Here is a 111,240-nt window from a genome sequence, read left to right on the forward strand (position 1 = left end):
GCGCTGGTCGCGTTTCCTCGCACCTGTTTCCCCCCCCCCGGCCCGGCCCCCCCCCCCCCCTGGCCCCCCATCGACGGACGCCCCCCACCCAGTACGGGTGGCCGGCTCCGGTGCCGGGCGCCACCTGTTTCCGGGCGCCCGTCCTTCCGGGCGCCTGCTTCCTCCGGCGCCTGTTCGTCCGGGCACGTGTCCGTCCGGGCGCCTGCTTCCTCCGGGGGCCTGGGCGACCCGGCGGCGTCACGCATCCCTTCGACATCCGTACGGCCCTTCGGAAGAAGCTTCCGCCCTGTGCGGCGGGGCCCGGTAAGGTCTGAGGTCGACCGTAGACGCGGGGTGCCGACGGCCCCCTCCGCGCGAGGAGCCCCCACGTGCTGATCACCCACGACACCGAGTGCGCGCTGAGCATCCTCGTCGAGCTGCTCAACACCGCGCCCGAGGTGTGCGGCACCGAGCTGCTGCCCGACGTGGCCGCGCTGGACGCCTTCGTGATCCGGCAGGAGATCAGCGAGATCGACTCGCTGACCGAGAACGACCTGCGCAGCGTGCACGAGCTGCGCACCCGGCTGCGGGAGGTGTTCGGCACCGAGGGCACCGAGGAGGCCGCCGAGCTGGTCAACGCCCTGGTCGCGGACGCCGGCACCACGCCGCGGCTGACCAACCACGACCACCACGGGTGGCACATCCACTACTTCGCGCCGCATGCCGCCCTGCACGACCACCTGGCGGCCGAGCTGGGCATGGCGCTGGCGTTCATTCTCACCGCGGGTGAGCGCGAGCGGCTGCGCCGGTGCGAGGCGCCGGACTGCGCGCGCGTCTTCGTCGACCTCTCGCGCAACCGCTCCCGGCGCTACTGCGACAGCCGGACCTGCGGCAACCGGCTGCACGTCGCCGCCTACCGGGCGCGGCAGCGCTCGGCGGAGGCCGTGCCTGCGGCGGAGACCGTGCCTGCGGCGGAGGCCGTGCCCTCGGCCTGAGGGCCGTCGGCCGCCCGCCGTCTTCAGATGCCGCGGCGGCGGAGGATCTCCTCGATGTCGGCGAAGTCGTCGCCGGGGCCCTCGTCCCGCTTGCCGGCCTTCGGAGGCTTCGTGGCGCCGCCCCTCGGGGCGCCCGCCGGTGGGTGTGCGGGCGCCCCGGTGACGGCAGGCCGCGCCGGAGCCGGTCCGGTCGCCTCCGGGCGGGCCCCGGCGGCATCCACGCCGCGGCGGCCGACCCAGCGGGTGGTGACCAGCAGACCCGCCGACACCGCGAGCAACACGATGCCCGTCCAGACCCGCGGGTCGAAGACCAGCTTGGTCGCCCAGTCGGCCAGCTCGCTGCCGATCGTCCGCGCCACCGGGAAGAGCCCGGTCAGGTAGAGCCCGGCCGGCAGCAGCGCCACGGCGAACCAGCGGGTCGCGGAGAGGAAGCGCCGGCGGTACACGCGCAGGCCGGCCACTGCCACCCCGCCCGCGGTGAGCGCGAAACTCACCGCCGCCGTCAGCACGGCCTCACCCCGCTCGCGCCGGTGACTCTGCTCACCCTGGTCGTTCCGGTCATCGGACCTCCCCGGTACTCGGGCCGGCATCCGGGCACACCGCCGGGACGGGGGCGGGGCCCACTAGTGGAACACTGGGGACATGATCGAAGGTTCCCTCCCCCGCCTCGAGTTCTGGTGCGAGCTCCAGTGCCCGGACTGCCGCACCGCCCTGGACGACGTACGGGCGCTGCGTGCCACGTACGGCGACGCGCTCGCGATCGAGCTGCGGCACTTCCCGTTGGAGAAGCACAAGTACGCGTACGCCGCGGCGCAGGCCGCCGAGGAGGCGTTCGCGCAGGGGCTGGGGTGGCCCTACGTCGAGGCGCTGCTGGCCCGGGTCGAGGAGCTGGACGCGCGCGGCGAGGAGGTGCTGCTGGAGGTGGCCCGCGAGGTGGGGGTGGACGCCGAGGAGGTCGACACCGCACTGGTCGACGGCCGGCACACGCTGATCGTGGACGCCGACCAGGCGGAGGGCAAGGCGATCGGGGTCAGCGGCACCCCGACGTACGTGATCGCCGGCCGGCGGCTGGACGGCGGGCAGAGCCAGGACGGCCTGCGGGACCGGATCACGGCCGCCATCGAGGCAGCCAAGGCCTCCTGACCCTCCGTCAACCAGCCCGTCAGATCAGCGGCTTGCCGTAGATCCGGTTGGTGACCCGGTAGCCGAGCGACTCGTACAAACGGATCGCGACCCGGTTGCTGCTGAAGACGTTCAGCCCGAGGTCGCGAACGCCTGCGGCCAGGCACTCGCGCTCGGCGAGCAGCATCAGTGAACGGCCGTGTCCGTGCCCCCGGTGCGCCTCGGCCACCTCAACCACCATCACCCAGGCCAACGGACCGCCGTCGGGCAGGTCGCGGACCCGCAGGGCCAGCCAGAGGGCGCCCAGCGGGTCCGCCCCGTCCCCGTAGAGGCGGCGCAGTGCCACGCCGGGGGTGTCGGCGCCCTGCGGGAGCAGGTGCACGTGGTCGGCGTCCGACTTGGCGCGCGCCTGCTCCTCGCTGAGGCCGGAGGAGAGCAGGTCGCCGATGTAGCCCTCCTTGGCCTCGGCGAGCCAGCCGGGGAACTCCGCGGGGCCGATCCGGCGCGCCTCGACGCCCGCCGGCAGGACGGGCGGGGCGGCCAGCCGCTTGGCCATGTTCCGCATCCGCTCGCTGTAGCCGAGGGCCGCGGCGAGGCCGCGCGCAGGCTGCGCCGACTCCGGGACGTCGGCGTCCACCCGGGAGCAGCCCCAGCCGCGCAGCACCTCCTCGGCGGCCAGCGCGCCGAACGTCCCGCGGCCCCGGCCGCGGCCCTCATTCACCTCCAACTCGGATATCTCACCCCAGAGTTGCGGGCCACGCGGGACCGTGGTGGTGCGCAGTGCGCCGACCGGGCGGCCGTTGGCGCAGATCTGCCAGCGTCTGGTGCGGCCGCCCGCGGCGGTGGGTGACTCCGGCCCTTCGGGGCGCAGCGTGGTGGTCATGTCGGGGTCCCTTCCCCTCCGCGCGGGTGTTCTATCCGCCGGCGACGCCCCGGGGATTCGACCGGCTCGCCGGGGTCGGACCCGGCCGGGGCGTCACAGGCGCGGCCGGGGTTACGGGCCCGGCCGGGGTGGCGGGCCGGGCTGTGGCACCGGGCCTCGCCCGGTCACGGGTCGAGGTCGTCGCCGCTGCGCTCGGTGAAGACCGCCATGGCCTTGGCGGTGACCGGTCCGGGGCCGGGGAGTTCGCGGTCGTCGACGCGGGTGACGGCCTGGACGTCGCGCAGGGTGGAGGTCAGGAAGATCTCCTCGGCCTCCTGGAGCGCGTCGAACGGCAGGTCGGTCTCTTCCGCGCCGCACCACTCGATGACGAGCCGGCGGGTGATGCCGGCCAGGCAGCCCGACGCGAGGGTGGGCGTGAGCAGCCGGCCGCCGAGGACGACGAAGACGTTGGAGCCGGTGCCCTCGCAGAGCCGTCCGGCCGTGTTGGCGAACAGGGCCTCGGAGGCGCGGGCACGGTGGGCGGCGGCGAGGGCGACCACGTTCTCGGCGTACGAGGTGGTCTTGAGGCCGGCGACGGCGCTGTGCTCGTTGCGGCGCCACGGGACGGTCGCGACGGCGGTGGTGTCGGAGCGGTGGGTGGCGGCGCCGAGGGAGACGACCAGGGTGGGGGTGTCGTTGCCGCGTTCCGAGCCGAGCGGGGAGGCGCCGCCGGTGTAGGTGAGGCGCAGGCGGCCGAGCGGCATCGGGTTGGCGGCGAGGACCTGGGCGCAGGCCTCGCGGACCACGTCGTGGTCGGGGTCGGGCAGGCCGAGACCGCGGGCGGAGCGGGTGAGCCGGTCGAGGTGGCGGGTGACGGCGAAGGCCCGGCCGTCCACGGCCTTCATGGTCTCGAAGACCCCGTCACCGGTGGTGAGCCCGTGGTCGAGGACGGAGACGGCGGCATCGGCGGAGTCGACAAGTGAGCCGTTGACCCAGCTCTTGGTCGGGTGCTGCATCGAGGGCTGCTCCTCAAGGCGGTGGTGCGGTGGGGGGTGTGCCCGGGCCGATGGCCGGCCCGGCGGTGTTCGTCCCGGTTCAGGCGGCTTGTCGCCGTCAGTCGGTCTCGGTGCCCGACGCTATCGCGACCAGGCGGGCGGCCTTCAGTTCGGTTTCCGCCCACTCACGCTCGGGGTCGGAGCCCCAGGTGATGCCGGCGCCCGTGCCGAAGCGCAGGAGAGGTGCGCCGGGGTCGGCACGGTCGATCCAGAACGTGCGGATCCCGACGGCGAGTTCACCCTCGCCGCGGTCGGCGTCCACCCAGCCGACGGCGCCGCAGTACGGGCCGCGGGGGGCGGTCTCCAGGGCGTCGATGATCCGCAGTGCGCTGGACTTGGGGGCGCCGGTGACGGAGCCGGGCGGGAAGGTCGCGCCCAGCAGTTCGGGCCAGCCGGCGTCCGCGCGCAGGGTGCCCTGGACGGTGGAGACCAGGTGGACCAGGCCCGGGTGCTTCTCGACGGCGCAGAGGTCGGGGACGGTGACCGTGCCGGTCCCGCAGACCCGGCCGAGGTCGTTGCGGACGAGGTCCACGATCATCACGTTCTCGGCGTGGTCCTTCTCCAGGAGGTCCGCCTCGGTGCGGCCGGTGCCCTTGATCGGGCCGGAGGAGACGGTGCGGCCGTCACGGCGCAGGTAGAGCTCGGGCGAGGCGGTGGCGATCTCGACGCCGTGGCGCGGCAGGCGGATCGTTCCGGCATAGGGAGCCGGGTTGCCGTGGGCGAGCAGGCCGGTGAGGGCGTCGACGTCCGTCCGGGACGGGTCGGGCAGCGGCGCGGTGAGCACGCGGCAGAGGTTGGCCTGGTAGACCTCGCCGGCCGCGATGTGCTCGCGGATGCGGCGCACGCCCGCGGTGTAGGCGGCGCGGTCGAGGGAGCTGTGCCAGCCGTCGGCGGCCGGTCCGAGCCAGCCCGCGCCGGACGGGGGCGCGGGGGCGGGGCGGAGGTCGTCGAAGCGGGCGCAGGTGAGCCGGCCCTCGAAGTCGTAGGCGACGGCCCAGAAGCCGGAGGAGTCGAGCGCGGCCGGGTCCGAGGTGACGTCGCGCAGCCCGGTGGCGAGGCGGCCGCCGAAGCGGGCGAGCGGGCTGTGGGGGTCGGGGTGGCCGGACACGGTTCTCCTGCACGGGGTGGCTGGGCTGCGGTGCCTGAAGTGTAGGTCGGGGGTCCCTGCTGTGGCCTGGGGTGTTTCGGCGACCCGGCTGCGCCCGGCGTGGTGGGCCGCCCGCGCCCAGAGGCGCGGAGGGGCGCGAGCAGGTGGTGGGTGCACCTCCCAGCCGCCAGGCTGGGGAGCGTCGTGCGCGTATGCGCCCGGTGGCCTGCGGATGATCGTCCGGGAGCGCCGCTGGTGGGGGCCGGTGACCCGGCGGAACGGCCGACGGGACGGCTCCCCGCGGGCATCCCCTCGGCACGCTGCGGGAACGGATTTTTAGCTGGCCCAGGAATCCGCTAGAGTTCAACACGTCGCCAGGGAGCGCAGCCGAAGAAAAGCGGTGAAGATCCCCGGGAGACAGGCGGACGTGGCTCAGTTGGTAGAGCATCACCTTGCCAAGGTGAGGGTCGCGAGTTCGAATCTCGTCGTCCGCTCGATGGAGAACAGTGTAAGATCGTTCTTCGTGTGTTGCCTGGTGGAGTGGCCGAGAGGCGAGGCAACGGCCTGCAAAGCCGTCTACACGGGTTCAAATCCCGTCTCCACCTCCGAGAGGGCTCCCGGTTCTGCCGGGTGACCTCCCCGCGCGATTAGCTCAGCGGGAGAGCACTACCTTGACACGGTAGGGGTCACTGGTTCAATCCCAGTATCGCGCACGTCGGGCCCTTCGGGGTCTGCTGCAGGACCGCCTCACCAGGCGCGATTAGCTCAGCGGGAGAGCACTACCTTGACACGGTAGGGGTCACTGGTTCAATCCCAGTATCGCGCACGTCGGGCCCTTCGGGGTCTGCTGCAGGACCGCCTCACCAGGCGCGATTAGCTCAGCGGGAGAGCACTACCTTGACACGGTAGGGGTCACTGGTTCAATCCCAGTATCGCGCACAGTAAGGGCCGGGGCCGTGATCCGTGAGGGTCACGGCCCCGGCCCTTTTGCATGCCCTGACTGTCCCCGGTCCGCCCGGTTCCCCGGCGGCGGCAGGCTCACCGGGCTCCCCGAACTGCTGGGCCCCGCTTGATGCGGGATGTGGATGCGGAAGAAGAAGAGCCGCGTACGGTCGCCCTCACCGACGTCCGTACGCGGCATCTTCGCCTGCCGGGGTGCTCCAGCGCACCGCTCTCGCCCGTCCGCGAGTCGTCGCGGGCGCGGGCCTTCCCCGGCGGCACTGGCTCCCCGTCCCCAGGGGATTCAGTGCCCGTTCAGTGGCCGGCTGTTATCAGCCGGACGGTCCTCGTTGGTCTGCGCTCGGTCCGTGCGCCGCCCCGGCGGCCCGAGTGGGCTCCGCCGCCTCGGCGGTCGGGCGTCAGCGGATGATCAGGTCGGCGACGGCCTGGGCCTGGCTCGCCATCTGCTCCCAGCCGCCGAAGAGCATGACCAGCAGCACGGCGCAGGGCAGCGCCATGGCGAGCGCCACCGCCGGGTGCCTGGTCGGCTCCGCGGACCGGCGCTGAGTGAAGGCCGGCCGACGGCGGCGGGGGGATCCCGTGAGCTGCTGTGCCATGCCCCTACTCCTGATTCGTGTGCTGCCCGTACCCGTCGATCCGGTCGTACGGCCGGTCGAGGTGGACGCGGTGGACGGCTTACCTCGGGGGACGAGCTCCCCGTCCACCGCTGAGGACAACGCTATGGCGCGAGGGGGCAGTCGGACGTCATGCCGTCGTACTGTTCTGCGGGCATCCCGGAGGATGACGCTCCGACTTGGGGACTACTACCGCAGGGGGAGACGGTCTCGACCGCGCCCCCGGGGGAACCCTGAGAGACGACCCCGAGAAACGTTTCGGCACCCCCCTGACCTGCCAGGCAGTGCAAGATCGGACAATCGCACGGAGGGTTGAGGTGTTGCGTATCAGCACACCGCAGCGGGCAGTCCGTAAGCTGTGCCAGACAGGAACTGACGATGCCCCAACCGACGGGGCCTCACCCACAGGCTGACGGGGAACGAAGATGGCGATGATGCGGCTGAGGCGTGAGGACCCCCGCATCGTCGGGCCGTACCGCCTGCACCGGCGGCTGGGGGCCGGCGGCATGGGCGTCGTCTACCTCGGCTCCGACCGCCGCGGACAGCGGGTCGCACTCAAGCTGATCCGCGCCGAACTCGCCGAGGACATGGAGTTCCGCACCCGCTTCGCCCGGGAGATCGCCGCCGCCTCCCGGATCCGCGGCGGCTGCACGGCGCGCGTGGTGGGCTCCGACATCGAGGCCGACCGCCCGTGGCTGGCCACCGCGTACGTCCCCGGCCCGTCGCTGTACAAGCGGGTCGGCGACGAGGGCCCGCTGAGCTGGCCGGAGGCGGCCCGGATCGGCGCCGCGCTGGCCGACGGGCTGGTCAAGGTGCACGAGGCCGGCGTCGTCCACCGGGACCTCAAGCCGTCCAACATCCTGCTCTCGCCGCGCGGGCCGCGGATCATCGACTTCGGCATCGCCTGGTCGCGCGGCGCCAGCACGCTCACCCACGTCGGCACGGCGGTCGGCTCCCCCGGCTTCCTTGCGCCCGAGCAGGTCCGCGGCGCCGCGGTGAACCCCGCGACGGACGTCTTCGCGTTCGGCGCCACGCTCGCGTACGCGCTCACCGGCGACACCCCGTTCGGCTCGGGGGCCTCGTCCGAAGTGATGCTGTACCGGGTCGTGCACGAGGAGCCCGACCTGTCGGCCGTACCCCCGCAGCTGGCGCCGCTGATCGGGGCCTGCCTGGCGAAGGAGCCCGCGGAGCGGCCCGGCGCGGCCGCCCTCCACGAGCGGCTCAGCGAACTGGCCGCCCGTGGCACGGCCGCGCCCGACGTCACGGGCCCGGACCGGCCGGAGCGTGCGGCGGGCGGGCGGCCGCCCGGTGCGGCGCCCGGCCGCCCCGGCGTGCCGGGACGCGGCGCGGCAGCCCCGATGCCACCGGTCGGCGGCGGGCGAGGAGTGCCCGCGCCCGGGCGGGCCTCCGACCCGGCGGGCGCCGCGCGCGCCCGAGCGGCGGCGGGCAGCCGGCCGGGCGGGCCGCACGGCGGCGGGCAGGGCGTCCAGGCCGGTGGAGCCGGTGGGCACGCGGGCGGGCCGCAGGGCGGGTACCCGGGCGTTCGCCCCGGTGCTCGGGCCGGCGTCCACCCGGGCTCGCGGCCCGGTGTCGCGCAGCGGCGGCCGCAGGGCCAGCCGGCCACCACGCCGATGCCGCGGCCCGAGTCCGTCCAGACCACCCGGCCGATGCGCGAGCGCCAGCAGACCCCGCCGCCCGGGCGGACCGGCGGTCCCAGCGGGCCGGCGGGAGCGCGCGAGCGGGAACAGCAGCGGGCGGACCGGCCGCGCCCGCGGGCCCGGGACCGGCAGCACACGCCCGCCCCCGGCGGACGTCCCGGCGGCTCGCGCCGGCGGCTGATGCGGCAGCGACTGATCGTCTTCGTCACCGTCACGCTCGGCGTGGCCCTGGCGATCGCGGCGGCACAGGGCTGCGAGAACCGCAGCAACCAGGGTCGCGGCCCGCTCGGCGCCGGCGGGACGACCATGAGCGCCGCCCCCGTGCCGGCCGGCCAGGCGGGCACCGCCGCGCCCGCCGCTCAGCCGGCCGGGGCCGGGCAGTCGGTGGACGGCGTGGCGCCGTCGGCCGCGCCCACCCCGCTGGCGGCGGCCCACGGCGGTGCCGCGGGCGGCGACGGGGGGCTGGCGCCCGCGCAGGGCGCGGGGCCAACGGTCGACTGGCCGAACCGCAGCTACCCCGACCCGGCGGGCGGCCCGGCCGTCGCGCTGCGGGACGGACGTTCGGCGGGGGCCGGGCCTCAGGTCGCGCTGAGCGCGGTCCTCCCGGCCCGCTACAAGGGCGCGCCGGCCACCCTGGTGGTGCTGCGGCGGGCGGAGGGCTCGGTGCCGGTCGACCTGGTCCAGCTCTTCTCGTTCAACGGGGACACGCCCGTGCCGCTCACGTCCCGTTCCTCGGCCGCCGACCCGCAGGCGACGGCCAGCTGGCGGCTCGACAACGGCGCGCTGGTCCGCGAGGAACGCAACGGCCAGACCGGCGCGACCGCCTCCACCCGTTACTCGGTGCGGACCGACGGGACCCTTGAGGAGTCCTGGCCCGGCGCCCCCACCCTCACCGCCACCCCGCCTCCCGCCGCAGCGCCTGCGCCGCCCACCTCCCCCACCGGCTGAAGCGCTCACGCAGCGGGGGTGGTCGGCCGGCGCCGGCATCGTCTCGGCCGCCGCCTTCATGGCACGGGAGGTCGGACCGGACTTCACACTCTGCGAGCATCGCCACGAGGCCGGGAGGCCTGGGACGCCGGTGGGGGCCGGATGCCGGTGGGCCTGGGACGACGGTGCGGCCTGGGACGACGGTGGGGTCTGGGGCGACGGTGGGTCCTGGGCTGGCGCGAGGCCGCAGGGCGGGCTCGGAGAGCAGCCCCGCGCACAGGAAGTCGGCCCGGCCGACTTCCTGTGTCAGGCGGTGACGGTGACGGCGTAGAAGGCCACCGCTGCGGCGGCGCCGACGTTGAGGGAGTCGATGCCGTGGGCCATGGGGATCCGGACGGGGTGGTCGGCCGCGGCGATGGCCCGGCGGGTGAGGCCGTCGCCTTCGGCGCCGAGCATGAGGGCGGCCTTGGGGAGGCTGTGCGGGGCCAGGGCGGCGAGGTCGACGGCGCCGTCGGCGGGGGTGAGGGCGAGCAGGCTGAAGCCGGCGGCGCGGACCGTGCCCAGGGCGTCCGGCCAGGGGTCGAGCCGGGCGTAGGGAACGGCGAAGACCGCGCCCATGGAGACCTTCACGGCGCGCCGGTACAGCGGGTCCGCGCAGTCGGGCGAGAGCAGGACGGCGTCCATGCCGAGCGCGGCGGCGCTGCGGAAGATCGCGCCCAGGTTGGTGTGGTCGACCAGCCCCTCCAGCACCGCCACCCGGCGGGCGCCGGCCAGCACCGCGGCGGCGTCCGGCAGCGGCTTGCGCTCCATCGAGGCGAGTGCGCCGCGGTGGACGTGGTAGCCGGTGACGGCCTCGGCGAGGGCGGGCTCGACGACGTGGACGGGGGCGTCGACGTCGGCGATCACGTCGGCCATCACGTCCAGCCACTTGGCCGTGAGCAGCATCGACCGCATCCGGTAGCCGGCGGCGAGGGCGCGGCGGATGACCTTCTCGCCCTCGGCGATGAACAGGCCCTCGGCGGGCTCGCGCCGACGGCGAAGTTCGACGTCGGTCAGGCCGGTGTAGTCGGCGAGTCGCGGGTCGGCGGGATCGGTGATGGTGCTGGGTTCGGACACCCTGCGATCTTGCCAAGTCGGGGTGGAGAAGGCCAAACGGCCCAAGGGTCGGAGATGGCTGCCCTTGGCCCGTTGGCACGCAGAGTGCAAATATGACGTATGGCCCGTTTTCCGGGCCGATCCTGGGCTCCGTCGGCCTCTGGTGCTTCTGGCTCCTCCGTCGCCTCCCGTGCCACTGGTACCGCCGGCTCTTCCGGTGGGCGCCCACACGGTCGGCATCAGCAGCCACGAGCGGCGCGGCCGAAGCCGGTGAAGCGCCGGTCGGTGGCTGGGCAGGTGTTCGCGCTGCAGGTGGTGGTGGTGCTGCTGCTGGTGGCGTCCGCCGTGGTGGCGCTGGTGGTGCAGTCCCGCAACGACGCCCGGGAGGAGGCGCGCAGCCGGTCGGTGGCGGTCGCCCAGACCTTCGCCAACTCGCCCGGCATCGTCGAGGCGCTGCGCTCCCCCGATCCGACCGCGATCCTCCAGCCGAAGGCACAGGCCGCCGCAGTCAACGCCGGCGTGGACTTCATCGTCGTGCTCGACACCAACGGCATCCGCTACACCCACCCCAACCCGGCCCGGATCGGCCAGAAGTTCGTCGGGAACTACCAGCCCGCCCTGCAGGGCGAGGTGGTGATCGAGGAGGTCAACGGCACGATCGGACCGCTGGTCCAGGCGATCGTTCCGGTGCACGCGCCGGACAGCCAGGTGGTCGGTTTGGTGTCGGCGGGCATCACGATCGCCAACGTGAGCAGTGCGAGCGAGCGGCAGCTGCCCGTCGTGCTGGGCGCCGCGGCGATCGCACTGGGGCTGGCGACCTGCGGCACGGCGCTGATCAGCCGGCGGCTGCGGCGGCAGACGCACGGGCTCGGCCCGGCCGAGATGACGCGGATGTACGAGCACCATGCGGCGGTGCTGCACGCGGTGCGCGAGGGGGTGCTGATCGTCGCGGGCGACGGCCAGCTGCTGCTCTGCAACGACGAGGCGCGCCGGCTGCTGGACCTGCCCGCCGACGCCGAGGGGCGGATGGTGCCGGAGCTGGGTCTGGACCCGGCACCCGAGGAGCTGCTGACCGCCAACCGGGCGGTCACCGACGAGGTGGTGCTGGCCGGCGAGCGGCTGCTGGCGGTGAACGTCCGGCTGACCGACCGGGACGGCGGCCCGCCCGGCTGTGTCGCCACGCTGCGTGACTCCACCGAGCTGCTGGCGCTGTCCGGACGGGCCGACGTGGCGCAGCGGCGGCTGCGGCTGCTGTACGACGCGGGTGTCACCGTGGGCAGTTCGCTGGATGTGACGCGGACGGCCGAGGAGCTGGTGCAGGTGACGGTGCCGCGGTTCGCGGACTTCGCCAGCGTCGACCTGGCCGAGCCGGTGCTGGAGGGTGAGGAGCCGCCGCAGGGCCTCGCACTGGGGCGGATGCGCAGGGCGGCGTTCCGCGGGGTCCGGGCGGACTCGCCGTTCTACCCCGTCGGCACCGTGGTGGAGGTGGTGCCGGAGACGCCGCTGGCAGGGTCGCTGGACAGCGGGCTGCCGGGGGTGGAGCCGAGGCTGGCGGAGACATTGGCCTGGCGGGAGCAGGATCCGGAGCGGTCGGCGCAGGTGCTGGCCTACGGGGTGCACTCGCTGGTGCGGGTGCCGCTGCGGGCGCGCGGGGTACTGCTGGGGGTGGCGCGGTTCTGGCGGGCGGACCGGGAGGAGCCGTTCGAAGAGGAGGACCTGGCGCTCGCCGAGGAGCTGGTCGCGCATGCCGCGGTCTGCATCGACAACGCGCGCCGGTACACCCGGGAACACACGATGGCGGTGACCCTGCAGCACAGTCTGCTGCCGCGCACCCTGCCGGAGCAGAACGCGCTGGAAGTGGCGCACCGGTACCTGCCGGCGCAGGCGGGCGTCGGCGGCGACTGGTTCGACGTGATCCCGCTGCCGGGCGCGCGGGTGGCGCTGGTGGTCGGGGACGTGGTGGGGCACGGACTGCACGCGGCGGCCACGATGGGGCGGCTGCGGACGGCGATCCACAACTTCTCGACGCTGGACCTGCCGCCGGACGAGCTGCTGGGGCACCTGGACGACCTGGTGAACCGGATAGACCAGGAGGAGTCGGCGACCGGCGGTGCGGCGGCGGTGACCGGTGCGACCTGCCTGTACGCGATATACGACCCGGTGTCGCGGCGTTGCACGCTGGCCAGTGCGGGGCATCCGCCGCCGGCGCTGGTCGATCCGGAGGGTCGGGTGGTGTTCCCCGAGCTGCCGACCGGGCCGCCGCTGGGGCTGGCGGTGCTGCCGTTCGAGACGGTGGAGCTGGAGGTGGCCGAGGACAGCCGGCTGGTGCTCTACACGGACGGCTTGGTGGAGGACCGCGAGCGGGACATCGACGAGGGGCTGGAGCTGCTGCGGACGGCGCTGTCCGGGCCGTCGCGGACGCCGGAGCAGACGTGTGCGGACGTCCTGGGAGCGATGCTGCCGGCGCATCCGCAGGACGACATCGCGCTCCTGGTGGCGCGGACGCGGATGCTGGCGCCGGAGCAGGTGGCGGAGTGGGAGGTGCCGTCCGACCCGGCCGCCGTGGGCGAGGTGCGGGCGGCGGTGTCGGAGAAGCTGGCGCTGTGGGGGCTGGACGAGGCGGCGTTCGTCACCGAGCTGATCCTCAGCGAGCTGGTGACAAATGCGATCCGGTACGGGTCGGGGCCGATCCGGGTGCGGCTGCTCCGCGACCGGACATTGATCTGCGAGGTGTCGGACGGCAGCAGTACGTCGCCGCATCTGAGGTACGCGGCCACCACGGACGAGGGCGGACGCGGGCTCTTCCTGGTCGCCCAGTTCGCGGACCGGTGGGGCACGCGGTACACGGCCACCGGGAAGGTCATCTGGACGGAGCAGCCGTTGGAGTGAATGTGGCTGTGGTTTGGAGTGGGAAGTCGGCGGGGCCGACTTCCCACTCCCGCGCTGTTTGCAAAGGCCACGCTTTGCAAACAGCACGGGCGAGCCCGAGGGCCGGCCGCGGAGGTGTCCGGTGCGGGGGCCCGGGGTCATCCCCCGGGCCCCCGGAGGACGGCCCCGGCCCCGCGCTTTGCAAAGTCACCTTTGCAAAGCGGCGGTGCGTCAGGAGTGGAGGGCGGGGGCGAGGACGTTGACGACGTCGCCGATCACGATCACGGCCGGGGGCTTGATCTGCTCGGCCTGGACGACGGCCGCGACGGTGGCGAGGGTGGCGTCCACGCGGCGCTGGGCGGCGGTGGTGCCCTCCTGGACGACGGCGACCGGGGTGTCGGCCGGGCGGCCGCACTCGACCAGCTTGGCCGCGATCGCCCCGATCTTGTCCACGGCCATCAGCAGCACCAGGGTGCCGCTCATCCGCCCGACGGCCTCCCAGTTGGTCAGCGAGCGCTCGTCGTCCGGGCCGACGTGACCGGAGATCACCGTGAACTCGTGGGTCATCCCGCGGTGGGTGACCGGCACGCCGACCGAGGCCGGGACACTGATCGAGCTGGAGATGCCCGGGACCACGGTGACCGGCAGCCCGGCCTCCGCGCAGGCCAGCAGCTCCTCGCCGCCACGCCCGAAGACGTACGGGTCGCCGCCCTTGAGCCGGACCACGAACTTGCCGGCCTTGGCGTGCTCGATGAGCGTCCGGTTGATCGCCTCCTGGGCCATGAACCGCCCGTACGGGATCTTCGACGCGTCGATCACCTCGACGTGCTCCGGCAGCTCGGCCAGCAGCTCGCGCGGCGCCAGCCGGTCGGCGACCACCACGTCCGCGTCGGCCAGCAGCCGGCGGCCGCGGACGGTGATGAGGTCCGGGTCGCCCGGGCCGCCGCCGACCAGGGCGACGCTCCCCCGGCCCGACGGCTGGGAGGTACCCCCGACACCGTGCGCACGGTACTGGCGGGCGGCCAGCGAGCCGTCCCGCAGGCCGTCCACGATGGCGTCGCGCAGGGCGGCGGAGTGCCGCGGGTCGCCGGTGAGGACGGCGACGGTGGCGCCCCCGTCGCGGCCGCCGGCCGGCGTCCAGGCGCTGGCCGCGGCCGCGTCGTCGCTGCGCGCGCAGAACACCCGCTCCCGCTCGGCCTCGGCGCTGACCGCCGCGTTGACCGACGGGTCGTCGGTGGCGACCAGCGCGTACCAGGTGCCGGCGAGGTCGCCGTCCTGGTAGCGGCGCTCGTGCCAGGTCAGCTCACCGGCATCGGCCATGGCCTGGACAGCGGGCGTGGTGGCCGGGGATATCAGGTGCAGGTCCGCACCGGTGGCGATCAGGGCGGGCAGCCTGCGCTGGGCGACGTGGCCGCCGCCGACCACGACGACGCGGCGGCCGGCGAGCAGCAGGCCGACCGGGTACGGGGTGCGGCCCTCGGTACCGGGGTGGGGGTTGGGCGCGGTCATGGGCGGAGCTCCTGGATCGGGGTGAGGGTGGTGGGGGTACAGCACCGCTCCGCGTGCCGGCGCGCCCTCGGGCCGGTACACGGAGCGGTGCGGGCAGACGTCAGGACTTCTCGGTGACCCCGGCGGAGTCGAACGTGGCTACATCGTGCATCGCGCGGGCCGCACTCTGCACCAGCGGCAGGGCCAGCAGGGCACCGGTGCCCTCGCCGAGCCGCAGGTCGAGGTCGATCAGCGGACGCAGGCCGAGCTTGGCCAGCGCGGCCTGGTGACCGGGTTCGGCGGAGCGGTGGCCAGCGATGCAGGCGGCCAGCACCTCGGGGGCGATCGCCTTGGCGGCCAGCGCGGCCGAACCGGCGATGACACCGTCCAGGATGACCGGGGTGCGCAGCGAGGCGGCGCCGAGCAGGAAGCCGGCGATGGCGGCGTGCTCCAGGCCGCCGACGGCGGCGAGGACGCCGATCGGGTCGGCCGGGTCCGGCTGGTGCAGGGTGAGGGCGGCGCGGATGACGTCGACCTTGCGGGCGTGGGTCTCGTCGTCGATGCCGGTGCCGCGGCCGGTGACCTCGGCCGGGTCCAGGCCGGTGAAGACCGAGATCAGGGCGGCGGAGGCGGTGGTGTTGGCGATGCCCATGTCGCCGGTGATCAGTGCCTTGTTGCCGGCGGCGACGAGGTCGCGAGCGGTCTCGATGCCGATCTCGAGGGCCTTGAGGGCCTCCTCGCGGGTCATCGCCGGGCCCTGGGTCATGTCGCCGGTGCCGGGGCGGACCTTGCGCGGCAGCAGGCCGGTGGTGCGGCCCTGCTGGATCGCGTCGGGCAGCTCGGCGGCGACGCCGACATCCACCACGCAGACCTCGGTGCCGATCTGCTTGGCGAAGGCGTTGACCACCGCTCCCCCGGCCAGGAAGTTGCCGACCATCTGGGCGGTGACCTCCTGCGGCCAGGGGCTGACGCCCTGGGCGTGGACGCCGTGGTCGCCCGCGAAGATCGCCACGCAGGCGGGCTCCGGGAGCGGCGGCGGGCACTTGCGGGAGAGGCCGGACAGCTGGGCGGAGATGATCTCCAGCATGCCGAGCGAGCCAGCCGGCTTGGTCATCCGCTTCTGGCGGTCCCAGGCCTCGCCGAGCGCCTTGGCGTCGAGCGGGCGGATGCCGCGCAGGGTCTCGGAGAGCACGCTGTGCGGCTCCTCGCCGGGCAGTGCGCGGTTGCCGTACTGCTCCTCGTGGACGACCCAGGAGAGCGGGCGCTTCTTGGCCCAGCCCTGCTGCTGGAGCTCGGGCTCGTCCGGGAAGGCGTCGACGTAGCCGACGCAGAGGTAGGCGACGACCTCCAGGTGCTCGGGAAGGCCGAGCTCGCGGACCATCTCCTCCTCGTCGAAGAAGCTCACCCAGCCGACGCCGAGGCCCTCGGCGCGGGCGGCCAGCCAGAGGTTCTCGACGGCGAGGGCGGCCGAGTACGGGGCCATCTGGGGCTGGGTGTGGCGGCCCAGGGTGTGCCGGCCGCCACGGGTGCGGTCGGCGGTGACGACGATGTTGACGGGCGTCTCGAGGATCGCCTCGATCTTGATTTCCTTGAACTGCTTGGCCCGGCCCTTGGGGAGCGAGTCCGCGAACGCCTCGCGCTGGCGCTCGGCCAGTTCGTGCATCTTGCGGCGGGTCTTGGCCGAGCGGATCACCACGAAGTCCCACGGCTGCGAGTAGCCGACGCTGGGCGCGGTGTGGGCGGCCTCCAGGACGCGGATCAGCACCTCGTGCGGGATCGCGTCCGGGCGGAAGCCGTTGCGGATGTCGCGGCGCTCGCGGATGACCTGGTGGACGGCCTCGCGGCCGGCGTCGTCGTAGCCGGGGGCGGCCGGGCCGCGCGGCTCGGCGGGCTCCTCGGGGGCGGCTTCCTCGGCGGCCGGCTCGGCACCGGTCTCGGGGGCGGGCTCGGTCCCGGGGGCGGGCTCCTCGGCGGGCTGCTCGGCGGGCTGCTCGGCGGAGGCGTCGGCGGTGGGCTCCGCGACGGCCTCGGGGGCCGGGTCGGCGACAGCCTCGGCTGCGGCTTCGGCTTCGGCCGGAGCGGCCTGGGCCGGCTCGGGCCGGGCATCGGCCTCGGCGGCTCCCCCGGGCTCTCCGGTCGGCGCTGCGGGCTCGGCGGCGGCCGGCTCAGCGGCGGCGGGCTCGACGGCGGCGGCCTCGGCGGGTACCCCGGCGTCGGGGGCCACGGCCTCAGGTGCCACGGCGTCGGGTGCCACGGCGTCGGGGGTGGTGTCCCCGGCCGGCGCGGCCTCCTGCGGCTGCTCGGCGTCCGGTGCGGCGACGGCCTGGCCGGACGGCATCTCGCCGGTGCCGACAGCCGTCTCGGCAGCCGCGGGAGGGGCGCCGGCCTCGGCGGCGACGACCGCCTCGGCCTCGACCGGTGCCTCGGGCTGCTCGGCGGGCGCTATGGGCACGGCCTGCTGGGCCTCGCCCTCCGCGACGGCCGCGGCCTGCTCGGTCGCCTCGACCTGCGGGAGGCCGTGCGGGGCGGGCGCGGCGAGGAAGGCGGAGATCCGGCGGGGCTGGTTGGCCGGGGCGCCCTGGGTGGCGGGCTCGGCCGGCTGCTCCTCGACGGCGGCCGGGGCGGACGCCTCGGCAACGGGCGCGGCCTCGGCGGAAACCTCAACGGCGGCCGGCTCGACAGAGTCGGGCTCGGCGGCGGACTCGACGGGCGCGGGCTCGACGGAGGCCTCTGGGGCCTCGACCGACGCAGCCTCGACGGGCGCGGCCTCGACGGGCGGCGCGACCGGCTGCCCGGCGAGGGCCTCCGCGGCCGGAGCGACGGCCTGGTCGGCCGGCTGCCCGGCAGTGGCCTCGGCGGCCTGCTCCGCCACGGGCCCGGCGACGGCCGCGTCCACGGCGGGCACCTCCGCGACGACCGCCTCCACGACAACCGCCTCCGTGGCAGCCGGCTCGACCGCCACCGCTGCCTCGACGACCTGCGGGGCCGCCGGGACCGGCTGGACGCCCGGTGCCTGCTGGGGCACCGGCTGGGCCTGCAGCGGCGCGACGGCCTGCGGCGGCTCCGGCTGGCCGACGACGACCGGGATGCCGTGGGCGGGCGTGCCGCCCTGCGAGGGGCCGCGGTCGGCGAGGGAGCGGACCGGCACCTGGCCGGTCATCAGCGACGGGTCCGGGATCGGCGGGCCGGCGTGCAGCGGGCGGCGCTGCTGCTGAGCCGCCGTCAGCGCCTCCTGGCCCTGTGCCTGGAGAGGGAGCTGGACGGGCTGGCCCTGCAGCGGCTGCGGCTGGACCGGGGCCTGCTGTGCGGCCGGGTCGGCGGCGCCGAGCACCGGCGGCTCCAGCGGCGGCCAGGACGGCTCGACCGGAGTGCCGTGGGCGCCCTGCTGGTCGGCGGCCGGCTCGGCGGGGACGGCCGCGAGCGGCTCGCCCCAGGAGCCCTGCGGGCCGGGCATCAGCAGCACGTCGTCCTCGTCGTCGAGCGGGTCCGGCTGGTCGGGCTGGTCGAGGAAGTGGAAGGCGGGACGCGGGGCGCCCGGGTCGACGGCCCAGCCCTCGCCCGGCACACCGGGGACGGACATCTCGGGGACCGGCACCCCGGCGGCGTGGGCACCGGCGACAGGGGCGCCCGGAACCGGGGCCCCGGGCCCGCCGGCGACCGGCATGCCGTAACCGGGCGCGCCGAGCGGCTGGCCCTGGCCGGGCACACCCTGCGGCGGCAGCGTGACCGCCCCCGGCGGCACCGCTCCGGGCAGGCCGTTCCCCGGCATCGCGGCGTTCGGCATCGCGGCGTTCGGGATCACGCCACCGTCCATCGCGACGCCCTGCACGGGTGCGACGCCCTGTACGGGTGCGACAGCCGCGACGCCCTCCGGGCCGCCGAGCGGGTCGGGCCCGGCGAGCAGGTGCTCCGGCAGTCCCTCGTTCGGGACGTGGCCGCCATCGGTCATGTCAAAGCTCCTTCCAGGCCGCTGCCGCGCCCTTGGCGACGCGATCACCGACCGCAGCGCCCATCCGCACGGGCCGGGCCAGCACCGGCCCGCCCCTCAACCACACACGGCCGCCGCGCCGAGGCGCTGCGGCCGAAGTCCTTCCGGCGCGCTGCGGCACCCCGGCCCACACACCACCCGGGGCGGGTGGCGTGCCATCTGAAACAACGACAAGCCGGGGCAACCGGCACGACCGCACCGGACCCTACGGCATTCTCCAGGTCCGGCATGCGGCCCGTCGAATTGCCCACACTCCGAGCCGTAGCGGGTTGCATCGCGTCAAAAAGGCGACAAACCGACCGGATCGGGCGGGCCATCGGACGCCGCAGCCGTCCCGGACGCCACACTACCGGCCCAGCGCCGCCGCCTCTCGAATCGGTGTCCGGATGCGACCTGGATCACCGCCCGGGCGTGCCCGCCGCGCGACCTCGTCACCCCGTCAGGACCCGGAGCCGTGCCGGAACCCTCACCGGATGTGCCACCGGGGTCACCGCCGGAGGCACTTCGTCTTCACACGATCTGCTCACCCCAGAGCAGGAGCACGCCCGGCTCTCCCGTGCCGAGCCGCAGCGCGCCCGTCCCGTCCGCCTGCAGCGGCGTGGCCTGCAGCAACGCGCCGTCCGGCCGGTAGCCGGCCTCGGCGATGGCGCGGCGGATCCCGTCCGCCTCGGCGAGGCCGTGGGCGACGGCCACGAACCGCTCGGGCCGACGGGCCAGGACGGCGCGCACCACCACGGTGCCGCCGGCCTCGACGACGGCGGCGTCCGGCTCCGGCAGACCGCCGAGCACCTCGGGGCCGCTGCCGTGGACGGTCTCCACCTCGACGCCGTAGCGGCGGGCGTTGACGGTGAGCCGGGCGCAGGCCGAGCGGTCGGCCTCGATCGCGACCACGGCGGCGCCGAAGCGGGCGGCCTCGACGGCGAGGGCGCCGTGGCCCGCGCCGACCGACCAGACGAGGTCCCCCGGGCGGGCACCCAGACGGGCCAGCACCAGGGCGCGCACGTGCGCCGGGAGCGTCCCGGATGCGCCGGGCGCGTCCTCCGCGCTCCCGGCGCTCGCGTAGGAGTCGCCGGGGAGCGCCCAACCGCGGTCCGGGCCGGGGAAGCCGACCGGGCGTCCGGCCAGCCAGCCGGCCGCCTGGCCGACCGTGCCCGCCTGCGGGCCGCTGCCGTTGCCGCCGATGACCAGCACGACGTTGGGGTCGCGCCAGATGTGGTCGGCGACCCGGTCGGAGGTGAGGACGGTGACGTCCTCCTCGGGGGTGCCGAGGGCCTCGCAGACCACGAAGGTCCGGTGCACCCCGCGCAGCATCAGCGCGAGTTCGCTCGGCCCGGCGCCGGGCGCGGTGAGGACGGCGACCTTGGGGTTGGCCCGGCAGATGTTGGCGGCGCGGCGCAGCCGTCCGCCGTGTGCGCTGACCACCTGGGCGTCCTCCCAGGGCATGCCGGCCCGGGCGAAGGCGGCGGCGACCGAGGAGACGGCGGGCAGGACTTCGAGTTCGAGACCGTACTCGGGGCGGCGCAGGGTGCGGACGACGCCGAAGAAGCCGGGGTCGCCCTCGGCCACGACGACGGCGGCGCCGCGGTGTTCGGCGATCCGGCGGGCGGCGAGCTGGACGTTGCCGAGGGCGAGCCGTTCGGCGCCGGGCGGCACCGGGAGGGCGTTGAGCTGGTAGGGGGCGCCGGCCACCAGGGTCGCCGCGGCGAGGGCCGCGCCGGCGGCCTCGGTCAGCGGGGTGCCGTCCCACCCGATGACCGTGATCCGGTCAGCCATCTGCGGCTGTTCTCCCTCGCCTCGGTGCGCCGACATGCGGCGCCCGCGTGCGGCGCCGGTCAGAGGTTACCGGGTGCCATCCCATCGGCGCCGACATCTCGCACACATGTCCGTCGCGCGCGGGGCCGGCGGGGCGCGGGTGCGGGGGGCGAGGGGCGGCGCGGGTGCGGGGGCCGAGGGGCGCGAGGGGCGGCGAGGGGCGCGAGGGGAGGCGGAAGAGCCGGGGCCGGGAGGGGTGCGCCGGGGCCGGAAGGGGTGCGCCGGGGCCGGGGCGGTGCGAGCTGGCTCAGTCCCGCAGGACGTAGCGGTCGCCGGGCCAGCCCGTCCCGTGGTCGGCCGGGTTCTCCATGTCCTCGGGCAGCAGGCTCCACAGGATGAGGTCGCTGCGGCTCTCTCCCCCGGCCTGGCGGCCGGGAGCCGCCCCCACGGTGACCTCGCCGGACTCGCCGCGCACTATCCAGGCGCTGCGCAGCACGCCCTCGCTGATGGAGCCGATCTTCTGGGCGACCTGCTGGGCGGCGGTGTTTCCGGCGGCGGTGCGCATTTCCAGCCGCAGGAAGCCGCGGTCCTCGAAGAGCCACTGGGCGACGCCGAGGACGGCCTCGGGCGCGTAGCCCTCACCGCGTGCCCAGGGGGCGGTGACGTAGGAGATCTCGGTGGAGCGCAGCCGCCAGTCGGTGTTGCGCAGTTCGACCAGGCCGACGAGGCGCTGGGTGAGGTGTTCGGTGACGGCGAAGACGATGCCGCGGCCTGCCGCGCGGTGGGCGGGTGCGAGGGTGCGGGCGAGTTCGGCGGCGTAGGTCTCGGTGAAGGGGTGCGGGGCGTCGGTCCAGGCCAGGACGAGTTCGTCGGCCATCATCTCGGCGAGGCCGGGGGCGTCGTCCTCCGCAAGGGGGCGCAGCAGCAGCCGTTCGGTGCTGATGGCGGTCTCGGGGAAGCTCGCTGCCATGCCGTCTCTCCTCGCCGGGTCGTGGACACACCGTACGCCTCGCCGGTGCCCCCGGTGCCGTGCGGTGCACGGACCGGACGACGGTACGTCAGACGCGGTCTGTCAGGGCGTCACTGGTGCATACTGCCCGACCGGGCCCCCGCCGAGGTGCGGCGGGGGCCCGGTCGTGGGAGTGCGTGGCCGTGGTGCCGGGCCGGGGTCGGTCAGAAGGCCGGGATGACGGAGCCCTGGAAGGTGTCGTCGATGTACTTCTTGACCTCGGGCGAGTGGAGCAGCTCGGCGAGCTTCTTGACCCGCGGGTCGTTCTCCTTGCCCTGCTTGACGGCGAGGATGTTGGCGTAGGGGTTGCCCTCGGCCTTCTCCAGGATCAGGGAGTCGCCGGCGGGCTTGAGGCCCGCGTCGAGGGCGTAGTTGCCGTTGATGACGGCGGCGTCGAGGTCGTCGATGGAGCGGGGCAGCTGGGCGGCCTCCAGCTCCTTCCACTTGAGGTTCTTCGGGTTGGCGGTGACGTCGGCGGGGGTGGCGGCGGTGCCGGCGCCGGCCTTGAGGGTGATCAGGTTGTTGTCGGCGAGCAGCTTGAGCGCGCGGCCCTCGTTGGTGGCGTCGTTGGGCAGGCCGACGGTGGCGCCGTCCTTGAGGTCGCCGATGGCCTTGACCTTCTTCGAGTACACGCCCAGCGGCTCCAGGTGGACCGGCTCGACGGAGACGATCTGGGTGCCGTGCTTCTTGTTGAAGTCCTCCAGGTACGGGACGTGCTGGAAGTAGTTGGCGTCGGCCGAGCCGTCCTGCACCGCGGTGTTGGGGGTCACGTAGTCGGTGACCTCCTTGATGGTGAGCTTGAGGCCGGCCTTGTCCGCGAGGTTGTCCTTGACGTACTTGAGGATCTGGCCGTGCGGGGTGGGGCTGGCGACGACGGTCAGCGGGGCGTTCGGGTCGGAGGACCCGGACGAGCCGGAGCTGCCGCAGGCGGCGAGGGAGAGGGCGATGCCGGCGGTGGCGAGGACGCTGGTGAACTTCAGGGCGTTGCGCACGAAAAGTGCCTTTCTGCGTGATGCGGGGAGCCGCGTCCGGTGCGGACGGCGGGTGGTCAGGGGGCGACGAGGTCCTCGTCGGGGGCGGCCGGGGCGGCAGGGGTGCCGCCGCGCGGGCCGAGCAGGCGGGTCCGGCCGCCGGTGCGTCCGCGGTTGGCGAGGCTGCGGACGGCCCAGTCTCCGAGCAGCTGGACGACGGTGACGATGATCACCAGCTCCGCGACGATGATCCACATGAAGGCGGTCTCGAAGCGGAAGTAGCCGTAGTTGATGGCGAGGGTGCCGAGGCCGCCGCCGCCGACCACGCCGGCCATCGCGGAATAGCTGATCAGCGTGATGATCGTGGTGGTGACGGAGGCGACGAGGGCGGGCAGCGCCTCGGGCAGCAGCGTCTTGCGCACGATGGTCCAGGTGGAACCGCCCATGGCCTGGACGGCCTCGACCAGACCGCGGTCGACCTCGCGGACGGAGGTCTCGACCAGCCTGGCGAAGAAGGGGATCGCGCCGATGGTGAGCGGCACGGTCGCGGCCTCCCAGCCGATGGAGGTGCCGACCAGCCAGCGGGTGAAGGAGATCAGGGCGATCATCAGGATGATGAACGGCACCGAGCGGGCGACGTTCACGACGGCGCCGAGCACCTTGTTGACCGGCCGGTTCTGCAGCAGGCCGCCCTTGTCGGTGACGACGAGGAGGACGCCCAGCGGCAGCCCGAACAGGATGGTGCCGACGGTGGCGACGCCGACCATCTGAAGGGTCTCCCAGGTGGCGGGCCACATCAGTTCCTGCATCTGGTCCCAGGTCATGCCACCGCTCCGTTCGCCGCCTCGATCACGTCCACCTGCAGGCCCTGTTCGCGCAGGAAGCCGATGGGCACCACGTTGTCCGCGCGGCTGCCGGGCAGTTCGACCCGCATCCGGCCGACCATGCGGCCGGCGATGGTCTCGACGGCGGCGCCGAGGATGTTGATGTCGATCTGGTAGGTGCGGGCGAGCTGGGAGACGAAGGGCCGGGCGGAGGTGTCGCCCTGGAAGGTGATCTCCAGCACGGTGCTGCCGGGGTGGCCGGTGCCGAACTCGCTGAGCGGGAAGAGCTCGCGGGCGAGCTCGGAGCCGGGCTCGGCGAGCAGGTCGGTCAGTTCGCCGGACTCGACCACCTTGCCGCCGCGCATCAGGGCGGCGGAGTCGCAGACGGACTTGATGACGTCCATCTCGTGGGTGATCAGCAGGACGGTGAGGCCGAGCTGCCGGTTGAGGTCGCGCAGCAGCTTGAGGATGGAGCGGGTGGTCTCGGGGTCGAGCGCCGAGGTGGCCTCGTCGGAGAGCAGCACCTTGGGGTCTCCGGCGAGGGCGCGGGCGATGCCGACGCGCTGCTTCTGGCCGCCGGAGAGCTGACCGGGGTAGCTGCGGGCCTTGTCGGCGAGGCCGACCAGGTCGAGGAGTTCGGCGGCCTTGCGGCGGCGCTGGGTGCGGTCCAGGCCGATGATCTCCAGCGGGAGCTCGACGTTCTGCTGGACGGTGCGCGAGGCCAGCAGGTTGAAGTGCTGGAAGACCATGCCGATCCGGCGGCGGGCCTCGCGCAGCTCCTTGCCGGCCCGGTTCTCGCCGCCGGCGAGCGCGGTGAGCTCGACGCCGTCCACGGTGACCGTTCCGGAGCTGGGGCGTTCCAGCATGTTGACGCAGCGGATGAGGGTGGACTTGCCGGCGCCGCTGGTGCCGACGACTCCGTAGACCTCGCCCGGGCGCACGTGCAGGTCGACGCCGGCGAGGGCGGTCACCTCGCGGCCGCGGGAGCGATAGACCTTCGTGAGGTCCGTGGTGGTGATCACAGCTGCTTCCGTGGGTCGGGGGCGGACGGCGTGCGGACGCCGGACCGGGTTGCGGTCGGCGACATGGACGGCGTGACGCCAGGGGGATCCGGACCTGCCACCCCTTGATCGTCCCCGGTGGGCGGCCGGGCCGCGCGACGGCGTGGCCCTTACGAGTCATCAGGGACTGCCACCTGCCCGGGCGTGGGCAGGCGGATGGAGGGGACTGCTCTGCGGCAGGCAGGGCGCGCTCACTCAGGACGGGAGCGGCCGTTTCTCGCTTCGGGGCGCGAGGTGGGGGGCACCCCGGGCGGAGCCTGGGGGGCGGGAACGGTGGCCCTCAGCGGTGACACATTCGACGGCACATGGCACGCTCACCTGCCGGCAGGGTGCCGGTGGGGGTCCATTTCGTCGTCGCAGTCATGTGAGCCAGTAAATCAGATGGTCGGACCTGGTCCCAATTATTTGGATCAGCCGTCCGCAATGCGGACACCCATCGCTGTGACCAGCAGTGATATGGCCCGGCGCTGCCTCCGAAACGTCCGGATGGTGGCGGCGCCGGGCCGGGTGGTGCCGAGTGGGGCCCGGGGAGGGCTCAGGCGGTGGCGGCGAGCTCGACCGCGGCGGGCTTCTCCAGGTGGATCAGGCTGAGCCGGCCGTTGACCTGCTCGACGGTGGTCTGGCGGTAGCCCTGGCGGGCGTAGAGGCGCAGGTTGCCGAGGCTGCGGTGGCCGGTGAACAGGCGGTAGGCGGTCACCGGGCGGCCCTCCTCCGCGAGGCGGCGCTCCAGCGCCTCCAGCAGCCGGCCGCCGAGGCCGTGCCGCTGCATCCGGGGGTGGACGACCAGACGCCCTATCCGGGCGATGCCGTCGGGGCCGGTCCGGCCGCGGACGGTGCCGACCACCTCGTCGCCGAGGCGGGCGACCAGGAAGTGCTGTTCGGTCAGTTCGCCACGCAGGCTCTCCAGGGTCTGCGTCAGCGGCTCCAGGGTCCAGTCTCCGTACAGCTCGGCCTCGCTCTGGTAGCCGAGGTACTGGAGCTTGAGGATCTGCTCCGCGTCCTCGGCGTCCGCCGCCGAGATGATCACGCTCATGCCCATGTGCTGGGGCCTCCCCAATGTCGTGCCCGGCGCGCAAACGTGAGGGTGTCGCACCGGATGCCCTGCCGGAGATGTCCCGGCCGGGGATCCGCCCTGACCGGGGGTGGCGCACGAACGTACCGACCGCGGTGCCCGGGGGGCCCGCGACGCCGTGGCGCGTTCACGCTCAGTATCCGAGCGATTGCGCGGCCGTCAAGAGCTACGTTCGCCAGCGCTCTACCCGCGTGTCAGTTGCTCTCAACCTCCCGGCCGCCGGACGTGGTGAGGGTCACGTCCGGACGGAGGGCCGGGGGCGGACGGGGGAACGGGCCCGCGCGGGGCGGGGGATCCGTGCGGGAGGGGAACGGGTCCGCGCGGCGGGCGGGCGCAGGCGCAGGGCCGACACGCCGGGGTCACGCCCGGCGGCGGGGCGCAGGGCCCGGCCCGGGTCACGCCCGGCGGCGGACGGGTGGTCAGGCGTAGCGCTCGCCGTGGAGGAGGGCCCGGAGGCAGGCCAGGCAGCGGGAGCGGGTGGGGCCGATGGAGCCGCGGGGCATGCCGAGGCGTTCGGAGAGTTCGCGGTAGCTGGGTGGCGGGTCCTCGGCGAGGGCCGCGACCAGCTGGGGGCAGCGGCCGGGCAGGGCGGCCACCGCCTCGCGGACGAGGCGGCGCCGGAGCGCGGCGAACACCACGGCCTCGGCGGAGGGGACGGACGGAAGGTTGGCGCACATACCGTTCATGACCGGGCACGGGCGGGCCCGGTTACGGGCGGCCGGTCGCGTGCACGCGAAAGGGGCGCGGCGGCCGCCCCGCCACGCCCCTGCCGTCGGCTCCCGGGTGTCAGCCCTGGACCCACTCGGCCTGGCGCGCCAGGTCGGCCTTGACCTCGCCGAGCTGGACGGCGACCGCCGAGGGGGCGGTGCCGCCGCGTCCGCTGCGCGAGGCGATCGCGCCGTGGACGCTGAGCACCGAGCGCACCTCGGGCGTCAGGTGCCCGGAGATGGCGGCGAACTGCTCGTCGGTCAGGTCGCCCAGCTCGATGCCCTGCTGCTCGCAGACCTTGACGCAGGAGCCGGCCACCTCGTGCGCGCCCCGGAACGGCACACCCTGCTTGACCAGCCATTCGGCGATGTCGGTGGCGAGCGAGAAGCCGGCCGGGGCCAGCTCCTCCAGTCGCTCCCGGTGCACGGTGAGGGTGGCCATCATGCCGGTGAAGGCGGGGAGCAGCACCTCCAGCGTGTCGCAGGAGTCGAAGACGGGCTCCTTGTCCTCCTGGAGGTCCCGGTTGTAGGCGAGCGGAAGCGCCTTGAGGGTGGCGAGCAGGCCGGTGAGGTTGCCGATCAGGCGGCCGGACTTGCCGCGGGCCAGCTCGGCGATGTCCGGGTTCTTCTTCTGCGGCATGATCGAGGAGCCGGTGGAGAAGGCGTCGTGGAGCGTGATGAAGCCGAACTCCTTGGTGTTCCAGATGATCACCTCCTCGGCGATCCGGGAGAGGTTGATCCCGATCATCGCGGTGACGAAGGCGAACTCGGCGACGAAGTCGCGCGAGGCGGTGCCGTCGATGGAGTTGCCGACCGAGCCGCGTTCGAAGCCGAGGTCGGCGGCGACCGCCTGCGGGTCGAGGCCGAGCGAGGAGCCGGCCAGCGCGCCGGAGCCGTACGGGGAGACGGCGGTGCGGGTGTCCCACTGGCGCAGCCGCTCGGCGTCCCGGCCGAGGGCCTGCACGTGCGCGAGGACGTGGTGGGCGAAGAGCACGGGCTGGGCGTGCTGGAGGTGGGTGCGGCCCGGCATGGCGGTGTCCGGGTGCTCCTCGGCCAGGCCGACCAGGGCGCGCTGGAGGTCGAGGACCAGGCCGCCGATGATCTTCGCGTGGTCCCGGAGGTACATCCGGAAGAGCGTGGCGATCTGGTCGTTGCGCGAGCGGCCGGCCCGCAGCTTGCCGCCGAGTTCGGCGCCGAGGCGCTCCAGCAGGCCGCGCTCCAGCGCGGTGTGGACGTCCTCGTCGGCGACGGTGCCGGTGAAGGTGCCGGCCTCGACGTCGGCGAGGAGCCGGTCGAGCCCGGCCAGCATCGCGTCGAGTTCGGCGTCGCCGAGCAGGCCGGCCTTGTGCAGGACGCGGGCGTGGGCCTTGGAGCCGGCGATGTCGTACGGCGCGAGGCGCCAGTCGAAGTGCACGGAGGCGGAGAGCCTGGCCAGCGCCTCGGACGGGCCGTCGGCGAAGCGCGCGCCCCAGAGGCGCAGCTCAGGACCGTTACTGGCGGCGTTCTGGTCGGCAGGCATCGCTAGGGCTCCTTACACAGGACTACGGGAGGAGGGGGTGGGTCCCGCCGTGGGGGCGGCCGGACCCGGGAGGGCGGTTCAGGCGAGTACGACGCGCTCGGTCACGGCTCTCCCCTTCACAGCTGGGTGAACAGGTTTACGGTGATTGGCATAAGTATGCACTACACCGTATGAAACTCACAACCCCGGACGGGACGTGGGGAAGGACCGCCGGCGGGACCGGCCACCGGCCCGGTTCGGGCCCACCCGGGCCCGGAAGTACTGCGGAGCCCGGAGGTACGGCCGGACCCGAGAGGGCCGCCGGGTCCGGAACCGGCCGTGGGCCCGGATCACCGGGCCCACGGGAGCGGAACGTGCCTACTGCGCCTTGGCCTGGGCCAGTTGCATCAGGTGGTCGGCCAGGGCCTGGCCGCCGGCCGGATCCCGGCTGATCAGCAGGACGGTGTCGTCGCCGGCGATGGTCCCGATGATCTCGAAGACCTCGGCCTGGTCGATCGCGGAGGCCAGGAACTGGGCGGCGCCGGGCGGGGTGCGCAGCACGACGAGGTTGCCGGAGGCGGTGGCGGAGACCATGAGTTCACCGGCCAGCCGGGCCATCCGGCCCTCGCTGGCCGACTCACCCATCGGTGCGCGCGGCGTGCGGTCGCCGCCCTCGGCCGGGACGGCGTAGATGAGCGCGCCGTCCCGGTTGCGGATCTTCACCGCGCCCAGCTCGTCCAGGTCCCGGGAGAGGGTGGCCTGGGTGACCACCAGCCCGTCGTCGGCGAGCAGCTTGGCGAGCTGGCTCTGCGAGCGCACGGGCTGGCGGGTGAGCAGGTCCACGATCCGCCGGTGGCGCGCGGTCCGGGTCTGCGGGACCTGCGGCGACGGGCCGGCGGCGGGTTGGCCGGAGTTGGGTGCGGTCATGTGATTATTCTCCCGGACTACGCTCAGCTCGCATCGGCCGGGGCGTTCTCCCGCACCGTCCGGAGGATCTCCGGCAGGGCGGCCAGGAAGACGTCCGCCTCCTGCTCGGTGAGCACCAGCGGCGGCGCCAGCCGGACGGCGTCCGGGACGGCCGCGTTCACCAGGAAGCCGGCCTCCTGGGCGGCGGCCTGGACCTTGGCGGACACCGGTTCGGTGAGCACGATGCCGAGCAGCAGGCCGGCCCCGCGCACGTGCGAGACCAGCGGGTCGCCGATCGCCTCGATGCCCTCCCGCAGCCGCTCGCCGAGCTTGCGCACGTGCTCCAGCAGGCCTTCGGACTCGATGGTGTCGAGCACCGCGAGCGCTGCCGCCGCGACCACCGGGTTGCCGCCGAAGGTGGTGCCGTGCTGGCCCGGGGTGAGCAGCCCGGCGGCGTCCCCGAAGGCGAGGACCGCGCCGATCGGCAGGCCGCCGCCGAGCGCCTTGGCGAGGGTGACGACGTCCGGCTCGACGCCGTCGAAGGCCTGGTGGGCGTACCAGTGGCCGGTGCGGCCGATGCCGGTCTGGATCTCGTCCAGGATCAGCAGGGTGCCGGTGGCGCGGGTGATCTCGCGGGCGGCGGCCAGGTAGCCGTCGGGCAGCGGGACGGCGCCGTTCTCGCCCTGGACCGGCTCCAGGAAGACGGCGGCGGTCTCGGTGGTGACGGCCGCCCGCAGCGCCTCGATGTCGCCGAACGGGACGTGCGTGACGTCGCCGGGCAGCGGCAGGAACGGCGCCTGCTTGGCGGGCTGGCCGGTGAGCGCGAGGGCGCCCATGGTCCGGCCGTGGAAGCCGCCCTCGAGTGCCACGATGTGGGTGCGGCCGGTCCGCCGGCTGATCTTGAAGGCGGCCTCGTTGGCCTCGGCGCCGGAGTTGCAGAAGAAGACCCGGCCGCCCGCCCGGCCGTCCAGCTTCAGCAGCCGCTCGGCGAGGGCGATGGTCGGCTCGGCCATGAAGAGGTTGGAGACGTGGCCGAGGGTGCCGATCTGCCGGGTGACCGCCTCGACGACGGCCGGGTGGGCGGTGCCGAGGGCGTTGACGGCGATCCCGCCGAGCAGGTCGGTGTACTCCTTGCCGTCCGCGTCCCACAGCCTGGCGCCCTCGCCGCGGACCAGCGGGATCCGCGGGGTGCCGTAGTTGTCGGTGAACGCGTGCTGCCACCGGTCGGTGAGCTGTGCGCTGCTGATCGGCTGCGCCTCGTCGGTCGTCATGCCAGTCCCCCGGTCACGGTCGCTTCGTCGTCCGGCACGACCATCGTGCCGATGCCCTCGTCGGTGAAGATCTCCAGCAGCAGGCTGTGCTGCACCCGGCCGTCCAGGACGCGGGCGGTGCCCACGCCGGAGCGGACGGCGCGCAGGCAGCCCTCCATCTTGGGGAGCATGCCGCTGGCGAGCCCGGGCAGCAGCTCCTCCAGCTCGCTCGCGTTGAGCTGGCTGATCACGTCGTCGGACTCGGGCCAGTCCTTGTAGAGGCCCTCGACGTCGGTGAGGACGACGAGCATCTCGGCGCCGAGCGCGACCGCGAGGGCGGAGGCCGCGGTGTCGGCGTTGATGTTGTAGACGTGGCCGTCCGCGCCGCGGGCGATCGAGGAGATCACCGGGATGCGGCCGTCGGCGATGAGCGCCTTCACGGCGCCGGCCTCGATGTTGACGATGTCCCCAACCAGGCCGATGTCGACCTGCTCGCCGTCCACCACCGCGTACCGCTTGACCGCGGTCATGGTGTGCGCGTCCTCGCCGGTCATGCCGACGGCGAACGGGCCGTGGCCGTTGAGCAGCCCGACCAGCTCGCGCTGGACCTGGCCGGCCAGCACCATCCGGACCACGTCCATGGTCTCCGGGGTGGTGACCCGCAGACCGTTGGTGAAGGAGGACTCCAGGCCGAGCCTGTCCAACTGGGCGCTGATCTGCGGGCCGCCGCCGTGCACCACCACGGGGTGCAGGCCGGCGTAGCGCAGGAAGACCACGTCCTGGGCGAAGGCCGCCTTGAGGCTCTCGTCCACCATGGCGTTGCCGCCGAACTTGATCACGACGGTCTTGCCGTGGAAGCGCTCCAGCCAGGGCAGCGCCTCGATCAGCGTCATGGCCTTGGGCAACGCCGTGTTGTTGCGGGCCTGTTCGCCCTTGGGTGCGATCTGCACTGTTGTGGTCCCCGGCTCAGGTGTCAGGTGGAGTAGGCGCTGTTCTCGTGCACGTAGTCGGCGGTGAGGTCGTTGGTCCACAGGGTGGCGGCGGCCCCGCCGGCGTTCAGGCGGGCGGTGATCACGACCTCGCGGCCGGTCATGTCGACCAGGTCGCGGTCCTCGCCCACGCTGCCGTCCCGGCAGACCCAGACGCCGTTGATGGCGACGTCGAGGCGGTCCGGGTCGAAGGCGGCGGAGGTGGTGCCGATCGCGGCCAGGACGCGGCCCCAGTTCGGGTCCTCGCCGTGGAGGGCGCACTTGAGCAGGTTGTTGCGGCCGATCACGCGGGCGACGTCGACGGCCTCCTCCTCGCTGGCGGCCGCGGTCACGTCGATCCGGATGTCCTTGCTCGCTCCCTCGGCGTCGCCGATCAGCTGGCGGGCGAGGTCGGCGCAGACGGTGCGGACGGCCTCGTCGAACTCGGCCTGCCCGGGGGTGACGCCGGAGGCGCCGGAGGCGAGCAGCAGCACGGTGTCGTTGGTCGACATGCAGCCGTCGGAGTCGATCCGGTCGAAGGTGGTGCGGGTGGCCCCGCGCAGCGAGGCGTCCAGGGCGGCGGCGTCGAGGTCGGCGTCGGTGGTGAGGACGACCAGCATGGTGGCCAGGCCCGGGGCGAGCATGCCGGCGCCCTTGGCCATGCCGCCGACCGTCCAGCCGTCCTTCGTCACCTGGGCGGTCTTGTGGACGGTGTCGGTGGTCTTGATGGCGATCGCGGCGGCCTCGCCGCCGGTCGCGCTGAGCTCCTGGGCGGCGAGGGCGACGCCGGGCAGCAGGATGTCCATCGGGAGGCGGACGCCGATCAGGCCGGTGGAGGCGACGGCGACCTCGCCGGCGTTCACCTTCAGCTCCTCGGCGGCCTTCTCCGCGGTGGCGTGGGTGTCCTGGAAGCCGAGCGGGCCGGTACAGGCGTTGGCGCCACCGGAGTTGAGGACGACCGCGGAGAGCACGCCGCCCTTGAGGACCTGCTCGGACCAGAGCACGGGGGCGGCCTTGACCCGGTTGGCGGTGAAGACGCCGGCCGCGGCGAGCGAGGGGCCGTCGTTGACGACCAGGGCGAGGTCCGGGGTGCCGGAGGCCTTGATGCCGGCGGTGACGCCGGCGGCGCGGAAGCCCTTGGCGGCGGTCACGCCGACGTTGACGTTCTCGGTCACGGTGCGACTCCGTTCAGGGGGAGGCCGAGCTCCTCGGGAAGGCCGAGGGCGATGTTCATGCTCTGCACCGCGCCGCCGGCGGTGCCCTTGACCAGGTTGTCGATCGCGCTGATCGCGATGATCCGCCCGGCGGTCTCGTCCAGGGCGACCTGGACCAGGGCGGCGTTCGAGCCGTAGACGCTGCTGGTCTGCGGCCACTGGCCCTCGGGCAGCAGGCGGACGAAGGGCTCGCCGGCGAACGCCTCGGCGTAGGCGGCGCGCAGGCTCTCGCCCGTCACACCGGGCTTCGCCTTGGCGGAGCAGGTGGCGAGGATGCCGCGCGGCATCGGCACGAGGGTCGGGGTGAAGGAGACGGTGACCGGCTCGCCCGCGACCGGCGTCAGGTTCTGCGACATCTCCGGGGTGTGCCGGTGGACGCCGCCCACGCCGTAGGCGCTGACGTTGCCCATGACCTCGCTGCCGAGCAGGTGCGTCTTGGCCGCCTTGCCGGCGCCGGAGGTGCCCGAGGCGGCGACGATCACGGCCTCGGCCTCGGCGAGCTTCGCCGCGTACGCCGGGAAGAGCGCCAGCGAGACGGCGGTCGGGTAGCAGCCGGGCACGGCGATCCGGTTGCTGCCCTTGAGCGCGGCGCGGTGGCCGGGCAGCTCGGGCAGGCCGTACGGCCAGGTGCCGGCGTGCGCGGAACCGTAGAACTGCTCCCAGTCGGCCGCGGCCCTGAGCCGGAAGTCGGCTCCGCAGTCGACGACCAGCACGTTGCCGCCGAGCGCCTCGGCGACCGCGGCGGACTGGCCGTGCGGCAGCGCCAGGAACACCACGTCGTGGTCGGCCAGCACCTCGGGGGTGGTGGGCTCCAGGACCCGGTCGGCGAGCGGCAGCAGGTGCGGCTGCAGCGCGCCCAGCCTGGCGCCCGCGTTCGAGCCGCCCGTCAGCGCCCCGATCTCCACCTCCGGGTGGCCGAGCAGCAGGCGCAGCACCTCACCGCCCGCGTATCCGCTCGCGCCGGCGACGGCGACTCGCAATGCCATGGCGTTCCCTCCTTCGTCGTGGCATGAATATACGCAGTACGGAACATTCATGCAAGGAGCATCCGGCGAACCCACCCGGGGCGGTGTGACGGGGCGCTTCGGTCGGCCGATGAGCGGCCGACCGGGCGACTTGAGCGCGTGGCATCGGCCCGGTCGGCGCGCCGACGGCGTCCGAGGACCCGATTCGCCCCGGCGCAGCCGCCGCCCCCGCCGGCCAGAGGCTCGTCCCGCCGGCCGAAGCGCTCGGCCACGGCGCGTTCGAGCGTCCGGGTCTCGCGCCCGGGGAGTTTCGGCATCGATCGGCCGATTTGTGATCACGGTTCGGCGACCTTCCGTCCACCGAGGCTCCGATCACGCCTCCTGACGTTCGAGCAGCGCTAGGTTTCGGAGGCAAACACTCTTGATCATCACGGGGGATTCACCATTTCCATTCAGTCCGCCGAGCTGCCCCACGGCGCCGCGCCCACCGAGCCCGTCTCCGCCGCCACAGCCCCGGACCTGCCCGTCCACGGCGAGGGACAACTCAGCTGCCGCCAGTGCGGCTCCGTCCCCGCCGTGAATGCGACCTTCCGCGGGCACCTGGGCCTCATCGTGATCTTGAAGTACCTGAAGCGCCGGGGACCGTACTGTCGCAACTGCGGCATCGCCACGCACCGCGACATGACCTCCGACAGCCTCTGGCAGGGCTGGTGGGGCATACCCTCGATGATCGTCAACCCCATCGTCATGCTGATCAACATCCCGCAGCGCCTGAAGGTCAACAAGCTGCCGGAGCCGCTGCCCGGGGCGCCCCGCCCGCCGATGAACCCGGGCAAGCCGGTGTACCTGCGGCCCGCGATCTTCGGTGCGCTCATCCCGGTGATCCTGGTCTCGCTGATCGTCCTCGTGGAGAAGGGCGACCCCGAGTTCGCCAAGGCCGGCGACTGCATCCACAACAACCACTCGATCGTCGTGCCCGGTGCCGTCGACAGCAACCCCGACGTCGCAGTGGTCCCCTGCTCCGACCCGAGGGCCGAGGCCCGCGTCGTGGGCCGCGAGGACGACACCAACGACGGCGAGAGCGTGTGCCGGAAGTCCTTCCCCGACGCCGACGGCTACTTCACCTACAAGCGGGGCAGCGACAAGTACACCCTCTGCCTGAAGAGCCTGAAGCAGAAGCCGGGCACGGTCTTCGCCCCGTAGTGAGGCACCGGCCGGGCCGTTCGTCCCGTGGCGAGGCACCGGCCGGGCCGTTCTCCCTGTGCTGCAGAGTCGCCGGCCGAAGCGCCCGGCCACCTGCGGGTACCGGCCCGGTCGGCGCTCAGCGCTTGACGGCTCGCAGGACGACGAACTTGGGGTTGCCGGCGACGAGTTCGCAGTTGCCGAAGAGCCGGCGGAGCTTGACGTGGTAGCCGAGATGGCGGTTGCCGACGACCCAGAGTTCGCCGCCGGGGCGCAGGGCGCGGCGGGCGCCGGTGAACATGCGCCAGGCGGTGGCGTCGGTCGTGGCCTGGTGCGAGTGGAACGGCGGGTTGTTGAGGACGAGGTCGACCGAGCCGGGCGGGACGGCCTCGGTGGCGAGGGCGTCGGCGGTGAGGAACGCGGCGGGTGCGTCCGGGCCGAGGTTGGTTCGGAACGTGGCCTCGGCCGAGGCCACGGCCTGGTGCGACTCGTCCACGAAGACCAGTTCGGCGCCGGGGCTCGCCAGCGCCGCGGCGGTGCCGACCACGCCGTTGCCGCAGCCGAGGTCGACGACCCGGGCGCCGGGGGCGGCGGCGGGGAGGTGGCCGAGGAAGAAGCGGGTGCCGATGTCGAGCCGCTCGGCGCAGAAGGTGCCGGCGTGGTTGACCACGGTGCGGCCGGCCGCCGGGCCGATGTCGCCGGGCAGCGCGTAGGAGTGCGGCCACGGGTTGGGCCCGGGGTCGAGCGCCGGGTCGGGGGTGCAGAAGACCAGCCGGGCCTTGCGGACGGCCAGCGAGGTGCGGGTCGGGCCGAGGATGCGCTCGAAGAGCTGGAGCGTGGAGGTGTGGATCTCGGTGACCATGCCGGTGCCGACCACCACCGTGCCGGGGTGGACGGCCGGGGCCAGGCGGTGCAGCTGGTCCTCCAGCAGCGCGAGGCTCTTCGGGACGCGGACCAGCAGGACGTCGATGCGCCCGGGCGGGGTGTCGCGGGTGGTGAGCAGCCGGGCGGCACCGGGGGCGGCACCGGCCCGGGCGAGGTTGGCCAGGGTGGCCTGCCGGCCGAGGTGCGAGTCGCTGATCTGGACCGGGGCGTGGGCGGCGAGCGCCGTCGTCAGGGCGCCCCAGCGGTCGCCGAGGAGGACGACGGTGCGGCCGGTGAGCTCGGTGGCCCCGCCCTGCGCGCTGTCGGCCTCGCCGGCGAGGTGGCGCAGCAGGTACTCGTCGGCGGCGTCCCAGGCGCGCAGCCGCTCGCGCGGGTCCTCCGGGTAGCGGGTGAGGTCGAAGGTACCCCACGGGGTGGTGAAGGGGGTGGCGGCGGCAGGCGTGCTGAGGCGGTTCATCGTGGTCTCAGGCTAGCCGACCGCCGGGCGCGGGCCGCCCGGGCAGCCGATACTGGAGGGGCCCGACCGGAAGGGTCTGACCGGAAGGGGACTTGGGCATGGACTGGAAGCTCGAAGTGGTGGTGGTCCCGGTGTCCGACGTGGACCGGGCCAAGGTCTTCTACGAGGAGCAGGCCGGCTTCACCGTCGACCACGACACCCGGATCCGGGACGGCGTGCGGGTGGTCCAGCTGACGCCGCCGGGCTCGGGCTGCTCGATCGTGCTGGGCACCGGCGTGACGGACGCGCCGCCGGGCTCCCTGAAGGGACTCCAGCTGGTGGTGACGGACATCGACCGGGCGCACGGCCAGCTGGTCGCGCGCGGGGTGGAGGTGAGCCCGGTCCAGCACTTCGAGGCCGGCGCCCGGGTGGACGGGCACGGCGGGGAGTGGAACTCGTTCGTCTTCTTCAGCGATCCGGACGGCAACGGCTGGGCGGTCCAGGAGTCACCGCCCGCCTAGCCCGGGCCGCGGGCGGCCGGCACGACGCGGCCGCACGCCGGCGCTGGTGTGCGGCCGGCGGGCGGCTTCGTCGGCAGTGGGCCCGGTAGGTCCGGGGCTCGGTGGCTCCGGAACGGCTCGGTAGGCTCGGAGGATGGTCGAAGACGAGGGAAGCGTCCGGGTGGACAGCTGGATCTGGTCCGTGCGGCTCACCAAGACGCGGGCGCTGGCGGCGGCCGCGTGCCGGGCCGGGCACGTGAAGGTGAACGGGGAGCGGGCCAAGCCCGCGCAGGCGTTGAAGCCCGGGGACGAGGTCCGGGTGCGCCAGGAGGGGTACGAGCGGGTCGTCGTGGTGACGAAGCTGGTCCGCAAGCGGGTCGGGGCGGGTGTCGCGGCCGAGTGCCTGGTGGACAACAGCCCGCCGCGGCCGCCTCGCGAGCACCTCGCGGCGGCCGGCGAGCGGGACCGGGGCGCCGGGCGGCCCACCAAGCGGGACCGGCGCGAGCTGGACGACCTGCGGCGGCGGTAGCGGGCACCCGGTCGTGGACCCGCCGGCCGGGCGCCGGCTGCCGGCCGGGGAAGTCCGGCTGCTCCCGGGGGAGTTCGGCCAGGCCACGACGCAGATCGAGCCGACGGGCAGGCTCTCGGAGCAGCCGACGAAGGACCCTCGGATCTCGCCCAGGGGTTCATGTCGCGGAATCCGACGCCGGTCCGCGCGGGGGTGCCACGTCACTGTCCGCCGCAGCGCCCCCGCTACCGGACCGGACGGGCGGCCTGGAGGGCGAGCCGGCGCGGGGCGTCCTCGCCGATCCGGGCGAGCAGGTCGTCCAGCTCCAGGAAGACCTCCCAGGGCTCACGGCGGCCGGCGGTCGCGAGCCGGTCGACCACCCGGTCCTCCAGGTCCCGCACCCGGCTGTTCTTCCACGCCTTGTCGGCCAGGCTCACCAGCAGGTCCTCGACGGTGGTGCCCTGCTCGCCCCAGCGTGCGTGGGTGCGGGCGAAGCGGGCCAGCCGCTCGGGAACGCCGTGGGCGAGCAGCAGCTCGTACCCGGCGGGTTCGTGGGCGCAGCCGGGCCCGGAGAGCTCCTCACGGTGGACGGCCTTGCCGATGTCGTGGGTGGCGGCGCCGAACAGCACTGCCTCACGGTCCAGCGCGAGACCGGGGCAGGCGGCGGCGCACCAGTCGGCGAGGGTCTCCGCGACCTCGTGGACCAGGCCGAGGTGGGCTGCCAGCCGGGGTGGCGCGCCGACGGCCTCCAGCAGGCGGGCGGCGGCCGCGGGCAGCGGCGGGATGTCGGTCACGGGCGCAGGGTAACCCGGGCGGGTGAAGACTTGTCGACTGACGGATTGTCAGTGGGGGGAGTTAGTGTCCGGGTGGATGGGGACGCGAGTCGGCCCCGGCGCCTGGAGGGGAGGCGCCGGGGCCGGCCCACGGACAGGAGACGCACGCTCACCAGGCGCACGGCCCAACAGCCGTACGACTCACCGGGCGTACGGCCGACGACGCCCGACCCAACGGCGCACGGCTCGACGGCCCACGACGCGACGCGGTACCGCTCAGCGCTTGAACGCGACACCCGCGTACGCCGAGACGTCCTGCCAGCCCTCCGGCAGCTCGCCGGTCGGGACGTGCCCGGCCTCGGGGCGCCAGAGCGGGAGCTGGACGAGGCCGGGGCCGGCGAACTCGAAGTCCCCGAAGAACGGTTCGACGCCGGCGCGCGGGCGCAGCACCAGCGGGGCGCTGGCGCTCTTGTATATCCGGGCGCCCTCGGCGGCGCTCTCCCGGGAGGCGAAGTCGGGGCTGCCGTGCGACAGGATCAGCATGCTGCCGGGGGCGAGCACGTCGCGCAGGGTGCGGACGATCGCCTCGGCGCCGTCCTCGTCGCGGATGAAGTGCAGGACGGCGACGAGCATCAGGGCCACCGGCTCGCCGAGGTCGACGGCGGCGTGCAGGCCGGGGTGGTCGAGGATCGTGGCGGGTTCGCGCAGGTCGGCCTCGATCACCGAGGTGGGGCCGGCCGGGTGGTTCGCCAGCAGGGCGCGGGCGTGGGTGGCGACGATCGGGTCGTTGTCGACGTACACCACGCGGGCGTCGGGGGCGAACCTCTGGGCGACCTCGCTGGTGGAGCCGACGGCGGGGATGCCGGTGCCGATGTCGAGGAACTGGCGGATGCCCTGGCCGGCCGCGAACTCGACGGCGCGGCCGAGGAATTCGCGGTTGGTGCGGGCCAGCAGCGGCAGCGCCGGGTAGGCGGCGATGGCGGCCTCGGCGGCCTTGCGGTCGGCCTCGAAGTTGTCCTTGCCGCCGAGGTAGTAGTCGTACATCCGGGCGGTGTGCGGAATGCCCGTGTCCAGCTCGGTCGGCGGCTGCCAGTCGTCGGCCCGTGCCCAGTCCCAGTCGGTGCCGACGCCCGTGCCGGTCGTCGCCGCAGCGGTGTCCTCGTCCATCGTGTTCCGCCCCCTATGCCTGACTGCCGGAATGCCTGCCCGCCGCGGTGCGTGTACCACCACGCCGTGCGCCGTGATCGTATCCGACGACTCGCCGTGGAAACAGCGTGAGTTCAGGTTTCCGCAGGCCCCTGCGGGTGGTGTGCGCGCACGTCGACGGCGGTTCGGGTGCGGCGTCGAATCGCCCCGGCGATGTGCCGTCCCTATGCTGGCTGCCGATGACTGCCAACCGGATGACCGCCGACCGCCGCACCGTCCTGCGCGCCGCCGCCCGACTGGCCGCCCTCGCCGCCGGAAGTGCGCTGCTCACCGCCTGCGGCAGCACCGGCCCGCGCCGGGCCGACCCGGGGGCGCTCGCCGTCCACCCCGGGACCGTCCACCCGGGCGGCGAGGACCCGGCCGCCGTGGACCCGGCCTGGGCGGGCGGCGAGGGCCCGGCCTCCCCCGCCCCGGCCGCAAGCGCCACCGCCACGCCCTCCCCCGACCCGGCGGCGGCCCCGGCGGCGGCCAGCGCGCCGCCGGCCCCGCCGGTGCTGCCGCCGCTCGCCCCCGGTACCCCGGCCGAGGTCGCCTACGGGCCGCGCACGGGCAAGAACGTCGCCCTGACCTTCCACGGCAGCGGCGACCCGAAGCTGGCCACCGCCCTGCTGGAGATCGCCGAGCAGCGCGGCGCCAAGCTGACCGTGATGGCCGTCGGCAGCTGGCTCGACCAGCAGCCGCAGATGGCCCGGCGCGTCCTGGACGGCGGCCACGAGCTGGGCAACCACACCCAGAACCACCAGAACATCTCCGCCATGACCCCCGACCAGGCGCGGGCCGAGATCGCCCAGTGCGCGGAGCGGCTCCAGCGGCTCACCGGCTCGATCGGCCGCTGGTTCCGCCCGTCCGCCGCCCAGTACGCCACTCCGATGGTCCGCGAGCAGGCCCGGGCGGTCGGCTACGAGCACGTGCTCTCCTTCGACGTCGACCCGCGCGACTACAACGACCCGAGCGCCGCCGAGCTGCAGCGCCGGGTGCTCGGCTCGGTCAAGGGCGGCTCGGTGGTCGCCCTGCACATGGGCCACCAGTGCACGGTGGACGCGCTGCCGGGCATCCTGGACGGACTCGCCAAGGCCGGGCTGAAGCCGGTCACCGCCAGCCAGCTCTGCGCCTGACGCCCCGCACCCACGCGACGCCCCCCAGCCACGCGGCGGCCCGTGCGATGCTGCGGGCATGCGCTACATCATCATCGGGGCGGGTGCGGTGGGCGGCACGATCGGTGCCCGGCTGCACGAGGGCGGACACGACGTGGTCCTGGTGGCGCGCGGCGCCCATCTGGCGGCACTGCGCGAGGACGGGCTGCGGTTCGGGACGCCGGAGGGCTTCCGCACCCTGCGGATCCCGGTCGCGGCCGGGCCCGGGGACGTCGAACTGCGCCCGGACGACGTGCTGCTGCTCGCCGTCAAGACCCAGGACACCCCCGCCGCGCTGGCCGCGTGGGCGCCGCACCCGGTGGCCGGCGGCGGCACGGCGGGCGAACGGCTGCCGTTGGTCTGCGCGCAGAACGGCGTGGAGAACGAGCGGCTCGCGCTGCGGCTCTTCCGGCAGGTGCTGGCGATGTGCGTCTGGCTGCCGTCCGGCCACCTGGAGCCGGGTGTGGTCACCGCCGCCGGGACGCCGCTGAGCGGGGTGCTGCGCCTCGGCGGGTACCCCCGCGGCGACGGCGGCGAGCGGGCCGCGGCCATCGCCGCCGACCTGGCGAAGTCCTGCTTCAGCGCGCCGGTCGACCCCGAGGTGATGCGCTGGAAGTACGCCAAGCTGCTCGGCAATGCCGGCAACGCGCTGGACGCGGTGGCCGGCTCGCGCGAGGGCGAACCGCTCAGCGGCCTCCAGCAGCGGGTGATGGCGGAGGGCGCGGCCGTGCTGGCCGCCGCCGGCATCGCGCACCACGACCCTGCCGAGCAGGCCCGGCTGGTCGGGGAGCTGCTGGAGCTGGAGCCGGTTCCGGGGGCCGAGCGCGGTGGCAGCTCGTCCTGGCAGAGCCTGGCGCGCGGCACCGGCTCGATCGAGGCGGACCACCTCAACGGCGAGATCGTGCTGCTTGGCCGGCTGCACGGGGTGCCGACCCCGCTCAACGAGGCGCTGCAACGGCTCGCCAACGCGTTCGCCCGCACCGGGCGCCGGCCGGGCTCGCTCACCGCGGAGGAACTGGCGGCCCTGCTGGAGCTCCAGGTCTTCTGACCTGCGCGGCGGGCGCCCGGGGAGGCTCAGCCCATCGGGTCATCGGGCCCGTACGTGCGCAGCCGCAGGGTGCGGGCGTCGGAAGCGCGGATCTCCTCGGCGCGGCTGACCAGTTCCTCCAGGTTGTCCCGCCCGGCGTGGATGAAGCGGCCGTGCAGGGCGTCGAAGCGGCCGCGGGCGGCGTCCACGGTGACCGCGACCATGTACGGGATGGAGCCCCAGGTCTTCATGGACTGGAACATCGGCATGCCGGCGGTCATGTCGGTGGCGACCGCGCCGGGGCTGATGTCGAGCACCACCACCTGGTGCTCGGCGAGCGAGTCGGCCATGTTGTCGGAGAGCTGGAGCAGCGCGCCCTTGGACGTGGCGTACGCGGTGTAGTGGCCGTCGGGGCGCAGCGCGAAGCCGGAGTTGAGGTTGACGACCCGGCCCCGGCGGCGTTCGACCATGCCGGGCAGGACGCAGCGCAGCAGGTTGTAGGGGCCGCGCAGGTTGGTCTCGATCACCTGCCACCACTGGTTGGAGTCGGTCTCCCAGAGCGGGACCTCGGCCCGGTCGACCTGGCCGGCGTTGTTGACCAGCAGGTCGATCGGGCCGAGGTCGCGCTCGACGACCCGGACGGCCTCGCGGACCGAGCCGGGCCGGGTGACGTCCGCGGTGACGGCGACGCCGCGGGCGCCGTGCCGGGCGCACTCCTTGAGGGTGTCGGTGAGGGTCTCGTGCGTGCGGCCGACCAGGCCGACGGCCATGCCCTCGGCGGCGAGGCCGACGGCGATCTCGCGGCCGATGCCCCGGCCGGCTCCGGTGACGAGGGCGACCTGTCCTGTGAGTGATCCCGTTGCCATCCCCGACTCCCTTCGCCTGCCACCGGTCCCCCTGACACCAGCCTTCGCCCGCCGCGGCCGTCCCGCATTCTGTCCGGCTCCCGGGTGTGCCCGGCCCCGGGCGCACGGGTTCCGTCCGCCGGGTCACCCGTCCGGCGCAGCCGCCCGGCAGGCCGGCCCAGCCGGGGAGGGGATGACCTACTCGCCGGTACGGAGTAGTAACGTCGTCGGGGCGGTGCACTGGTGCACGCATTCCGGTGCGCCCTCCCGCTGAACAGCAGTTTGCTGGGCCACCTGTCGCCGGGGCCGCACCCCCGGCACAACCGAAGGGCAACTGAGTGAGTGACATCGCGCGCGTCGGAGTGATCGGCTGCGGCCTGATGGGGTCGGGCATCGCGGAGGTGTTCGCCCGGGCGGGGCTGGACGTCCTGGTGTCGGAGGCGAGCGGGGAGGCCCTGGAGTTCGGCCGTACCCGGCTGACCAACTCCCTGGAGACGGCCGTCAAGCGGGGCAAGCTGACCACCGAGCAGCGCGATGACGCGCTGGCCCGGCTGGCCTTCACCACCGACCTCGCCGACTTCGCCGACCGTGACCTGGTGGTCGAGGCGGTCGCCGAGCGCGAGGACATCAAGGTCCAGATCTTCCAGACGCTGGACCAGGTGGTCGAGCGCCGGGACGCCATCCTCGCCTCCAACACCTCGTCGATCCCGATCGTGAAGCTGGCCGCCGCGACCTCGCGCCCGGAGCAGGTGATCGGCTTGCACTTCTTCAACCCGGCGCCGGTGCAGAAGCTGGTCGAGGTGATCCCCACCCTGACCACCTCGGCCGCGACCACCGAGCGGGTGGAGACCTTCGCCACCCAGGTGCTCGCCAAGGAGCCGATCCGCGCCCGTGACCGGGCCGGCTTCGTGGTGAACGCGCTGCTGGTGCCGTACCTGCTCTCCGCGGTGCGGATGTTCGAGTCGGGCGTGGCGACCGCCTCCGACATCGACAAGGGCATGGAGGCCGGCTGCGCCCACCCGATGGGCCCGCTGCGGCTGTGCGACCTGATCGGCCTGGACACGATCGTCTCGATCGCCGAGTCGATGTACGACGAGTACAAGGAGCCCCTGTACGCGGCTCCCCCGCTGCTGTCCCGGATGGTCGACGCGGGCCTGCTGGGCCGCAAGTCCGGCCGCGGCTTCTACGACTACACCGCCGGCGCCTGACCGGCGCGCCGCAGGGGCGGGGAGGCTCGGGCCTCCCCGCCCCTGCGGCATGCTCGGGCGTCAGCTGTTGATGCTGTAACTGTCGCCGTAGACCTTCCACTTGAGCGGCGGGTTCAGGTCGAAGTTCTTGGCGTTGAGGAAGACCAGCTGCTCGGTGTCGACGCGGCTGGTGTCGGAGTGCGCCTCCTCGGTCTTCATCGCGGCGCGGCGGGCGTCCAGGAAGGCCTTGAGGTAGGTGGCCTCGTCGCCGCCCTGGGCGGGGGTCTTGGCCTTCTTCATCGCGGTCTTGCGGATGCCGCCGAAGCTGGTCGAGTCGGTGCCGGGGCCGTGCATGACGATGGCGTCGTAGTACATGAACTGGCCGAGTGCGCGCAGGCCGTCGGACTTGGCCTGGTTGACGGCGGGGTTGAAGTAGACGCGGTCGCGCTCGTCGTTCTGGGCCTGCTGGAAGACGGTGTCCTTGGCGGCGGTGGCCCAGTCGCGCTCGAAGGCGGAGCCGAGGCCGGCGTGCGACTCGGTGCCGTTGACCTTGCGCAGCGCCGGGAGGTACTTGGCGAGGACGTTGCCGGGCTTGAGGGAGGTGTAGTGCTCGACCAGGTCGAGCATGTCGCCGGTGCCGGAACAGAATCCGATGATGCCGGCGGTGTAGCCGCGGCCGTCCTTGATGTCCTCGATGTACTTGTACTGCGACTTCCAGTCCAGCGAGGAGTTCTCGGCGCTGGACACCAGCTGCATCGCGATGTCCTTCTTGTGCGGGTCGTCCAGGCCGGCGGCCTTGGCCTGGACGACGGCCGCGGCCGGGGCCGCCGCGTGGGCGGCGCCGGCGGCCGCGACGGTGGCGGGCGCGGCCACCAGCAGGGCGGCGAGGGCTATGCGTACGGTGCGGTGCTGACGGTGCATCTGACGCTCCGTGTCCGTGGGGGCGGGCAGGGGGTACCCGCCGCAAGGGCATTAGGAAACTTTCCTAACTAAGAAATAGCGTTCACGGACCCGGGGCCGCAAGGGCTTTGACGGAAACTCTTCAAACCCCGAGGTCAGAGCGCACGACGTCGGACCGCCCGCCGTCAGAGCGCCCCACGTCACGCCGCCCCACGTCAGAGCGCCCGGCGCCGCACCCACCAGACCGCGGCGGCGCAGACCGCCACCGCCAGCGCCGTCATCCATCCGCACTCGATCAGCTGGAACGCCCAGTAGCGGTCGTCCGGCTGGTAGATCTCGTGGACGGCGTAGCCGCCGTCGCGCATCAGCTTCTCCCCGTCGTAGAAGCCGTTGCCGAGGTTGTAGAAGTCGCGCATGGGGATCCGGTCCCCCGACGGCTCGGTGAACCACGTACTCGCCGCCCAGCGGTGGTCGACGGCGGGCTGCACCAGGGTGTGGACGGTGTCCTCCAGCGGCGTCCGGTAGTGGAACCGCGCGGACTGGGCGACCAGGGTGGTCGCGACCGAGGCGCCGACGCCGATCCCGACCGCGACCACCGTGCGCCGCAGCACCGCGCCCGCGAGCGCCGAGACCGCGAGGACCAGCACCACCCGGCCGGCCAGGGCGAGCGGCGCGCCCACGAACAGCAACGGGGAGAACCGGCCCGTCTCCTCGGCCAGCGGCGCGCTCCACCAGTCGAACGCCAGGCCCAGCAGCGCCGCCCCCGCCGCCGAGACCACGCCCGCGAGGGCCAGCCCGGTCGCCGTCCAGCGGGCGCGCCCGGCCCCCTGGGTCCAGGCGTAGCGGTAGGTGCCGTGCTCGAACTCCCGCGCCAGCAACGGCCCGCCGACGAACGCGCCGACCGAGCCGCCGAGGAAGTAGAGGAGGTTGGCACCGACCGTCAGCCGGGTGCCGTACTCGCGCAGGAAGACCTTCCACAGCTCGTTGCACGACTGGGTGCTCCGGTCGCAGCCCGCCGCCCCGGACCGGTCGAACGCCGCGCGCAGGAACCAGCCGTCGGCCAGCAGCAGCACGACGCCGACGGCGAGCACCCCGAGCACGGTGAGCAGCGCGGTGCGGTGGCGCAGCCAGGCCGCGGACAGGACACCGCCCCGGGGAAGGCCGGTGGTGACGGCGGCGACGGCGGTGATCGTGCTCACGACTGCAGGACCCTCTCGTTCGTACGGACGGCCCCGCGCGGGCCGGGCAGGGCGGAGGCGGCCGGCTCGCGCAGGTAGGCGAGGACCAACTCCTCCAGGCCGACGCGCTGTTGGCGCCAGCCGCCGGCCACCGGGGCGTCGACGCCGCCGGTGCGGACCAGCAGGTGGGACTGCGCGCCGGCCCGGCGGTCGCGTACCACCGGCACCGTCGCGGCGACCCCGTCGGCCTCGGCGGTGGGGCCGGTGAGCATCCGGTGGCCGCCCACCAGCTCGTCCACCTCCCCGGCGACCTGGACCCGGCCGCCGCCGAGCACCACCAGGTAGTCGCAGCTCTGCTCCAGTTCGGCGATGGCGTGCGAGGAGAACAGCACCGAGAGGCCGTCGTCGGCGACGGCGGTCAGCAGGACGGCCATGAAGTCGTGCCGGGCGAGCGGGTCGAGGGCGGCCAGGGGCTCGTCCAGGAGCAGCAGTTCGGGCCGCTTGGCCAGGGCGAGGGCGAGCGAGACCTGGGCCTGCTGGCCGCCGGAGAGCCGCCCGTAGCGGCGGTCGAGCGGGATGCCGAGGCCGTCCAGGTGGGTACGGGCGCGGGCGTCGTCCCAGCGGCGGTTGAGGCCGCGGCCCATCCGCAGCAGGTCGCGGACGGCCAGGCCCGGGTAGAGCGCGGCGTTCTGGGCGACGAAGCCGATCCGGTCCAACGCGCCGGGCGAGCCGGGGAGTTCGCCGCCGAGCACGCTCAGGGCGCCCTCGGTGGGGGCGGTCAGGCCGGCGGCCAGGTTGAGCAGGGTCGTCTTGCCGGCGCCGTTCGGGCCGACCAGGGCGACCACGTGCCCGGCCGGGACGGCGAGATGGCAGTCCCGCAGGGCCCAGGAGCGGCGGTAGCGCTTGCCCAGCCCGCCGCAGTCGATCACCGTGTCCGACGCCATCACGCCACCACCCCGTCGTTCCCGTTCCCCCCGTTGTCACCGCTGCGCAGGTCGCGCAGGGCGTCCTCGAACACCGCGGCCATCCCCTCCTCGTCCAGCCCGGCCGCCCGCGCGGTGCGCAGCCAGTCGAGCAGCCCCCGTCGCAGCGCGGCCCGTTCGCGCAGCGGCACGACGCCGGCGGGCAGCCCGCGGACGAAGGTGCCCTGGCCGCGCCGGCCGGCGGCGAGCCCCCGGTGTTCCAGCTCGCGGTACGCCTTGAGCACGGTGTTGGGGTTGATCGCCAGCCCCGCCACCGCCTCGCGGACCCGGGGCAGCCGGTCGCCCTCGGCCAGCCAGCCCATCCGCAGCGCCTGTTCGACCTGCTGCACCAGTTGCAGGTAGGTCGGGACGCCGGAGGCCGGGTCCAGGCGGAACTCGATCGGGGAGGGCTGGTCCCCCGGTTCTGGTTTATCTACTTCCATAGTTAATGAGTTAAGGAAGGATCCGACGCTCCGTCAACCCAAGACATGGCAAAGGGCCCTGCCGGATCCAGGATCCGGCAGGGCCCTCGGGCACTACGCGTCAGGCGCCGCGCAGCACCGCACCCGTCCGGGCGACGGCCTCGGCGACGGCCGCCTCGCGGGCGGCGGTGGCCTCGTCCGCGGTCAGCGTGCGGTCGGTGGCGCGGAAGCGCAGCGCGTACGCCAGCGACTTCTTGCCCTCGCCGACCTGCTCACCGGTGAACACGTCGAACAGCCGGATGGCCTCCAGCAGGTCGCCGGCGCCGGTGCGCAGCGCGGCCTCGACCTGGGCGGCCGGGACGGCGGTGTCCACGATCAGCGCGACGTCCTGGGTGGCCACCGGGAAGCCGGAGACCACCGGGCCCGAGACCCGCCCGGCGCCGTCCTCGGTCAGCAGGTCCAGGTCGAGCTCCATCGCCGCGGTGCGCTCCGGCAGGCCGAGCGCCTTGACCACGCGCGGGTGCAGCTCACCGGCGTGGCCGACCACCCGGTCGGTGCCGGCCACGACCAGCTCGGCGCAGCGGCCCGGGTGCCAGGGCAGCAGCTGGCCCTGGCGCACGGTCAGCTCGATGCCGGCGGCGCGGGCCACCGTGCGGCCCGCCTCGACGGCGTCCGCCCAGCCCGCCTGGGCGCCCTTGCCCCACCAGCCGGACGGCAGCCGCTCGCCCGCGAGGGCGACGGCGACGCGGCGCGGCTGGTGCGGCAGCGCCGCGTCCAGCGCGGCCAGCTCCTCGTCGCTCGGACGGCGGTCGACGGCCGGGCGCGGCGCGACGGACAGCTCGTCCTTCGGCAGGAAGACGGTGCCCGTCTCGAAGACCGCCAGGTCGGTGTTGCCGCGGCCGATGTTGCGGCGCAGCGCCCCGAGCAGGCCCGGCAGCAGCGTGGTGCGCAGCGCCGGCTCCTCGTCGTTGAGCGGGTTGACCAGCTTCACCGTGCGGCGGCGCCGGTCGTCCCGCTCCAGGCCGAGCGCCTCGAAGGCGGCCTCGCCGACGAACGGGTAGTTGTTCACCTCGACGTAGCCGGCGGCGGCGAGCGCGACGCCGACCCGGCGGTGCGTCCGCTGGGCCTCGGTCAGGCCCTTGCCCGGCGGCACGGTGGGCATCCGGGCGGGCACGTTGTCGTACCCCTCCAGGCGGATGACCTCCTCGGCGAGGTCGTACGGGTCGGTGAGGTCGGGGCGCCAGGTCGGCGGGGTGACCTCCAGGACGTCGGCGCCCGAGACGGAGCAGCCGATCTCCTGCAGGCGCCGGGTGACGCTCTCGCGGCCGTACGCGGTGCCGGCCACCCGGTCGGGCAGGTCGGCGGCGATGGTGATGGTGCGCACCGGGTGCGGGGCGGCGATGTCGGTGACGCCCGCCTCGGCGGTGCCGCCGGCGATCAGCACCAGCAGGTCGACGGCGCGCTGCGCGGCGGCGCGGGCGGCCTCCGGGTCAACGCCGCGCTCGAAGCGCTTGGACGCCTCGGACGGCAGCTTGTGCCGCTTGGCGCCGCGGGCGATGGCGACCGCGTCGAAGTGCGCGGCCTCGATGATCACCTCGGTGGTGCCCGGGCCGGCGGCCGGGTCGAGGATCTCGGTGGAGGCGCCGCCCATGACACCGGCCAGGCCGATCGGGCCGCTGTTGTCGCAGATCAGCAGGTCCTCGGCGGAGAGCTTGCGCTCGACGCCGTCGAGGGTGGTGAGGGTCTCGCCCTCCTCCGCCCGGCGGACCAGGATCGGGCCGTCGACGCGCTGCTTGTCGTAGGCGTGCAGCGGCTGGCCGACCTCCAGCATCACGTAGTTGGTGATGTCCACGGCCAGCGAGATCGGGCGGATGCCGGACTTCTGCAGGCGGCGCTGGAGCCAGATCGGCGACTTGGCGGCCGGGTCGAGGCCGACCACCGTGCGGGCCACGAAACGGTCGCAGCCGGCCGGGTCGGCGACCTTGACCAGGTAGCCGTAGGAGTTGGCCGGCGGCACGTCGAGCAGCGCCGGGTCGGCCAGCGGCAGCCCGTACGCGGCGGCGGCCTCACGGGCCACGCCGCGCATCGACAGGCAGTAGCCGCGGTCCGGGGTGACGGCGATGTCCAGCACCTCGTCGACGAGCTGGAGCAGCTCGATCGCGTCGGTGCCGGGCTCGTACTCGGGCGGGAGCACGATGATGCCGTTGTGGTCGTCGCCCATGCCCAGCTCGCGGGCGGAGCAGATCATGCCGGCCGAGGTGTGGCCGTAGGTCTGCCGGGCGGCGATCGGGAACGGGCCGGGCAGCACGGCGCCCGGGAGCACCACGACGACCTTGTCGCCGACCGCGAAGTTGGTCGCGCCGCAGACGATCTCCTGCGGCTCGCCGGTGCCGTTGGCGTCGCCGACGTTGACGAAGCAGTGCCGGATCGGCTTCTTGAAGCCGGTCAGCTCCTCGATGGAGAGCACCTGGCCGACGACCAGCGGGCCCTTGAGGTCGGCGCCGATCTGCTCGACGGTCTCGACCTCCAGGCCGGCCCGGACGAGGCGCTCCGCGACGTCACGGCCGGTCTCGCCGGCCGGCAGGTCGACGTACTCGCGCAGCCAGGAAAGCGGGACGCGCATCAGATCTCCATCCCGAACGGGAGGGTGAAGCGCACGTCACCCTCGACCATGTCGCGCATGTCGGCGACGTTGTGACGGTTCATCAGGATCCGCTCCAGGCCCAGGCCGAAGGCGAACCCGCTGTAGCGGTTCGGGTCGACGCCGCAGGCGACCAGCACCCGCGGGTTGACGACGCCGCAGCCGCCGAGCTCGATCCAGCCCTCCGAGGAGCAGGTCCGGCAGGGCTTGTCCGGGTTGCCGACGGACTCGCCGCGGCAGACGAAGCACTGCAGGTCGATCTCGGCGCTCGGCTCGGTGAACGGGAAGTACGAGGGGCGCCAGCGCAGCTCCAGGCCGTCGCCGATCAGCTTGGAGACCAGCTGCTCGATGGTGCCCTTGAGGTCGGCGAAGGTGATGCCCTCGTCCACGGCCAGACCCTCGACCTGCCGGAAGACCGGGGTGTGGGTGGCGTCCAGCTCGTCGGTCCGGTAGACCCGTCCGGGGCAGACGACGTAGACGGGGGGCTCGCGGTCGAGCATGGTGCGGGCCTGGACCGGCGAGGTCTGGGTGCGCAGCACGACGCCGGAGTCGGCGGAGCCGTCCGGGGCCTGGACGAAGAAGGTGTCCTGCATCGAGCGGGCCGGGTGGTCCGGGCCCAGGTTGAGGGCGTCGAAGTTGAGCCACTCGGCCTCGACCTCGGGACCCTCGGCGATCTCGTAGCCCATCGCGACGAAGGTGTCCTCGATGCGCTCGGCCAGCGTCGTCAGCGGGTGCCGGGCGCCGCGCGGCGCGCGGTCGTAGGGCAGTGTGACGTCCACCGCCTCCTCGACCAGGACGCGGGCGTCGCGCTCCGCCTCCAGCTCGGCCTGGCGCTTGGCGAGGGCCTGGTTGACGGCGCCGCGGGCCTGCCCGATCAGCTTGCCGGCGGCGGCCTTGGCGTGCGGGGGCAGGGCGCCGATCTCGCGGTTGGCGAGGGAGAGCGCGGAGCGGTCGCCGGTGTGGGCGACCTTGGCCTGCTTCAGCTCGTCGAGGGAGGTGGCGGCGGCGAAGGCCTGGACGGCCTCGTCCCGGGCCTGCTCCACCACCTCGGGCTTGAGGGCCTCGACCTCGACCGGGTCGTACGACTTGTTGGGTGCCGACATCTCTATCTTTCCCGTGCTCCTGCTCGTCCGTGCTCAGGTAAAGGGGGGCTCGCTCCCTCCTTGCCCGCCAACGGGCAGGAGGGGCCCAGCGCGTCGCCCGGCGTGGCCGGGGCACGGGCAGCCCCCGCCTCGGTTCTCGGGGAGGTTGTCCGCGGCACGGCCGCGCAGGGCGTTGCGCAACGCCAAAGGTCGAGTGTAGTCGCAGCGCGTAGCGCGACCGTCGTGAAGCCCGCCCGGGGTCCGCTTCACATCATGAAGTCGGGCACCCCGGCGGGCAGGATAAATCGGAACCGGGCGCCGCCGCCGGGCGCGCGGTCGACGCGGATCGAGCCGCCGTGGGCCTCCACGATGCCCTTGACGATGTAGAGGCCCAGGCCGGTGCCGCCGCGCTTGGAGCCGCGCCAGAAGCGGGTGAAGACGCGCGGCATCGACTCCTCGGGGATGCCGCTTCCTTCGTCGCTCACGGTGACTGCGGTGCCTTCCACGGTGCGGGGCGGGGTGCCGGAGCGCTCCCAGACGGGTGCCTCGACGACCTCCTTGGCCGGTGCCACCTCGATCGTGACAGTTCCCTCGCCGTGACGCACCGCATTTTCCAGCAGGTTGGCCAGCACCTGGTCGACCTTGTCCGGGTCGGCCCAGAGCACGGTGAGCGACTCGCTGATCCGGATGTCGAAGCGGTCCTCGGGGATTCCGGTGGCGACCTTGCGCTCCACGTGCCGGCGCACCGCCGCCGCCAGGTCGACGACCTGCTTGCGCAGCTCCAGCCGGCCGGCGTCGATCCGGGAGATGTCCAGCAGCTCGGCGATCAGCCGGGTGACCCGGTCGGCGTCCGCGTCCACGGTCTCCAGCATCAGCCGCTTCTGCCCGTCGGTGAACCGCTCCCACTTGGCGAGCAGGGTCGCGGTGAACCCCTTGACGCTGGTGAGCGGTGAGCGCAGCTCGTGCGCGACGGTGGCGATCAGCTCGGCGTGGCTGCGCTCGGTGCGGCGGCGGGCCTCGGTGCCGCGCAGGGCGATCACCAGCCGCTGGAGGGGCCCCTGCGGGCCCTGCCGCACGTACCGGGCGGAGACCAGCACCTCACGGCCGCCGGGCAGCAGCAGGTTGCGCTCCGGCTGGCTGGTGCGGACGGCCAGGCCGCCGTACGGGTCGGTCAGCTGCCACCAGCGGCGGCCGTCGAGGTCCTCCAGCGGGAGGACGTCCTCCAGCGCGCTGCCGAGCGCGTCCTCCGGGCGGATGCCGGTCAGCCGGGCGGCGGCCCGGTTGAAGCAGACCACCCGGCCCAGCGCGTCGGCGACCACCAGGCCGTCCGGCAGGTCGTCCGGATCGAGCTCTGGCCCGCTGCCGACCATGGGTGTCCTCCCCGATTACCCACCGTGTCTTTCCCCCCACCGAGGCAGACCCTAGCGCTCCTGGCCCTGTGCGCGACACCCTCCGGGCGAGCGCTGCGCCCGCGCGGACGCATAGAGGCAGACGGCGGCGGCCGTGGCCAGGTTGAGGCTCTCGGCGTGTCCGTGGATCGGTACGCGCACCACCTCGTCGGTGAGTGCGCGGGTCTCCTCCGGGAGCCCCCAGGCCTCGTTGCCGAACACCCATGCGCCGGGCGCGCCCAGGGTGCCCTCGTCCAGCTCCTGGTCGAGGTCGCGCTCCCCCGCGCCGTCGGCGGCGAGCACCCGCACGCCGGCCTCCCGCAGCCTGCCGACCGCCTCCTCGACCGGCACGCCGACGGCGACCGGGAGGTGGAACAGGCTGCCGACGGAGGCCCGGACGGCCTTCGGGTTGTACAGGTCGACCGAGGCGTCGGTGAGCACCACGGCGTCCGCGCCGGCCGCGTCGGCGGTGCGCAGTACGGTGCCGGCGTTGCCGGGGTCACGGACGTGGGCGAGCACCGCGACCAGCTTCGGGCGGGCCTTGAGCACCTCGGCGAACGGGGTGTCGATGAAGCGGCAGAGCGCCACGATGCCCTGCGGGGTCACGGTGTCGCAGATGTCCGCGATGACCTCGTCGGTGGCGGTGAGCACCGGGACGCCCTCGGCCAGGGCGGCCTCGACGATGCCGGCGTGCCGCTCGGCGGCCTCCGGGGTGACGTACACCTCGACCACGGCGTGCTCGCCCGTGCCCGGCAGCTTCCCGAACGCGACGGCCTCGCGGACGGCCTGCGGGCCCTCGGCGAGGAAGCGGCGCTCCTTGGTGCGCTGGTTCCGCTTGGCGAGCCGGCGGGCGGCGACGACGCGCGGCGAGCGCAGGGAGGTGAGCAGGGGGGTGTCGGTGCTCGGCATGGTCTCGTCTCTGTGGCGGGGAGCCGGTGGCGTGCGGGGACCAGGGGTCCCGGGGAGTTAACGACGGGGAGGGCAGAACGACGGCGGGCACGGAGAACGCAAAACCGGACCCGCAGGGGTGCCTGCGGGTCCGGTCGGTGCGACTGCCGATCCAGGAGGATCAGGCGGCGTCGGCGGCGGCCTTCGGGGCGTTCACGTCGGCCGGCAGCGCCTTCTGCGCGACGTCGACCAGCGCCGCGAAGGCGCCCGGGTCGTTCACCGCGAGGTCGGCCAGCATCTTGCGGTCGATCTCGACGCTGGCGGCCTTCAGGCCCTGCACGAAGCGGTTGTAGGTGATGCCGTTGGCACGGGCCGCAGCGTTGATGCGCTGGATCCACAGCTGACGGAAGTCGCCCTTGCGCTTCTTGCGGTCGTTGAAGTTGTAGACCAGCGAGTGGGTGACCTGCTCCTTGGCCTTGCGGTACAGGCGCGAGCGCTGGCCACGGTAGCCGCTGGCGCGCTCCAGGATGACCCGGCGCTTCTTGTGGGCGTTGACTGCCCGCTTGACGCGTGCCACTTGATTACTCCTTGGGTTGGACCACGGACTACTTCACGCGGTCCGTCATTCGAATGGGTCGGGAAGGATCAGCTGCCCCGCTCACGGCTCACACCGGGCGGGAGGGCGATCACTTGCCGAGAAGCTTCTTGATCTTCTTGGCGTCAGCGGGGGCCAGCACGACGGTCCCGGCCAGCTTGCGGGTCAGCGTCGAGGGCTTGTGCTCCAGGAGGTGGCGGCGGCCGGCGCGCTCGCGCAGCACCTTGCCAGAGCCACTGATCTTGAAGCGCTTGCTGGCGCCACTGTGCGTCTTCTGCTTCGGCATTTCGCCGTATCTCCTCGTCGGTCCGTCCACGCCCGCGCGGTGTTGGCCGCGCGGGCGTGAAGGATGGATCTGCGGTGACCGGGCGGGACGCCCCGTCACCCTTGGTGGCCGGTCTCCCGGGCCGCCCTGGCCGTGAAGGCTCAGGCGTCCTGGGAGGCCTCGGCCGGCTGCTCGACCTCGGCGGCGTCCTCGACGTCGGCCTCGTCGGCCTCCGCCTCGGCCGCGGCGTTCTCGGCCTCAAGCGCTGCGTCGTCGTCGACCGCGGCGTCGTCGGGACCGGTGGTCCGGCCCTGACGCTCGGCCTTGCGGGCGTCGGCGAGCGCGCGGGCCTCGGCCATCGCCTCGGTCTTCTTCTTGTGCGGGCCGAGAACCATGATCATGTTTCGGCCGTCCTGCTTGGCCGAGGACTCCACGAAGCCCAGGTCCTGGACGTCGTTCGCCAGCCGCTGCAGCAGTCGGAAGCCCAGCTCGGGGCGGGACTGCTCACGACCGCGGAACATGATCGTGATCTTGACCTTGTCGCCCTGCTTGAGGAACCGGACGACGTGACCCTTCTTGGTGTCATAGTCGTGCGGGTCGATCTTCGGCCGGAGCTTCATCTCCTTGATGACCGTGTGCGCCTGGTTCTTGCGCGCCTCACGGGCCTTCATGGCCGACTCGTACTTGAACTTGCCGTAGTCCATGAGCTTGCACACCGGCGGCCGGGCGGTCGCCGCGACCTCGACCAGGTCGAGGTCGTACTCCTGCGCGAGCTCCAGCGCCTTGGCAAGCGGCACGATGCCGACCTGCTCGCCGCTGGGACCGACGAGTCGCACCTCGGGGACGCGAATCCGGTCGTTGATGCGGGGCTCGGTGCTGATGGGGCCTCCTCGGTTGCACCTTCTGCGATGCGGCCGTCGGACGGCGGTCGCACGTAGTGGACTCGACCACTGGGCGGGGCTTCATTCGTGCTGCGCTGCCTGACTTGCTGGTAGGCACTGCATGCACCGCGACACGAAAAAAGCCCCGCTCGGTACAAGCGGGGCTCCACACAACCGGGGGCGGCGTCCGGTGAGGGACGCTGCGGGCGACTCGGCGCCTGGGCGCCGAACGCGGACCGGGACCCGTCGACCGTGAGGTCGACCAGGTGGGAGACTTTCGCGGTTGCCCTCTCGGGCCTCCTGGGTGGAGCCTCCACTTGCTGGCCGGGCGCCCTCAAGGGCTCCTGGCCGGTCAGTCTCGAAGCATACAGCGCGCGGGGGTCCAACGCTATTCCGCCCCTCCCCACCAGCCCTTGTACGCTCCCTCTGTACGGACACCGGCACGACGGAACGAGCCCCCCTTGAGCAGCGAGCCCACCCAGAACCCCGCCGCGGACGACGAGGCGATCGGTTTCGACGACCTCACCCGGGACATCGCCGAGGTCCCGGCCGTCGAGGTGATCACCACCGTCGCGGTGCACCTGATGAGCGCCGCCGCCGTGAAGTGCGGCCTGGCCGAGGGCGGCGAGGCCGACAAGGACCTCGACGAGGCGCGCAAGCTGATCACCGCGCTGGCCGGGCTGGTCACCGCCGGCGCCCCCGAGATCAGCAACTTCCACGCCGCCCCGCTGCGCGACGGCCTCAAGTCGCTCCAGCTGGCGTTCCGCGAGGCCTCCCTCGTCCCGGACGCGCCGGGCGCGGGCCCGGGCGAGAAGTTCACCGGGCCGGTCTACGCCTGAGCCCCCGGACACGGCGGTGCCCCTCGGATCCGAGGGGCACCTGCGCGTTCAGCGCCGGTGGAGCGGCTCGCCCGGCAGCTCCGCGCCGGCCGGCAGCACCGCCAGGCTCAGGCCCCGGTCGAGCCGGACCCGCAGCACCGGGTCGGCGGCCACGGCCCGCCCCACCCGCTGCGCGGCCGCCTGCACGCCCGCCTGGTCCAGCGCCGGGTCGAACACCACCGCGAGCAGCCCGTCGCCGTCCTGGTACGGCGCCAGCAGGCCGCTCACCACCTGCGGCTCGGCCGCCAGCAGCGCCCGGACGGCCTCCCGCACCTCGGGGTCGGCCAGCGGCGGCAGGTACGGCCGGTTCTCGGCCAGCGCGCGCAGCCGGGCGCCGGACAGCTGGTACGTCACCGGGCCGGCCGGGTCGACCAGCAGGGTGTCGGCCCGCTCCGAGAAGGCGACCATCGCGGCCTGCGGCGCGGCGACCGGCGCCGGGCGGGCGTCGGCGCGCCAGCGGGTCATCGTCTCCAGCGAGGTGAAGGCCGGCAGGGCGCGGCGGCCGTCGGCGGCCTCCACCACCGGGACGGCCATGTCGCTGGTCTTCTCGTGCCTGTGCCCGTGCTCGTCCACCTCCACCTCGCCGAGGACGGCGACGATCGGGACCATCAGGCGGGTCGGCGCCAGCGCCGCGAGCACCTCCGGTTCGGCCGTGCGGTCCTGCGACCAGCGCGCGAGCGCCGCGGCGAGCGCGGGGTCGGCGGTGCCGTCGTCGTCGGCGAATCCTGGGTTCGGGATGTTCTTGCGGTCCACCCGGCCGACCCTATGCCACCTCACACCCGCCACCCGCCCCCGGCAATCGGGTACGTCGCGCCCCTACCCGTCGGTAGTGGGGGTGTGACAAGGTGCGGCCATGGCCACGCTCGAAGCTGCTGCCCGTACCGTGCCCGCCCCCTCGCCGGCGGCCGACCGCGCCCGGTACGACCGGGCCACCGCCCACCTCGACGGCCCGGTGGCCGTCGTCGACCTGGCGGCCTTCGACGCCAACGCCGCCGACCTGGTGCGCCGCGCGGCGGGCAAGCCGGTCCGGGTGGCCAGCAAGTCGGTGCGGTGCCGGGCCCTGCTGGAGCGAGTGCTGGCCACGGACGGCTTCGCCGGGGTGATGAGCTACACCCTCGCCGAGTCGCTCTGGCTGGCCCGCACCGGACTGCGCGACATCCTGCTCGCCTACCCCTCCGCCGACCGGGCCGGCTTCGCCGGGCTGACCGCCGACCCGGAGCTGGCCGCCTCCATCACCGTGCTGCTGGACGACCCGGCCCAGCTGGACCTGATCGACGCGGCCCGGGGCGGCTCCGCCGAGGTGCGGGTCTGCCTGGAGCTGGACACCGCGCTGCACCTGCTCGGCGGGCGGGTGCGGGTCGGCGCCCGGCGCTCGCCGCTGCGCACACCCGAGGCCCTGGGCGCCTTCGCCGAACTGGTCCAGCGCCGCCGGGGGTTCCGGGTGGTCGGGCTGATGGCGTACGAGGGACACATCGCCGGTGTCGCGGACGACGTGCCGGGCAAGCCGGTGCGGTCGCGGGTGATCCGGCTGCTGCAGGCCAAGGCGCGGACCGAGCTGGCCGAGCGACGCGCCGAGACGGTCCGGCGGCTGCGGCGGGTGGCCGAGCTGGAGTTCGTCAACGGCGGCGGCACCGGCAGCGTCGAGTCGACCGTCGCCGAGCGGGCGGTCACCGAGGTGGCGGCCGGCTCCGGGCTGTACGTGCCGCAGCTGTTCGACCACTACCGCGCGTTCCGGGGCCGGCCGGCCGCCCTGTTCGGCCAGCCCGTGGTGCGCCGGCCCGGCGTCGGCGTGGTGACGGTGCTCGGCGGCGGCTACCCGGCCTCCGGCGTGGCCGGCCCGGACCGCTCGCCGGTCCCGTACCTGCCGCAGGGGCTGCGCTACGACCCGATGGAGGGCGCCGGCGAGGTGCAGACCCCGCTGCTCGGTTCGGCCGCCGACGACCTGCTGATCGGCGACCGGGTCTGGTTCCGGCACGCCAAGGCGGGCGAGCTGTGCGAGCGCTTCGCCGAACTGCACCTGATCGAGGGCGACACGGTGGTGCGGACCGTCCCGACCTACCGGGGCGAGGCGAAGACGTTCCTCTGACCCGCCGTCCGCCCGTGCCCTACCGTGGTGCGTACACCACGAGGTCATACGGAGGCGGCATGGAAGCCGAGATCGTGCAGCTGGCGACGTCGGGGGCGACCACGCTGGTGGGGCTGATGGCCACCGAGGCCTGGACGCAGGCCCGTTCACGCCTGGCGGCGCTGTTCGGACGGGGCCGGGACGCCGAGGGGGTCGCCGCCGAACTGGAGGAGATCCGGGTCGAGGTGGTGCGGGCCGACGGCGAGGCCGAGCTGGTCGCCGACTGCACCGCCGAACTGCGCGGCCGGCTCCGCCGCCTGCTGCGAGATCCCGAGACGGCGGCCGAACTCCGGTCGATCCTGGACGAGTTCACGCCGCAGCTGCCCGCGCAGGCGCAGGTCACCGTGCACAACGAGATCAGCGGCGGGACACAGGGCAACGTGATGCTGGGGTACACGGTGAACGCGACCCTCCACCAGCACGGCCGGCCACAGGGCTGACCCCTGCCCACACCCTTTCCCGAACCTTAAGAAGGCCCGATGGGATGCCTAACTCAGGCTTCCCGTCGGGCCTTTGTGCTGCACATACGGCTACAGTCCGTCAAAAAGTGCGCCACAACGGGCTATTGCCAGTTGGTCTAGTCCAATCATACGCTCTGGCCGGGGGCCCGCGCGCCGGGTCGGCGGCCCCCGGGCAGACGTGTCCATCCCCCCACGGTCGACCCGGAACACGGTCAAGGAGTCCCCACCCCATGTCCATCAAGCGAAGTGCCCTGTCCGTCGGCGTGATAGGCGCCGCGGTCCTCGCCGTGTCGGCCACCGCCACCGGCACCGCAAGCGCCCACGGCACGATGACCGGCCCGGTCAGCCGGGTCGCCGCCTGCTACGCCGAAGGCCCGGAGACCCCCAAGTCCCAGATCTGCAAGGACCTCGTGGCGATGAGCGGCACCCAGCCGCTGTACGACTGGAACGAGGTCAACATCGCCAACGCGGACGGCCACCACCAGGCGCTGATCCCGGACGGCAAGCTCTGCTCGGCCAACCGGGACAAGTACAAGGCGTTGGACCTGCCGCGGGCCGACTGGCCCGCCACCCCCGTGAGTTCCGGCAGGCTCGACCTCAAGTTCCGCGTCACCGCGCCGCACCTCGGCACCCAGACCGTCTACATCACCAAGCAGAGCTGGGACCCGACCCAGCCCCTGAAGTGGTCCGACCTCGACCCGACCCCGGTCGCGGTGGTGCCGACCAGCAGGACCGCGGCGGACGGCTACTACAGCTACAGCGGCACGCTGCCGCAGCGCACCGGCCGCCAGCTGCTCTACATGGTCTGGCAGCGCAGCGACAGCCCCGAGGCCTTCTACAGCTGCTCCGACGTCGACTTCGGCAAGGCCGCCGCAGCCGCCGGGCAGCCGGCCCAGGCCCTGGCCGCGCAGGCGCCGGCCGCGCCGAGCGACGAGCAGATCGCCGCGGGCCAGTCCAAGTCCACCGTCGCCCACCACGGACACGGCGGCAACGCCAACGAGCCGGCCGGCGCCGTCGTTCCGACCGCCAGCGCCGCCGTCGGCGGCTCGGCCACCGGCCCGCTGCTGCTCGCCGGGGCCGCGGCGATCGGCGTCGGCTGGGCCGGCATGGTGCTCCGGCGCCGTCGCTTCGAGGCTGTTCGACGCGACTCCTGACCGCCGGAGGCCGGCCCCGGACCGCCCGCCAACCCCCGTGCGGTCCGGGGCCGGCGACCCACCCTCGTGGCGGTCCGCCCCGTGCCGGCTGAACACGGTGCGGACCGGAGAGCCGGCGAGCCGGACACGACGGCGGCCCACCCGGAGGTTCCGGGTGGGCCGCCGTGCGTGAGCGGAGCAGCGCGGTCAGGTGGTACCGGTGCCGTTCCCGTCGTCCGGGCCGGCGCCGCCGCCCGGGAAGGCCGGCACCTTGCCGGTGTAGTCGGCGATGCCCTTGACGATGGTGTCCATCACGGCGACGTCCGGTGCCTTGTCGGCGATGTCGAAGCCCAGGTGGACGGAGACCAGTGACTTCCCGTCGGCCGACGGGAAGACCACGGTCTCCACGTAGCCGTCGTTGCCCTTGGCCGCGTCGACCTTCCAGCGGACCAGGTAGCCGTCCCTGCCGCCGACCTTGACCGCCTCCGACTTCAGCTCCTCGTGGGAGTTGAGGTCGTTGTACGAGTCCTTGGCCGCCTTCTCGATGTCGGCCTTGGCCGCCGCCTGGACGTCGGTGCCGCCCCCGCTGATCCGGCCGGTGTTGGCGCCGCCGAGCGAGCAGGTGCCGCCGCCCTCGCAGGTGTACGAGCCCACGCTCAGAGCGGCGTAGCCGTCCTTAGTGGTGCCGCCCTCCCAGCCGGCGGGGACGGGCAGGGTGACCCGGTTCACCAGGTCGGCGGCGGTGCCGCTGCCCTTGCCGTTCCCCTTGCCGTTCCCCTTGCCGTTCCCGTTGTTGCCGTTGCCGTTGTTGCCGTTGCCGTTCCCGCCGCCCTTGCCGTCCCCGCTGCCGCCGCCGTTGCTCCCGCCGTTGCCGTCGGGGCCGCTGAAGTCGGGCAGGCCGCCCCAGGGGCCGTCCTGGTCGTACGGCGCCGGCCTCGCGGTGCGGTGCGAGGCCTGCTTCCCGCCGTGGTCGTCCATCGCCAGGTAGGTGATGCCGGAGCCGGCGGCCAGCCCGAGCAGCGCGGCCACGGCCGTCGCGAGGACCAGCTTGGACGGCCTGCGCGGACGCTTCGGCGCCGGCGGCACGGGCGCGCCGTAGGCGGTGGCGAAGGGGGGCGGCTCGGGGTAGCGGACGCCCGGCCCGCTCCCCAGCACCTCCCCCTCCAGCACCCGGGTCTCGGCGGTCTCGTCCGGCCCCGGAGCCTGCGCCGCCGGGGGCTCCGGCGGCGGGGCGTCCGAGGGTGCGGGCCGGGTGCTGGCCGTCCAGCCCGTGCCGTCCCACCAGCGCTGCGGCCGCGGATCGCTGGTGATGTCCTTCGGGTCCGGGTACCACCCGGCGGGGATCTGCTCACTCACGACAGAGAATCTAAAGGCAGCCGGATAAACGCGATATCAGCGTGACCGCGAATTCCCGGCATTTTCGATGAGATTCCGGTGAGAACTCCGGGAGCGGTCTACAGCGGTGTGACGTACGCCCCGGAGATACCGCCGTCGACCAGGAACTCGCTCGCCGTGATGAAGGAGGAGTCGTCGCTGGCCAGGAAGGCGACCGCGGCGGCGATCTCCTCCGGGCGGGCGAAGCGGCCGAGCGGGACGTGCACCAGCCGGCGGGCCGCCCGTTCCGGGTCCTTCGCGAAGAGCTCCCGCAGCAGCGGGGTGTCCACCGGCCCGGGCGAGAGCGCGTTGACCCGGATGCCCTCGCGGGCGAACTGCACGCCCAGCTCGCGCGACATCGCCAGCACCCCGCCCTTGGAGGCGGTGTAGGAGATCTGCGAGGTGGCCGCGCCCATCCGGGCCACGAAGCTGGCGGTGTTGATGATCGAGCCGCGCCCGTGCCTCCGCATGTACGGCAGCGCCGCCTTGCAGCAGAGGTAGACGGAGGTCAGGTTGACCTCCTGGACCTTGCGCCAGGCGTCCAGCCCGGTGGTCAGGATGGAGTCGTCCTCCGGCGGCGAGATGCCCGCGTTGTTGAAGGCGACGTCCACGCTGCCGTACGTCTCGTAGGCCTCGTCGAAGAGCGCCTCGACCATGTACGGGTCGGTGACGTCGGTGTGCACGAAGAGGCCGCCGACCTCCTTGGCGGCCGCCTTGCCGGTCGGCTCGTCGAGGTCGGCGCAGACCACCTTCGCGCCCTCCGCGGCGAGCCGGCGGGCGGCGGCCAGGCCGATGCCGCTGCCCGCGCCGGTGATCACGGCGGTGCGGCCGGCCAGGCGGCGGCAGACCGGGCCGGCCTGCTCCGGCTTCGGGGCCTTCTCGGTCATGCCGGCTCCTACTCCTCGCTCTGGATGAAGACGTTCTTGGTCTCGGTGAAGTGCCTCAGCGCGTCCGGCCCCAGCTCGCGGCCGATGCCGGACTCGCCGAAGCCCCCGAACGGCGTCCAGTACCGCACCGAGGAGTGCGAGTTGACCGACAGGTTGCCCGCCGCGACGCCCCGGGCCAGCCGCAGCGCCCGGCCGAGGTCGCGGGTCCAGATGGAGCCGGAGAGGCCGTAGCGGGTGGCGTTGGCCAGGCGCAGGGCGTCCGCCTCGCCGTCGAAGGGCAGCACCACGGCGACCGGGCCGAAGATCTCCTCGGTGGCGACCGGGGCGTCGGGCTCCGCGGGCGCCAGCACCGTCGGCGGGTACCAGAAGCCGGGCCCGTCGGGCACCGTGCCGCGGGCCAGCACCGGCAGGTCGGGGGTGGCGTAGGAGGCGACCCGGCGGACCTGGGCGGCGGAGATCAGCGGGCCGAGCTCGGTCCGGGGATCGGCCGGATCGCCGGTGCGGACGGCCTCGACGGCGGGCAGCAGGTGGGCCAGGAAGTCGTCGTAGGCCTCGCGCTGGACCAGGATCCGGCTGCGGGCGCAGCAGTCCTGGCCGCTGTTGTCGAGGAAGGACATCGGGTCGGCGGCGCGGGCGAGGTCGGCGTCGGCGAAGACGATGTTGGGGCTCTTGCCGCCGAGTTCGAGGGTGACCCGCTTGGCGCGGGCGGCGCAGCGGGCGGCCACCTCCTTGCCGACGACGGTGGAGCCGGTGAAGACGATCTTGCGGACGGCGGGGTGGTCGACCAGGGCCCGGCCGGTGGTGCCGCCGGCGCCGGGGACGACCTGGAACAGGCCTTCGGGCAGCCCTGCGGCGAGGGCGAGTTCGGCCAGCCGCAGGGCGGTGAGCGGGGTGGCCTCGGCGGGTTTGAGGAGTACCGCGTTGCCCGCCGCGAGGGCGGGGGCGAAGCCCCAGGCGGCGACCGGCATCGGGAAGTTCCACGGGGCGATCACGCCCACCACGCCGACCGGTTCGTGGAAGGTGACGTCCAGGCCGCCGGCCACCGGGATCTGCCGGCCGGTCAGCCGTTCCACTCCCCCGGCGGCGTACTCCAGCAGGTCGCGGACGTTGCCCGCCTCCCAGCGGGCGTTGCCGACGGTGTGGCCGGCCTCGGTCACCTCCAGGGTGGCCAGCTCGTGCACGTGCGCGTCGACCTGGTCGGCGAACCGCCGCAGCAGCCGGGCCCGTTCGCCGGGGGCGAGGGCGGCCCAGCCCTGCTGGGCCTTGACCGCCCGCTGGACGGCGGCGTCGAGCCGCTCGGGGGTGGTGTCGGGGACGTCGGCGATCGGCTCGCCGGTGGCGGGGTTGCGGACGGTGCTGGTGGCGGGCTCGCCGCTGCCGGTCGGGTTCACGTGCTCACATCCGCTCGAAGGATCGGTAGCGCTCCCAGTCGGTGACGGCGCCGTCGTACGCGGCCTGCTCGACCCGGGCCATGTGCAGGTAGTGCTCGGCCACGTCGGGGCCGAAGGCGTCCCGGGCCAGCTCGCTCTCCGCCCAGAGGTCGGCGGCCTCGCGCAGGGAGCCGGGCACCCGGGCGTAGTCGTCGACGGAGTAGGCGTTGCCGAGGCAGGGCGCGGGCAGGTCGAGCTTCTGCTCGAGGCCGTGCAGGCCTGCGGCGATCATTCCGGCCACCGCGAGGTACGGGTTGACGTCGCCGCCGGGCACGCGGTTCTCCATCCGCAGGCCCGGACCGCGCCCCACCACCCGGTACGCGCAGGTGCGGTTGTCCCGGCCCCAGGCGACGGCGGTCGGAGCGAACGAGCCGGGGCGGTACCGCTTGTAGGAGTTGATGTTGGGCGCGTAGAGCAGGCTGAACTCGCGCAGCGCGGTGAGCTGCCCGGCGAGGAAGTGCCGCATGGTGTCCGTCATCCGCCCGTCGCGGTCGGCGAAGGCCGGGGTGCCGCCCGGGCCGGCCGAGGAGTCCCGCAGGTCGCGCAGCGAGAGGTGGATGTGGCAGCTGTTGCCCTCGCGCTCGTTGTACTTGGCCATGAAGGTGAGCGCGCAGCCCTGTTGGGCGGCGATCTCCTTGGCGCCCGTCTTGTAGACGCTGTGCTGGTCGCAGGTGGTGAGGGCGTCGGCGTGGCGGAAGGCGATCTCGTGCTGGCCGAGGTTGGCCTCGCCCTTGGCGGACTCCACGACGAGGCCGGCGCCGGCCATCTCGACCCGGATCCGGGAGAGCAGCGGCTCGACCCGCGCCGTGCCGAGCATGGAGTAGTCGACGTTGTACTGGTTGGCCGGGGTCAGGCCGCGGTAGCCGCCCAGCCAGGCCTGCTCGTAGGTGTCGCGGAAGACCAGGAACTCCAGCTCCGTGCCGATGTCGGCGGCCAGCCCGTACTCGGCCAGCCGCTCGATCTGGCGGCGCAGCAGCTGCCGCGGCGCGGCGTCGACCGGGCGGCCGCCGTGGCGGGCGAGGTCGGCGGTGGCCTGTGCGGTGCCGGGCTGCCACGGGGTGAGCCGGAGGGTGGAGAGGTCGGGGCGCATCGCGAAGTCGCCGTAGCCGGTCTCCCAGGAGGAGAGGGCGTAGCCGTCGACGGTGTTGAGGTCGACGTCGACGGCGAGCAGGTAGTCGCAGGCCTCGGCGCCGTGCTCGGCGACCTCGTCGAGGAAGAACCGGGCGGCGAAGCGCTTGCCCTGCAACCGGCCCTGCATGTCGGTGAAGGCGAGCGCGACGGTGTGGATCTCGCCGGCGTCGACCAGCGTGCGCAGCTCCTCCAGGGTGAGCGGCGCGCGCCGGGGCGCGCCCTCGGCAGCGTTGTCGGGCATGCGGGAAACCTCCTGTTCGATCACTCAGCGAGAGCGTGCGGTCACAGCGAACCGTACGGCCTGCCACGGACGGGGCGGAAGAGGGCGGGCGGGTGTGGCGCGCCGAGAGTACGGATTGACGGGTTATCAGGAGTGACGGGAGGAGAATGCGCGCCATGGATCGCAGGCCTTTCATCGGCGTCAGCACCTATCTGGTGGACGCGAGTTGGAGCGACTGGCGGGACCGCCGGGTGGCGCTGGTGCCCGAGCGGTACACCGCGTACGTACGGCACTCGGGCGGGGTCGCGGTGCTGCTGCCGCCGGACGCCCCCGATCGCGCGCCGGAGGTGCTCGCCCGGCTGGACGCCCTCGTCATCGCGGGCGGGCCGGACATCGACCCCGCGTACTACGGGCAGCCGCGGCACCCCCTGACCGACGTGGACTCGCCGGAGCGCGACGTCTGGGAGTCGGCGCTGCTCCGGGCGGCGCTGGCGGCCGGCATGCCGCTGCTGGGGATCTGCCGGGGCATGCAGGTGCTGAACGTGGTCTGCGGCGGCACGCTCGTCCAGCACCTGCCGGACGTGGTCTGCCCGGACGTCCATGCCGGCTCGCCCGGCAGGTACGGCGAGCACAAGGTCCGGCCGGTGCCCGGCACGCTCCTCGGCGGGCTGCTGCCGGAGAGCGAACTCACCGTGCCGACCTTCCACCACCAGGCCGTCGACCGGCTCGGCGACGGCCTGCGGGTGAGCGCGCACGCGCCCGACGGCACCGTGGAGGCGCTGGAGGGGCCGGGGTTCACGCTGGGTGTGCAGTGGCACCCCGAACAGGGCGAGGACCTGCGGGTGATGCAGGCCCTCGTCCGGGCGGCGACGGCGGCCCGCACGGTGCCGCTGGAGGCGGTCGGCGCGGTCGCGCTGGGCTGACGGGGTCGCGGCGGCCTTCCGCCGCGGGGGTCCCGGTGCCCCCGGCGGGGGCGTCGCGTGCCGGCGGGCGACGGCGGCGCGGCGCGGTGCCGCTCAGGCGGTGACGGGGTCGGTCCGGCCCGGTCGGCGGGGCGGCCCCCGGCCGGCGGGGCGCCGGCGAGGGCGGCCGGCGGGGTCAGGCCGGCGGCAGGCCCGCCAGGGTGGCGAGCACCCCGGCCGCGCCGGCCGCGAGCAGGGCGGGCACCACGCCCCGGCGGGCGACGGCCAGCCAGAGCAGCGCGGCCGCCAGCACCCCCCACTGCCAGCCGTACCCGAGCGCGGCGGCGAGCGGCACCGCCGAGCCGGCGATGGCGCCGATCACGGCGGGCCCGGCGCCGGTGAGGAAGTCCTGCACCCGCCGGTCGGCCCGGAGCCGGTCGAAGTGCCGGCCACCGAGGATCACGAAGAGGAACGACGGCGCGAAGGCGACGGCCGCCGCCAGCAGCCCGCCGCCCACCCCGGCGGCCGCGTAGCCGACGACCGCGACGGTGTGCACGACCGGGCCGGGGGTGACCTGGCCGAGGGCGACGGCGTTGAGGAACTGTCCGTCCGTCATCCAGTGGTAGCGGTGGACCGCGTCGTCCTGCATCAGCGGGATGATCACGAAGCCGCCCCCGTAGGAGAGCGCACCCACCTTGAACGCCACCCAGGCCAGTGCGCCGAGCCCGCCGAGCGCGGGCAGGGCGGGCAGGACTGCAGCCGCCATACCGCGCTGCCGGTGGCCCCGGCCCTTGCCCTGGCCCCGGCGCCGATCCCGGTCCTGGTTCCGGCCCTGGTCGCGGCCGTCCGTACCGGCGCGGACGGCGATCTCGGCCAGCCCGGCGGCGATCACCACCAGCACCAGCCACGGCCCGGTGAGGATCGCGGCGGCCGCGCCCGCCAGCGCGTACCCCGTCCAGCGGGCACGGGCGGCCCGCCCCCGTCCGGCCCGGGTGAAGCTGCCGGGGACCAGTGTGGTGGCGGCCTGCACCGCGACCGCCGGGACGGCCGCACCGGCGCCCGCCGCGGCGCCGAGCACCCAGGTCGGCGGGTCGCCGGCCAGGAAGAGCACCGAGAGGGCGAGGATCATCACCAGCCCGGGGGCGATGAAGCAGGCGCCGCCGACCAGCGCTCCTGGCGTGCCGCGCAGCCGCCACGCGGTGAGGATCGCCAGCTGGGTGGAGGCCGGGCCGGGGAGCAGGTTGGCGGCCGCGATGCCGTCCTCGAACTCGTCCGGCTCCAGCCACCCGCGCCGCTCCACACAGAGCCGGCGCAGCAGCAGGATGTGCGCGGGCGGCCCGCCGAAGCCGAGCACCCCGATCCGGGCCCACTCTCCGGCGATCACCCCCAGGCCGACCGGTCCGGTCCGTTCCATGCTGCGTCTCCCCTGCTCCGTGGCGGCGCGACGATACCGGACGGGGGTTACCGCGCGGCAATGACAACGGCTTCCAGTGCAGCCTTTGGATCTTCGTTCGATCTGCGGTTCACTTCGGGTGCAGGGCGGTTGCGCCCCTGCCCCCACCCCCGTATGTCCAGGAGAGGACTTCGATGGCCGGGCACGAGCACTCGCGCGATGATCATGCGCATGACCACACGCACTCCCACCGGGGCGGTGGCCACGGCCACGGCGGCCACTCGCACGGCGTAGCCGCCGACGCCGACCGCCGCTGGCTGGTGAGCGCGCTCGCGCTGATCGTGGTGTTCATGGCCGGCGAGGTCGTGATCGGCTTCGCCGCCCAGTCGCTGGCGCTGATCTCCGACGCCGCGCACATGCTCACCGACGCCGCCTCGATCGTCCTCGCCCTGGTCGCGATGCGGCTGGCCGCCCGGCCCGCCCGCGGCGGGTACACCTACGGGCTCAAGCGGGCCGAGATCCTCTCCGCGCAGGCCAACGGCGTCACTCTGCTGGTGCTGTCGGCCTGGCTCGGCTACGAGGCGATCGGCCGGCTGCTCGACCCGCCGGAGGTGACCGGCTCGCTGGTGCTGGTCACCGCCCTGGCGGGGATCGTGGTCAACCTGGCCGCCGCCTGGTGCATGTCCAAGGCCAACCGCAGCTCGCTCAACGTCGAGGGCGCGTTCCAGCACGTGGTCACCGACCTGTACGCGTTCATCGCCACCGCCGTCGCCGGCGTGATCATGCTGACCACCGGCTTCGTCCAGGCCGACGCGATCGCCTCGCTGATCGTCGTGGCGCTGATGCTGAAGGCCGGCATCGGCCTCGTCCGGGACTCCGGGCGGATCTTCCTGGAGGCCGCCCCGGCCGGCATCGACCCGGACGCCGTCGCGGACCGGTTGGTCGCCCAGCCGCTGGTCGAGGAGATCCACGACCTGCACATCTGGGAGATCACGTCCGGGCAGCCGGCGCTGTCGGCGCACATCCTGGTCACCCCGGGCGGCGACTGCCACGCCGTCCGCCGCGAGCTCCAGCGCCGGCTGGCCGGCGAGTACGGGATCACCCACAGCACGCTCCAGGTCGACCACGTCGGCGAGGACGAGGCGGGTGCGCTGCTCCAGATCACCGCCCGGGGCGACCTCTCCCCCGAGCACTGCGCCGACGCACACGGTCCGGTCCACCGCGCCGGTCCGCACGAGCACTGAGCCCCGGCACGCACGCCGGGCCCGGCACAGCACCGGGCCCGGCACAGCACCGCCCGGTGCGGCGCCCGGCTGTCGGCCCGGTACGGCATGATCGGAGGGTGACCGCACCGCGACTGATGCTGCTCGACTCCGCCAGCCTGTACTTCCGGGCCTACTACGGCGTGCCGGACTCCCTGCGTTCCCCGCAGGGCGAGCCGGTCAACGCCGTCCGGGGCCTGCTGGACTTCATCGCCCGGCTGGTCCAGGACCACCGGCCCGACCAGTTGGTCGCCTGCATGGACGCCGACTGGCGCCCGCAGTGGCGGGTGGACCTCGTCCCCTCCTACAAGACGCACCGGGTGGCCGAGGCTGCCGAGGACGGCGAGGAGGAGGTGCCGGACACGCTGGCCCCGCAGGTGCCGGTGATCGAGCAGGTGCTGGACGCGCTCGGCATCGCCCGGGTCGGCTCCCCCGGCTACGAGGCGGACGACGTGATCGGCACCCTCACCGCGCGGGCGAAGGGCCCGGTGCAGATCGTCACCGGCGACCGCGACCTCTTCCAGCTGGTCGACGACGCCCGCGGGATCACCGTGCTCTACCCCGTCAAGGGCATGGGGAACCTCCAGGTCACCGACGACGCGCTGCTGCTGGAGAAGTACGGCGTGCGCGGCGCCCAGTACGCCGACATGGCCGCCCTGCGCGGGGACCCGAGCGACGGCCTGCCCGGCGTCAAGGGCATCGGCGAGAAGACGGCGGCCCAGCTGATCAACGAGTACGGGGACCTCGCCGCGATCCGGGCCGCCGCGCTGGAGGTCGGCTCCCGGCTCACCCCGGCCCGCCGGCGCAACATCGTCGAGGGCGCGGCCTACCTGGACGTGGCGCCGACGGTGGTCCGGGTCGCCTCCGACGCGCCGATGCCGGCGTTCGACCCGGCACTGCCGCACGAGCCGCTGGACCCGATGACCCTGGAGGAGCTCTCCACCCGCTGGGGTCTCGGCACTTCGCTGGAGCGGGTGCTGGCCGTCCTCGCCGGCTGAGGCGCGTACACCGAAGGGCCCGCCCGGGCGATCCCGGGCGGGCCCTTCCGTCCTCAGGGCCAGGCCCTGTCAGAGGCTCAGCCCACCGAGGAGTAGGCGATGATGCCGCGGCGGAGCCCCTCCACCGCCTTGCGGGCGGTTTTGCGCAGCTCGGCGTCCTCGCCGGCGGCGTCCTGGATCTGGCCGAGCACGTCGATCAGCTGCTTCGTCCAGCGGACGAAGTCGCCGGCCGGCATGTCGGCGTCGCGCAGCACCTGGTCCAGGCCGTGGCCGAGCGCCCAGCGGTAGGCGGCCCAGGCGAAACCGAGGTCGGGCTCGCGCTGGCCGACGCCCTCGGCGGTGTTGATCCGGTGCTGCTCCTCCAGGGCGTCGAGATGGCCCCAGATCCGGACCATCTGGCCGAGCGCCTCCTTGGCGGCGCCCTCGGGCACCCGGGGGGCGGCGGCGTCGTCGGACTGCCGGGCCTCGTAGACCAGCGCCGAGGCGCAGGCGGCCAGTTCGGCGGCGGCCAGGCCGCTCCAGACGCCTTCGCGGATGCACTCGGAGGCGAGGAGGTCCAGCTCGCCGTAGAGCCGGCCGAGCCGCTTGCCGTCGGCGGTGACGGTGTCGCCGCTCAGGTAGCCGAGGTCGGTGAGCAGGCCGCAGACCCGGTCGAAGGTGCGGGCGATGGTGTGGGTGCGGGAGCGCATCCGGCGCTCCAGCTGCTCGGTGTCGCGGTGCAGCCGGTGGTAGCGCTCGGACCAGCGGGCGTGGTCCTCGCGCTCGTCGCAGCCGTGGCAGGGGTGCTGGCGCAGGGTGGCGCGCAGCCGGGTGATCTCGGGGTCGTCGGCGGCGGCCGCCCGGCCCTTGCGGAACCGCTCGGGCTCCAGGTGGCCGGCCTTGGTGCGCAGCGCGGAGGCGAGGTCGCGGCGGGACTGCGGGCTGCGCGGGTTGAAGGACTTGGGGATGCGCAGCCGCTCGATGGCGGCGACCGGGTGCGGGAAGTCGATCATCGCGAGCCGCTTGACCTGCCGCTCGGCGGTGAGCACCACCGGGCGCGGGCCGTCCTGGAAGTCCGGGTGGCGGGTGGCGCCCCGGCCGTTGCGGCTGACCGGCGGCAGGCCCGGGTCGAGGACGAGGGCGAGGCCGGCGAACTTGCCGGTGGGGACGTGGATGACGTCGCCCGGCTTGAGCTGCTCGATGGACTCGACGGCGGCGGCCCGGCGCTGGCTGCTGCCCTCGCGGGCGAGCTCGTTCTCGCGGTCCTTGAGCTCGCGGCGCAGGTTCATGTACTCGTCGAAGTCGCCGAGGTGGCAGGTCATCGACTCGCGGTAGCCCTCCAGCCCCTCCTCGTTGCGCTGGACCTGGCGGGCGATGCCGACCACCGAGCGGTCCGCCTGGAACTGCGCGAACGACGTCTCCAGCAGTTCGCGGGAGCGGTGCCGGCCGAACTGGGAGACCAGGTTGACGGCCATGTTGTAGGACGGCCGGAACGAGGACTTCAGCGGGTAGGTGCGGGTGCCGGCCAGGCCGGCCAGCGCCTCCGGGTCGAGGCCGCGCTGCCAGAGCACCACGGCGTGGCCCTCGATGTCGATGCCGCGCCGCCCGGCCCGGCCGGTGAGCTGGGTGTACTCGCCGGGGGTGATGTCGGCGTGCTGCTCGCCGTTCCACTTGACGAGCTTCTCCATGACCACCGAGCGGGCGGGCATGTTGATGCCGAGCGCCAGGGTCTCGGTCGCGAAGACGGCCTTGACCAGGCCCTTCACGAAGAGCTCCTCGACCACCTCCTTGAACCGGGGCAGCATCCCCGCGTGGTGGGCGGCGATGCCTCGCTCCAGCCCGTCCAGCCACTCGAAGTAGCCGAGGACGTGCAGGTCCTCGTCGGGGATGTCGGCGCAGCGCTCCTGGACGATGTCGCGCACTCGGGCGCGGTCCTCCTCCTTGTTGAGCCGCAGGCCGGAGGAGAGGCACTGCTGGACGGCGGCCTCGCAGCCGGCCCGGCTGAAGATGAAGGTGATCGCGGGGAGCAGGCCCTCGGCGTCGAGGCGGTCGATGACGTCGACGCGGCCCGGCGTCCAGACCCGGCCGGGGCGGCCGTTGGGCATGGAGCGGCCGCGGCCGCGGCCGAACTTGTCTCGCGGGTTGCGGTCCAGCTCGGAGCGGGCGAGGCGGACCAGCTCGGGGTTGACCGCCTTGGCCGGGTTGCGCGGGGCGTCCTTGGGGCGGCCGTCGCGGTCCGGGTTGGCGAACAGGTCGTACATCCGGTTGCCGGCCATCACGTGCTGCCAGAGCGGCACGGGGCGGTTCTCGGAGACGATCACGCGGGTGCCGCCGCGCACGGTGTCCAGCCAGTCGCCGAACTCCTCGGCGTTGGAGACGGTGGCGGAGAGCGAGACCAGGGTGACGGACTCGGGGAGGTGGATGATGACCTCCTCCCAGACTGCGCCGCGGAAGCGGTCGGCGAGGTAGTGCACCTCGTCCATGACCACGTAGCCGAGGCCGTTCAGGGTGCTCGAGCCCGCGTAGAGCATGTTGCGCAGCACCTCGGTGGTCATCACCACCACGGGCGCGTCGCCGTTGACCGTGTTGTCGCCGGTGAGCAGGCCGACCTTGGCGGCGCCGTAGCGCTTGACCAGGTCCCCGTACTTCTGGTTGGAGAGCGCCTTGATCGGCGTCGTGTAGAAGCACTTCCGCCCGCCCTGGAGGGCGAGGTGGACGGCGAACTCGCCGACGATCGTCTTGCCGGAGCCGGTGGGCGCGGCGACCAGGACGCCTTCGCCGGCCTCCAGGGCCTGGCAGGCCTCCAGCTGGAAGTCGTCCAGCGGGAAGTCGTAGAGCTGCTGGAAGCCGTACAGGGCCGTGGCCTGCTCCTTGGCCCGGCGGCGGAAGGCCGCGTACGCCTCGGCGGGGTTGAGCTCCCGGTCTTCGGGGTGCTCGGGCAGAGGGGTGTTCATCGCCGTCCGGGTGTGGTTGGTGTGATCTCGCATCTCAGCGAGAGGTTACCCGGGAGGACTGACATCGATAGCACCGTTTTTCCACGGGCCCGGATCAGTTCTCTCTCACATCCATAGTTGCAAATGTCTTCAAGTAGCTGCGAAGTGGTCACTCGGCGTACGGATTCGAACGTCTTCGGTCATCTGCAGTGAAGTCAGGCCCCGCCTCCCTACATTCGCTTCGACAGCCACCACTCACGGGAGTCCCCCGGTTACAGGAGGAGAAGACGATGGCGAATCTGGAGACCTCGCTCAAGGAGGCCATGGCCATCGACGGTGCGATCGGCATCGCCCTGGTCGACTACGGCAGCGGCATGGCGCTCGGCACCCTCGGCGACGGCGGCGAGCTGGACCTCAACGTCGCCGCCGCCGGCAACACCGACGTGGTCCGGGCCAAGATGCGGGCCATGGAGCTGCTCAACCTCCACGACAACGAGATCGAGGACATCCTGGTCAGCCTGACCAGCCAGTACCACCTGCTCCGGCCGCTCACCATGCCGAACGGCCGGGGCCTCTTCCTCTTCCTCGCGCTCAACCGCGGCCGCGCCAACCTGGCGATGGCCCGGCACCAGCTGAAGCGGATCGAGGTCGCACTGGAGATCTGAACGGACCGGTCACCAGAGAAGGGGGCGCCGTGGGGGTCGCGCTGTACCAGGCCAAGGCCGAGTTCTTCCGGATGCTCGGCCACCCGGTCCGGATCCGGGTCCTGGAGCTGCTTCAGGCCGGACCGACGCCCGTCCGGGACCTGCTGGCCGAGCTGGAGATCGAACCGTCCAGCCTCTCCCAACAGCTCGCCGTCCTGCGCCGGTCCGGCATCGTCACCGCCAGCCGCGAGGGCAGCACGGTGGTCTACGCCCTGGCCGGCACCGAGGTCGCCGACCTCCTCAGGACGGCCCGGCGGATCCTCACCGGGCTGATCGACGACCGGAACGTGCTGCTCGCCGAACTGCGCGCCGCCTCCGAGTGACCGCCCTCACCCCCGTCGCGAGAGCAGCTCCGCCAGGCCCGCCGCCAGCCTCCCGTACTCGTGCGGCCGGTTGTACAGCTGCGCGCTGATCCGCAGCACCCCGCCGCCCGGCCAGGGGCGCACCACCGTCCGCACGGCGTGGCACCGCCACAGCTCCGTCATCACCGCCACCGCCGCCTCGTCGCCCTCGCCCCGCCCCGGGGGCAGGCGCAGCGCGCGCATCGCCACGCCCGCGGTGGCCGGCAGCGGTTCCAGGCCGAGGCGGTCGGCCAGCACCGCCCCGCCGTGGGCGGCGAGCGCCTCGTTGTGCCGGCGCACCTGCCCGGCGCCGAGCTCGCGCAGCAGGCCGAACCCGGCCGGGGCGGCCAGCCAGGGCGTGTAGTCGTAGGTGCCGCGCCATTCGACGCTGGCCGGGAAGCCGCGGTGGTGCTCCCAGGAGAGGGCCAGCGGGCGGACCTTCCCGGTCCACTCGGGGCGGACGGCGAGGACACCGGTGGCGCGCGGGGCGAAGGCCCACTTGTGCAGGTTGCCGAACCAGAAGTCGGCGTCCGGTTCGACCGGCTCGGGCAGCATGCCGGGGGCGTGGGCGCCGTCCACCACGGTGGTGACGCCGCGTGCGCGCAGGGCGGCGAGCAGGCCCGGGCCGGCGATCCGGCGGGCGGTCGGCGAGCTGAGCTGGTCGAGCACGGCGAGCACCGTGCGGCCGGTGACGGCGGCGAGGACGGCGTCGCGGACGGCGTCCTCGTCCGGGGTGTCCAGCGGCAGCCGTACGGTGTGGACCTCGGCGCCGGCCTCCCCGGCGCGCCGGTGGACGGCCCGGGTGACGGCGCCGTAGCCGTGGTCGGTGACCAGGATCCGGTCGCCGGGCGCCAGCGGGACGCTGTCCAGGGCCACCGCGACGGCCTCGGTGACGTTGGCGACCAGGGCGAGCCGGGCCGGGTCGGTGCCCAGCTCGGCGGCGAGCGCGGTGCGGGCGGCGCCGACCCGCCGGGGCAGGTCCGCGAAGAAGCCGTCGGGGTCGCGCTCCTGCTCGGCCCGGAGCCGTTCCTGCTCCTGCTGCACGGGGACGGGCACCGTGCCGTAGGAGCCGTGGTTGAGGTGGGCCGCGCCGGGATCCAGGGTGAACAGCTGGTCCGTACCGGGCAGCGGCGCCGGCGGTTCGGCGGTCCGCGGGTCCTCGATCACTTCGCCTCCAGGGGTCCTGTTCTGCGGTGACATCATAGTGGTGTGTGACATTTCACATGTCGTACCACTGGTCCGGGCAGCGCCGCGCGGAGAACATCGGGCCGTGACCATCACCGACCCCTTCCTCTCCCTCAGCGCCCGCACGGGCCGCTTCGGCTTCGGCGCTCCGCGTGCGATCGTCCTCAGCGAGGACGGCACCCGGCTGCTGCTGCTCCGCTCCACCGGCGCCGAGGACCAGGTCGACCGGCTCCACCTGCTCGACCTGGCCACCGGCGAGGAGCGCCTCGTCGCCGACCCCGCCGTACTCGCCCCCGGCCGCACCGGCGACCCGGCCGACCTCCCGGCCGTCGAACGCCGGCTGCGCGAGCGGATCCGGCTCACCGCCGCCGGCATCGGCTCCTACGCCGCCACCGCCGACCTCGCCGTCGCCGTCCTCGCCCTCGACGGGCGGCTCTTCCGCGCCGACACCACCGCCGGCACCTGCACCGAACTCCCCACCGCCGGGACCGCCTTCGACCCGCGTCCCGACCCGGCCGGCCACCGCGTCGCCTACGTCGCCGACGACGCCCTGTACGTCACGCCCGGCCTCGTGCCGCTCAGCCCCGCCGACGGCGCGCGCTGGGGCGTCGCCGAGTTCGCCGCCGCCGAGGAGCTGGGCCGCTCCCGCGGCCACTGGTGGCGCCCGGACGGCGGCGCCCTGCTCGCCGCCCGGGTGGACGAATCCGCCCTGCCACGCCGGTACTTCGCCGACCCGGCCCGCCCGGACGAGCAGCCGGAGGACTTCGCCTACCCGCAGGCCGGCGGCCCCAACGCGGACGTCCAGCTCTGGGTCCTCGGCCTGGACGGCGGCCGCGTCCGGCTCCGCTGGGACGACACCGGGTTCCCGTACCTCTGCGCCGCCGAATGGGCTGGCACCGGCGAGGTGCTGCTCACCGTCGCCGACCGGCTCCAGCAGCACGTCCTGCTGCTCAGCGCCGACCCGGCCACCGGCGACACCACCGAACTCTCCCGCACCAGCGACGCGTTCTGGGTGGACGACCTACCGGGCACGCCCGCCCGGCTGGCCGACGGGCGGCTGCTCACCGTCCACGACACCCCCGAGGCGCGCGGCCTGGCCCTGGACGGCAAGCCGCTGGACACCACCGGGCTGCAGATCCGCCGCGTGGTCGGCCGGCTGCGCGGCCGGCTGCTCTGCGAGACCGGCGAGGGCGACCCGTTCGACCAGCACGTCCACCTGGTCGACCCGGACGGCGGCCGGCCCGAGCGGCTGAGCACCGGCCCCGGCGTCCACTCCGCGCTCGCCGCCGACGAGACCCTGTTGCTCAGCTGCGCCGGGCCGGACGGCGTCCGCCGGACGGTGCGCCACGACGAGGGCGAACTCGAACTCACCGACCTCTCCGCCGCACTGCCCTACCGAGTGAGCCCGCAACGCGCCCGGGTCACCGAACTCGCCCTGCCCACCGCCGTGGTGTACCCGCGCGACCACGTGCCCGGCCGGCGGCTGCCCGTCCTGCTGGACGTCTACGGCGGGCCCGGCTTCCAGGCGGTGGCCAACGAGCCGCGCCGCTGGCAGCTCCGCCAGTGGTGGGCCGACCAGGGCTTCGCCGTGGTCACGACCGACAACCGGGGCACCCCGTTCGTCACGCCCGCCTTCACCAGGGCGATCTTCCGCCGGTTCTCGCAGGTCGCCCTGGACGACCAGGTGGCCGCCCTGCAGGCACTCGCCGCCGACCACCCCGACCTCGACCTCGGCCGGGTCGGCGTCCGCGGCTGGTCCTACGGCGGCTACTTCGCGGCGCTGGCCGTGCTGCGCCGCCCCGACGTCTTCCACGCCGCCTGCGCGGGCGCCCCGCCCACCGACTTCCGCCGGTACGACACCGCCTACACCGAGCGCTACCTGGGCCTGCCGCAGCAGAACCCCGAGGGGTACGCCGCGGACGACCTGGTACCCGACGCACCGTCACTCACCAGGCCACTGCTGCTGATCCACGGGCTGGCCGACGACAACGTGCACCCCTCGCACACCCTGCGGCTCTCCCAGGCGCTGACCCGGGCCGGCCGGCCGCACAGCGTGCTGCCGCTTCCCGGCGTCACCCACATGACCCCGGGCGGCGTGCAGGAGCAGGTCACCCAGGCCGAACTGGCCTTCCTGCGCGCCTCCTTGTCGGGGTGATCCGTTGTGGCGGGCGGCGGCGCCTGCCAGACTCCCGCCGGGACCGGCGTCCACCCGGGCGCCGGACCGGACGGGGAGGAACAGACGGATGAGAATCAGCAGACCGGGCCCGGTCTCGCAGCGGCAGTGGACCCCCTTGACCGTCGTCAACGGCGGGCTCGCCTTCGCGCTGGAACTGGGGCTGCTGGCGGCGCTCTGCTACTGGGGCTTCAGGACCGGCTCCGGCCCGCTCACCCGGGCCCTGCTCGGGCTGGGCGCGCCGGCCCTCGCGGCAGTCACCTGGGGGCTCTTCCTGGCCGCGGGCGGCCCCACCGTACGACTGCCGCTGGCCGCGGAGATCGCGCTCAAGCTGGCGGTCTTCGCGGTCGGCGCGCTGGCCCTGAACGCCGCCGGCCGCCCCGCCCTGGGGCTGGTGTTCGGGGCCCTGGCACTGATCAGCGTGACCGTGGAGTACACCACGGGCTGACCGAACGCCAACCCTCCGGCGCCGCACGACCGCACGGTCGTGCGGCGCTCTGCGTTCCGCCCTCGTCCGGCGTCTTCCGTGTGACCCATGACATGTGAAATATTACCTGCGCTCCACGACCGTCGGCCTTCCCCCCGACCGTTGCCCCCGACCACCCACCGTCCGGAAAGGACCGGTCAGTTGCGCAGACTGTCCGCGGCACTCGCGGCAGCGCTCACCACGAGCGCGATAGCGGCCACCCTCCTCGGCACCCCCGCCCAGGCCGCACCCCCCTCCCCCGCCACCACCGCCGCCGTCACCGCCCAGGCCGCCGACGAGGGCGGCGCCGAGGCCCCGCCCGGCCCGCTCGCCCCGCAGGAGCGCGAGCGCCAGTCGCTGCGCACCAAGGCACTGGAGCAGCTCAACAAGGGCTCCGTGGCCAAGACCGCGGAGAAGCGCGCGCCCGCCAAGGTGAAGATCGGCAACGACTACGTCCAGCTGGCGCAGCAGCGCAAGGACAAGGTCTTCGTCATCCTCGCCCAGTTCGGCGACGAGGTGGACAACACCACCCAGTACAACGGCCGGCCCCGCTACGGCGGAACGCCCGGCCCGCGGCACAACACCATCCCGCAGCCCGGCCGGAGCGACAACCACACGCTCTGGAACGCCGACTTCGGCCGCGACTACTACCAGCAGATGTTCTTCGACGACACGCCCGGCGCGGTCTCGATGCGCAACTACTACCGCACCCAGTCCTCCGGCCGGTACGACGTCGAGGGCACCGTCAGCGACTGGGTCACCGTGCCGTACAACGAGGCCCGCTACGGCAGCAACAAGGGCCCGCAGGGGTCCGGCGCCTGGACCCAGGCCCAGGAGTTCGTCCGGGACGCCGTCAAGGCCTGGTACGACGGCGAGATCGCCAAGGGCCGGACGGCCGCGGACGTGAAGGCCGAGCTGGCCCAGTACGACGTCTACGACCGCTACGACCACGACAAGGACGGCGAGTTCAGCCAGCCCGACGGCTACCTCGACAACGTCATCGTGGTGCACGCGGGCGTCGACGAGACCTGGGGCGGCGGCGCGCAGGGCGCCGACGCGCTGTGGGCGCACCGCAGTTGGGCGTTCCCGGACCCGGCCGGCCAGACCGGCCCGGCGGGCAACAAGATCGGCGGCGCGCCGGTCGGCGACACCGGCCTCTACGTCTACGACTACGTGCAGGGCGGCGAGAACAGCGGAGTCGGCCTGTTCTCCCACGAGTTCGGCCACAACCTCGGCCTGCCCGACCTGTACAGCACCAGCGGCGGCGACAACAGCGTCAACTTCTGGTCGCTGATGTCCTCCGGCTCCTACCTGGGCAAGGGCAAGAACACCACCGGCGGCTACCCCGGTGACCTCGACGCCTGGAGCAAGCTGCAGTTCGGCTGGCTCAACTACGACGACGCGCAGGCCGCCACCCGCTCCAGCCACGCCCTCGGGGTCAGCGGCTACAACACCGACCAGGCCCAGGCCGTCCTGGTGCACCTGCCGGACGGCACCACCGACACCGACCTCACCGACCCGTACCAGGGCGGCAGGCACTGGTGGAGCGACACCGGCGACAACCTGGACAACGCACTGGCGCGCGACGTCGACCTGCGCACGGTGAGCGGGCCGGTCACGCTGACCGCCGCCACCTGGTACGACATCGAGCAGGACTACGACTTCCTGGCCGTCGAGGCCTCCACCGACGCGGGCAGGACCTGGAAGGCGCTCGGCGGCACCGTCGACGGCGCGCCGATCGGCAACACCACGGCCAACACCCCCGGCCTCACCGGTGCTTCGGGCGCGTACCGGCAGCTGTCGATCCCGCTGGACGGCTACGCCGGCCAGACGGTCCGGCTGCGGTTCCACGTCACCTCCGACAACAACACGCACGGCCGTGGCGTCCTGGTCGACGCCGTCCGGATCGCCGCCGGGGCCACCGAGCTGTTCGCCGACGGCGCCGAGGACGGCACCGCCGGCTGGACGGCCACCGGGTTCACCGTCGTCACCGGCCGCACCGCCGTCAAGCAGCACCCGCGCGCCTACCTGGTGGAGAACCGCCGGTACGCCGGCTACGGCGCCTTCCTGAAGACCGGCCCGTACAACTTCGGGTACACCGGGGTCGACAACAAGAAGGACATCGTCGACAACTACCCGTACCAGGAGGGCGTGCTGGTCTGGCTCTGGGACACCGGGTACGGCGACAACAACACCAAGGACCACCCGGGCGGCGGCCTGATCCTGCCGGTCGACGCGCACCCGGCGCCGATCCGGTTCGCCGACGGCTCGCTGGTCAACGGCCGCGCGCAGACCTACGACGCGACCTTCTCGCTGAAGCCGACCACCGCGTTCACCCTGCACAAGGGCGGCGTCCCGGTGCGGATCGGCGCCGAGCCGGCCGTCCCGGCGTTCAACGACCACTCCGGCGTCTACTCCGACCCGGCCACCCCGCAGCTCTCGGTGAAGGTGCCGGACACCAACACGAAGATCGAGGTGGTCCGCGAGGCCCAGGGCGGCCGGATCACCACCGTCCGGGTGGGCCCGGCCTCCTGAGCACGGCCCCCGGCAGCGCAACGGCCGTGGCCCCCGGATCCGTCCGGGGGCCACGGCCTTCGGTCTTCCCCCGCGGGTAGCCGTGGGGCGGGGACGCGGGCACCCGGCCCGTCGGGCCCGTCCCCTCCCCACCGCCCCACCGCCCCAGCCCCCAGCCCCGGCTCCCCAGCCCTCGCATGCGCGGCCGCAGCCGCAGCCCAGAAGGCCCGTACCCCTCGCTCCCGGGTACGGGCCTTCGACGTCGTGGAACCCGGTCGGGCGCGGCCCTCAAGAGGTTCCCCGCCGCGCCCGACCGGGAGTCGGAGAGGGGCCCGTCGACGGGCCCCGGGGTGGAGCCGTACCGCCCGGCGTGGGGAGACGGGGCGGTACGGCGGTCGGGGGAGGCCTACGCCTCCGGGAAGTGGCAGGCCGCCTGCCGGGCGCCCGGCCCGGCGATCTGCAGCAGCGGCCGTTCCGTGCGGCAGATCTCCTGCGCCTTCGGGCAGCGCGGGTGGAAGGTGCAGCCCGTCGGCGGATTGGCCGGGCTCGGCGGGTCGCCGAGCAGCACGATCCGCTCGCGCGCCCGCTCGGCCGCCGGGTCCGGCAGCGGCACGGCGGAGAGCAGCGCCCGGGTGTACGGGTGGGCCGGGTTGCCGTACACCTCCGCCTTGTCGCCGATCTCGACGATCCGGCCGAGGTACATCACCGCGACCCGGTCGCAGACCCGCTTGACCACCGAGAGGTCGTGCGCGATGAACACGTACGCCAGGCCCAGCTCGTCCTGGAGCCGCTCCATCAGGTTGACCACCTGGGCCTGGATCGAGACGTCCAGCGCGGAGACCGGCTCGTCGGCGATCACCAGCCGGGGCGAGGTGGCCAGGGAGCGGGCGATCCCGATCCGCTGGGCCTGGCCGCCGGAGAACTCGTGCGGGTAGCGGTCGAGGTGTTCGGGGATCAGCCCGACCAGCTCCATCAGCTCGGCGGCCCGCTTCCGCGCCTCGGCCGCGCCCGAGCCCTGGACCAGCAGCGGTTCGGAGATGATCCGGGCCACCGTCTGGCGGGGGTTGAGCGAGGAGTACGGGTCCTGGAAGACCATCTGCAGGTGCCGTCGGTGCGGCCGCAGCTGGGCCTGCGACAGGCCGCCGATCTCGGTGCCGTCGAAGGTGACGGTGCCCGAGGTCGGGTCGAGCAGACGGACGATCATGCGCCCGGTGGTCGACTTGCCGCAGCCGGACTCGCCGACCAGGCCGAGCGTCTCGCCCTTGCCGACGTCGAAGCTGACCCCGTCCACGGCCCGGACCGGGGCGCCGGCCCGGCCGGCCCGGCCGCGCTTGCCGGGGAACGTCTTCACCAAGTCCCGCACCGACAACAGCGGTTCGAACGGCTTGGCGGCGGCCGGGGACGGCTGGGCGGTCATGAACGGGCTCCTTGCGGCACCAGCGGCAGGTGGCAGGCGGCCTGGTGGCCGGGGGCGAGCGGGCCGAGCGCGGGGCGCTCGGCCAGGCAGCGGGCGTGCTCCTCGGCGGTGGCCGCGGTGGTGCGGGCGCAGCGCGGGGCGAAGGAGCAGCCGGGGGCGGGGGCGATCAGCGACGGCGGGCTGCCGGGGATGGCCCGCAGCGGGGCGTCGTCGGTGTCGTCGAGGCGGGGCAGCGAGTCGAGCAGCCCGCGGGTGTACGGGTGCGCGGGGGCGCCGAACAGGCGGTCCACGGCGGCCTGTTCGGCGGCCCGGCCGCCGTACATGACCAGGACCTCGTGGGCGACCCGGGCGACCACGCCCAGGTCGTGGGTGATCATGACGACGCCGAGGCCGCGGTCCTGCTGGATCCGGGCGATCAGGTCGAGGATCTGGGCCTGGACGGTGACGTCGAGGGCGGTGGTGGGCTCGTCGGCGATCAGCAGGTCGGGTTCGCAGGCGAGTGCCATGGCGATCATCACGCGCTGGCGCATGCCGCCGGAGAACTGGTGCGGGTACTCGTCGACCCGGCGGGCGGGTTCGGGGATGCCGACCTCGCCGAGCATCTCCACCGCGCGCTCGCGGCCGGCCTTGCGGGAGGCCTTGAAGTGCACCCGGTAGTGCTCGGCGATCTGCTCGCCGACGGTGTAGAAGGGGTGCAGGCTGGAGAGCGGGTCCTGGAAGATCATGGCGATCCGCCGGCCCCGGACGGTGCCCAGCTGCCGCTCACCCAGCCCGTTCAGCTCCTGCCCGGCGAGCCGGATCGAGCCGGTGACGGCGGCGCCGCGGTGCAGGCCCATCACGGCGAGCGAGGTGACGGACTTGCCGCTGCCGGACTCCCCGACCAGGCCGAGGGTCTGCCCGGCCGCCACGGTGAAGGAGATGCCGTCGACGGCCCGGACGGTGCCGCGCGGGGTGTCGAAGGAGACTGCGAGATCCTCGACCTCCAACAGTGCCATCAGTACCTCACTCTCGGGTCGACCACCGCGTAGAGCAGGTCGACCAGCAGGTTCGCCGCGACGATGAAGAAGGCCGCGAGCAGGGTGACGCCGAGGATGACCGGCTGGTCGGAGCGGATCAGCCCGTCGTAGAAGAGCCGGCCGACCCCGGGCAGGCCGAAGATGGACTCGGTGATGACGGCGCCGGCGAGCAGGCCGCCGAGGTCGATGCCGAAGATGGTCAGGATGGGGGTCATCCCGGAGCGCAGCCCGTGCTTGACCGTCACGGTCAGCGCGGGCAGGCCCTTGGCGCGGGCCGTCCGGATGTACGGCTCGGCCATCGTCTCGATCATCGAGTTGCGGCTCTGCCGGGCGTACATGGCCGCGTACAGCAGGGCCAGCGCGATCCACGGGAGCAGCAGGTTGGAGGCCCAGCCGAAGGGGTCGTCGGTGAGCGCGTGGTACGACGGGTAGGGCAGCAGGCCGGCGGTCCGCACGACGCCCCAGATCAGCATGATCGAGGTGAAGTAGACCGGCAGCGACGCGGTGCCGACCGAGAGCACCATCAGGGTCTTGTCGGTGAGGCCGCCCTTGCGCAGGGCCGAGGTGATGCCGGCGCCGAGGCCGAGGACCAGCCAGAGCACCGCCGCACCGAAGGCGAGCGAGACGGAGACCGGCAGGCGGTCGGTGAGCAGGTCCCAGACCGGCAGCCCGTACTCGTAGGAGTAGCCCAGGCACGGGAAGCCGCAGTGCACGGCGCTGGGGCCGCTGCCGTAGTCGCGGCCGGCGAAGATGCCGAGCAGGTAGCTGCCGAACTGGTCCCAGACCGGCTTGTCCAGGCCCATCGCCACCTTGACGGCGTCAAGTCGCTCGGGGCTGCACGTCTTGCCGCAGGCGGCCGCGGCCGGGTCGTTGGGCAGCAGGTAGAAGATGGTGAAGGTGATCGCGCAGATGGCGAGCAGGATGCCCGCGACGCCGATCAGCCGGCGGCCGAGGTAGATGATCACGACCGGCCTCCCCGGGGGTCGAGGATGTCGCGCAGCGCGTCACCGAGCAGGGTGAAGGCGAGCACCGCGATGAAGAGGAAGACCGTCGGGATGAGGAAGTACGTCGGATCGGTCTCGTAGTGCAGGATGCTCTCGGCGATCATCTGGCCCCAGGACGCGGTGGGCGGGCGGACGCCCACGCCGAGGTAGCTCAGGGCGGCCTCGGTGGCGATCATGCCGGGGATCAGCAGCGTGGTGTACGCGATGATCGGGCCGGAGACGTTCGGCAGGATCTCCCGGGTGAGGATGCGCCAGGACCGGGCTCCGCCGACCTTGGCCGCCTCGACGTACTCGCGGTGCTTGAGCGAGAGGGTCTGACCGCGCACCACCCGGGCGATGCCGGGCCAGCCGAACAGGCCGATCACCAGGGTCATCAGCAGGATCCGGTTGACGTCCTTGGCCACCGACATCATGGCGATCATGAAGATCAGCGAGGGGAAGGACATCGTGAGGTCCATCAGCCGGGAGAGCGCCGCGTCGATGCGGCCGCCGAAGTAGCCGGCCACGATCCCGGCCAGGGTGCCGACGATCACGACCAGGGCGGTCGCGATGAACGCGATCAGCAGCGACACCTGGCCGCCGTGCAGGACGCGGGCGAACAGGTCGCGGCCCGAGCCGGGTTCGACGCCGAGCCAGTGCCGGGTGCCGATCCCGCCGAAGTCGCCGATCGGCGTGCCGCCGATGTAGGGGTCGACGGCGCGCTTGTCGAACTCCTCCGGGGTCCAGCCGCCGAGCGAGCTCAACGGGCCCGCCAGGGCGGCCGCCAGGATCAACACGGCGACGGTGATCAGGCCGAACCGGGCCGAGCCCCTGGCCCACAGCTGGTCCCAGACCAGCCGCCAGGGCCCGCGCCCGGCGGCCTTCGCGGGGCCCGCCGCCGTGACCTCCACGGCGGCGGGCTCAGTGGTTGTACTCATCGGTGACGGTCCCTCAGCCCTGGCTCTTCGAGGGGTCCTTGAGGCCGATCACAGCCATGTCGATCATGCCGGCGTAACCGGAGTTGCCGAACGCGCCGGCCACGTTGGTGCCGGCCAGCAGCGGGCGGCGCTGCCACATCAGCGGAACGGCCGGGGCCTTCTTCACCAGGTCCTCGTCCAGCTGCTTCCAGGCGGCGTTGGCCTCGGCCAGGTCGGTCATGGCCGCGATCTGGTCCATCCGGTCCATCGTGGCCTGGTCCCGGAACTGGCTGTAGTTGCCCTGGTTGCCCTTCTCCTTGATGGTGCGGCCGTCGAAGAGGAAGGGCAGGAAGGTCGCGGCGGACGGGTAGTCCGGGCACCAGCCGTTGATGTACAGCTCGGGGGCGTTCTTGGTGTCGCCGACGGCGTCGGCGATGGCGGACGCGTCCACGGTGTTGACGGTGACCTGGACGCCGGCCTTGGCCAGCGACTGCTGGAGCGCCTCACCGCGGCTCTTGTCGCCGATGGAAACGGTGAGCGAGACCTTGAGGTCGGCCTTGCCGGCCGCCTTGAGCAGCTCCTTGGCCTTCGCCGGGTCGCCGGCGGCCGGGATCTTCAGCGGGTCGGCCTTGGCGCCGCCGGTCAGCGCGGGCGGCAGGAAGGAGGTGGCGACGTCGGCCATCGCCGGGCCGCCGAACGCGGTGACCTGGGCCTCGCGGTCGACGGCGTACATCATCGCCTCGCGCACCTTCGGGTCGTCGAAGGGCGCCTTGGCGGTGTTCAGGTACAGCATGTCGGTACAGCCGGTCTGCTCGGCCACCATGCGGGACTTGACGTCCGCCTTGGGCAGCACCTTGGCGACGGACTCGTGCTGCATCCACGGCATCTCGACGGTGGAGGCGTCCGCGCCCTCGCTGGCGATGATCCGGTCGTCGGCCTGGCCGCCCTTGAGGCCCTGGGTGACCACGATCTTGTCCGGGTACGCCTTGCGGACCGTGTCGGTGGACTGGTCCCAGTTGGTGTTGCGGACCAGGACGAGCTGCTTGCCGCGGTCGTAGGAGGCGATCTTGTACGGCCCGGAGGCGAACGGCCGCGAGTCGTACTGGGTGCCCTTCTCCTGGGCCTGCGGCACCGGGGAGAAGGTCGGCAGGGTGGCGGTGTAGGAGAACTCGGCGACCGGGCGCTTCAGGTGGAAGACGATGGTCTTGTCGTCCGGGGTCTCGATGCTGGGCAGGTGCTCACCCGTCAGCGGGCCCTTGTAGTTCTCGCCGCCGGCCAGGTACTGGATCGCGTAGTCGGGGCCGCCGGTGAGGTCCGGGGAGAAGGACCGCTCGACGTTGTACTTGACGTCGGCGGACTTGATCGGGCTGCCGTCCTCGTACTTCAACCCGTCGCGCAGGGTGAAGGTCCAGGTCTTGCCGCCGTCGGAGGACTTGCCGAGGTCGGTGGCGAGGTCCGGGACGATCTCGCTGCCGGCGGCGCCCGGCTCGGCCTTGAAGGTGACCAGGGTGCGGTAGATCAGGCGGGTGCCGAAGTCCATGTGCGGCAGGACCCAGTTGCGGGCGGGGTCGAGGTGGGCGAAGTCCTGGTTGGTGAGGACGGTGAGGGTGCCGCCCTTGACCGGGGTGCCGCCGATGATCGAGCCGGACTCCGCGCCCGGGCCCTTGGTGCTCGTGGCCGCGGCGTCCCCGCCGGTGTCGCTCTTGTCGTTCTTGCAGGCCCCGAGGCCGAGGGTGAGTGTGGCCGCGAGGGCCGCCGCGAGGGCGGCGTGGGTGCGCCTGGTCATGTGCAACTCCGCAGTGGGGGGCCCGCCGTAGGCCCGTGGTCCGGCCCCGGGGCTGGTCCGGGGCCCGGCCGGGGAGGGCGACCTCAGGGGGTCTAGCCGCTCCGCGGTGTGACCCGTAACATAGTAATGTGAAATTGCACTGCACAAGAGGTGGCGCGCCCCGTTACCGAGCTGTGTCCGTGCAACCCTCCAGCCCCGCTTAGGAGAACACCCGGTGACCCTCCGTCAGACCGGTCTCAACACCGGCAGCCACGACCTGCCCGTCTCCCCCGCCCTCGACGCCTTCATGGGCACCTCCTGGGCCCCCACCCCGCTCCCGGCCGACCAGCGCGTCCCCGGGTACGCCGCGCTGCCCGGCCGCCACGCCCGCCTCTCCGCCGCCTTCCCCGGCGAGCGGCTGATCGTCCCCGCCGGCGAACTCAAGGTCCGCAGCAACGACACCGACTACCGGTTCCGCCCGCACAGCGCCTACGCCTGGCTCACCGGCCTCACCGGCGAGGACCAGGTCGGCCACGTCCTCGTCCTCGAACCGGCCGGCCCCGAGGGCCACGAGCCCGTCCTCTACCTGCGCCCGCGCTCCCCCCGCGGCGGCGACCCCGTCCGCGGCGCCGAGTTCTACCGCGACCGCCGCTACGGCGAGTTCTGGGTCGGCCGCCGTCCCGACCTCGCCGAGGCCTCCCGGCTCACCGGCCTGGCCACCGGGCACCTCGACGACCTCGACAAGCTGCTCACCGGCCCGCAGCCCGCCGGCACCCGGGTTCTCGCCGGCATCGCCCCCTCGCTCGACGCCGCCACCGGCCGCCCCGGCTCCCCGCAGCTCGCCGAGGGCGACGCCGCACTCGCCGCGGTGCTCTCCGAACTCCGCCTCGTCAAGGACGCCTGGGAGGTCGACCAGCTCCAACTCTCCGTCGACCACACCGTCCTGGGCTTCCAGGACGTCGTCCGCGCCCTGCCCGACGCCCTGCGCCACCACCGCGGCGAGCGCTGGATCGAGGGCGTGTTCAACCTCCGCGCCCGCGCCGAGGGCAACGGCACCGGCTACGAGACCATCGCCGCCTCCGGAGCCCACGCCTGCGTCCTGCACTGGATCCGCAACGACGGCCCGCTCGACCCCGGCGCCCTGCTGCTGCTCGACGCCGGCGTCGAGACCGACACCCTCTACACCGCCGACATCACCCGCACCCTCCCGCTCTCCGGCACCTTCACCGACGTCCAGCGGCAGGCCTACGAACTGGTCCTCGCCGCCCAGGACGCCGGCATCGCCGCCCTGCGCCCGGGCGCCCGGTTCCGCGACTTCCACCACGCCGCGATGCGCGTCATCGCCGAAGGCCTGGCCGACTGGGGCGTCCTGCGGGTCCCCGCCGAACAGGCGCTCGCCGAGGACAGCGGCGTCTACCGCCGCTACACCCTCTGCGGCACCGGCCACATGCTCGGGCTCGACGTCCACGACTGCGCCAAGGCCCGCGCCGAGACCTACCTCGACGGCGTCCTCGAGGAGGGCCACGTCCTCACCGTGGAACCCGGCCTCTACCTCCAGCCCGACGACGAGACCCTCCCGCTGGAACTCCGCGGCCTCGGCATCCGCATCGAGGACGACCTCGTGATCACCTCCGACGGCGCCCGCCTCATGTCCGGCGCCCTGCCCCGCACCGTGCCCGCCCTCGAATCCTGGATGTCCGCCCTTCTCGCCTGAGCCCCTCCGCCACCGCCACGGGGTGCGGTGACAGGGGGGTGCGGTGACAAGGGGGGTGCGGTGACAGGGGGTCAGCAGCAAGGGGGTCGACGGCAGAGGATCGGCGGCGGGGGTCGACGACCGGGGGTCTGATTCAGGCGAGCCCGATCGTCCGATCCCCTGCCGCACGGTGGCCTCGCCCCCGCCGCCGATACGCGGCGGCGCGGGCCCGCGGGCCGTCCGGGCCGACCGCCTGCCCGTGCTCGATCTGCGACGCCCTCGCCCGGCTCACCCCGAGGTGTGCGCCCCGGCGATGGGATGATCAGCGGTATGAGTGCATCCGGAGTCGAGCTGCTGACGCCCGCGGAGGCGGTCGAGCGGTCCGGGTTCAGCCTGGACACCCTGCGGTACTACGAGAAGATCGGGCTGCTGGGCGCGGTGCAGCGGGCCCGGACCGGCCACCGGCGGTTCAGCGAGGACGACCTGGCCTGGCTCGCCATGCTGCGCTGCCTGCGGGACACCGGGATGCCGATCGCGGCCATGCTGCGCTTCACCGAGCTGGCCCGCGGCGGGGACACGACGGTGGCGGAGCGGCTCACCGTGCTGGAGGAGCACGACGCGCAGGTGGAGGAGCAGATCGCCCACCTGCGGCGCCAGCAGCACCACATCCGGGCGAAGATCGGCCACTACCGCTCCGTGCTCAGCGACGAGCCCGCTCCCACAGCTCCCTGACGATCTCCGCGGCCGGCCCGCCGCGGGCCGCCCGGTGCCCGGTGCCGGCCCACAGGTGCATCGCCGCGGTGTCCGCCCGCGCGGCCGCCGCCGCGCGCAGCGGCTGGGTGAGGTGGTGCACCTCGGGGTAGACGGCCGGCGCGTACGGCCCGAACCGCTCGATGAACGCGTTGCCCAGGCCGCGGGCGGGCCGGCCGGTGAAGGCGCGGGTCACCACCGTGCCGGGCAGTTCGGCCAGCGCCGCCCGGTGCGCCGCCGACGCGCCGGACTCGTCGGCCCGCAGCAGCGCCGTCCCCAGCTGGGCGGCCACCGCCCCGGCCCGCAGCGCGGCCGCGATCGCCGGCCCGTCGGCCAGGCCACCCGCCGCGATCAGCGGCAGTGCCGTCACCGCCCTTACGGCGGGCAGCAGTTCGAGCAGCGGGACGTTTCCCGGCCGGTCCGCCACCCGGTGGGTGGCCCGGTGCCCGCCCGCCTCGGGGCCCTGCACGCAGAGCGCGTCCATCCCGGCCGCCTCGGCGCGCCGCGCCTCCTCGGGCGTGGTGACGGTGCCGACCTGGTAACTGCCGGCCGCCCGCAGGGCCCGCACCTCCTCGGGTGCGGGCAGGCCGAAGGTGTACGACACCGCGGGGACGGGCACCGGCCCGGCCAGCAGCGCGGCGATCTTGGCGTCCCAGTCGTCACGGTCCGGCGCGATCGCCCCGGGCAGCCGGACACCCCGGCGCTCGGCTTCCGGCAGCAGGCGCTCCCGGTACGCGGCGACGGCCCGCGCGTCGCCGGGCCCGGCGGGCCCGGCCGGAACGAAGAGGTTCACGCCGAACGGCCGGTCCGTCAGCTCCCGGACGCGCTCGATCTGTCCGGCCATCGCGTCGGCGCTCCGGTACCCGGCCGCGAGGAACCCGAGCCCGCCCGTCCCGTTCACCGCGGCCACCAGCTCCGGTGTGGACGCCCCGCCCGCCATGGGCGCGGCGATGACGGGAACGGCGAGCTCGTCGAGGCGGACGGCGGCCATCCGGGTTCCTCCACTCCACGCAACGGTTCGAACCCGTCCCACCCTACGTCCGCCCGCCGGCCCGCCGGGTGTCCCTCGGGCGTCCCTCACACCCCCCGGCGGATCAGCCCCCGCGCCCGTGCCTCCCGCACCGCCGCCGTACGCGAGTCCACGCCCAACTTCGTGTAGATGTGCACCAGGTGCGACTTCACCGTCGCCTGGCTCAGGTGCAGCCGCTGGCTGACCTGCTGGTTGGTCAGCCCGTCCGCGACCAGCCCGAGCACCTCCGTCTCGCGCGCGCTGAGCGCCGCCGACGGCGTGCGCATCCGCTCCAGCAGCCGGTCCGCCACCGTCGCGGCCAGCGCCGTGCGCCCGGCCGCCGCCGAGCGGACGGCCCGCGCCAGCTCCTCGGGCGGCGCGTCCTTGAGCAGGTACCCGGTGGCCCCGGCCTCCAGCGCGGGGAGGGTGTCGGCGTCGGTGTCGTACGTGGTGACGACGAGCACCCGCGGCGCCCCGGCACCCCGGGCGGTGATCGCGGCGGTGGCCTGGGCGCCGTTCATCGCCGAGCCGGGCCCGAACTGGAGGTCCATCAGCACCACGTCCACCTCGACCTCCTCGGCGAGCTGCACGGCCCGCTCGGCGGTGGCGGCCTCGGCGACGATGGCGAAGTCGGGTTCGCTCTCCAGGACGGCCCGCAGGCCGGCCCGGACCACCGGGTGGTCGTCGGCCAGCAACAGCCGGATCACCTGATCACTCACGCACGTTCCTCGATCACGTAGGTTCCTCTCTCGAAGCATTCGGCGCACCCGCAGGCCCGGAAGGGCGCGCAGGACCCGAAGCACCCGGCGCACCCGGCGCACCCGCAGCCCTCGACGCACCTGCCGTCCCCGAGGCACCCGGCGCACCCGGCCCACCCGAGGCGCCCGCCCCGGCGGGCACCGGCAGCAGCACGGCGAGCGCCGTCCCCTCCCCCGGCGCGGACTCGACGGTGAAGGTACCGCCCAGCGCCCGCGCCCTGGCCCGCATCGACGGCAGCCCGAAGCCGCCGTCCCCGCCGGCCCCGCCCGTACCCGCGCCCGCGGCGACCGCCGCCGGGTCGAACCCCGTCCCGTCGTCGAACACGTCCAGCGCCACCTCACCCTCCATGTAGCTGAGCGTCACCTCCGCGTGCGAGGCCTCGGCGTGCCGCACCGCGTTGCCGAGCGCGGACTGCGCGATCCGCAGCAGCGCCACCTCCTGCGGCGTCGGCAGCTGCACCCGGTCCCCGGAGACGTGCAGGCGGACGGAGAGACCGCTGTGCGCCGTGGTGGTGGCGCAGAGCCGCTCCAGCGCGACCGGCAGCGAAGCGCCCTCCAGGTCGGCCGGGGTGAGCGCTCGGACGAAGCGCCGGGCCTCGGCGAGGTTGTCCTGGGCGGCCTGCCGGGCCTGTTCGACGTAGCCGGCGGCGGCCTCGGTCCGCTCGGGCAGCGCCCGTTGGGCGGCCCGCAGCAGCAGCTGGATGCTAGAGAGGCTCTGCGCGAGGGTGTCGTGGATCTCCCGGGCGAGCCGTTCGCGCTCGGCGAGCACGCCGGCCGCGTGGTGGGCGGCGGCGGCGTCCGCGCGGGCGGCGGTGAGCTCGTCGATGAGCCGGCGCCGTTCCTCGCTCTCCCGGTAGAGCGCCTGGTAGCCGAGGACGGTGGCGGTGGCGACGGCCGCGCCGAGCGCGGGCCCGATGGCGGAGGCCAGGCTGAACGTGTGCTGGTGCCAGGACCACGCCGCGATCGCCGTGCCCGCCGTGAGCCCGACCGCCACGAGCCCGCCCCGGCGGCCGAGCAGGTGCAGCTCCAGGAAGTACAGCGGGAAGGCCAGCCAGACCCCGTCCTGGGTGGCGGCCAGCACGCCCACCCAGGTGACGCCGAGCAGCACCAGCCAGAGCGCGGCGGCCCGCCGGGACCGCCGGACGGCGCCGACCAGCGGCCCGGCCGTGTAGACGGCGGCCATCGCGGCGGCGGCGGCGGTGACCGCGGCCGGGTCACCGTCCCGGCCGGCCACCGCCCGGGCGACGGCGAGCGCGAGCAGGCCCGCCACCAGCAGGTGCAGGCAGACCTGGAGTACGCGGGCGACGGGGGTGGTGCGGAGTCGTTCGGTCGCCATCCGTCCAGCCTAGGATCCGCGGCGCCGGCCGGGCATCAATCAAAAGGTTGAACTCCGCTTCTGCCCTTCGATGCCGGGGATGCAATCCCCCGGGCGATGCCGGCCCACCCCCTCCTCCGCGACCGTGGTGAGCGTTGCCACAGCAGTCGAGGAGAGAGGCCGGACGTGTTCGTCGCCTGGAGGGACCTTCGGTTCGCCAAGGGGCGGTTCGCCCTGATGGGAACCGTGATCGTGCTGATCACCGTGCTGGTCGGCCTGTTGTCGGGCCTGACGGCCGGGCTGGGCCGGCAGAACGTCTCGGCGATCACCGGCCTGCCCGCCGACCACCTGGTCTTCTCGAAGCCGGCCGACGGCCAGAAGCTCTCCTTCACCGACTCCCAGGTCACACCCGAGCAGTGGCAGGGCTGGGCGCAGCAGCCGGGCGTCACGGCCGCACAGCCGCTCGGCATCACCACCACCAAGGCCGCCGCCGGGCAGCGCACCGCCGCGCTCTCCGCGTTCGGCGTGCCGGACGGCTCCGGGCTCGCCCCGCAGGGCTCCCTGCTCGCCCCGGGACGGGCCGTGCTGTCCGAGACCGCTGCCGAGAGCCTGGGCGGTCTGCGCCCGGGCGCGGGCTTCACCCTGGGGGGCCGCCCGCTCCAGGTGGCCGCGGTGGCCGGCGACGCCTCGTACAGCCACACCCCGGTCGTCTGGACCAGCCTCACCGACTGGCAGCAGTTCGCCCCGGGCGGCAGCGGGCACGCCACCGTGATCGCCCTGACCACGGCCTCCGGCGCGGGCCTCGCCGCGGGCGACGCCCGCTTCGGCACCGAGACCCTCGGCCGCGAGGACGCGTTCGCCGCGATCGGCTCCTACACCTCGGAGAACGGCTCGCTGCAGCTGATGCGCGGCTTCCTGTTCGTCATCTCGGCGCTGGTGATCGGCGCCTTCTTCACCGTCTGGACGATCCAGCGCAGCGGTGACATCGCCGTCCTGAAGGCACTCGGCGCCTCCACCCGCTACCTGCTGCGGGACGCGCTCGGCCAGGCGGTGCTGCTGCTGGTGCTCGGTACGGCCGTGGGCACCGCCGTCGCGGCCGGTGCCGGGGTGCTGATCGGCTCCGCGGTCCCGTTCGTGCTGGACGCCCCGACCGTTCTCCTCCCGGCCGCCGTGATGATCGCGCTCGGCGCGGCCGGCGCCGCCCTGTCCATCCGCCGGATCACCTCCGTCGACCCGCTGACCGCCCTGGGGAGCGCCCGATGACCCTGCACCTCGACCGCATCACCCTCACCTACCCGGACGGCGACGGCCGGCTGACCGCCCTGGACGAGGTCTCGCTCAGCGTCCCCAAGGGCTCGATCACCGCGGTGGTGGGCCCGTCCGGCTCCGGCAAGTCCAGCCTGCTGGCGGTCGCCGCGACACTGATCGCCCCGGACACCGGCCGGGTCGTGGTGGACGGCGTCGAGACCACCGGCCTGAACCGCGCCGAGCTCACCGCCCTGCGCCGGCACCGGATCGGCATCGTCTTCCAGCAGGCCAACCTGCTGCCCTCGCTCACCGCCGCCGAACAGCTCCAGGTGATGGCCCACCTCGACGGCCGTTCTCCGCGCGCGGCCCTGCCCCGGGCCCTCGAACTCCTGGACGCCGTGGGCCTGCGCGACCAGGCCGCCCGCCGCCCGCACCAGCTCTCCGGCGGTCAGCGCCAGCGCGTCAACATCGCCCGCGCCCTGATGAACGACCCCACCGTCCTGTTGATCGACGAGCCCACCAGTGCCCTCGACCACGACCGCGGCGCCGCCGTCATCGACCTCGTCACCGAGCTCACCCACCGCCGCGCCACCGCCACCGTCCTGGTCACCCACGACCGCACCCACCTGAGGGCGGTGGACCAGGTCGCCGAGGTCCACGACGGAAGGCTGACCGTCCCGGCGACGGCGTGACCACTTCTCCACGGTGAGCACGTCGTCCACCGAGAGCGTCACCGACGCCCCGCTCGATCCGATCGATCCGGCGGCGTCACGGTGATCCGGCTCCCGATGATCTCGACCCGGCGCCCCGCGAACTGCCGGGAAATCGGCTCGGCGACTTCGAGCAGCGTCGGGTGCTCCATGGGCACTTCCACTGCAGCGGCGGACATGGAATTCCGCCTGGCTGCCGATGTCGAGAGCACCGTCGTAGAACCAAGCCGCCTTCAGGCGCCCGGTCTTCGGCCTTCACCCGAACGAGTGCCCGTACCCCTACCGGGCCCGCAGCCGCAGGGCCGGGCGGGCCTCGTCCTCCGTGTCCTCCTGCCCCGCCGCCCAGAGCGACCGGACGTGGCCGAGGTGGCGGGACATGCAGGCCTCGGCGGCCTCGGCGTCGCCGGAGAGCATGAGGTCGAGCAGTTCGACGTGCTCCTCGGCGGAGGAGACGAGCTCGCCGCGCTGGTCGAGGCGGTTGAGTCCGTAGAGGCGGGAGCGCTTGCGCAGGTCGCCGACGACCTCGACCAGGTGGGCGTTGCCGGCCAGGCCGAGCAGGTCGAGGTGGAACTGGCGGTCGGCCTCCAGGTAGCCGATCAGGTCGTGCTTGCGGGCGGCGGCGACGATGGCCTCGGCCTGCGGGCGCAGCGCCTCCAGCTGCTCGGCGGTGGCGGTGCGGGTGACCCGGCCGATGATGGGGATCTCGATGAGGGCGCGGATCTCGGTGTACTCGTCGAGGTCGCGCTCGGTCAGCTCGGTGACCCGGAAGCCCTTGTTGCGGACGGCCTCGACCAGGCCCTCGCGGGCGAGGTCGAGCATGGCCTCGCGGACGGGGGTGGCGGAGACGCCGAAGTCGGCGGCGAGGGCGGGTGCGGAGTAGACCACGCCGGGGCGCAGCTCACCGGAGATGAGGGCGGCGCGGAGGGCGTGGGCGACCTGGTCGCGCAGCCGCTCCTGGACGGAGATCAGGGTGCGGGGTTTCAGGTCGGACATGGCGTTCCTCCGGGTGGTTGCAGAACACCAGCGTACAATGTCACGTTACGTTGAGCGTGCAACATTCCGTGATTCGGACGATCCGTCAGCAGACCACGAGCCCGACGGAGCCCATCGTGGCAGTGGCCGCCGGCCGTGACAACGGCCGGCGGCGCACTCCGCGGCAACGATCCCGCTACGCCTTCCGGAACAGGCCGATCAGGCTGGTCGTGCTGGACGCCCCGTGCCCGGCGGCCACCCCGCTCCGGAAGACGTCGGCCAGCAGCCCGGGCAGCGCGCCGTCCACCCCGGAGGCCTCCACCGTGTCCCGGACGTGCTCGATGCTGGCGAGCCCCATGGCGAGCCGGTCCACGTCGCCCTCGTGGTGGCCGGCCGCTATCCGGGGCGCGTAGAACGCGAGGAAGCCGGGCATCGAGGCGGCTGTCGAGGAGGCGTAGGGCAGGAACTCCTCCGCCGAGATGCCGTTGGCCTCGGCGACGGCGGTGGCGTGCAGATAGCCCACCAGCGAGGTCCAGAAGAGGTCCATCTGGATCTGGTAGTACAGCTGCGCCAGCCCGGGGTCGTCACCGCGGTAGTCGGCGCCGGTCAGCACCTCCAGGGTGGCCCGGTGCCGCCGGAACAGCTCGACCGGCCCGCTGTAGAAGGTGGACGACTCGGCCTTGCCGATGCCCGACGGCGGCACCTGCACCCCACCGGTGAGGTGACCGGCCCCCAGCCCGGCGAGCCGGCGGGAGGCCTCGCGGGCCCGCTCCGGGGTGTCCGAGCTGAGGTTGACGATCACCTTCCCGGCGAGCGCGCCCCCGGCGGCGGCGAGGACGTCGAAGACCGCGTCGTAGTCGGTGAGGCTGAGCACCACCAGCTCGTTGGCGGCGACGGCGGCCTCGGCGCTGGGCGCCAGGACGGCGCCACGGGCGACGAGTGCGTCGGCCCGGGCGGCGGTCCGGTTCCAGACCGTGACGGCGTGGCCGGCGTCCAGGTAAGCGCCGGCCATCGCCCGGCCCATCGGGCCGAGGCCGATCACGGTGACGGGCCGCTTGAACTCCTGCCGCGAGTACTGCGAGTACTGCGGGTGCTCCGGGTGCCGCGAGTGCTGCGAGTGCTCCGGGTGCTGCGAGTCGGACATGGGGATCCCCCTCCGCTAGAACGAACGCTCTATCCAAGAAGGGACGCTAACACAGCTCTGGAACGAACGCTCTATTCAGCAGGTCGGCTAGACTCACCGCGTGAAGACGACGACGACCGGCACCCGCGAGCGGATCGTCCGGGCCACCTCCCGGCTGCTGCAGCGCCAGGGGTACGAGGGCACCGGAATCAAGCAGATCTCGCGCGAGGCGGAGGCCACCCTCGGCTCCGTCTACCACTTCTTCCCGGGCGGCAAGCAGGAGTTGGCCGCCGAGGCGATCCGCCACGGCGACCAGGAGTTCGCCGAGCTGCTCCGCGCGGGGCTGGGCACGTCGGAGGACCCGGCCGAGGCGATCACCGCCTGCACCCGGCTGCTGGCCGAGGCTCTGCGCGAGTCCGAGTGGCAGGACGGCTGCCCGATCACCAGCACCGCCCTGGAGACCGTCGGCCGTGCCCCGGTGATCGAACAGGCCGTCGTCGAGGCGTTCGCCCACTGGCGCGCCCTCGTGGAGGAGAAGCTGCACACCGCCGGGCTCGGCGCCGACGACTCGCGCGAGCTGGCCGCCACCGTCATCAGCACCCTGGAGGGCGCCGAGCTGGCCGCCCAGATCGCCCGCAGCGAGGAGCCGCTGCACCTCACCGGCAAGCACCTGGCCCGCCTGATCACCACCTACCGGTAGCCGGAAACGCCGAAAGCGGCCGACGTGGCCGGGGATCCCTTCCCACCACGCCGGCCGCAGCTCCGGCCCACCATCACAACGCCCGACCACAGCCCGGGGAAACGGACTTGGGAATCGAACTCGCCCTCTACGACAGCCGCCCGCCCGGCCACCGGAAGAGGCCCGCCACCGAACTGCACCTCTCACTCGGCCACGGCGACGCACTGGCGGCCGCCCTCGCCGCCCACACCCACCCCACCGACCACCGCCTCGGCCGGGTCGACCCGTACGGCGACACCCTGTTCAACGAGCAGGACGCCGGCGCCGCACTGGCCGAGACGGCCGCCCTGCTCGCCCGGTGCAGCACCGAGGCCCAGCGGGCGGCCGTCCTCGACCTCGCCGAGGTACTCGCCAAGTGCGCGGGGACACCCGGCAGTTGGCTCTGCTTCATCGGCGACTGAGTTCTCCCGGCGACCGAGCTCGCCTCACGTGACCGAGCCCTTCCCAGTGCCCGACTTCTCCTCAGCCGCCGCACCGGTACATCTGAGCCGCGACCGCGAGATCCTCCCAGGCCATCCCGACGCTCTTGAAGAACCGCGGCCGGTCACTCGGCACCGGCACCTCCCCGCGGACCAACTCGGCCAGGTTCCAGAGCACATCGGCACCGGTGACGCCCGCCATCAGGAGGTCCCCCGCCTCCCGCAGCGCGGCGGCCCGCGCCTCGACGTACAGCTCCGCCCGGCCGACCAGCGCCGCGTCCACCTCGCAGGCGTCCGGCTCGTGCGAGCCGACCGCCACCACGACGGCGTGGCCGGGCACCAGCTCGCCGTCGAACAGCGGGGTGCGCGCGGTGGTGCAGCAGACCACCAGGTCGGCCCCGGCCACCGCGTCCGGCGTCCCCACCCGTGCCGACAGCCCGCGTCCGCGCGCGTACGCGGCCAGCGCCTCGGCCGGCGCCGCGCTACGGGCCACCACCGTGACCCGGGTCAGCGGCCGGACGGCGATCAGCGCGTCCAGGTGCCCGTACGCCTGCGGCCCGGCGCCGAACAGCACGAGGTGCTCGGCGTCCGGCGCGGCCAGCCGGCGCAGGGCGACGGCGGTGACGGCGGGTGTGCGCAGGGCGGTGAGCGCGGCACCGTCCATCAGGGCGACCGGCTGGAGCGTCGGACCGTCCAGCAGCAGGTAGCTCCCGGTGATCCGGGGCAGGCCGACGGCCGGGTTGGCCGGGGCCACCCCGGCGATCTTCACCCCGGCGTACTCGGCGGAGGCGGCCGGCATCAGCAGCAGCTCGCCGGCCGGCACCGGCACCGCCGACCGCGCGGGCGCGGCCTCCGGGTCCAGCCCCTCCCACAGCACCCGCTCGATCGCATCGGCCGCCTGCACCGGCGTCAGGGCCTGCACCGGCCCGGCGGCGCCCGGCCGGCCCGCCGCCCCCGTCAGGGCCTCGGCGCCGGGTACCCGGGTGCCCGGCGCCGAGGCCTCCCGCGGGTGAGCGCCCGGCGCGACGCGCCGGAGCGGCGCAGCGGCCGCGCCGGGCAGCGTGGGGGCGGGCGTTCTCTCCGCCTCGCTCCGTTCGCCGGTCAGCGTCAGGGCGGGCGTTCCCCCGGTCTCGCTCCGGTCGCCGGTCACAGCAGGAACCCCGTCCCCAGCTCGTCGCCCGCCTCCAGGACGAAGCTGTGCTCGCCGGTGCGGTGGGCGCTGCCCGTCACCTCGGTGACCACGCCCCCGTCGAACGGGTCGCCCCCCGGGAGCACCCGGCCGCCGAACACCGTTCCGACCAGCGACTCGTGCCGCAGCTCCCCGCCCGGCGCGAGCCGGCCCTCGGCGGCGAGGACGGCGAGCCGGGCCGAGGTGCCGGAGCCGCACGGCGAGCGGTCGATCTGGCCGTCGGCGAAGACGGTGACGTTGCGCTGGCTCAGCCCCCCGTCCACGGCGGGCAGTTCGTCGTACAGGATGACCCCGTAGACACCCGAGAGCAGCCGGTCCGTCGGGTGTTCGACGGCCGGCGAGCCGGCCAGGGCGGCCCGGATCTCCCGCCCGGCGGCGGTGAGTTCGGGCAGCAGGCCGGGTTCGACGGCGAGGCCCAGCGCGGCGGCCGGCACCGAGACGTAGCAGGCGCCCGCGTGCGCGACGGCGGCCTCGACCACCCCGTACGAGGTGGGCACCGGCAGCTTGAGCGCGGTGACGACGGCCGGCACGTTGCGGAAGGTCACCCCGGTGGTCCGGCCGCCCGCGCGGTGGACCAGGGCGGTGACCCGCCCGGACGGGACGTCGATCCGCACCCGGGCCACCCCGTCGTCCGGGGCGGGGACGAGCCGGGAGTCCACCGCCCAGGCGCCGAGCGCGATGGTGCCGTGGCCGCAGGCGGTCGAGTAGCCGTCCTTGTGCCAGAAGAGCACGCCGAGGTGCGCCTCGTCGTCGTCCGGCGGCACCAGGAACCCGCCGTACATCCCGGCGTGCCCGCGCGGCTCCCGGGTGAGCAGCTGCCGCACCCGGTCGAGGGCGCTGGGCCGGGGCGCGGTGGCGGTGCCGCCCGCGCCGAGCGCGATGGCCCGGCGCTCGGCGACGCTGTCACCGGGGGCGCCGGGCGCGCCGCCGACCACGATCCGGAACGGCTCCCCGGCGGTGTGGTAGTCCACCGTCCGTACGAGCATCACGCGCCCCCGGCCGGCAGCACGCTGACGGTGCGGCTCGCGGTGTAGAAGTCGAGCACCGCCTGGCCCTGTTCGCGGTCGCCGTGGCTCGCGCCCTTGGCACCCCCGAACGGCAGGTGGAAGTCGACGCCGCTGGACGGCGCGTTGATCCGGATCATGCCCGCGTCCAGCCGGTCGGCGGCGGCCAGGGCCACGTCCAGGCTGCGGCTGTGCACCGAGGTGGCCAGCGAGTGCGGGGTGTCGTTGGCGAGCGCGACGGCCTCGTCCAGGTCGGCGGCGGGCAGCAGGACGGCGATCGGGCCGAAGAACTCCTCACGCCGCAGCGGGTGGTCGGCGGGCACGTCGGCGAGCAGGGTCGGCTCGACGTACCAGCCGGCCCGCTCGGGGACCGACCCGCCGGTGAGCACGGTGGCCCCGGCCGCGCGGGCGGAGTCGACGGCGCCGGTGAGCCGGTCGCGGGCGGCGGAGGAGATGACGGGACCGCAGGCCGCGTCGTCGACCAGGCCGAGCGCCTTCACCAGCGCGGCGCGCAGCGGCTCGTACGCCGTGCCGACGGCGATCACCCGGCTGGTGGCGGTGCACTTCTGGCCCGCGTACCCGGCGATGGCGGCGGCCAGGTGGGCGGCGGCCTGCTCGACGTCGGCGTCCGGCAGGACGAGCGCGGCGTTGAGGCCGCCCAGCTCGGCCTGGACCGGGATGCCGCGCTCGGTGGCGGCCCGCACCACGGCCCGGCCGACGCCGGTCGAGCCGGTGAACGAGACCACGTCCGCCGCGCCGACCAGCGCCTCGCCCTCCTCGGCCCCGCCGGGCAGCACGGTGAACACGTCCTCGGGGAGGCCGGCCAGCTCGGCCAGGCGCAGCGCGCACGCGGTCGCCTCCGGGGCCGGCTTGAGCACCACGGCGTTGCCGACGGCCAGCGCGGGCGCGGCCTTCCAGGCCGGGATCGCCAGCGGGAAGTTCCAGGGCGTGATCAGCCCGGCCACCCCGTACGGGCGGCGGCGGGTGAGCAGCAGGCCCCCGCCGGCGGCGGGCTCGTGGACGGCGCCGGACGGCGCGTACGGCGCCTGCGCGTAGTAGCGCCAGATCGCGGCGGTCCGGGCGACCTCGCCGCGGGCCTCGGCGAGCGGTTTGCCGACCTCGCGCACGATCAGCGCGGTCAGCTCGTCCGCGTGCGCCTCGACCGCCTCGGCGATCCGGGTGAGCGCCGCCGAGCGGGCCGCGGCACCGCCCGCGAGCCAGCCGGCCTGCGCGGCCCGGGCCCGTCCGACGGCGGCCCGGACGGCCTCGGCACCGGGTGCCTCGGCCTCGGTGACCAGGTCCTCGGGGTCGGCGGGGTTGTACGAAAGGATCGTCACAGCTAACAGCCCTTCAGATGGCTCAGAGCAGGAACCCGGCCGGGAACGGGTCGCTCGGGTCGAGGAAGTACTGGGCGGTGCCGGTGATCCAGGCCCGCCCGGTCACGGTGGGGACGACGGCGGGCCGTCCGGCCACCTCGGTCTCCTCGACCAGGCGGCCGGTGAAGGTCGTCCCGATGAAGGAGTCGTTGCGGAAGTCCCGCCCCAGCGGCAGCTCGCCGCGCGCGTGCAGCTGGGCCATCCGCGCGGAGGTGCCGGTGCCGCACGGCGAGCGGTCGAACCAGCCGGGGTGGATGGCCATCGCGTGCCGGGAGTGCTCGGCGGTGGAGCCGGGCGCGAGCAGCTGGACGTGGTGGCAGCTGTGGATGGACGGGTCCTCCGGGTGCACCGGCCGGCCGGGGCCGCCGTTGATCGCGTCCATCAGGGCCAGCCCGGCGTCCAGGATCTCCTGCTTGCGCTCGCGCTCGAAGGGCAGGCCGAACTCGGCGAGCGGCAGGATGGCGTAGAAGTTGCCGCCGTAGGCGAGGTCGTAGCCCACCGTGCCGTATCCGGGCACCTCGATCTTGCGGTCCAGCGCCACCGAGTAGGAGGGCACGTTGCGGATGGTCACCGCGGTGGCGGCGCCGTCCTCGACCTGCACCTCGGCGACGACCAGCCCGGCGGGGGTGTCCAGCCGGACGGTGGTGACCGGCTCGACCACCGGCACCATGCCGGTCTCGACCAGCACGGTGGCGACGCCGATGGTGCCGTGGCCGCACATCGGCAGCAGCCCGGACACCTCGATGTAGAGCACGCCGTAGTCGGCGTCCGGCCGGGTCGGTGGCTGGAGGATCGCCCCGCTCATCGCGGCGTGGCCGCGCGGCTCGTACATCAGCAGGGTGCGGAAGTGGTCCAGGTGCTGCTGGAAGTGGACCCGGCGCTCGGCCATGGTGACACCGGGGATGACGCCGAACCCGCCGGTGACGACCCGGGTCGGCATGCCCTCGGTGTGCGAGTCGACGGCGTGGAACACGTGGCGGCTGCGCATGTGATTGCGGCTCCCGTCGGATGGTCGGATGGTGGGTTCGGGGCCGGGCCGGCTGCCCCCGCAGCCGGCGCCGTTCCCGGGGCTTCTCGACGCCTACGCCAGGCCCTCGGCGAGCGCCTTCTCGGTGGCCGCGCGGACGGCCGCCTCGATCTCCGGGGTGAGCGGCAGGCGCGGTGCCCGGGTCGGGCCGCCCTGGCGGCCGGCGATGTCCATGGAGAGCTTGATCGCCTGCACGAACTCGGTCTTGGAGTCCCAGCGCAGCAGGGAGTGCAGCGCCTTGTAGAGCGGCAGCGCGGTCTCCAGCTCGTGCGCGACGGCGGCCCGGTAGAGGGCGACACTGGCCTCCGGCAGCGCGTTCGGGTAACCGGCGATCCAGCCGACGGCGCCGGCCAGGGCCAGCTCCAGCAGCACGTCGTCGGCGCCGATCAGCAGGTCGAGGCCGGGAGCCAGCTCGGCGATCTCGTAGGCCCGGCGGACGTCACCGCTGAACTCCTTGACCGCGACGATCGAGCCCTCGCCGTGCAGCTCGGCGAGCAGCGCGGGGACGAGGTCGACCTTGGTGTCGTACGGGTTGTTGTAGGCGACGATCGGCACGCCCGCCTTCGCCACCTCGGCGTAGTGGGCGCGGACGGCGGCGTGGTCGGCGCGGTAGGCGTTCGGCGGCAGCAGCAGGACGGAGCCGGCGCCGGCCTCGGCGGCCTGCTCGGTCCAGCGGCGGGACTCGGCGCTGCCGTACGCGGCGACGCCGGGCATCACCCGGGAGCCGTCGCCGGCGGCCTCGACGGCGACCTCGACGATCCGGGCGCGCTCCTCGTCGGTGAGGGTCTGGTACTCCCCCAGCGAGCCGTTGGGGACGACGCCGTCGCAGCCCGAGGCGATCAGCCAGCGGACGTGCTCGGCGTAGGCGTCGTAGTCGACGGAGAGGTCCGGGCGCAGCGGGATCGTGGTGGCGACCATGATGCCGCGCCAGGGCCGGGTGGTGTCGTGCGGGGTGTGGGACACAGGTGACTCCTTGGTGAGGTGTGACATTTTATTAGATGGCGCGCGGTGGAGACAAGAGTCCCCGCCGTGCAGGTTCAGTCGCGCGGCGCGTCGGCGGGCAGACCCGCCGCGAGCTGCGACAGCGGCACCGGGCAGGACAGCGGACGGCTGTCCGCCCGCGCCTCGACCGGCCCCGGAGCCGAAGCCGGACCAGAACCCGGGCCCGCCGCCGAAGCGGGGCCCGACCCGGGGGCCGAACCCGAGCCCGCCGCCAGGCAGGCCACCGCCGGACCGCACATCCGGCCCTGGCACCAGCCCATCCCGGCCCGGGTGAGCAGCTTCACGGTCCGCGCGTCGCCGGCGCCCAGCTCGTCCACGGCCTCCCTGATCGCGGCCGCCGGGACCTCCTCGCAGCGGCAGACGTCGGTGTCCGGGCGCAGCCACTGCGGCCAGCCCGGCCCCGGCCGGTGCGCCGCGGCCATCAGGTCGGCGAAGGCCCGCAGCCGGGCGCGGCGGCGCAGCAGGCCGGTGGAGACCGGCACGCCGGCCACCGCGTGCGCGGCCATCTCGCCCTCGGCGATCGCCAGGTCCGCGCCGCCGACACCGCAGGTCTCACCGGCCGCCCAGAGGCCGGGGACGGTGGTCCGCAGCTCGGCGTCGACCGCGAGCGCGACCGCGCCGTCGGCGGTGGTCCGGGTCCCGGCACCCAGCTCGGTGGCCAGCTCGATCTGCGGCAGCAGGCCGTGGCCGACGGCGAGCGCGTCGCAGGCGATCCGCCGCTCGCTCCCGGGCACCGGCGTCCAGTCGGCGTCCAGCCGGGCGACGGTGACGCCGGTGACCCGGTCGGTGCCGTGCGCCTCGACGACGGCGCTGCGGCGGCGCAGCCGGACGCCGTGGCGCAGCATCGCGGCGCCGTGACCGGCTCCCTCGACCAGCTTGGCCGGGACGGCGGCCAGGACGCCGGGGCGCCGGGCGTAGGCGAGGTAGTTGGTGGCCTCGACCACCGCGGGCACCCGGGCCCCGGCGGTGACCAGCGAGGAGGCCGCGGCGAGCAGCAGCGGCCCGCTGCCCGCGACCACGATCCGCTTGCCGGGCAGCACCAGGCCCGTCTTGAGCATGGCCTGCGCGCCGCCGGCGGTGACCACCCCGGGCAGCGTCCAGCCGGGGAACGGCAGCTGCCGCTCGTACGCACCGGTGGCGAGCACCACGGCAGCGGCCCGCACGGTCGCCCGGTCGCCGGCCTCCGGCCCGAGGGTCGCGTGCACGGCCCAGGCCGTGTCGTCCTCGCCCCCCGAGGCCCCGGCCGCGCCCTGCCGCACACCGGACGCGCCGGCCGCGCCCTGCCGCACGTCGGCTGCACCGGCCACGCCGCCCACCCGCTCCAGCGCCCAGACCTGGTGGCCGGCCAGGTGGTCGACCCGGCCCGCCTCGCGGTGCGCGGCAAGCCGGTCGGCCCACCCGGTGTAGACGGACCAGCCGTGGTGCAGCCGGTCCGGCCTGGCGGCGCCGAGGCCGGGGGCCGGGTGCCGGTAGTACTGCCCGCCGGTCCGCGGGCCGGCGTCGACGAGGGCGCAGCGCAGCCCGAGGTCGGCGGCGGCCACCGCGGCGGCGAGCCCGGCCGGACCGGCCCCGATCACCGCGAGGTCGTACGGCCCGGAGCGGTCGAAGGATTCAGACGGCGAGATCGGCACGGCCGTTGCCCTCCTGGGTGGTGACGGTGGTGCCGGGCTCGGCCGGCAGCAGACAGGTGCGCTGGTTGGGCCGCCCGTCGACGGTGGCCAGGCAGTCGAAGCAGACACCGATCCCGCAGAACGCCCCGCGCGGCCGGCCGCCGACCCGGGTGGTGCGCCAGGCCAGGACGCCGTCGGCCCAGAGCGCGGCCGCGATCGTCTGCCCGGGCAGCGCGTGGACGGCCCGGCCGTCGAACTCGATGGTGTGGGCGGGGCCGGGTACCGCCCCGACCAGGTCGGCGGGGGTTCGGCGCATGACTGGGGTTCTCCGTTCCGGTCGTGGATCGTGGGCTGGTACGACTGTCGGGCTCGCGCGCCAGGGCGGCGTACGAGCTCTTTGCAAAGCGGCTGTCGCACTTTGCAAAGGTCACGCGGGACCGTCGGCCCCGAACCGGTCGGCCCGGAACGGCGTGAGGTCCAGCTCCGGCCGCTTGCCGGTGAGCTGCTCGCCGATCAGCAGCCCGGTGGCCGGGGCGAGCCCGATGCCCGCGCCCTCGTGGCCGCAGGCGTGGTAGAGCCCGGGCACCCGCGGGTCGGCGCCGATCGCGGGCAGGTGGTCCGGCAGGTACGGGCGGAAGCCACGGTAGGCGCGCAGCACGCTGACGTCCGCGAGCACCGGGAACAGCGCCGCCGCCTGCGCGGCGAGCCGCTGGAGCACCTCCACCGAGAGCGTCCGGTCGAAGCCGACCCGCTCCCGGCTGGCGCCGATCAGCACCGGCCCGCCGGGCGTGCCCTCGACCACCGCCGAGGTCTGCAGCGCGGCCGATCCGCTGGCGACGTCCGCGACGTAGTCGGCGGCGTAGACCTTGTGCCGGACGATCCTCGGCAGCGGCTCGGTGACGAGCACGAAGCCGCGGCGCGGCAGCACCGGCAGGTGCACCCCGGCCAGGGCGGCCAGCTCGCCGCCCCAGGTGCCGGCGGCGTTGACCACTGCGGGCGCCGCCAGCCTCCGCCGGTCGGTCACCACGCCGAGCACGGCGCCGTCCGGCCCGGTGGTCACCTCCCGGACGGTCTCGCCGGTGTACAGCACGGCGCCGTCGCGGCGGGCGGCCCGCAGCAGGTGGGCGGCGGCCAGGGCGGGCTGGACCTGGGCGTCCTGCGGGTAGTGGAAGCCGCCGGCCAGCCCGGCGGCGAGGTGCGGTTCGAGCTCGCGCAGCCGCTCGCCGGGGATCTCCTCGGCCGTGACGCCGACCGCCGCCTGCTCGGCGGCGAAGGCGCGCAGGGCGTCCTGCCGGGCGGGTGTGGCGGCGACAACCAGGCCCCCCTTGGGCTCGTACTCGACGGCCGCGCCGAGCTCCTCGGCGAGCTCCTGCCAGAGCCGGGTGGAGAGCAGGGCGAGGTCGAGTTCGGGCCCTGGCTCCTTGTCGGAGACCAGCAGGTTGCCCTCGCCGGCGCCGGTGGTGCCACCGGCCACCGGCCCGCGGTCGATCACGGCGACGGCGAGCCCGGCACGGGCGGCGTAGTAGGCGCAGGCGGCTCCGACGACGCCGGCGCCGACCACGACGACGTCCAGGGGAGGTCTCTGAGGCTGGGACACGCCAGTAATATGTCACATGCCATCACGCCTGCCAAGACCGCCCGCCGGACGGCCGCGCCAGGGAAAAAGCCCCGGCCCGCCGGGGAACGGCGGGCCGGGGCTGCGAGGCGGGTCACCTCTGGAGGCGCGGTTCACCTCAGGAGGCGGGGTCACCTCGTCACGTGATGTCGTCCATCTGCTCGTGCCGCGCGGCCGGCACCGGCGCGCTCGCCGCCGGGGCGGCCGACGCCTGCACGGCCTCGGCCCCGCTCACCGCCTGCACCGAGAGGTCCAGGTGCGAGGCCTCCTCGTCGTCCAGCCCGAGGTCCGGGTTGCGGCGGGCCTTGCGCCGGTCGTTGAACAGCGTGATGCCGACGGCGAGGAAGTACAGCGCCCAGATCGGCGCGGCCAGCACCAGCATGCTGACGGGGTCGGCGCTCGGCGTGGCGAAGGCGGCGAACACGGTGATGGCCATCACCATGCCGCGCCACCAGCCGAGCAGCCGCTTGCCGGTGACCATGCCGACCAGGTTGAGCATCACCAGCAGCAGCGGGAACTCGAAGGCCAGGCCGAAGACCAGCACCATCCGGGTGGCGATCTCGAAGTAGTCGTTGGGCGGCAGGATCGGGATGGTGTCACTCGGGTTGAACGAGATCAGCACCTCGACCGTGGTCGGCATCACCAGGAAGGCGCAGGCCACGCCGGCCAGGAACAGCGGTGCACCACAGGCCATGAAGATCATCGTGTACTTGCGCTCGTGCTTGTGCAGTCCGGGCGCCACGAAGGCCCAGAGCTGGTAGAGCCAGACCGGGACAGCGGCCACCACACCGGCCGTCAGTGCGACCTGCAGCATCCAGTTGAAGCCCGCGGTGAGGCCGACCGCGGAGACGTTCGCGCACCGACCGTGGAACTGCGAGGAGTTCGTCTCGTCGCACCGCGGAATCGGCTTCAGCAGAAGCGTCTCGAGCTGCTTGTGGAAGATCAGCGCGACGATCGTGAACAGCACGATCGCCAGGACCGACTTGACCACGCGGTTCCGCAGTTCCCGCAGGTGGTCGGCGAGGGCCATCCGCCCTTCAGGATCCTTGGGCGCCTTCGACGCCTTGGAGAGCTTGCTCAACCCCGGTCCTCAACTCGTGCGTCGAGGCCCGCCGGTCGACGGGCCTCCAGTGGTCGCGTGCGTCGTGTGCGTCGCACCGCTCAGCGCGGCCTGCCGCCCTCCGCCCCCGGCTGTGCCGGCTGCTGCTCGGTGACCGGCCGGGCGGTCGCGGACGCCCCCGGCGCGGCCTGGATGGTCTTCGCCGAGCCGGCACCCGAAGCGGAGCCGACCGCGGGCGCGGCCTGGGGCGCGGGCCCGTCGGCGTCGTCCACGCCGTCCGACTTCATCGCCTTGGCCTCGCTCTTCAGGATCCGCATCGACTGGCCGAGCGAGCGCGCCAGATCGGGCAGCCGCTTGGCCCCGAACAGCACGATGGCAAAAACCACGATCACCAGAATCGCGGTCATCGAGATCCGCATGCCCGACCACCTTCAGTCATGGCGGCACCGGTGGGCCGCCCGCTGCGGGGATGGTAACCGCTGCGGGTGACGCCCTGACGACGGCCGCCCGAACAGGACAGCGGCCCCCGGCCGCAAGATGCAGGAGCCATCTGAGAGCGTAACCCGCCCACACCCGCACGCAGCAGCCCCCGTACCTCCGGGCTGCCGGACGTGCCGAAGGACACTCAGCGTCCGGGCACCGCCGCCGCGAGTTCGCCGGCCGCCTCGGCCAGCGCGCGCGAGGCGGTGTCCACCCCCTTGGCCAGCGCCCGGACGTCCAGCCAGAGCCGGATCGCGAGCACGCCGAGGACCAGCAGACCGGCGGTGACGAGCAGGACGGCGGCGACGAGCATCCAGGACATGGCCACCACCCTATCCACCCGCCCGGAGTCGCCGGCCCTCCCCTCGCCCAGGGCTGCTCACCCCTCGACCGGCACCCCCTCGACCCGGGCCACGAGGCTCTGGGGGCGGTATGGGCTGATCACCCCTCGGCCGGGACGAGCCCCTCGACCGGAACGAGCCGCATCGTCCGCACACCGGCGCCCGTCAGGGCGGCGACGATCTTCTCCCCGGCCGCCTTGCGCACCGAGGCCCCGCAGAGCGGGCAGCCGAAGCTGTAGTGCGCCTGCGCCGGAGTCCGGCCGAGGGTCAGGCGGAACTCCTCGGCGGGCAGCTCCACCTTCTCCCGGCACTCCGAGCAGTACACCTTGAATCTGGTACCGGGCTCCACGGCTCAGACCTGCCCCTCCCCGGTGGCCGCCTTCTCCCCGTAGGCGGCCAGTGCCTCGGCCGCCGCCGACCGCGCCTGCTCGGCGAGCTCCGGCGGCGAGACGATCCGGCCGTCCCGGCCGAGCCGCAGCGCCAGCGGGCGCAGCTGGGAGGGGTCCGCGCTGCGCAGGGTGATCCGCAGGCCGCCGTCGGGCAGCTCCTCGGCGTGGTCGTGGGTGTAGTACTCGGCGACCCAGCGCCCGCCGGAGGTGACCTCGACGACCACCTCGGGGTCGTCGGCGGACGGATTGACCAGCCCGCCGGAGAGGTCGCGCGGCTCGCGCCGGGGCGGGTCGGAGGGGACGTCCAGCACCTTGATCTCGGCGACCCGGTCGAGCCGGAACATCCGGTGGTCCTCGGAGGTCCGGCACCAGGCCTCGAGGTAGGTGTGGCCCTCGGTGAGCAGCCGGATCGGGTCGACCTCGCGCTCGGTCATGCCGCCGCGGCCGTGCGAGTAGTAGCGCAGCCAGACCCGCCGGCCCTCGCTGAGGGCGCGGTCGATGTCGGCGAAGACGTGGCTCTCGGCCTCGAAGGTGACGCCGACCCGGGCGCTGCCCTCGGCGCTGTCCCCGGCCGCGTTCTCGATCTTGGCGACGGCGCGGGTGAGCGCCTCCCGGTCACCGGCCCGCAGTCCGGGCAGGCCGGCCACGGCGCGGGCGGCGACCAGCAGGGCGGTCGCCTCGTCGGCGGCCAGCCGCAGCGGCTGGGCGACGTCGTCGACGTTGTGCCACCAGATCCGCTCGCCGTCGGTGTCGATGTCGAGCAGGTCGCCGCCGCGGAAGCTGGTGCCGCACATCGGCAGCACGTTGAGGTCGCCGATCAGCTCGCGCTCGGTGATGCCGAAGGCGCGGGCCACCTCGGCCACCTCGGCGCCGGGGCGTTCGCGCAGGTAGGTGACCAGCGAGAGCATCCGCCGGGTCTGGTCGATCGCGTTGCTCATGCCCGCACTCCCTCGATACCGTCAACAGCAGCGGCCGCGGCGACCGCGCGCAGGCGGTCGATCACGTCCGCGCGCAGTTCCTCCGGGCCGAGCACCAGCACGTCCGGCCCGAACTCGGCGAGGTCGGCGCCGAGCCCGTTGCCGTAGGGGATCTCCAGCTCGTCCCAGGTCTCGTCAAACCGCCGGGTGCTCAGCGCCTTGGTGCGCAGCGGGAAGCCGGCTCCCCGGCGGACCCGCACCACGGCGGTGGCGGTGGCGCCCTCGCCGGCGAACTTGGCGACGGTGGCGCGGACGTCGACGTGCTCGGGGACGGTGCCGAGGAAGGCTCCGGAGCGGGCGCGGACCTTGCCGGTGATCCGGCTGAGCCGGAAGACACGGGCGTCGCTGCGGTCCCGGTCCCAGCCGGCCAGGTACCAGTGGCCGCGCCAGCACTCCAGTGCCCAGGGCTCGACGGTGCGCTGCTCGACGGCGGCGGCGCCGGCCTTGCGGTACTCGAAGGTGACCGGGCGGCGGTCGCGGGCGGCGGTGAGCAGCGGTTCGAAGGCGCTCTCGCGGGCGGGGATGCGCGGTTCGAGGGCGGTGCGGCCCTCGGTCTCGCTGAACGGCACGCCGGCGGCGCGGAGCTTCTGCAGGGCGCCGCTGGCCGCGCCGGACATCTTGGCCTGCTGCCAGACGCGGGCGGCGAGGGTGAGTGCGGCGGCTTCCTCGGCGTCGAGGGCGATCTCCGGCAGGCGGTTGCGGTCGGCGCGGGCGAGGTAGCCGAGTTCGCCGTCGAGGGCGTTCTCGTCGACGTCGATGACCAGTCCGAGTTCGCGCAGGTCGTCCTTGTCCCGCTCGAACATCCGGTTGAAGGCGTCCTCGCTGCTGTTCTGCCAGGCTTCGCGGTAGGCCTCGATGGACTCCCGCAGCTCCTTCTTGGAGAGCGGACGTCTGGTGTTCATCAGGCACAGGGCGAGATTCATCAGCCGCTCTGCCTTGGCGATCGCCATCGCTGACCCTTCCGGTGTGCCGCGCCGCGCGCGGGGTGCGCCCGCCGGGCGGTCGTCGACCCGGCGGGACCGACCGTACCGGTAGCGGTACGCAGTGCAAAAGCCGAGTCCGCAAACGCGTGGGGCCGCACCCCCGGCTCGGGGGTGCGGCCCTCGGTCACGACCGGGTCGGACCGGTGCCGGACGGCGGTCCGGCCGGGATCCGACCAGGATCAGTCCGCGGTCAGACGGAGATCAGGTCGACCACGAAGATCAGGGTCGAGCCCGCGGGGATGAGCGGGGACGGCGACTGGTTGCCGTACGCGAGGCGCGCGGGGATGATCAGCTCGCGGCGGCCGCCGACCTTCATGCCGACGACGCCCTGGTCCCAGCCCTTGATGACGCGGCCGGCGCCGAGCGGGAACTTGAAGGTGGAACCGCGGTTCCAGCTGGCGTCGAACTCCTCGCCGGTCTCGAACGTCACACCGGCGTAGTGCACCTCGACGACCTGGCCCGGCTTGGCCTCGTCACCGGTGCCGACCTCGATGTCGCGGATCTGCAGCTCGGTCGGCGCGTCGCCGCCCGGGAAGTCGATCTCCGGCTTCGTCTTGTTGCTCACAACTGCCTCTTCTCGGTTGCTTCCATTCATGACCAAGCGGCGGGCGCCCGCACCCGGTCCGTTCCCGGACCACGGTACGGGCGCCCGCCGCCCGTCCGGGCGCAGGCCACGCGGCCCCGCCCGAAGGTCACACACAGACCATTGTCACCCGAAAGTGGATCAGCCCTGACCGGCGTCCAGAATGTCCACCACGAAGACCAGCGTGGCGTTGGCCGGGATGTCGCCCTGGCCCTTGTCGCCGTAGCCGAGCGAGGCGGGGATGACCAGCTCGACGCGGCTGCCGACGGTCTGGCCCTCCAGGCCCTGGTCCCAGCCGGCGATGACCTGGCCGCCGCCCACCGGGAAGGAGAACGCCTGGCCCTTGCTCAGCGAGGAGTCGAAGACCTTGCCGTCCTTGAACAGCGCGCCGGTGTACTGGACGACGACCTTCTCGCCCTTCTCGACCTTGGGGCCGGTGCCCTTGATCAGGACGTGCGACTTGAGCTCGGTCGGGTCGGCGGCGCCGGCCACCGGGGTGATGTCGGCGGGCTTCTTGCCGTTGTCCTTCACCTGCGGGAAGTCCGCGGGCGGCGGGGTGACGGTGCCGCTGACCACGGCGTCGGGCGCGGTGCTGTTGCGGATGTCGATGACGAACACCAGGTTGTCCTTGGCGCCGATCGACATGCTCGGGTTGCCCTGGGCGCCGAACGCGGCGGCGGGCGGGGCCACCACCATGACCCGGCTGCCGGCCTTCTTGCCGAGCACGGCCTGGTCGAGCGCCGGGATCAGCGCGTCGGTGCCGGCCTGGAAGATCTGCGGCTTGCCCTTGTCGTCGTACGAGCTCGGGATGTCCTTGCCGGTGGTCCAGTCCTTGGCCGTGTAGTCGACCGAGGTCCAGGAGTTCTTCTCGACCTTGGCGCCGGTGCCCTCGGAGAGCACCTTGACGACGAAGGAGCCGTCGGCCTGCTCGCCGGGCACCTCGATGGCGGCCTTCTTGCCGAACTCGCCGGTCACCGTCGGCAGCACCTTGGCGCTGTCCTTGATCGGCGGTACCGGCTCGGCGCTGGGCGTGGGCGGCGCGCTCTTGGTGGCGTCCGGCTTGGCTGCGGCGTCCGTCTTGGAGCCGCCGTCCTTGTTCACCTCGTACAGCGTGATCGCGCTGCCGACCAGCAGCAGGGTGAGCACGGTGCCGAGGATCACACCCAGCTTGCCGACACCGGGCGGGTTCTCGTCGTACCCGGCCTCCGAGGTGTCCTGGCGGCGCACGTTGGACGCGAAGATCTGCGGGGCCTCGTCGGTCTTCGTCCCGCCGGCCGGCCGCGCGGCCTCACCGGGCTGGGCCCAGCCCGCCTGCTGCTTCAGGATCGACGGCGGTACGACGATCGACTCGCCGTCGCCGGGCAGCGGGCCACCGGGCCGCGAGTCGGCCGGGTCACCGGCGGAGTTCCCGTTCGCGGTGCCGGCCCCGCCCGGGCTCGACGCTTTCTCAGACATGACTCCCCATCCATCTCGCCACGAGGTCTTCGAGGTCTACGGCCGGCGTGGTGGGCGCCGGGGTGCTCTCGCACTGCCGCCCGGGTCCCGGGCGCCGGCGACGCCTACCACAGTGCGAGGGCAGTATGACAGGTCAGGATGAGGGCGGGCGTTTCCGTGTGCGAGCGCCCGCCCAAGCGTACGGAATCCCATCCGTCGCTCCCAGACCGCGTCGGGGCTCCGGGACGTGGCCGGGCGTTCCCGCCGGGCGCGCGAACCGGTCGGACACGCCCTACACCGCCTCGAGGATGTCGATCACGAAGACCAGGGTCGCGTTCGGCGGGACGGCGTCCTTCCCCTGCTCCTTGTAGGCCAGCGCGGGCGGCACCACCAGCTCGACCCGGCTGCCCACGGTCTGGCCGACCAGGCCCTTGTCCCAGCCCTCGATCACGCTGCCGGTACCGATCTGCAGCGCCTGTGCGCCGCCGTGGCTCCACGACGAGTCGAACTGCTGGCCGTTGCTCCAGAGCACCCCGGTGTACTGCACGACGAGGGTCTGCCCGGCCTTGACCTGCTTGCCCTCGCCCTTGATCAGCACCGCCTGCTGGAGGTCGGCGGGCGGGGCCTGCCCGGGCGGGATGGTGATCGTCGGGGCGGCCTTGCCGTTGTCCTTGACCTGCGGCAGGGTGGGCGGCGGCTGCGTCATGGTGCCGGAGAGGGTGGAGTCCGCCGGCAGGCTCTCCATGATGTCCAGCACGAAGACCACGGTGTCGCCGGGGCCCACGCCGAGCTCGGCGTTGCCCTGGCTGCCGAACGCGGCGGCCGGCGGGGCCACCACCAGCAGCCGGCTGCCGACCTTCTTGCCGATCACGCTCTGGTCGAAGGCGGGCACCAGCTGTCCGGCACCCGCCTGGTAGAGCTGTGGCTTGCCGCCCGCGTCGTAGGAGCTGGGCAGGTCCTTGCCGGTGGTCCAGTCCTTGGCGGTGTAGTTCACCGTCACCCAGTCGCCCTTGTTCACCGTGGAGCGTTCCCCCTCGCTCACGGTGTTGACCACGAACTGGCCGCTGG

Annotated in this window: 100 protein-coding genes and 5 tRNA genes (1 of these 105 running past the window's edge); 33 read left to right on the forward strand and 72 right to left on the reverse strand. The window is 74.0% G+C overall.

Annotated features, from left to right (window positions below; genetic code table 11):
* The first annotated feature begins 368 nt into the window (after positions 1-368).
* Positions 369-974, forward strand: coding sequence for a CGNR zinc finger domain-containing protein (locus ACZ5WK_RS02535; RefSeq protein WP_465544140.1), 606 nt, complete (start codon positions 369-371; stop codon positions 972-974).
* Between the two features lie 23 nt (positions 975-997).
* Here ACZ5WK_RS02535 and ACZ5WK_RS02540 read toward each other — a convergent pair whose 3' ends face one another.
* Entirely contained in the window at positions 998-1,483 is a 486-nt protein-coding gene (locus ACZ5WK_RS02540) for a hypothetical protein (protein WP_465544142.1), read from the reverse strand.
* A 133-nt stretch (positions 1,484-1,616) separates the two neighbouring features.
* On the opposite strand from ACZ5WK_RS02540, the gene ACZ5WK_RS02545 reads away from it, so the two are divergent.
* Complete coding sequence (locus ACZ5WK_RS02545) at positions 1,617-2,117, forward strand: DsbA family protein (RefSeq protein WP_465544144.1); 501 nt, start codon at positions 1,617-1,619, stop codon at positions 2,115-2,117.
* 19 nt (positions 2,118-2,136) lie between these two features.
* On the opposite strand, the gene ACZ5WK_RS02550 is transcribed toward ACZ5WK_RS02545, so the two are convergent.
* The 3 genes from ACZ5WK_RS02550 to ACZ5WK_RS02560 form a co-directional block, all read right to left on the reverse strand.
* Positions 2,137-2,979: a GNAT family N-acetyltransferase gene (locus tag ACZ5WK_RS02550; protein ID WP_465544146.1), complete on the reverse strand. Its 843-nt coding sequence runs from the start codon at positions 2,977-2,979 to the stop codon at positions 2,137-2,139.
* A 164-nt stretch (positions 2,980-3,143) separates the two neighbouring features.
* Positions 3,144-3,974, reverse strand: coding sequence for an aminotransferase class IV (locus ACZ5WK_RS02555; RefSeq protein ID WP_465544148.1), 831 nt, complete (start codon positions 3,972-3,974; stop codon positions 3,144-3,146).
* Positions 3,975-4,071: 97 nt separating this feature from the next.
* Positions 4,072-5,121, reverse strand: a complete 1,050-nt coding sequence (locus ACZ5WK_RS02560) for a chorismate-binding protein (protein ID WP_396321710.1) — start codon at positions 5,119-5,121, stop codon at positions 4,072-4,074.
* 400 nt (positions 5,122-5,521) lie between these two features.
* Here ACZ5WK_RS02560 and ACZ5WK_RS02565 point away from each other — a divergent pair.
* The 5 genes from ACZ5WK_RS02565 (at position 5,522) to ACZ5WK_RS02585 (ending at position 6,039) form a co-directional block, all read left to right on the forward strand.
* Positions 5,522-5,594, forward strand: a tRNA-Gly gene (locus ACZ5WK_RS02565).
* Between the two features lie 40 nt (positions 5,595-5,634).
* A tRNA-Cys gene (locus ACZ5WK_RS02570) sits at positions 5,635-5,705 on the forward strand.
* A 36-nt stretch (positions 5,706-5,741) separates the two neighbouring features.
* Positions 5,742-5,813 (forward strand) — tRNA-Val (locus ACZ5WK_RS02575).
* 41 nt (positions 5,814-5,854) lie between these two features.
* Positions 5,855-5,926 (forward strand) — tRNA-Val (locus tag ACZ5WK_RS02580).
* 41 nt (positions 5,927-5,967) lie between these two features.
* Positions 5,968-6,039: transfer RNA gene (locus tag ACZ5WK_RS02585), tRNA-Val, on the forward strand.
* A 419-nt stretch (positions 6,040-6,458) separates the two neighbouring features.
* Here the strand turns inward: ACZ5WK_RS02585 and ACZ5WK_RS02590 are convergent.
* Positions 6,459-6,656 carry a hypothetical protein gene (locus tag ACZ5WK_RS02590; RefSeq protein ID WP_465544150.1) on the reverse strand — a complete coding sequence of 66 codons (198 nt, stop codon included), beginning with the start codon at positions 6,654-6,656 and terminating at the stop codon, positions 6,459-6,461.
* A gap of 443 nt (positions 6,657-7,099) precedes the next feature.
* On the opposite strand from ACZ5WK_RS02590, the gene ACZ5WK_RS02595 reads away from it, so the two are divergent.
* Positions 7,100-9,280 (forward strand): serine/threonine-protein kinase, encoded by a 2,181-nt coding sequence (locus tag ACZ5WK_RS02595; protein ID WP_465544152.1) that lies wholly within the window; start codon positions 7,100-7,102, stop codon positions 9,278-9,280.
* Between the two features lie 285 nt (positions 9,281-9,565).
* Here the strand turns inward: ACZ5WK_RS02595 and ACZ5WK_RS02600 are convergent, their stop codons facing one another.
* Positions 9,566-10,375, reverse strand: coding sequence for a TrmH family RNA methyltransferase (locus ACZ5WK_RS02600; protein WP_465544154.1), 810 nt, complete (start codon positions 10,373-10,375; stop codon positions 9,566-9,568).
* A 99-nt stretch (positions 10,376-10,474) separates the two neighbouring features.
* Here ACZ5WK_RS02600 and ACZ5WK_RS02605 point away from each other — a divergent pair, with 99 nt between their 5' ends.
* Positions 10,475-13,243 (forward strand): SpoIIE family protein phosphatase, encoded by a 2,769-nt coding sequence (locus tag ACZ5WK_RS02605; protein WP_465544156.1) that lies wholly within the window; start codon positions 10,475-10,477, stop codon positions 13,241-13,243.
* A 210-nt stretch (positions 13,244-13,453) separates the two neighbouring features.
* On the opposite strand, the gene cobA is transcribed toward ACZ5WK_RS02605, so the two are convergent.
* The 15 genes from cobA to argC all read right to left on the reverse strand — a co-directional run bounded on the left by cobA (position 13,454) and on the right by argC (position 32,916).
* Positions 13,454-14,731 carry a uroporphyrinogen-III C-methyltransferase gene (cobA, locus tag ACZ5WK_RS02610; protein WP_465544158.1) on the reverse strand — a complete coding sequence of 426 codons (1,278 nt, stop codon included), beginning with the start codon at positions 14,729-14,731 and terminating at the stop codon, positions 13,454-13,456.
* 100 nt (positions 14,732-14,831) lie between these two features.
* Complete coding sequence (gene cobT, locus ACZ5WK_RS02615) at positions 14,832-18,659, reverse strand: nicotinate-nucleotide--dimethylbenzimidazole phosphoribosyltransferase (RefSeq protein ID WP_465544160.1); 3,828 nt, start codon at positions 18,657-18,659, stop codon at positions 14,832-14,834.
* Positions 18,660-19,208: 549 nt separating this feature from the next.
* Positions 19,209-20,471: a precorrin-6y C5,15-methyltransferase (decarboxylating) subunit CbiE gene (gene cbiE / locus ACZ5WK_RS02620; protein WP_465544162.1), complete on the reverse strand. Its 1,263-nt coding sequence runs from the start codon at positions 20,469-20,471 to the stop codon at positions 19,209-19,211.
* Positions 20,472-20,757: 286 nt separating this feature from the next.
* Positions 20,758-21,420 carry a GNAT family N-acetyltransferase gene (locus ACZ5WK_RS02625; protein ID WP_465544164.1) on the reverse strand — a complete coding sequence of 221 codons (663 nt, stop codon included), beginning with the start codon at positions 21,418-21,420 and terminating at the stop codon, positions 20,758-20,760.
* A gap of 203 nt (positions 21,421-21,623) precedes the next feature.
* Positions 21,624-22,451, reverse strand: a complete 828-nt coding sequence (locus ACZ5WK_RS02630; RefSeq protein WP_465544166.1) for a MetQ/NlpA family ABC transporter substrate-binding protein — start codon at positions 22,449-22,451, stop codon at positions 21,624-21,626.
* Positions 22,452-22,507: 56 nt separating this feature from the next.
* The gene (locus tag ACZ5WK_RS02635) at positions 22,508-23,254 is read right to left on the reverse strand and encodes a methionine ABC transporter permease (RefSeq protein ID WP_396321720.1); all 747 of its coding nucleotides are present in this window, start codon (positions 23,252-23,254) and stop codon (positions 22,508-22,510) included.
* Positions 23,251-24,276, reverse strand: coding sequence for a methionine ABC transporter ATP-binding protein (locus ACZ5WK_RS02640; RefSeq protein ID WP_465544169.1), 1,026 nt, complete (start codon positions 24,274-24,276; stop codon positions 23,251-23,253). The genes ACZ5WK_RS02635 and ACZ5WK_RS02640 overlap by 4 nt, the downstream gene beginning before the upstream one ends.
* A 574-nt stretch (positions 24,277-24,850) precedes the next feature.
* Complete coding sequence (locus ACZ5WK_RS02645) at positions 24,851-25,354, reverse strand: GNAT family N-acetyltransferase (RefSeq protein WP_148647623.1); 504 nt, start codon at positions 25,352-25,354, stop codon at positions 24,851-24,853.
* Between the two features lie 452 nt (positions 25,355-25,806).
* On the reverse strand, positions 25,807-26,064 hold the full coding sequence (locus ACZ5WK_RS02650; protein ID WP_465544171.1) for a sigma-70 RNA polymerase sigma factor region 4 domain-containing protein: 258 nt from the start codon (positions 26,062-26,064) through the stop codon (positions 25,807-25,809).
* 109 nt (positions 26,065-26,173) lie between these two features.
* A complete protein-coding gene (argH, locus tag ACZ5WK_RS02655) occupies positions 26,174-27,613 on the reverse strand; it encodes an argininosuccinate lyase (RefSeq protein WP_465544173.1) in 1,440 nt (479 codons plus the stop codon).
* A 357-nt stretch (positions 27,614-27,970) separates the two neighbouring features.
* Entirely contained in the window at positions 27,971-28,519 is a 549-nt protein-coding gene (locus ACZ5WK_RS02660; RefSeq protein WP_396321724.1) for an arginine repressor, read from the reverse strand.
* A 23-nt stretch (positions 28,520-28,542) separates the two neighbouring features.
* Complete coding sequence (locus tag ACZ5WK_RS02665) at positions 28,543-29,769, reverse strand: acetylornithine transaminase (RefSeq protein WP_465544175.1); 1,227 nt, start codon at positions 29,767-29,769, stop codon at positions 28,543-28,545.
* Entirely contained in the window at positions 29,766-30,641 is an 876-nt protein-coding gene (gene argB / locus ACZ5WK_RS02670) for an acetylglutamate kinase (protein WP_465544357.1), read from the reverse strand. The genes ACZ5WK_RS02665 and argB overlap by 4 nt, the downstream gene beginning before the upstream one ends.
* A gap of 80 nt (positions 30,642-30,721) precedes the next feature.
* Positions 30,722-31,891 carry a bifunctional glutamate N-acetyltransferase/amino-acid acetyltransferase ArgJ gene (gene argJ, locus ACZ5WK_RS02675; protein ID WP_465544177.1) on the reverse strand — a complete coding sequence of 390 codons (1,170 nt, stop codon included), beginning with the start codon at positions 31,889-31,891 and terminating at the stop codon, positions 30,722-30,724.
* Positions 31,888-32,916: an N-acetyl-gamma-glutamyl-phosphate reductase gene (gene argC, locus ACZ5WK_RS02680; protein ID WP_465544178.1), complete on the reverse strand. Its 1,029-nt coding sequence runs from the start codon at positions 32,914-32,916 to the stop codon at positions 31,888-31,890. Before argC ends, argJ begins: the two co-directional genes overlap by 4 nt.
* 660 nt (positions 32,917-33,576) lie before the next feature.
* Between argC and ACZ5WK_RS02685 the strand changes: the two genes are divergently transcribed.
* Entirely contained in the window at positions 33,577-34,098 is a 522-nt protein-coding gene (locus ACZ5WK_RS02685) for an LppU/SCO3897 family protein (RefSeq protein WP_465544180.1), read from the forward strand.
* Between the two features lie 118 nt (positions 34,099-34,216).
* Here ACZ5WK_RS02685 and ACZ5WK_RS02690 read toward each other — a convergent pair whose 3' ends face one another.
* Positions 34,217-35,419, reverse strand: a complete 1,203-nt coding sequence (locus tag ACZ5WK_RS02690; protein ID WP_465544182.1) for a methyltransferase — start codon at positions 35,417-35,419, stop codon at positions 34,217-34,219.
* A 98-nt stretch (positions 35,420-35,517) separates the two neighbouring features.
* Here ACZ5WK_RS02690 and ACZ5WK_RS02695 point away from each other — a divergent pair, with 98 nt between their 5' ends.
* Positions 35,518-35,919, forward strand: a complete 402-nt coding sequence (locus tag ACZ5WK_RS02695) for a VOC family protein (protein ID WP_396321730.1) — start codon at positions 35,518-35,520, stop codon at positions 35,917-35,919.
* Positions 35,920-36,052: 133 nt separating this feature from the next.
* On the forward strand, positions 36,053-36,427 hold the full coding sequence (locus tag ACZ5WK_RS02700; protein WP_396321731.1) for an RNA-binding S4 domain-containing protein: 375 nt from the start codon (positions 36,053-36,055) through the stop codon (positions 36,425-36,427).
* A gap of 224 nt (positions 36,428-36,651) precedes the next feature.
* Here ACZ5WK_RS02700 and ACZ5WK_RS02705 read toward each other — a convergent pair whose 3' ends face one another.
* Positions 36,652-37,200, reverse strand: coding sequence for an HD domain-containing protein (locus ACZ5WK_RS02705; protein ID WP_465544184.1), 549 nt, complete (start codon positions 37,198-37,200; stop codon positions 36,652-36,654).
* Positions 37,201-37,455: 255 nt separating this feature from the next.
* A complete protein-coding gene (locus tag ACZ5WK_RS02710; protein WP_465544186.1) occupies positions 37,456-38,346 on the reverse strand; it encodes an SAM-dependent methyltransferase in 891 nt (296 codons plus the stop codon).
* 218 nt (positions 38,347-38,564) lie between these two features.
* Between ACZ5WK_RS02710 and ACZ5WK_RS02715 the strand changes: the two genes are divergently transcribed.
* Together ACZ5WK_RS02715 and ACZ5WK_RS02720 are read left to right on the forward strand one after the other, a co-directional pair.
* Positions 38,565-39,500, forward strand: coding sequence for a polysaccharide deacetylase family protein (locus ACZ5WK_RS02715; protein ID WP_465544187.1), 936 nt, complete (start codon positions 38,565-38,567; stop codon positions 39,498-39,500).
* 58 nt (positions 39,501-39,558) lie between these two features.
* On the forward strand, positions 39,559-40,566 hold the full coding sequence (locus ACZ5WK_RS02720) for a ketopantoate reductase family protein (protein WP_465544189.1): 1,008 nt from the start codon (positions 39,559-39,561) through the stop codon (positions 40,564-40,566).
* A gap of 26 nt (positions 40,567-40,592) precedes the next feature.
* On the opposite strand, the gene ACZ5WK_RS02725 is transcribed toward ACZ5WK_RS02720, so the two are convergent.
* Complete coding sequence (locus ACZ5WK_RS02725; protein ID WP_465544191.1) at positions 40,593-41,411, reverse strand: SDR family NAD(P)-dependent oxidoreductase; 819 nt, start codon at positions 41,409-41,411, stop codon at positions 40,593-40,595.
* A gap of 317 nt (positions 41,412-41,728) precedes the next feature.
* On the opposite strand from ACZ5WK_RS02725, the gene ACZ5WK_RS02730 reads away from it, so the two are divergent.
* On the forward strand, positions 41,729-42,598 hold the full coding sequence (locus ACZ5WK_RS02730; RefSeq protein WP_396321737.1) for a 3-hydroxybutyryl-CoA dehydrogenase: 870 nt from the start codon (positions 41,729-41,731) through the stop codon (positions 42,596-42,598).
* A 60-nt stretch (positions 42,599-42,658) separates the two neighbouring features.
* Here ACZ5WK_RS02730 and ACZ5WK_RS02735 read toward each other — a convergent pair whose 3' ends face one another.
* The 11 genes from ACZ5WK_RS02735 to infC all read right to left on the reverse strand — a co-directional run bounded on the left by ACZ5WK_RS02735 (position 42,659) and on the right by infC (position 53,779).
* Entirely contained in the window at positions 42,659-43,498 is an 840-nt protein-coding gene (locus ACZ5WK_RS02735; RefSeq protein ID WP_465544193.1) for a chitosanase, read from the reverse strand.
* A gap of 194 nt (positions 43,499-43,692) precedes the next feature.
* Complete coding sequence (locus tag ACZ5WK_RS02740; protein WP_465544195.1) at positions 43,693-44,676, reverse strand: hypothetical protein; 984 nt, start codon at positions 44,674-44,676, stop codon at positions 43,693-43,695.
* Complete coding sequence (locus tag ACZ5WK_RS02745; RefSeq protein ID WP_465544196.1) at positions 44,673-45,599, reverse strand: ATP-binding cassette domain-containing protein; 927 nt, start codon at positions 45,597-45,599, stop codon at positions 44,673-44,675. The genes ACZ5WK_RS02740 and ACZ5WK_RS02745 overlap by 4 nt, the downstream gene beginning before the upstream one ends.
* A complete protein-coding gene (locus ACZ5WK_RS02750; protein WP_465544198.1) occupies positions 45,599-46,060 on the reverse strand; it encodes a GntR family transcriptional regulator in 462 nt (153 codons plus the stop codon). The genes ACZ5WK_RS02745 and ACZ5WK_RS02750 overlap by 1 nt, the downstream gene beginning before the upstream one ends.
* Positions 46,061-46,160: 100 nt before the next feature.
* A complete protein-coding gene (pheT, locus tag ACZ5WK_RS02755) occupies positions 46,161-48,662 on the reverse strand; it encodes a phenylalanine--tRNA ligase subunit beta (RefSeq protein ID WP_465544200.1) in 2,502 nt (833 codons plus the stop codon).
* On the reverse strand, positions 48,662-49,783 hold the full coding sequence (gene pheS, locus ACZ5WK_RS02760; protein WP_465544202.1) for a phenylalanine--tRNA ligase subunit alpha: 1,122 nt from the start codon (positions 49,781-49,783) through the stop codon (positions 48,662-48,664). The genes pheT and pheS overlap by 1 nt, the downstream gene beginning before the upstream one ends.
* Before the next feature lie 245 nt (positions 49,784-50,028).
* Positions 50,029-51,132, reverse strand: a complete 1,104-nt coding sequence (locus ACZ5WK_RS02765; protein ID WP_465544204.1) for a sensor histidine kinase — start codon at positions 51,130-51,132, stop codon at positions 50,029-50,031.
* 51 nt (positions 51,133-51,183) lie between these two features.
* Positions 51,184-52,059, reverse strand: coding sequence for a TrmH family RNA methyltransferase (locus ACZ5WK_RS02770; protein ID WP_465544206.1), 876 nt, complete (start codon positions 52,057-52,059; stop codon positions 51,184-51,186).
* A 160-nt stretch (positions 52,060-52,219) separates the two neighbouring features.
* Complete coding sequence (gene rplT, locus ACZ5WK_RS02775; RefSeq protein ID WP_465544208.1) at positions 52,220-52,615, reverse strand: 50S ribosomal protein L20; 396 nt, start codon at positions 52,613-52,615, stop codon at positions 52,220-52,222.
* Between the two features lie 109 nt (positions 52,616-52,724).
* On the reverse strand, positions 52,725-52,919 hold the full coding sequence (gene rpmI, locus ACZ5WK_RS02780) for a 50S ribosomal protein L35 (protein WP_148647646.1): 195 nt from the start codon (positions 52,917-52,919) through the stop codon (positions 52,725-52,727).
* Positions 52,920-53,059: 140 nt separating this feature from the next.
* The gene (gene infC / locus ACZ5WK_RS02785) at positions 53,060-53,779 is read right to left on the reverse strand and encodes a translation initiation factor IF-3 (protein ID WP_396321819.1); all 720 of its coding nucleotides are present in this window, start codon (positions 53,777-53,779) and stop codon (positions 53,060-53,062) included.
* Between the two features lie 461 nt (positions 53,780-54,240).
* On the opposite strand from infC, the gene ACZ5WK_RS02790 reads away from it, so the two are divergent.
* Entirely contained in the window at positions 54,241-54,618 is a 378-nt protein-coding gene (locus ACZ5WK_RS02790; RefSeq protein WP_209415201.1) for a DUF1844 domain-containing protein, read from the forward strand.
* Positions 54,619-54,666: 48 nt separating this feature from the next.
* On the opposite strand, the gene ACZ5WK_RS02795 is transcribed toward ACZ5WK_RS02790, so the two are convergent.
* Positions 54,667-55,410, reverse strand: coding sequence for an SseB family protein (locus tag ACZ5WK_RS02795; RefSeq protein WP_465544211.1), 744 nt, complete (start codon positions 55,408-55,410; stop codon positions 54,667-54,669).
* 100 nt (positions 55,411-55,510) lie between these two features.
* Between ACZ5WK_RS02795 and ACZ5WK_RS02800 the strand changes: the two genes are divergently transcribed.
* From ACZ5WK_RS02800 to ACZ5WK_RS02810, 3 genes are all read left to right on the forward strand, one after another.
* Positions 55,511-56,743: an amino acid deaminase/aldolase gene (locus ACZ5WK_RS02800; protein ID WP_465544213.1), complete on the forward strand. Its 1,233-nt coding sequence runs from the start codon at positions 55,511-55,513 to the stop codon at positions 56,741-56,743.
* A 59-nt stretch (positions 56,744-56,802) separates the two neighbouring features.
* On the forward strand, positions 56,803-57,222 hold the full coding sequence (locus tag ACZ5WK_RS02805) for a hypothetical protein (protein WP_465544215.1): 420 nt from the start codon (positions 56,803-56,805) through the stop codon (positions 57,220-57,222).
* Between the two features lie 251 nt (positions 57,223-57,473).
* Positions 57,474-58,397 carry a lytic polysaccharide monooxygenase auxiliary activity family 9 protein gene (locus tag ACZ5WK_RS02810; protein ID WP_465544217.1) on the forward strand — a complete coding sequence of 308 codons (924 nt, stop codon included), beginning with the start codon at positions 57,474-57,476 and terminating at the stop codon, positions 58,395-58,397.
* A 186-nt stretch (positions 58,398-58,583) separates the two neighbouring features.
* Here the strand turns inward: ACZ5WK_RS02810 and ACZ5WK_RS02815 are convergent, their stop codons facing one another.
* The 4 genes from ACZ5WK_RS02815 to ACZ5WK_RS02830 all read right to left on the reverse strand — a co-directional run bounded on the left by ACZ5WK_RS02815 (position 58,584) and on the right by ACZ5WK_RS02830 (position 63,439).
* On the reverse strand, positions 58,584-59,732 hold the full coding sequence (locus ACZ5WK_RS02815; protein ID WP_465544219.1) for a DUF2510 domain-containing protein: 1,149 nt from the start codon (positions 59,730-59,732) through the stop codon (positions 58,584-58,586).
* 98 nt (positions 59,733-59,830) lie between these two features.
* Complete coding sequence (locus ACZ5WK_RS02820) at positions 59,831-60,637, reverse strand: 3-oxoacyl-ACP reductase (RefSeq protein WP_465544221.1); 807 nt, start codon at positions 60,635-60,637, stop codon at positions 59,831-59,833.
* A gap of 8 nt (positions 60,638-60,645) precedes the next feature.
* Positions 60,646-62,028 (reverse strand): aldehyde dehydrogenase family protein, encoded by a 1,383-nt coding sequence (locus ACZ5WK_RS02825; protein ID WP_465544223.1) that lies wholly within the window; start codon positions 62,026-62,028, stop codon positions 60,646-60,648.
* A 4-nt stretch (positions 62,029-62,032) separates the two neighbouring features.
* Positions 62,033-63,439, reverse strand: a complete 1,407-nt coding sequence (locus ACZ5WK_RS02830; RefSeq protein WP_465544225.1) for a glutamine synthetase family protein — start codon at positions 63,437-63,439, stop codon at positions 62,033-62,035.
* A 155-nt stretch (positions 63,440-63,594) separates the two neighbouring features.
* Between ACZ5WK_RS02830 and ACZ5WK_RS02835 the strand changes: the two genes are divergently transcribed.
* Positions 63,595-64,341 (forward strand): gamma-glutamyl-gamma-aminobutyrate hydrolase family protein, encoded by a 747-nt coding sequence (locus ACZ5WK_RS02835; RefSeq protein ID WP_465544226.1) that lies wholly within the window; start codon positions 63,595-63,597, stop codon positions 64,339-64,341.
* Positions 64,342-64,516: 175 nt separating this feature from the next.
* On the opposite strand, the gene chrA is transcribed toward ACZ5WK_RS02835, so the two are convergent.
* Positions 64,517-65,734 carry a chromate efflux transporter gene (chrA, locus tag ACZ5WK_RS02840; protein WP_465544227.1) on the reverse strand — a complete coding sequence of 406 codons (1,218 nt, stop codon included), beginning with the start codon at positions 65,732-65,734 and terminating at the stop codon, positions 64,517-64,519.
* A 173-nt stretch (positions 65,735-65,907) separates the two neighbouring features.
* Between chrA and ACZ5WK_RS02845 the strand changes: the two genes are divergently transcribed.
* The gene (locus ACZ5WK_RS02845; RefSeq protein ID WP_465544230.1) at positions 65,908-66,957 is read left to right on the forward strand and encodes a cation diffusion facilitator family transporter; all 1,050 of its coding nucleotides are present in this window, start codon (positions 65,908-65,910) and stop codon (positions 66,955-66,957) included.
* Between the two features lie 116 nt (positions 66,958-67,073).
* Positions 67,074-67,973 (forward strand): 5'-3' exonuclease, encoded by a 900-nt coding sequence (locus ACZ5WK_RS02850; RefSeq protein WP_396321820.1) that lies wholly within the window; start codon positions 67,074-67,076, stop codon positions 67,971-67,973.
* A gap of 77 nt (positions 67,974-68,050) precedes the next feature.
* Here the strand turns inward: ACZ5WK_RS02850 and ACZ5WK_RS02855 are convergent, their stop codons facing one another.
* Complete coding sequence (locus ACZ5WK_RS02855; protein ID WP_465544361.1) at positions 68,051-70,906, reverse strand: DEAD/DEAH box helicase; 2,856 nt, start codon at positions 70,904-70,906, stop codon at positions 68,051-68,053.
* Between the two features lie 269 nt (positions 70,907-71,175).
* On the opposite strand from ACZ5WK_RS02855, the gene ACZ5WK_RS02860 reads away from it, so the two are divergent.
* Both ACZ5WK_RS02860 and ACZ5WK_RS02865 read left to right on the forward strand, forming a co-directional pair.
* Complete coding sequence (locus ACZ5WK_RS02860) at positions 71,176-71,550, forward strand: hypothetical protein (protein WP_396321763.1); 375 nt, start codon at positions 71,176-71,178, stop codon at positions 71,548-71,550.
* A gap of 29 nt (positions 71,551-71,579) precedes the next feature.
* Positions 71,580-71,912: an ArsR/SmtB family transcription factor gene (locus tag ACZ5WK_RS02865; protein WP_465544233.1), complete on the forward strand. Its 333-nt coding sequence runs from the start codon at positions 71,580-71,582 to the stop codon at positions 71,910-71,912.
* A gap of 6 nt (positions 71,913-71,918) precedes the next feature.
* On the opposite strand, the gene ACZ5WK_RS02870 is transcribed toward ACZ5WK_RS02865, so the two are convergent.
* Positions 71,919-73,097 (reverse strand): aminotransferase class V-fold PLP-dependent enzyme, encoded by a 1,179-nt coding sequence (locus ACZ5WK_RS02870; RefSeq protein WP_465544235.1) that lies wholly within the window; start codon positions 73,095-73,097, stop codon positions 71,919-71,921.
* 103 nt (positions 73,098-73,200) lie between these two features.
* On the opposite strand from ACZ5WK_RS02870, the gene ACZ5WK_RS02875 reads away from it, so the two are divergent.
* From ACZ5WK_RS02875 to ACZ5WK_RS02885, 3 genes are all read left to right on the forward strand, one after another.
* Positions 73,201-75,270, forward strand: a complete 2,070-nt coding sequence (locus ACZ5WK_RS02875) for a S9 family peptidase (protein WP_465544237.1) — start codon at positions 73,201-73,203, stop codon at positions 75,268-75,270.
* An 88-nt stretch (positions 75,271-75,358) separates the two neighbouring features.
* A complete protein-coding gene (locus ACZ5WK_RS02880; RefSeq protein WP_465544239.1) occupies positions 75,359-75,736 on the forward strand; it encodes a YrdB family protein in 378 nt (125 codons plus the stop codon).
* A gap of 180 nt (positions 75,737-75,916) precedes the next feature.
* Complete coding sequence (locus ACZ5WK_RS02885) at positions 75,917-78,289, forward strand: immune inhibitor A domain-containing protein (protein WP_465544241.1); 2,373 nt, start codon at positions 75,917-75,919, stop codon at positions 78,287-78,289.
* Between the two features lie 385 nt (positions 78,290-78,674).
* Here ACZ5WK_RS02885 and ACZ5WK_RS02890 read toward each other — a convergent pair whose 3' ends face one another.
* From ACZ5WK_RS02890 to ACZ5WK_RS02910, 5 genes are read right to left on the reverse strand one after another with little or no spacing between them, the layout of a single operon-like run.
* A complete protein-coding gene (locus tag ACZ5WK_RS02890) occupies positions 78,675-79,685 on the reverse strand; it encodes an ABC transporter ATP-binding protein (protein WP_396321769.1) in 1,011 nt (336 codons plus the stop codon).
* Entirely contained in the window at positions 79,682-80,680 is a 999-nt protein-coding gene (locus ACZ5WK_RS02895) for an ABC transporter ATP-binding protein (RefSeq protein ID WP_465544244.1), read from the reverse strand. Before ACZ5WK_RS02895 ends, ACZ5WK_RS02890 begins: the two co-directional genes overlap by 4 nt.
* Positions 80,680-81,666, reverse strand: coding sequence for an ABC transporter permease (locus ACZ5WK_RS02900; RefSeq protein ID WP_449777166.1), 987 nt, complete (start codon positions 81,664-81,666; stop codon positions 80,680-80,682). The genes ACZ5WK_RS02895 and ACZ5WK_RS02900 overlap by 1 nt, the downstream gene beginning before the upstream one ends.
* Positions 81,663-82,622: an ABC transporter permease gene (locus tag ACZ5WK_RS02905; RefSeq protein WP_465544246.1), complete on the reverse strand. Its 960-nt coding sequence runs from the start codon at positions 82,620-82,622 to the stop codon at positions 81,663-81,665. The genes ACZ5WK_RS02900 and ACZ5WK_RS02905 overlap by 4 nt, the downstream gene beginning before the upstream one ends.
* A gap of 13 nt (positions 82,623-82,635) precedes the next feature.
* The gene (locus tag ACZ5WK_RS02910) at positions 82,636-84,387 is read right to left on the reverse strand and encodes an ABC transporter substrate-binding protein (protein WP_465544248.1); all 1,752 of its coding nucleotides are present in this window, start codon (positions 84,385-84,387) and stop codon (positions 82,636-82,638) included.
* A gap of 214 nt (positions 84,388-84,601) precedes the next feature.
* On the opposite strand from ACZ5WK_RS02910, the gene ACZ5WK_RS02915 reads away from it, so the two are divergent.
* Positions 84,602-86,080, forward strand: coding sequence for an aminopeptidase P family protein (locus tag ACZ5WK_RS02915; RefSeq protein ID WP_465544250.1), 1,479 nt, complete (start codon positions 84,602-84,604; stop codon positions 86,078-86,080).
* A 309-nt stretch (positions 86,081-86,389) separates the two neighbouring features.
* Positions 86,390-86,791 carry a MerR family transcriptional regulator gene (locus ACZ5WK_RS02920; protein WP_465544253.1) on the forward strand — a complete coding sequence of 134 codons (402 nt, stop codon included), beginning with the start codon at positions 86,390-86,392 and terminating at the stop codon, positions 86,789-86,791.
* Here the strand turns inward: ACZ5WK_RS02920 and ACZ5WK_RS02925 are convergent.
* From ACZ5WK_RS02925 to ACZ5WK_RS02935, 3 genes are all read right to left on the reverse strand, one after another.
* Positions 86,760-87,800, reverse strand: a complete 1,041-nt coding sequence (locus tag ACZ5WK_RS02925) for a nitronate monooxygenase (protein ID WP_465544255.1) — start codon at positions 87,798-87,800, stop codon at positions 86,760-86,762. The genes ACZ5WK_RS02920 and ACZ5WK_RS02925 overlap by 32 nt on opposite strands.
* 86 nt (positions 87,801-87,886) lie before the next feature.
* A complete protein-coding gene (locus ACZ5WK_RS02930) occupies positions 87,887-88,537 on the reverse strand; it encodes a response regulator transcription factor (RefSeq protein WP_396321776.1) in 651 nt (216 codons plus the stop codon).
* 13 nt (positions 88,538-88,550) lie between these two features.
* Complete coding sequence (locus ACZ5WK_RS02935) at positions 88,551-89,912, reverse strand: sensor histidine kinase (RefSeq protein ID WP_465544257.1); 1,362 nt, start codon at positions 89,910-89,912, stop codon at positions 88,551-88,553.
* Positions 89,913-90,077: 165 nt separating this feature from the next.
* Between ACZ5WK_RS02935 and ACZ5WK_RS02940 the strand changes: the two genes are divergently transcribed.
* Both ACZ5WK_RS02940 and ACZ5WK_RS02945 read left to right on the forward strand, forming a co-directional pair.
* Positions 90,078-91,154 carry an ABC transporter permease gene (locus ACZ5WK_RS02940; RefSeq protein ID WP_465544259.1) on the forward strand — a complete coding sequence of 359 codons (1,077 nt, stop codon included), beginning with the start codon at positions 90,078-90,080 and terminating at the stop codon, positions 91,152-91,154.
* Positions 91,151-91,831, forward strand: a complete 681-nt coding sequence (locus tag ACZ5WK_RS02945) for an ABC transporter ATP-binding protein (protein ID WP_465544261.1) — start codon at positions 91,151-91,153, stop codon at positions 91,829-91,831. The genes ACZ5WK_RS02940 and ACZ5WK_RS02945 overlap by 4 nt, the downstream gene beginning before the upstream one ends.
* A gap of 38 nt (positions 91,832-91,869) precedes the next feature.
* On the opposite strand, the gene ACZ5WK_RS02950 is transcribed toward ACZ5WK_RS02945, so the two are convergent.
* From ACZ5WK_RS02950 to ACZ5WK_RS02960, 3 genes are all read right to left on the reverse strand, one after another.
* The gene (locus ACZ5WK_RS02950) at positions 91,870-92,001 is read right to left on the reverse strand and encodes a hypothetical protein (RefSeq protein WP_465544263.1); all 132 of its coding nucleotides are present in this window, start codon (positions 91,999-92,001) and stop codon (positions 91,870-91,872) included.
* Positions 92,002-92,128: 127 nt separating this feature from the next.
* Positions 92,129-92,842 (reverse strand): GntR family transcriptional regulator, encoded by a 714-nt coding sequence (locus ACZ5WK_RS02955; protein ID WP_396321781.1) that lies wholly within the window; start codon positions 92,840-92,842, stop codon positions 92,129-92,131.
* 175 nt (positions 92,843-93,017) lie between these two features.
* The gene (locus ACZ5WK_RS02960; protein WP_465544266.1) at positions 93,018-93,965 is read right to left on the reverse strand and encodes an NAD(P)-dependent oxidoreductase; all 948 of its coding nucleotides are present in this window, start codon (positions 93,963-93,965) and stop codon (positions 93,018-93,020) included.
* 100 nt (positions 93,966-94,065) lie between these two features.
* Here ACZ5WK_RS02960 and ACZ5WK_RS02965 point away from each other — a divergent pair, with 100 nt between their 5' ends.
* Together ACZ5WK_RS02965 and ACZ5WK_RS02970 are read left to right on the forward strand one after the other, a co-directional pair.
* Positions 94,066-94,644 (forward strand): TetR/AcrR family transcriptional regulator, encoded by a 579-nt coding sequence (locus ACZ5WK_RS02965; protein ID WP_465544268.1) that lies wholly within the window; start codon positions 94,066-94,068, stop codon positions 94,642-94,644.
* A gap of 107 nt (positions 94,645-94,751) precedes the next feature.
* Positions 94,752-95,084 (forward strand): hypothetical protein, encoded by a 333-nt coding sequence (locus tag ACZ5WK_RS02970; RefSeq protein ID WP_465544270.1) that lies wholly within the window; start codon positions 94,752-94,754, stop codon positions 95,082-95,084.
* 61 nt (positions 95,085-95,145) lie between these two features.
* On the opposite strand, the gene ACZ5WK_RS02975 is transcribed toward ACZ5WK_RS02970, so the two are convergent.
* From ACZ5WK_RS02975 to ACZ5WK_RS03055, 17 genes are all read right to left on the reverse strand, one after another.
* Entirely contained in the window at positions 95,146-96,024 is an 879-nt protein-coding gene (locus ACZ5WK_RS02975; RefSeq protein ID WP_465544363.1) for an ornithine cyclodeaminase family protein, read from the reverse strand.
* Positions 96,025-96,248: 224 nt separating this feature from the next.
* A complete protein-coding gene (locus ACZ5WK_RS02980; RefSeq protein ID WP_465544272.1) occupies positions 96,249-97,277 on the reverse strand; it encodes a proline racemase family protein in 1,029 nt (342 codons plus the stop codon).
* Entirely contained in the window at positions 97,277-98,632 is a 1,356-nt protein-coding gene (locus tag ACZ5WK_RS02985) for an aldehyde dehydrogenase family protein (protein WP_465544274.1), read from the reverse strand. The genes ACZ5WK_RS02980 and ACZ5WK_RS02985 overlap by 1 nt, the downstream gene beginning before the upstream one ends.
* Positions 98,633-98,654: 22 nt before the next feature.
* Positions 98,655-99,659, reverse strand: a complete 1,005-nt coding sequence (locus ACZ5WK_RS02990) for a proline racemase family protein (RefSeq protein ID WP_465544276.1) — start codon at positions 99,657-99,659, stop codon at positions 98,655-98,657.
* 93 nt (positions 99,660-99,752) lie between these two features.
* A complete protein-coding gene (locus tag ACZ5WK_RS02995; RefSeq protein WP_396321822.1) occupies positions 99,753-100,616 on the reverse strand; it encodes a dihydrodipicolinate synthase family protein in 864 nt (287 codons plus the stop codon).
* A gap of 119 nt (positions 100,617-100,735) precedes the next feature.
* The gene (locus ACZ5WK_RS03000; RefSeq protein ID WP_465544277.1) at positions 100,736-102,331 is read right to left on the reverse strand and encodes an FAD/NAD(P)-dependent oxidoreductase; all 1,596 of its coding nucleotides are present in this window, start codon (positions 102,329-102,331) and stop codon (positions 100,736-100,738) included.
* On the reverse strand, positions 102,312-102,626 hold the full coding sequence (locus tag ACZ5WK_RS03005; RefSeq protein ID WP_465544279.1) for a (2Fe-2S)-binding protein: 315 nt from the start codon (positions 102,624-102,626) through the stop codon (positions 102,312-102,314). The genes ACZ5WK_RS03000 and ACZ5WK_RS03005 overlap by 20 nt, the downstream gene beginning before the upstream one ends.
* A gap of 111 nt (positions 102,627-102,737) precedes the next feature.
* The gene (locus tag ACZ5WK_RS03010) at positions 102,738-103,907 is read right to left on the reverse strand and encodes an NAD(P)/FAD-dependent oxidoreductase (protein ID WP_405359324.1); all 1,170 of its coding nucleotides are present in this window, start codon (positions 103,905-103,907) and stop codon (positions 102,738-102,740) included.
* A gap of 157 nt (positions 103,908-104,064) precedes the next feature.
* On the reverse strand, positions 104,065-104,955 hold the full coding sequence (gene tatC / locus ACZ5WK_RS03015) for a twin-arginine translocase subunit TatC (protein ID WP_465544365.1): 891 nt from the start codon (positions 104,953-104,955) through the stop codon (positions 104,065-104,067).
* 131 nt (positions 104,956-105,086) lie between these two features.
* Complete coding sequence (gene tatA / locus ACZ5WK_RS03020) at positions 105,087-105,404, reverse strand: Sec-independent protein translocase subunit TatA (RefSeq protein ID WP_465544281.1); 318 nt, start codon at positions 105,402-105,404, stop codon at positions 105,087-105,089.
* 206 nt (positions 105,405-105,610) lie between these two features.
* Positions 105,611-105,787, reverse strand: coding sequence for a hypothetical protein (locus ACZ5WK_RS03025; protein WP_465544283.1), 177 nt, complete (start codon positions 105,785-105,787; stop codon positions 105,611-105,613).
* Positions 105,788-105,906: 119 nt separating this feature from the next.
* Positions 105,907-106,155, reverse strand: coding sequence for a hypothetical protein (locus tag ACZ5WK_RS03030; RefSeq protein ID WP_465544285.1), 249 nt, complete (start codon positions 106,153-106,155; stop codon positions 105,907-105,909).
* A gap of 3 nt (positions 106,156-106,158) precedes the next feature.
* Positions 106,159-107,133, reverse strand: a complete 975-nt coding sequence (locus ACZ5WK_RS03035) for a helix-turn-helix transcriptional regulator (RefSeq protein WP_465544287.1) — start codon at positions 107,131-107,133, stop codon at positions 106,159-106,161.
* Positions 107,130-108,122 carry a helix-turn-helix transcriptional regulator gene (locus ACZ5WK_RS03040; protein WP_465544289.1) on the reverse strand — a complete coding sequence of 331 codons (993 nt, stop codon included), beginning with the start codon at positions 108,120-108,122 and terminating at the stop codon, positions 107,130-107,132. The genes ACZ5WK_RS03035 and ACZ5WK_RS03040 overlap by 4 nt, the downstream gene beginning before the upstream one ends.
* Positions 108,123-108,345: 223 nt before the next feature.
* Positions 108,346-108,750, reverse strand: coding sequence for an FKBP-type peptidyl-prolyl cis-trans isomerase (locus ACZ5WK_RS03045; RefSeq protein WP_396321797.1), 405 nt, complete (start codon positions 108,748-108,750; stop codon positions 108,346-108,348).
* A 129-nt stretch (positions 108,751-108,879) separates the two neighbouring features.
* A complete protein-coding gene (locus tag ACZ5WK_RS03050) occupies positions 108,880-110,193 on the reverse strand; it encodes an FKBP-type peptidyl-prolyl cis-trans isomerase (RefSeq protein WP_465544291.1) in 1,314 nt (437 codons plus the stop codon).
* 271 nt (positions 110,194-110,464) lie between these two features.
* A protein-coding gene (locus ACZ5WK_RS03055) for an FKBP-type peptidyl-prolyl cis-trans isomerase (RefSeq protein WP_465544293.1) crosses the window boundary here: on the reverse strand, positions 110,465-111,240 show its 3' portion. The gene runs 211 nt beyond the window's last position; only the last 776 of its 987 coding nucleotides appear in the window; the start codon falls outside the window, past its right edge; the stop codon is at positions 110,465-110,467.

It is taken from the genome of Kitasatospora sp. NPDC032757, from assembly GCF_055579305.1.

What these genes read in the sequence shown, in the direction of transcription:
- chrA (WP_465544227.1), bottom strand. Translation starts at nt 65,734, where the DNA reads ATGGAACGGACCGGACCGGTCGGCCTGGGGGTGATCGCCGGAGAGTGG.
- cobT (WP_465544160.1), bottom strand. Translation starts at nt 18,659, where the DNA reads ATGACCGATGGCGGCCACGTCCCGAACGAGGGACTGCCGGAGCACCTG.
- ACZ5WK_RS02820 (WP_465544221.1), bottom strand. Translation starts at nt 60,637, where the DNA reads ATGACCGAGAAGGCCCCGAAGCCGGAGCAGGCCGGCCCGGTCTGCCGC.
- ACZ5WK_RS03025 (WP_465544283.1), bottom strand. Translation starts at nt 105,787, where the DNA reads ATGTCCTGGATGCTCGTCGCCGCCGTCCTGCTCGTCACCGCCGGTCTG.
- cobA (WP_465544158.1), bottom strand. Translation starts at nt 14,731, where the DNA reads ATGACCGCGCCCAACCCCCACCCCGGTACCGAGGGCCGCACCCCGTAC.
- ACZ5WK_RS02715 (WP_465544187.1), top strand. Translation starts at nt 38,565, where the DNA reads ATGACTGCCAACCGGATGACCGCCGACCGCCGCACCGTCCTGCGCGCC.
- ACZ5WK_RS02935 (WP_465544257.1), bottom strand. Translation starts at nt 89,912, where the DNA reads ATGGCGACCGAACGACTCCGCACCACCCCCGTCGCCCGCGTACTCCAG.
- ACZ5WK_RS02980 (WP_465544272.1), bottom strand. Translation starts at nt 97,277, where the DNA reads ATGCTCGTACGGACGGTGGACTACCACACCGCCGGGGAGCCGTTCCGG.
- argB (WP_465544357.1), bottom strand. Translation starts at nt 30,641, where the DNA reads ATGACGCTGATCGAGGCGCTGCCCTGGCTGGAGCGCTTCCACGGCAAG.
- pheT (WP_465544200.1), bottom strand. Translation starts at nt 48,662, where the DNA reads ATGCGCGTCCCGCTTTCCTGGCTGCGCGAGTACGTCGACCTGCCGGCC.
- ACZ5WK_RS02805 (WP_465544215.1), top strand. Translation starts at nt 56,803, where the DNA reads ATGGAAGCCGAGATCGTGCAGCTGGCGACGTCGGGGGCGACCACGCTG.
- ACZ5WK_RS02710 (WP_465544186.1), bottom strand. Translation starts at nt 38,346, where the DNA reads ATGGACGAGGACACCGCTGCGGCGACGACCGGCACGGGCGTCGGCACC.
- ACZ5WK_RS02765 (WP_465544204.1), bottom strand. Translation starts at nt 51,132, where the DNA reads ATGGTCGGCAGCGGGCCAGAGCTCGATCCGGACGACCTGCCGGACGGC.
- ACZ5WK_RS02635 (WP_396321720.1), bottom strand. Translation starts at nt 23,254, where the DNA reads ATGACCTGGGACCAGATGCAGGAACTGATGTGGCCCGCCACCTGGGAG.
- ACZ5WK_RS02955 (WP_396321781.1), bottom strand. Translation starts at nt 92,842, where the DNA reads ATGTCCGACCTGAAACCCCGCACCCTGATCTCCGTCCAGGAGCGGCTG.
- argC (WP_465544178.1), bottom strand. Translation starts at nt 32,916, where the DNA reads ATGGCATTGCGAGTCGCCGTCGCCGGCGCGAGCGGATACGCGGGCGGT.
- ACZ5WK_RS02890 (WP_396321769.1), bottom strand. Translation starts at nt 79,685, where the DNA reads ATGACCGCCCAGCCGTCCCCGGCCGCCGCCAAGCCGTTCGAACCGCTG.
- ACZ5WK_RS02645 (WP_148647623.1), bottom strand. Translation starts at nt 25,354, where the DNA reads ATGGGCATGAGCGTGATCATCTCGGCGGCGGACGCCGAGGACGCGGAG.
- ACZ5WK_RS02810 (WP_465544217.1), top strand. Translation starts at nt 57,474, where the DNA reads ATGTCCATCAAGCGAAGTGCCCTGTCCGTCGGCGTGATAGGCGCCGCG.
- ACZ5WK_RS02855 (WP_465544361.1), bottom strand. Translation starts at nt 70,906, where the DNA reads ATGAACACCCCTCTGCCCGAGCACCCCGAAGACCGGGAGCTCAACCCC.
- cbiE (WP_465544162.1), bottom strand. Translation starts at nt 20,471, where the DNA reads ATGGCTGACCGGATCACGGTCATCGGGTGGGACGGCACCCCGCTGACC.
- ACZ5WK_RS02725 (WP_465544191.1), bottom strand. Translation starts at nt 41,411, where the DNA reads ATGGCAACGGGATCACTCACAGGACAGGTCGCCCTCGTCACCGGAGCC.
- ACZ5WK_RS02845 (WP_465544230.1), top strand. Translation starts at nt 65,908, where the DNA reads ATGGCCGGGCACGAGCACTCGCGCGATGATCATGCGCATGACCACACG.
- ACZ5WK_RS03035 (WP_465544287.1), bottom strand. Translation starts at nt 107,133, where the DNA reads ATGAGCAACGCGATCGACCAGACCCGGCGGATGCTCTCGCTGGTCACC.
- ACZ5WK_RS02695 (WP_396321730.1), top strand. Translation starts at nt 35,518, where the DNA reads ATGGACTGGAAGCTCGAAGTGGTGGTGGTCCCGGTGTCCGACGTGGAC.
- ACZ5WK_RS02920 (WP_465544253.1), top strand. Translation starts at nt 86,390, where the DNA reads ATGAGTGCATCCGGAGTCGAGCTGCTGACGCCCGCGGAGGCGGTCGAG.
- ACZ5WK_RS02690 (WP_465544182.1), bottom strand. Translation starts at nt 35,419, where the DNA reads ATGAACCGCCTCAGCACGCCTGCCGCCGCCACCCCCTTCACCACCCCG.
- ACZ5WK_RS03040 (WP_465544289.1), bottom strand. Translation starts at nt 108,122, where the DNA reads ATGGCGATCGCCAAGGCAGAGCGGCTGATGAATCTCGCCCTGTGCCTG.
- ACZ5WK_RS03005 (WP_465544279.1), bottom strand. Translation starts at nt 102,626, where the DNA reads ATGCGCCGAACCCCCGCCGACCTGGTCGGGGCGGTACCCGGCCCCGCC.
- ACZ5WK_RS02830 (WP_465544225.1), bottom strand. Translation starts at nt 63,439, where the DNA reads ATGCCCGACAACGCTGCCGAGGGCGCGCCCCGGCGCGCGCCGCTCACC.
- ACZ5WK_RS02700 (WP_396321731.1), top strand. Translation starts at nt 36,053, where the DNA reads ATGGTCGAAGACGAGGGAAGCGTCCGGGTGGACAGCTGGATCTGGTCC.
- ACZ5WK_RS02960 (WP_465544266.1), bottom strand. Translation starts at nt 93,965, where the DNA reads ATGTCCGACTCGCAGCACCCGGAGCACTCGCAGCACTCGCGGCACCCG.
- ACZ5WK_RS02770 (WP_465544206.1), bottom strand. Translation starts at nt 52,059, where the DNA reads ATGCCGAGCACCGACACCCCCCTGCTCACCTCCCTGCGCTCGCCGCGC.
- ACZ5WK_RS02660 (WP_396321724.1), bottom strand. Translation starts at nt 28,519, where the DNA reads ATGACCGCACCCAACTCCGGCCAACCCGCCGCCGGCCCGTCGCCGCAG.
- rpmI (WP_148647646.1), bottom strand. Translation starts at nt 52,919, where the DNA reads ATGCCGAAGCAGAAGACGCACAGTGGCGCCAGCAAGCGCTTCAAGATC.
- ACZ5WK_RS02735 (WP_465544193.1), bottom strand. Translation starts at nt 43,498, where the DNA reads ATGCACCGTCAGCACCGCACCGTACGCATAGCCCTCGCCGCCCTGCTG.
- ACZ5WK_RS02835 (WP_465544226.1), top strand. Translation starts at nt 63,595, where the DNA reads ATGGATCGCAGGCCTTTCATCGGCGTCAGCACCTATCTGGTGGACGCG.
- pheS (WP_465544202.1), bottom strand. Translation starts at nt 49,783, where the DNA reads ATGTCGGCACCCAACAAGTCGTACGACCCGGTCGAGGTCGAGGCCCTC.
- ACZ5WK_RS02910 (WP_465544248.1), bottom strand. Translation starts at nt 84,387, where the DNA reads ATGACCAGGCGCACCCACGCCGCCCTCGCGGCGGCCCTCGCGGCCACA.
- ACZ5WK_RS02990 (WP_465544276.1), bottom strand. Translation starts at nt 99,659, where the DNA reads ATGCGCAGCCGCCACGTGTTCCACGCCGTCGACTCGCACACCGAGGGC.
- tatA (WP_465544281.1), bottom strand. Translation starts at nt 105,404, where the DNA reads ATGCGGATCTCGATGACCGCGATTCTGGTGATCGTGGTTTTTGCCATC.
- ACZ5WK_RS02550 (WP_465544146.1), bottom strand. Translation starts at nt 2,979, where the DNA reads ATGACCACCACGCTGCGCCCCGAAGGGCCGGAGTCACCCACCGCCGCG.
- ACZ5WK_RS02850 (WP_396321820.1), top strand. Translation starts at nt 67,074, where the DNA reads ATGCTGCTCGACTCCGCCAGCCTGTACTTCCGGGCCTACTACGGCGTG.
- tatC (WP_465544365.1), bottom strand. Translation starts at nt 104,955, where the DNA reads ATGGCCCTCGCCGACCACCTGCGGGAACTGCGGAACCGCGTGGTCAAG.
- ACZ5WK_RS02945 (WP_465544261.1), top strand. Translation starts at nt 91,151, where the DNA reads ATGACCCTGCACCTCGACCGCATCACCCTCACCTACCCGGACGGCGAC.
- ACZ5WK_RS02905 (WP_465544246.1), bottom strand. Translation starts at nt 82,622, where the DNA reads ATGAGTACAACCACTGAGCCCGCCGCCGTGGAGGTCACGGCGGCGGGC.
- ACZ5WK_RS02555 (WP_465544148.1), bottom strand. Translation starts at nt 3,974, where the DNA reads ATGCAGCACCCGACCAAGAGCTGGGTCAACGGCTCACTTGTCGACTCC.
- ACZ5WK_RS02995 (WP_396321822.1), bottom strand. Translation starts at nt 100,616, where the DNA reads ATGGTCGCCACCACGATCCCGCTGCGCCCGGACCTCTCCGTCGACTAC.
- ACZ5WK_RS02925 (WP_465544255.1), bottom strand. Translation starts at nt 87,800, where the DNA reads ATGGCCGCCGTCCGCCTCGACGAGCTCGCCGTTCCCGTCATCGCCGCG.
- ACZ5WK_RS03050 (WP_465544291.1), bottom strand. Translation starts at nt 110,193, where the DNA reads ATGTCTGAGAAAGCGTCGAGCCCGGGCGGGGCCGGCACCGCGAACGGG.
- ACZ5WK_RS02800 (WP_465544213.1), top strand. Translation starts at nt 55,511, where the DNA reads ATGGCCACGCTCGAAGCTGCTGCCCGTACCGTGCCCGCCCCCTCGCCG.
- argH (WP_465544173.1), bottom strand. Translation starts at nt 27,613, where the DNA reads ATGCCTGCCGACCAGAACGCCGCCAGTAACGGTCCTGAGCTGCGCCTC.
- ACZ5WK_RS02895 (WP_465544244.1), bottom strand. Translation starts at nt 80,680, where the DNA reads ATGGCACTGTTGGAGGTCGAGGATCTCGCAGTCTCCTTCGACACCCCG.
- ACZ5WK_RS02625 (WP_465544164.1), bottom strand. Translation starts at nt 21,420, where the DNA reads ATGGCAGCGAGCTTCCCCGAGACCGCCATCAGCACCGAACGGCTGCTG.
- ACZ5WK_RS02650 (WP_465544171.1), bottom strand. Translation starts at nt 26,064, where the DNA reads ATGTGCGCCAACCTTCCGTCCGTCCCCTCCGCCGAGGCCGTGGTGTTC.
- ACZ5WK_RS02720 (WP_465544189.1), top strand. Translation starts at nt 39,559, where the DNA reads ATGCGCTACATCATCATCGGGGCGGGTGCGGTGGGCGGCACGATCGGT.
- ACZ5WK_RS02605 (WP_465544156.1), top strand. Translation starts at nt 10,475, where the DNA reads ATGGCCCGTTTTCCGGGCCGATCCTGGGCTCCGTCGGCCTCTGGTGCT.
- ACZ5WK_RS03045 (WP_396321797.1), bottom strand. Translation starts at nt 108,750, where the DNA reads ATGAATGGAAGCAACCGAGAAGAGGCAGTTGTGAGCAACAAGACGAAG.
- ACZ5WK_RS02745 (WP_465544196.1), bottom strand. Translation starts at nt 45,599, where the DNA reads ATGGCGTCGGACACGGTGATCGACTGCGGCGGGCTGGGCAAGCGCTAC.
- ACZ5WK_RS02750 (WP_465544198.1), bottom strand. Translation starts at nt 46,060, where the DNA reads ATGGAAGTAGATAAACCAGAACCGGGGGACCAGCCCTCCCCGATCGAG.
- ACZ5WK_RS02685 (WP_465544180.1), top strand. Translation starts at nt 33,577, where the DNA reads ATGACCTCCGACAGCCTCTGGCAGGGCTGGTGGGGCATACCCTCGATG.
- ACZ5WK_RS02595 (WP_465544152.1), top strand. Translation starts at nt 7,100, where the DNA reads ATGGCGATGATGCGGCTGAGGCGTGAGGACCCCCGCATCGTCGGGCCG.
- ACZ5WK_RS02665 (WP_465544175.1), bottom strand. Translation starts at nt 29,769, where the DNA reads ATGACGACCGACGAGGCGCAGCCGATCAGCAGCGCACAGCTCACCGAC.
- ACZ5WK_RS02950 (WP_465544263.1), bottom strand. Translation starts at nt 92,001, where the DNA reads ATGGAGCACCCGACGCTGCTCGAAGTCGCCGAGCCGATTTCCCGGCAG.
- ACZ5WK_RS02590 (WP_465544150.1), bottom strand. Translation starts at nt 6,656, where the DNA reads ATGGCACAGCAGCTCACGGGATCCCCCCGCCGCCGTCGGCCGGCCTTC.
- ACZ5WK_RS02545 (WP_465544144.1), top strand. Translation starts at nt 1,617, where the DNA reads ATGATCGAAGGTTCCCTCCCCCGCCTCGAGTTCTGGTGCGAGCTCCAG.
- ACZ5WK_RS02860 (WP_396321763.1), top strand. Translation starts at nt 71,176, where the DNA reads ATGGCGAATCTGGAGACCTCGCTCAAGGAGGCCATGGCCATCGACGGT.
- ACZ5WK_RS02880 (WP_465544239.1), top strand. Translation starts at nt 75,359, where the DNA reads ATGAGAATCAGCAGACCGGGCCCGGTCTCGCAGCGGCAGTGGACCCCC.